The organism is Nisaea sp., assembly GCF_017640745.1.
Classification (GTDB): Bacteria; Pseudomonadota; Alphaproteobacteria; order Thalassobaculales; family Thalassobaculaceae; genus Nisaea.
The window spans coordinates 133930-246634 of the sequence record NZ_JAEPQA010000001.1; the positions used below are offsets into that span (position 1 = coordinate 133930).

Here is a 112705-nt window from a genome sequence, read left to right on the forward strand (position 1 = left end):
CGGGCTGCTTGGCGAGCTGCGCACCTCTTATGACGCGCAGGCCTTCCACAAGGCTCTGGAGCAGATCTGGCAGGTGATCGGCGACGCGAACCGCTATGTCGACGAAATGGCACCCTGGGCGCTCAAGAAAACCGATCCGGACCGTATGGCGACGGTGCTCTACGTGCTGGCCGACGTGATCCGCGTGCTGGCCGTGCTGATGCAGCCCGTGGTGCCGGAAAGCGCCGCGAAGATGCTCGACCAGCTCGCCGTTGGCGAGGAGGGACGGAGCTTTGCCGCGCTCGGCACAAGCCTGGTTCCTGGGACGCCGCTGCCGAAGCCGAGCGGTGTCTTCCCGCGCTATGTCGAACCGGAAGAAGCGGGGGCCTGAGTGAGCGTTCCGGCGATCGTCGATTCCCACTGCCATCTCGATTTCGAGACCTTCGAGGAGGAACGGGATGAGGTGATCGCGCGCGCGCGGCGCGCCGGCGTCTGCCGTATGGTGACGATCAGCACCCGGATCTCGACCTTCCCGCGCATCCGCGCCATCGCGGAACAGTATGACGATGTCTTCTGTTCCGTCGGCATCCATCCGCACCAGGCGGGCGAGGAGAATCCGGTCTCGGTCGAGGAACTGGTGGAACTCGCCGCTCATCCGAAGGTGGTCGGGATCGGCGAATCCGGTTTCGATTATTACTACGACAGCTCGCCGCGCGACGCACAGCGGCGCAGCTTCACCACCCATATCCGAGCAGCGCAGGAAACCGGCCTGCCGCTCATCGTCCATGCCCGCGACGCAGACGAGGACACGGCGGCTTTGCTGGAAGAGGAATATGCCCGCAAGCCCTATACCGGCGTGCTGCATTGCTTCAGCAGCGGCCGGGAGCTCGCCATGCGGGCGCTCGATATCGGCTTCTACGTCTCGCTGAGCGGCATCATCACGTTCAAGAATGCCGAGGATATCCGGGCCACGGTGCGGGATGTCCCGGAAGACCGGCTGCTGGTCGAAACCGATGCGCCCTATCTCGCTCCAGTGCCGAAGCGCGGCAAGCGCAACGAACCGGCCTATGTCGCCTATACCCATGCGGCGCTGGCGGAGCTCCGCGGCATTTCCGAAGCGGACATGGCCGCGTGCACGACCCGGAATTTCTTCCGGCTGTTTTCCAAGGTTCCACCGCCGGCCGATCTCGATCTCGGCAAAGCGGCCTGAAGCACGCACATGAAGATCACCATGCTCGGCTGCGGTCCGTCATCGGGTGTCCCCGTCGTCGGTGACGGCTGGGGCGCCTGCGACCCACGCAATCCGAAGAACCGCCGGCGCCGGCCGTCGGTACTGGTCGAGGAGGACGGGGTCTCCGTCCTCGTCGACACCACGCCGGACCTGCACGACCAGCTCGTCGACGCGGGCGTCACCGATCTCGATGCCATCATCTATACCCACAGCCATGCCGACCATGTGCACGGTATAGACGATGTCCGCCCGCTCTGCTGGGGCACCGGAAAGCAGATCCCGGCCTACATGGATGCCAGGACCTGGAAGGATATCAACCAGCGCTTCGGCTATATGTTCGAAAAGACACCGGAAAGCCCGCCGCATTTCCGTTCGCCGCTCTCGATGCACGAGATCGCGGCCGGCCAGACACTGGAGATCGGACCTCTCTCGATCGAGATTGCCGAACAGGATCACGGACCGAGCGGGACCAGCCTCGGTCTCGTCTTCAACGGCAAGTTCGCTTACTCGACCGACGTCGCGGTTCATACGGAGGCAGAGCTCGACCGGCTGAAGGGGATCGATGTCTGGATCGTCGATTGCCTGCGCGTCGATGCCGCGCGCAGCCATGCGAACCTCGAGACGGCGCTTTCCTGGACCAAGCACGTAAAAGCGGGGCGGACCTATTTCACCCATATGGCCGCGTCTCTCGACTACGAGGAGACGCTCGCGAAATGTCCGCCGGGCGTCGAACCGGGATACGATGGCCTGGTTATCGAGATCTGACGGAGGGAGGGGAGCGGAAATGCTGAAGGTCTGGGGCAGGCGCAGCGCGTTCAACGTCCAGAAAGTCATGTGGCTCATCGGCGAGCTCGGCCTTGCGCACGAGCACACGACTCTCGGCGGCGATGCCGGGGGCCTCGACGATCCTGATTTCCTGAAAATGAACCCGCACGGGCGCGTTCCGGTGATCGACGACAACGGGACGATCGTCTGGGAGTCCCACGCTATCCTCCGCTACCTGGCTGCAGTCTACGGCGACGCCGCACTCTGGCCGGACGATCCGGCAGTGCGGTCGGAGGCGGACCGCTGGATGGACTGGGCACAGAGCAGCCTGCAGCCGACCTTCCTCAACGGCATTTTCTGGGGCTATTTCCGCACCCCGGAAGCAGAGCGCGACTGGCCTACAATCCGGGAAAAACAGGAACTTACCAACCAGTACTTCAAGCGGCTCGACGAGGCTCTGAAGGGCAGGGACTATCTCGGCGGCGCGTGCCTCGGTCTCGGCGACATTCCGGCCGGAACGCACCTTTACCGGTATTTCGGGATGGATCTGGACAGACCTGCGCTCCCGCATGTCGAAGCCTGGTTCGAACGCCTGCAGGAACGCCCGGCCTACCGGGAGCATGTGATGATCCCGTTCCAGAACCTGAAGGGCAAGACGAGCTATTAGGAAGAATACCGACAGATCAATTGGTTAAAGGGTTCTTCTCATAGATCCTGCAGATCCAGAAGCGCCCAGTCCGGTGAGCGGCCTTCGGCTTCCGCCCGATGCCGAAGCATGCTCCGGAAGCCGTTCCGTGCCATTTCCAGATCCAGCCTGAGATCGAATCTTTTGGCCACGGTTTCCGCGACATCCAGCAGCGTCTCGAAGCCTTGCAGGCAACGCGGTTCGCTGCGTGCATTCTGATTGGCCAGGATCAGCCAGCGCGGCTGGCTTCGCTGCAAGGCGTCGACAAAACCGGCGGTGCCGCCGGGCACGGACGGATCCGGTAACGGGGGGATGACCTCCCGGACATAGAATTCCATCCAGCGCTCGAAATAACCCCGCAGTTCAAGGATCGGCGGAGCATCGTGGGTGACCGTATCGGGGTTTGCCCGTTCGGCCTCAAGGCGTTCGAAGAGCAATTCCTCGATAAACAGCTCGAGAAATTCGTAGAGCGTCGTGGTTGATCCGATCGCGTGCAACATGCCTGCGAGTTCCTTCGGAACCACGGTGATATAATCCTCGCGACTGGAGGTCTTGTGCGAGCGGTTGTGTTGCCCCGCATGCCAGGTGATAACCCGGCCCGGCTTCTTCAGGGCTTCTTCGAGTGCTATCCTGCGCACATCGCCATCCAGACCGCTGCAACCGAAGGACAGAAGCCATGATAGACCCGAACCTGATCGGCGAGTTGCAGAAAGATCATAAAAAACTGCTTCTGAACAAGGAGGAGGCCGCAGCCTTTCTGGGTGACCTGGCGGCGCTCTGCCGGAAACACAACGTGTTGCTGAGAACCTCGGATGGGATGATCCGTTTTTCCAAGGGTTTCGACAATTCGGAGACGCGCACGACCTTCAAGGCAGCGCTCGATCAGTCGGGAAGCGTCCCGGCGGCGAAGATCGCGATCAAAGGATAGCGTTCCCGGTCATAGGCATGATTTCCCATAATATACATTATGATATACGTCTTTGTGGACCAGAAACCTTAAACACATGGCCCAGCCCCCGCGCCCGGTGCCTAGCTTGACGCAACAAAGGGAAATTCTTAGAGCTAATTCAACCTGATTCAATCGGACCGCACCGCATCCCGACGGAGAGCATTCTATGATCGAGTTCATTGGACGCCGGTCCGACGTCATGATGCCGGAAATCACCACTCCGAGAGCGGACCTCGACAAGCTCTATCTCGATCTGACTCAGTCCAATATCCCCTACATCCCGACAAACGACGCGGCTTATGCGCAACACCAGCCAAAAATCTATCTGCAGAATGACATGCAGGTGCAGGCTTTCGTGGAGCAAGCCCTCACCCTATTGAGCGCCGAAGACGCAGAGAAATTCAGAACGCTACTTGCATCCGCGGGCGACCAGCTCGGCGCCCGTCTCCAGGAACTCTTCGAGTCGGTAAAACCGAGGGTCGATGTCGGGTTCATAGAGGCAACCTTCGACCGGTTCATAGACAAAGCCTATAAGGACGCTTTCCAGGCTATCGCGGCCTCTGTCGATAAATCCACGAACGGAGATCGGTTCAAGGGGTCCGTGGTCTTTGTCGCTCGTAACAGTTTCAATGTGATACAGCGCGAGGCATTGTACCTAAAGCGCAATGGCTACAAGGTCACACTGCTGAACCTCAACCCGATCAGAGAGAGCCTCAAGCCGTTCTTCAACGAAGCGTTCCACATCGTCTTCGACAGTATCGGGTCCTACCGTACGCTCGGAAAACTTCTTCCGCTCCTGAAGCCGGATATCTTTCACGTCCAATGCCTGATGCACGAGTACTTCATGGCGCGCTTCATCAATGAGAACAAGACGACCGGAAGACTTGTCTGCGAATTCTATGACATCACCTCAGTCTTCGCGCCGACCGAGATTCTGAAGGAGATTTACTGGCCCGCCAGCATCGATCTGGATGTCGAGATGGAGCGTTATATTTTCAACCACGCAGACGCGGTCGTTCATCGCTTCTATCCGCCCTTCATTGACCGGCTCGCCAAGAATTATGGGGCCACCGCACCGCGGCAGCTGGAGATTCAGCAATCCGCCTGCGCGGAATATATCCATTACAGATCCGAGCCGGCCGCCCCTGATGAGCCGATCAAGCTTGTGTTTTGCGGTGGCCTGATGCCTCGAACGGATACGCATCCGGGGCGTCTCTTCGCCGAGCAATACAATCCAGAAACCTGGGCTCTGCTTCTTGAGCAGGGTTTCGAAATCAACGTTTATCTAAGCGTATTACGCAGTTACGGAGAGCGCGGTCTCGAGCATTTCTTGGAACTCGCCGCGACCCATCCCGGTTTGAAGCTGCATGAAGGCGTTCCTCAAAACCAACTCTCGAAAACAATCTGCACGAATGATTTCGGCATGATTCTCTCCCTGATGCCGTCCGAAGGCACATGGAGCTACCAGGAACAACTCGAAACAAGCGTGTCGACCAAGCTCTACTCGTATCTGGAAGCCGGCCTCCCGGTCATCATCAACTCAGAATACAAATACATGGCCGAATTGCTGGAGCGTGAAGGCATGGGCCTCACGCTGAGCCACGACGAGATTCCCCATGCCAGCGAAAAGATCCGCAGCTTCGATCGCGCTGCGGCTTTCGAGAACATCAAACGGTTCAACAGAGAACGTGGCATGGACAGGGAAATCCATCGTCTCATAAACCTTTATGACGAGATCCTGGCATAGGCGAGCCGACCCACCTTCACTATGCCTCAGCCGTCATCGCGGATGGAAAACCACATCTCCGCGCATCCAGAAGCGACAGAGAAGATGCTACAAACAGGACGGTCGAGGTCATGCCGTGAAGCATTCCTCGACCGTCCCGCGCAAGATGGTTCCGGTACCCGGAAGCCCGTGTTAAGCCGCCAGCCTGATCCGAATACCCTCGCGATGGCAGCTCACCACGATACCCGAGGCATTCGAGCGGCCCTGAACGGCGACCTGGATACGCTCCCCTTCCTCGAACTTCGCGTCCTTCGTGTCGGTGAAGAACGCCGTCCCTCCGGATTCGTCGCGCAGGACACACTTCACGCGGTTGTTTCCGACGCTGAGCTCGGCCGGCAGGTTCACTTTCGGACGCTCGCTTTCGCGGCGGTTTGAATCCTCCGTTGCGGTGCGGACCGCGCGGACAATGGCGGAACTGAGTTCAACGATCGCCCCTTCGACGTCGCCCGCCGCTGCCCGAACGCTTCGCGTCGCTTCCCGCGTGCTGGCCGCCTCGTCCGAGACGGTCGTGATACGCAGCGAAACCTCGTTTGTCGCGTCCGTCGTTTCGGCCACATTGCGGCTGATCTCGGACGTCGCCGCAGCCTGTTCTTCCATTGCGGCGGAAACGGAGGCGGAAATCGCGTCGATGTCGGAGATCTTCTCACTCATCTCGCCAACCTCGGAGACCGCATTGCCGGTCACCGCCTGAACCGCAGAGATTTGCGTGGCGATTTCCTCGGTGGCCTTCGCGGTCTGGGTCGCAAGGCTTTTCACCTCGCTCGCCACGACGGCAAAGCCTTTGCCCGCCTCGCCCGCACGCGCGGCCTCGATGGTCGCGTTCAGTGCAAGGAGGTTGGTCTGCTCGGCAATACCGCGGATCAGTTCCGAGACCTCGCCGATCTTCTGCACGCTGTCGGCCAGAGACTGGATCGTTTGCCGGGTCCTGTTTCCGATTTCGACCGCACCGCTGGTCGCGGAGCGCGCGAGGCCGACCTGCTCGGTGATCTCGTGGATCGAGCTGGACAATTCTTCCGTTGCCGACGCGACCGACTGCGCGTTTTGCATGGATTGCGTGGCGGCAGAGGCGACGGAGCTCGAGTTCTCCGAAACCAGTTCGGCGGACTTCGCCATTATAGCGGCATCTTCGGCCATCTTCCGCGTCAGCCGGGCCACGCCGTCGACCGCGCTGCGGGCTTCCTGCTCGACCGTATCGGCCATCTCCCGGATCGCCTTGCGCCGGATTTCCTGCGCTTTGGCCTCGTTGGCCAGCCGTTCGAACTCTGAGTAGTTGATCTGCGCCTGCAGGGCGCGGACCCGCGCCGTGACAGGGCGAAATTCGGCGACCTTCGGCGTAAGGATACGAGCTGATTTCGGATCCTTGGCAATCGCCACAAAATCCTGCTCCAGCTTGCCGAATCCGGAGCGCAGAACCGCAAAGATGCGAGCCGCGAAGAGCACCGCCATCACAATCGCTATGATCGTCGCCACGATCATGACGATCAGCGCGCTGGTGAGCGTCTCTGCGGCGTCACTTGTAATCTGCTCCGCCGTTCCCTGCAGCTTGGCTGCCATAACGGAAATCTGGTCCGTCAGCGGGTCGACGGAGGGGTAGAGGTCTTTCTCGATGAAGACGACGAGATCATCCATGGATTTGGCCCGGACGATTTCGAGCAGGCGAGCAACGGCGACGTCTGTCACTTTCTTCTTGACCTTGGCGTCTGCCAGAAGCGCGGCCTCTTCTGCGGGATGGTCTTCGTTCGCGTAGATGTTCCAGTTCTCGTCAATGGTGGCGAGCGCATCCTTAACGGACGCCTCGGTCTCCTCCCAGGTGAAGCTGCCGCCCCTCATTTTGTGCGACGCGTCGACGATCTGAACAGCATAGGCGTCCGAAACCGCCTTGAGGATCGCCATTTCGGTGAGCACTTCCTCGCGCAGCTCGTCGAAAATCCCGGTCGAGGTCTTGTTGACGTAAAATCCGATTCCCGAAAGCATCATCATCAGGATCAGGACAATCGCGAAGCCGGTTCCGACCGCCCCCTTGATACTGCCGAAAAAGCGCGACAGCTTGGCCATCGGCGTCGTCGAGAAGATGTCGCCGCCCTCGACCGCGACATTCTTGGCCTTGCCTTCTCGGAGATCGCGATAAAGCGCCTCGTAATGCTTCTTCTCGCTTTCGGTCGGACGGGTTCTGATCGAGATGTAGCCTGTGACCTTGTCACCTTCCATTGTCGGGGTGACGTTCGCGCGGACCCAGTAATGGTCGCCGGACTTCGCGCGGTTCTTGACGAACCCTTCCCAGCATTTCCCGGCCTTGACCGTGGCCCAGAGATCGGCAAAAGCCTCCTTGGGCATGTCGCGGTGACGCACCAGGTTGTGCGGCTGGCGCAGCAGTTCCTCTTCGGTAAAGCCGCTGATCTTTACGAAGGCTTCGTTGGCAAACTCGATCCTGCTGTCCGGCGCAGTCCTTGATACAAGAACTTCGTCCGCACCAAACGTAACTTCCCGATTGGTTACCGGTCCATTGTCACGCATTCAAACTGATCTCCTGACGCAGACGGCGGGCCCAGCGCCCCCGCCCCGATGCCTGGCAGGCGTCCCATGCGCCGCCACTGGCGATTTCGGCGGACAATCTGCTCCCCGAAAATAAACATTCGGTTAAAATGCCTACTTGTTTTTACGACGCGTATCGAAGTTGGAATCCTGACCTGTATGTCGTATTTAAATATGCAAAATACGGATCGAAAATCCAAGTCTAACGTTCATGAAGAAGGGGCCTATCGATCCGCCCTTTCCCGCCGGCGGAACCGGAACAGACACCATTTATCCGGGACAATTTCGAACAGCTGATTTATGCGCCGGTCGCGTTTCGGTCTTTTGCGCCATTCCCCCAGACAGTAAGGTGCGGCCATCATGAGCACCCGCACGCCGACTTCCTCCCGCCGTCCCGCACCACCAGCCGATCTTTCCCCGATCGAGCGCCTTCGCCAGGTCATGGCCGCGTTGCGCGATCCGCAGCATGGCTGCCCCTGGGATATCGAGCAGACATTCGAGACCATTGCCCCCTATACCATCGAGGAAGCCTACGAAGTCGCCGATGCGATCGCGCAAGGCGACATGCCGCACCTCGAGGAGGAGCTCGGAGACCTGCTTCTGCAGGTGATCTACTACACGCAGATGGGCAGCGAAGCCGGGCATTTTGATTTCGACAGCGTGGCAGACGGCATCGCCGAGAAGATGATCCGGCGGCATCCCCATGTCTTCGGCGGCGAGAGTGTCGCGGACTCCGAGGCACAGACCCGGAACTGGGAAGCCCAGAAGGCCGAGGAACGCGCGCGCAAGGCCGCAGAGGCGGGGGTCAGGCCAAGCGCTCTCGACGGCGTCTCCGCCGCCTTCCCGGCTCTGATGCGGGCGGTCAAGCTACAGAAGCGTGCAAGCCGGGTCGGTTTCGACTGGCCCGATGCGGAGCGAGTGCTCGACAAGATCGACGAGGAAATCGGCGAGGTCCGGGCCGAGATGACCGCCGATCCGGCCAAGCGCGACATGGACCGGCTGGAAGACGAGGTCGGCGACCTCCTGTTCGTCTGCGTCAATCTCGCGCGTAAGCTCGGAGTCGATCCGGAAAGCGCGCTAAGGCGCTGCAACCGGAAATTCGAGAGCCGCTTCCGGATGGTCGAGACCCTGATGCAGGACGAGCATGGGCGTACTCTCGAAGAGTCCGAACTCGAGGACATGGAAGCGCTCTGGCAACGCGCCAAGCAGCTCGAAAAATCCTGAGTCCACTTTAAGAACCGGCAGCAACACCCTGCGCCGACTCATTTTCCAGATGGAGATTTCTCATGGCCAAGACCGTATTCATCACCGGGGCGACCTCCGGATTCGGTGAGGCGACCGCCCGCCGCTTTGCCGCCGAAGGCTGGCAGACCATCATCTCCGGCCGCCGGACCGATCGCCTCGAGAAACTGAAGAACGAACTGCCTACACCGTGTCATGCAATCACACTCGATGTGCAGGACAAGGCTGCGGTCGATGCGGCCGTCGCCGGAATTCCCGACGGCTTCAAGCCGGTCGACGTGCTGGTGAATAATGCGGGGCTCGCGCTCGGCCTCGAGGGCGCCGACGAGGTGTCGATCGAGGACTGGGAGACCATGATCGATACCAATATCAAGGGGCTGCTCTACTGCACCCGTGCCCTCCTCCCGCTCATGGTCGAGGCCGGTCACGGCCATGTGGTCAATCTCGGCTCCGTCGCCGGCAACTGGCCCTATCCCGGCGGCAATGTCTACGGCGCGACCAAGGCCTTCGTCCGCCAGTTCACGCTCAATCTTCGTGCCGACCTGGTCGCCAAGAACATCCGCGCGACGGACATCGAACCCGGCCTTGCCAATACCGAGTTCTCCTCTGTTCGCTTCAAAGGCGATACGGACAAGGCCGGCGAGGTTTACAGCGGCATCGACCCGCTGAGAGCCGAGGATATTGCGGACGCCATTTTCTGGGCCGCCTCGCGCCCGGCGAACGTGAATATCAACCGGATCGAGATGATGGCGGGTTGCCAAGCCTTCTCGCCTTTCAATATTGTGCGGAAATAGGCGCGGTACGGGATCGCGCATTTCAGGAGATCCGCTATGGCGGTACGCATTTTCATCGACGGAGAAGCCGGGACCACGGGCCTGCAGATCCGCGAGCGGCTGATGGGCCGGGACGACGTCTCGCTGATCAGCCTCGGCGCGGAGGAACGCAAGGACACCGAGGCCCGACGCCGTGCGCTGAACGAGGCGGATCTCTCCATCCTCTGCCTGCCCGACGCGGCGGCGGTGGAAGCGGTCTCCATGATCGAGAACCCCGATACCAAGGTGATCGACGCCTCGACGGCCCATCGTGTCGCAGACGGCTGGGTCTATGGTTTCCCCGAGATGACGGCAGGCCACGAGAATGCCGTGCGCAATGCGCGCTTCGTCGGCAATCCGGGCTGCTATCCGACCGGCGCGATCGGGCTGATCCGTCCACTGGTGGAGCATTCCCTGCTGCCGGCGACCTATCCGATCACGGTGAACGCGGTCTCCGGCTATTCCGGCGGCGGCAAGGCACTGATCAACCAGATGGAGGACAGCAAGGCCGAAGACCATATCGGCTCTGCCATCTTCTCCTACGGCCTGCAGCTGCAACACAAGCACCTGCCGGAGATGCAGCAATATTCGATGCTGGAGCACAAGCCGATCTTCCAGCCGAGCGTCGCGCGTTATTACAAGGGCATGGCGGTCTATGTGCCGCTGCATCTCTGGGCGCTTCCGGGCGGGGTCGGTGCCAAGCGGATCCACGAGTGCCTCAGCGACCATTACAGCGGCCATCTCTTCACGGACGTGGCGCCGCTGGAACAGTCCCTCGCCCTCGCCCGGCTCGATCCGGAAGAGCAGAACGACAGCAACCGGATCCGCTTCTATGTCTTCGCCAACGAGAAGAACGGCCAGTGCGTGCTGGCAGCGACGCTCGACAATCTCGGCAAGGGCGCATCCGGCGCCGCGGTCCAGAATATGAACCTCATGCTCGGCCTTGAGGAAGGTCTCGGGCTGACGCTCGAACGCGCAGCCTGATCGCAAAGAACAGGAAACAGGAAAGCCCCGGCCGATGCCGGGGCTTTTTTTGATTTTCTCCGGATCTCCCGAGCGTCAGGGCCAGAGCCTGTCACGCAGATCATCCCAGGCCGCTTCGTCCGGAGCGATCAGCAAACCGCCGTCCAGCTGGTCCGGAAGGTAGGGCATCTTGTTGAAGCGCGCATGGAAGCCGCCCGCTTCCTGATGCAGCAGCGTGCCCGCCACGTGATCCCACGGCATGTTCTTCGGATACATCGCGAAATGCGCCTTGCCGGTCAGCAGGGTCAGATATTCGTGGCCGGCACAGCCATAGCGGAAATGCTCCTCGACCGCGTCCTTGGCCCGCTCCTTCATCTCTTCCTTCAGGGGAGACGGCATGAAACGGAAATTCAGCGCGCCCCGCATTTCCGTGCTGGGACGCCCCGCGAGGACCGAAAGCCGCTCTTCCCGGCCAGTGTAATGGCACATCCAGGCCCCTTCGCCGCGGACAGCCACGGCACAGCGCTCACCCAGCGGGTCGAGAATGAGGCCGAGCACCGACTGGCGCCGGTGCACGAGAGAAACCATCACGCAGAACTTGCTGTCGCCCCGGGCAAAATTCCGGGTTCCGTCGACCGGGTCGACGATCCAGACCGGGGCGTCGCCGGTCAGGGCGTTCAGGATCAGCTTGTCGGCGGAAACGGCCTCCTCTCCGACCACCAAGGAGCCCGGCAGCAAATCCTGGAGAAGCGGCGTCATCCGCCGCTCGGATTCGATATCGGCAATGGTGACGAGATCGTCCGGGCCGGTCTTTTCCTGGATTTCTCCCCTCTGCAGCGACCTGTAACGCGGCAGGATCACGGAATTCGCGGTTTCCCGCATGATGCCCATGACGGCAGAGGGATCTGGATATCTGTTCATTCGCGCCAGCAGGTGATTTGCCGGCGGGTGCCGGGCTTCGGAAGATACAATTTAACCGGAGCAGCCGGTATTGGAAGTGAGCTTCCGCACCCGATTGAAATCACGCGTTAAATCTGGCGTCGAAACGTTCGGCATCGACTGGAGTCATGCGCACTTTCATGTGGATTTCGGAGTCCCTGTCCTCCCGGTCCACCACCTGTCCGTGCTGGTAGAGCCAGGCGACCGCCGCCCCGTTCGCCGCATCCAGTTCGAAAGTGCGGGTCACGTCCCCGACTCCAAGCATCTCATCCAGCAATCCAAGAAGGTCCTGGCAGCCTGTCCCGTCGAGCGCCGATACCGCGATCTTCCGGCTCATGCCCTTTGCGAGGGCTTCCCCGCGCTCCGGCAAACCCAGCAGATCGATCTTGTTGAGGACCTCGACGGTCTGCTCGGTCAGTTTCCGTTCGTCCAGGCCGAGATCGCGCAGAACGGCGATGACGTCGTTTCTCTGGGCCTCGGTATCCGGATGGGAGAAGTCCCGCACGTGAAGCAGGATGTCCGCCTCCTTCACCTCCTCTAGCGTCGCCCGGAAAGCGGCAACAAGGTGAGTCGGCAGATCGGAAATGAACCCGACCGTGTCGGAGAGGATGATGGTCCGGCCCGACGGCAGTTCCAGCCGGCGCATCGTCGGATCGAGCGTGGCGAAGAGCAGATCCTGCGCAAAGACCGCGGATTCTGTCAGCCGGTTGAACAGGGTCGATTTGCCGGCGTTCGTATAGCCGACAAGCGCGACGATCGGATAGGGAACCTTGCGCCGGGACTCGCGGTGCAGTTCGCGCGTCCGCTTGACGTCCTCGAGTTCCTTGCGGATCCGGGTGATCCGCTCGCCGATCAGCCGTCGGTCGATTTCGAGCTGGCTTTCGCCCGGGCCGCCCACGAAGCCGAGACCGCCGCGCTGGCGTTCAAGGTGCGTCCAGGAGCGGACGAGACGGCTACGCTGGAAAGTCAGCGCGGCCAGTTCGACCTGAAGCCGGCCTTCATGGGTGCGTGCGCGGGCGCCGAAGATCTCGAGGATAAGCGCCGTCCTGTCGATAACCTTGCAGTCTAGCGCTTTCTCGAGGTTGCGCTGCTGAACGGGAGAGAGCGACGCGTCGACGATGGCGACCTCGATCTCCATTGCCTGCACGATCCCGGCCAGACGCTCGACCGCGCCGCCGCCGATATAGGTCGCCGGGCGGACACGGCTGAGCGCCACGACTTCGCTGTGCACGACATCGAGCTCGATCGCCGCCGTCAGGCCGACGGCTTCCGCCAGACGTGCTTCAGGGTCCCGCGTTCCCGGGGACTCCTGAGACACCGATCTCTTTTCGAAGGGATGGACAACAAGTGCCCGACCGTTCTTTACGTCCGACGCGCTATCCATGCACGCCCTGCTTTCTCAGGCTCAACTGGCCTCTTCTTCCCGCGCCGGCTCAAACAGCTGAACGGGCTGGGACGGCATAATGGTAGAGATCGCGTGCTTGTAGACCAACTGCGAGTGTGCATCCCGGCGCAGCAGCAGCGAGAAATTGTCGAACCAGGTCACGATGCCCTGGAGCTTCACACCGTTGATGAGAAAGATCGTAACCGCAGTCTTGTTCTTCCGGATCGTGTTGAGAAACACTTCCTGAACGTTCTGATTCTTATCGGTGGCCATTGCACGGACCTTTTGTTCGTTGTGTATCAGGCGCATGCCGGAACAAGCTTGGCACCGCCCCCATCTCGCAAATGCGAGATGGGTACCTCCTTTATATAACTATTTCTCGGCCCGACTCAATCTGTCAGCGCACGCCGCATTGCATCGCAATCGATGAAATGATGTCTCGGTGTCCATTTTTCCAGATCGGCCGCCGCAATCGGCTCGTCTCCGATCAGCACCGGAACGCATCCGCTCGCCACTCCGCACTGCAAATCAACCAGTGAATCTCCGACGAACCAGACGGCATCCCCGGGGACATGCCCCGAATCCGCAAGCGCCAGATCGACGGGCTCGCGCGACGGCTTGTCCTTCACGGCGTCGGTCGCGCCGACAATCCGGTGGAAAAAGCCCGTCCAGCCAAGGGTTTCTGCCTCAGCGCGCAGGAAGTTTCCGTTCTTGTTGCTGACCACGCCCATGAGGACCGAGCGCTCCCGCAGCGCGGAAAGCAGATCCTCGGCCCCTCCCAGGGCGCGCAATGCCGAGAGATGACGTTCTTCGAATGCGGCATAGAAAATGTCGCGCGCGTCTTCCCAGCGCTCTCCGAAGATCGTCGGAAAATTGTCCCGCATGGAGCGCTTCGCCCGCAGACGCATTTCCTGCTCGGTCCAGTGCGGTAGATCGAACGCGCCAAGGGCGGCGTTCATGGCTGCGGTGACACCCGGCCAGTTGTCGACGAGGGTACTGTCCCAATCGAACAGGATCGCGCGCGGTTGCTCGACCATGATCAGAAAAAATCGAGCCGGACGGCAAAGAGTTTCTCGACCTTCTTCACCACCTCGTAGGTGGCGAAGAGAATGACGCGGTCCTGCGCCTGGATGACCGTATCGCCGCGCGGTACGAGAACCTCGCCGTCACGGTAGATCGCACCGACGATGACGCCGGCCGGCAGCTTGGCGTCGCGCAACGGGCTGCCGACCAGTTGCGAGGTCTCCAGCGCCTCGGCCTCGATCACCTCACCAAAGTCACCGCGCAGGGAATAGACGCCGCGAATGCGCCCGCGCCGCACATGCTGCAATATGGTGGAGACCGTGATCGCCCGCGGGTTGACCACGGCGTCGACTCCAAGGGTCGAAATCAGCGAGGCGTAGGTGCCCTTGTTGATCAGCGCGACCGTACGATCCGCGCCGGCGCGTTTGGCCAGCAGCGAGCCGATGATGTTCACTTCCTCGTCGTTCGACACCGCGACAAAGGTCTCGGTCTGGGCAACGTTTGCTTCCTCGAGGATCTCGACGTCGAGAGCGTCTCCGTTGAGCACCATCGTATGGTCGAGGGTCTGCGCCACGAGCTTGGCCCGTTCGCGGTCGTACTCGATCACCTTCACACTGACGCCGGAATGCTTCGACTCGATCTCTTCGGCAAGCATGAGACCGATATTGCCGCCGCCGGCGATGATGACGCTGCGCCCCTCTTCCTCTTCGTGTCCGAAAGCGGCCATGGCACGGGTGAGGTGTCCGGTATCGCACACGAAATAGACATCGTCGCCCGGCAGCATGTGATCGTCCGGTTTCGGCACGATGCCGCGGTCGTCGCGAATGATTCCGACGACGACGATATTGAGATCGGAAAACAGACTGGTGAGCTGGCGCAGCGGCGTGTTGACGATCGGACAGTCCTCGTCACAGCGCACGCCGACCACCCTCACCGCGCCGTCCGCCATCGGTACCACGTCGAACGCGCCCGGCACCTGCAGGCGGCGGCCGATCGCCTTCGCCACTTCGCGCTCCGGCGAGATGATGTGGTCGATCGGCATGTTCTCACGGCTGAACAGGTCAGCCCAGATCGGCTGCAGATAGTCCTGCTGGCGAATACGGGCGATCCGCGACGGCACGTTGAACAGGGAATGCGCGATCTGACAGGCCACCATGTTGACCTCGTCCGAATAGGTCACGGCGATCAGCATGTCCGCGTCACGCGTTCCCGCATCCTCGAGGATGGAAGGCAGAGACGCGAGGCCGTGAACCCCGCGGACGTCGAGCGTCTCGGCGATCTTGCGGACCAGCGCCGCATCCTGGTCGATGACGGTAACGTCGTTGTTCTCGCCCGCCAGATGCTGCGCAATGCTGGTGCCGACCTGACCGGCGCCGCAAATAACGACTTTCATTCTGCGATCCTGTTCCCAGAAGGGTTAAGCGGAGCGTTCGGCACTGACCCCGAGAGATTTCAGCTTGCGGTGCAGCGCCGAGCGCTCCATCCCCACAAAGCTGGCCGTCCGGGAGATATTGCCGCCAAAACGGTTCACCTGGGCAAGCAGATATTCCCGCTCGAACATTTCCCGGGCCTCGCGAAGCGGCATCCCCATGATCTCGACGCCCTTGTCGAAATTGAGGCTGACCGGCGCCGCGGAACCGATTTCCGGCGGCAGCATGTCGGCCTTGACCGGGTCGTTCGCAGTGCCCGGCGCCATGATCAGCAGCCAGTCGATGACATTCCGGAGCTGGCGGACATTGCCTGGCCAGTCATAGGACTGGAGTGCGGCGATGGCATCCTCGGCGAGGACACGATGCGGCATGCCGGATGTGCGTGCGGAACGCTCGATAAAATGGCGGCTCAGCAGAGGAATATCTTCCCGCCGCTGCGACAGAGCCGGGACCGAAATCGGCACGACATTCAGCCGGTAATAGAGATCCTCGCGGAAACGGCCGGTCGAGATTTCCTGCTGCAGATCACGGTTCGTCGAGGCGATCACCCTGACATCGACCGAGACCTCCTTCTCGCCGCCGACCCGGCGGAAGCGCTGCTCCTGCAGGACGCGGACGATCTTGCCCTGGGTTTCCCGCGGCATATCCGCGACCTCGTCGAGGAACAGGGTGCCTTTATGCGCCTGTTCGAGCATTCCGACGCTGCGCCCGACCTCGTCGCTCTCGCTGTCGCGCCGCTCGGCGCCGAACAGTTCGATCTCGAGACGTTCCGGGCTCAGGGTCGCACAGTTGAGCACGGTGAAAGGACCGCCCGCCCGGTTCGACTGCGCATGGATCATGCGGGCGACGACTTCCTTACCTGCTCCGGCGGGGCCGGTGATCAGCACGCGGCTGTTCGTCGGCGCAACCTTCTCGACCGCCTGCGACACCTGCGCGATGCCGGAGGAAATTCCGATCAGACGATCGTCCGTGTCGGTCCGGGCTTTGAGATCCGCAACCTCGCGACGCAGCCGCGCGGCTTCGAGGGCACGGCCGACCTGCAGCAGCAGGCGTTCGGTCTCGAAAGGTTTCTCGATGAAGTCGTAGGCGCCCATCTTGATCGCCGAGACCGCGGTTTCGATCGTGCCGTGTCCGCTGATCATGATGACCGGAACATCCGGATGCTCGACACTCAGCCGCTCCAGGATCCGGAGCCCGTCGAGCGCGCTGTTCTCGAGCCAGATATCCAGCACAACAAGCGCCGGCCGGCGGGTATTTGCCGCATCGAGCGCCTCGTCGCTGTTGCCTGCCTGACGGGTCTCGAATCCCTCGTCCTCGAGGATCCCGGCGAGCAGGTTACGGATATCGGCTTCGTCATCTACGATCAGAATGTCATGCGCCATGAGAACTCAGCCCGGATACGCTTTGATCTGACTCAGAAAATGCATCTTCACCGCGTGCATCGGCCGGATCGCGGAAGGTAAGACGTACCTTGGTGCCTCCGCCTTCCCGGTCCATAAGCGTAATAGATCCTGCATGATCTTCCATGATTCTTTTGACAATTGCCAGACCGAGGCCCGTGCCTTTCTCGCGCGTCGTCACGTAAGGTTCCGTCAGCCGGTCGCGGTCCTTATCCGGCAGTCCGCGCCCGGTATCCTCGACATCGACAATGATCCGCTGATCCTCGCGGCCGACCGTTACCGAGACCCGGTGCGCGGGCGTTCCGCCCTCTTCGTCGATCCCGGTCGGGCCCGATGCCTGGATTGCGTCGATCGCGTTCTGCAGCAAGTTCGTCAAAACCTGTCTAATCTGCCTTTGGTCACACTCAAACTCGACCGGCTCCTGCCCCTCGTCGAACTCGAAGACGATCCCCGATTGCGCGGACCGCTGGAGCACCACCTGCCCACGGATGAGCTCGATTAGATTCTCTTTCCGCATGACCGGCGCCGGCATGCGCGCAAAAGCGGAGAACTCATCGACCATCCGGCCAATATCTCCTACTTGTCTCACGATTGTGTCGGTGCATTCAACAAAAGTCTCAGGATCGGTCTCTATCTGCTTCAGATATTTACGCTTAAGCCGTTCAGCCGATAGCTGGATCGGGGTCAGAGGGTTCTTGATCTCATGGGCGATACGGCGCGCAACGTCGGCCCAGGCCGCCATCCGCTGCGCCGACAAGAGCTCAGAAATGTCGTCGAAGGTCAGGACGTATCCCGAGACCTCGCCTTCGGTGATTTCCGCCTTGATCCGGGCGAGCAGGGTAATCTTTCGGTCTCCGCGATTGAGCTCGATCTGCTTTTCCGACTGCCGGTAGGGATTCCGCCGTGCCACCTCCAGAAGTTCCGACATTTCCGGAATTTGTTCGGAGAGCGTGCGCCCGACGAGCGAATCGCCGTCAACTCCGAGCAGGCTGGCCGCCGACCTGTTCGGCAGATTTATCCGCGCCTCCGCATCCAGGCCGATCACGCCTGCAGACACGCCGCCCAGGACCGCTTCGGTGAAGCGCCGGCGCGCGTCGATCTGCCGGTTCGCGCTCATCAGCTCGCCGCGTTGCATTTCGAGTTGCCGCGTCATCCTGTTGAAGGCCCGGGCGAGCAGTCCCATTTCGTCCGCTTCGACCGGACCCGCGACCCGTGCGGAGAGGTCTCCCGCGCTGATCCGTTCGGCCGCACCGATCAGGTCGCTGATCGGATGCACCATTCGGGTGGCGAGATTGAGACCGATCCAGACCGCCGCCAGGAGAAGCAGCAACGCCACCATGGCGAAGATCATGATAAACGAGACCTGGATGTCGAAACGCCTGCCCTCAAGCTCGGTGAACTGGTTCACCGCCTCTTTCGTACGCTCGATGTAGCTGAGAATTTCCGCATCGACGAAGCGGCCGACGAAAAGATAGGCATCGACGAAGCGGTCGAGCCTGACGACCGCACGCAGCCTGTCTTCCGCATCCGTGGTGAGCACGACGACATCGCCGAGCTGGGCCTTCGCCATCGCCGCTTCCGGCAGTGGCTCATAATCGAACGACAGCGCCAGACTGGTGCGTGCCAGAACCCGGCCCGTATTGTCGAAAACGACCGCCTCCGTCAGGTTTCTGAGAGCAGCCTGGGCCCGCAGTACCTGGGAGAAGCGCGCCGGATTGTTCACCAGGAAAGGCGCCTCCCGGTTGATGTCGTTGGCCATCGCCAGCACGTCGCCGCGGATCACCTGACGGTGCTCTTCCAGATAGCGTTCGGCGACGGCCACAGACCCGGTGACCGCCGTCGAAACCCGTTCGCTGAACCAGGACCGTATCCCGAAATCGAACATCACCAGGGAAAAGACCGAGACCAGGATCGTCGGCGCGACGGTCAGCACCGAGAACATCACCACAAGGCGCACATGCAGCCGTGAACCGGCGAGCCCCTGCCTCCGTTCGACCCAGAGCCTGGCCATCCGCCAGGCCACAAGGACACCGAGCAGAAGCAGCAGGGAGAAATCAAGATAGAGGATGCCGAGCACCACATCCGGGTTAGGCCCGGCAGGTCCGGCGCGCGTGAAAACCGCGTAGGTGCCGAGACCGGCGAGAATCGCGGCCGCGGCAAGCACATAAGCCGCCCTGCGCTCGAAACCGACACGCTGGGCCCAAAGGCGGAACCGGCGGGTATAGTTCGCGAAACGGCGCGCTGACCCCGACGGGGTGGTTTCAGGAGTATGGGCGTCGGTACTTGCTTCCGCCGGCATGCCTCACCTGCTGGGACTCGATTGGAGGATCAATCTAGCGCAATCGCCTATGCGGTGCACGGGGCTCTGCCGCGGGCCGCCTAACGCGCGCCCCGCACCACGGGAATGCCGAGATCGCGGATTTTCTTCCGCAGCGTATTGCGGTTGAGACCGAGCATGGATGCCGCTTTCAGCTGATTGCCCTTGGTCGCATCGAGCGAGAGCAGGATGAGCGGGCGCTCCACTTCGCGCAGGATGCGGTCGTGCAGACCTGCGGGTGGCAGATTGTCGCCATGCGCGGCGAAATAGGCCCTCAGATGCCGTTCGACCGCGTCCGAGAGATTCTCGCTCCGCTCGCCGGCTTCCTCTCCCGCGCCCGCCGGCGCTTCCGCCAGTTCCTGTTCGATGGCCGCTGCGCCGATCACCTCTTCCGAATAGAGCGCGACCAGGCGCTTCACCAGATTCTCGAGCTCGCGGATATTGCCCGGCCAGTTATAGGCACTGAGTCGCTGCAGAGCGGCACCGTCAATGGTCTTCTCAGGCAGCCCTTCCTTCTGCGCGAGGGCGAGGAAATGCCGCGCCAGGTCCGGAATATCCTCCTTGCGCTCCCTCAGCGGCGGCAGACGCAGCGGCACGACATTGAGCCGGTAGAACAGATCCTCGCGGAACATGCCCTGGCGAATCAGCTGCCGAAGGTCACGGTGGGTCGCTGCCACGATACGGACGTCGGCCTGGATGGCGGAACGTCCGCCGACCGTGGTGTATTCGCCTTCCTGCAGAACCCGGAGCAGACGGGTCTGGGCTTCGATCGGCATGTCGCCGATCTCGTCGAGGAAGAGCGTCCCTCCCCGTGCTTGCTCGAAGCGCCCGCTCGACCGCGCCGTGGCGCCGGTGAAGGCGCCCTTCTCGTGCCCGAAGAGTTCGCTCTCGATCAGCTCGCGCGGAATCGCCGCCATGTTGACCGCTACGAACGGGCCGTCCCGGCGCTTGCCGTAATCGTGCAGGGCGCGCGCCACCAGCTCCTTGCCGGTGCCGGATTCGCCTGCGATCATGACGGTCAGGTCCGTTCCCATGAGACGGGCGAGAACGCGATAAATCTCCTGCATGGCCGGAGAGCGGCCGATGAGAGGCAGCTCTTCGTCCGAAACCTCCGGCTCTCTTGCCGCCGGCGCGGCGCCCTCGACGCGTGCGGTCAGCGCCTTGCGCACGACCTTCACCAGTTCGGAGAGATCGAAGGGTTTCGGGAGGTATTCGAAGGCACCGCGCTCGCTCGCCTTCACCGCCGTCAGCAGGGTGTTCTGCGCGCTCATCACGATGACCCGGAGATCGGGCCGGACCTTGCGGATCCGTGTCAGCAGGTCGAGTCCGTTCTCGTCCGGCATCACCACGTCGGTGATCACCAGATCGCCGTCGCCGCGCTCAACCCACTGCCAGAGATTGGCGGCATTGCCGGTCGAGCGGACATCCATGCCGATCCGGGTCAGGGCCTGCGTCAGAACGGTACGGATGGCCTGATCGTCATCCGCGATCAGGATCGAAGCGCTGTCCATATTCATGCCTGTGCAAAGGCCTCGGAAATATCGGCGATCGGCAACGAGAGCCGGAATTCGGTCCGCCGCGGCTGGGAATCGACCTCGATCACCCCGCCATGATCGGCCACGGCCTTCGCGACGAAGGCGAGACCGAGGCCCGATCCGTTCCTCTTCGAGGTCACGAACGGATCGAAGATCGTCGCCTTCATGTCGTCCGGAATTCCGGGGCCGTTATCGCGAATGGTGACCTGGAGCGGCAGGTTGACCCGGCGCGCAGAGCCCGGAACGGAAACCCGCATGCCGTGCCGGTAGGCGGTCGACATGTGGATCTCGCCGTCCTCGTCGCCGATGGCCTCGGCCGCGTTCTTGAGCAGGTTCAGAAAGATCTGCACCAGGATGTCCCGGTTGCCGAGCACCGGCGGCAGGGACGGGTCATAGCGCTCGAAATACTTGATCCGGCTGCCAAAACCGGATTCCGCGATCTTCTGGCAATGGTCGAGAACCTCATGGATATTGACCGGGCTGCGCTCGATCGGACGGTCATCCGAAAACACTTCCATGCGATCGACCAGGCTGCAGATCCGGTCGGTCTCGTCGCAGATCAGCTTGGTCAGCGGTCTGTCCGCCTCAATCGCGTTCTGCTCGAGGAGCTGTGCCGCTCCCTTGATGCCCGAGAGAGGGTTCTTCACCTCGTGCGCGAGCATCGCCGCCATCGCGGTGACGGACCGGGCGGCGCCCTTGAAGTTGAACTGCCGGTAGAGCTGGTTTGCGATGGAGCGCATCTGCAGAGTCAGCACGACTGCGCCCGGCCTTTCGGTCAGGGGCGACACCTGGACACTGACGATATGCGAGCCGATGCGTGGCCCCTCGAGAATGAGGTCGTAGTCGAAGAGAACAGAAGACTGACGCCGGCTCTGCTCGATCATGTTGAGGACGGGGCTGTCTGCCGGGATCAGATCGGCGAGCTCGCACCCTTCGAGGATCGCGGCACTTCCCTGAAGAAAATGTTCCGCTGCCATGTTCACGTAGACGATCCGGTTTTTCTCGTCGAGACCGATGACCGGGGTCGGTACGGCGTGAAGGACGCCTGTCGGATCGAGTGCGGCTGGCGCCGTGCCCGGCTCCGGATCCATGACCATGCTCATGCCGCCTGCCTCTCCAGTGCCATGCCGAAGAACCTCTCGATCGCTTCCTCGACGACCTGACGATCCATGGTGTTGTTGACGATTTGCCGGAACTCGGCCGAGCCATGAACGCCGGCCGCATACCAGCCGATATGCTTTCGGGCGAGTTTCAGACCAAGTTCGCTGCCGTAGTGGGACAGCATCTCGGCGACATGGCGCCGCATGATGTCGGCGCGCTCCTGGAACGTCGGGTCGGCCGGTATGGCACGCCCTGCCAGATGGGCCGCGACCTGAGCCGGGAACCACGGACGGCCGTAGACACCGCGCCCGATCATCACCCCGTCGGCGCCCGATTGTTCGAGGCAGGTATCGACATCTTCAAGGGCCGCGATGTCTCCGTTCGCGACGACCGGAAGCGCGACCGCTTCCTTCACCTTCCGGATGAAGCTCCAGTCGGCTTGCCCCTTGTACATCTGGCAACGCGTGCGCCCGTGCACCGTCAGGAGCCGGATCCCCGCTTGCTCGGCGATCTTCGCCAGGCGCGGAGCGTTGCGGTCGCTCTGGTCCCATCCGGTCCGCATCTTGAGGGTCACCGGAACCGGGACCGCCTCGACGACCGCCTCCATGATCCGCCCCGCCAGGACCTCGTCGCGCATCAGCGCCGAGCCGGCGAGCTTGTTGACCACCTTCTTCACCGGGCAGCCCATATTGATATCGATGATCTCGGCGCCGCGATCGACATTGAGTTTCGCAGCTTCCGCCATGATCTCCGGATCCCAGCCGGCGAGCTGGACCGCCATCGGACGTTCGAGATCCATGTCCTGCGGGATCTTGAACATCTCCTCGCGTTCCTCGCGGAGGACGGCGGCGCTCGCGATCATCTCGGACACGACGAGACCGCATCCGAACTCGCGCACGAGCCGACGGAACGGCCTGTCCGTCACCCCAGACATGGGGGCGAGGAACACCGGGCTCTCAAGCGCGATATCGCCGATTCTGATGGTCATTAACTGTGCACCTGTAAAGCGTTGCCCATGAATTAAGCAACTGCTCGCAAAATTGTCAAAATAGGATTTCAGAAGGCAGCCGGGGCACTATGCCGGTCAGGCAAGAATTTCGGCGACAAACTTCACGCCCGGATAGGCAAGCGTCAACAAAAGATATGCAAGAAGCACCAGACGCGAGACCGTCCGGCCGCGTATTCCGAATCGGCTATGCACCAGCCAGAGGCCCGCGAGCACGATGAAGGCGCCTATCGAAAGCACCGTTTTGTGATCGAATTCAAGGACATGTCCGGATCGGTAGATCTGCAGGGCAATCCCGGTCGCAAGCCCCCCGAGCAGAACGATCACCGCCCCGCCGAGCAGCTGGTCCTGCAGCTTCTCGCAATCGGCCACGGACGGGAGTACCGCCGCAATCCTGGAGGACATCTGCTTGCGCTTGAGGGCTCGCTCTTTCAGGAAAATCGCGAGTGCGGTGATTGCCGCCAGAGTGAGAAGCGCGTACGTCGCCAGCGCAATCGCGATATGGGCGGAGAACCAACCGCCCGGAAGGTGTTCTGCAAGCCGGATCGAGGGCTCGACCGAACCGGCGACGGTGGCGCCGAGCGCCATCAGAAAGAGGTAGGGCACCAGAAGCGCCGTCAATCCACGGGCCGCCGGCCGCAACCAGCAGAGCGGCAGGAACACAAGCAGGCTCGCGCAGACCGCCAGCCAGAGCGCCATCGCAAGATCCGACCGCCAGCTCGCTCCAAGCGTCACGACGACATAGAGCAGCGGCCCGGCGGTCGCGACCGCGAGCAGCGCCCAGAAGGCTCCGCCCGCGCGCGCCGGCGCGCGGAGCGAGAACAGACCGACCGGGATCAGCGCCAGAAGAGCCGAGAGGTTCAAGAGCAAAGACATTGGCATGGCGCCACTATATCATGCCGCCCGCTCCGAAGTGCCAGAGCAAATTGAGGTGATGTGTGCCCCGGTCAAAGACCGCTCTCCTGATCGTCGCCGCCGGCCGTGGAACCCGGCTCGGCAGCGAGATTCCGAAACAGTATCTGAAGCTTGCGGGCAAACCGGTGCTGCGGCATGCGCTGGACCGGTTCCTCGCACACCAGGCCGTCGGTCCCGTCCGTATCGTCATCGATCCGGATCATCGGACGCTCTATGAGGAGGCCGTCTCGGGCCTCGGTCTCCCGCCGCCGGTCTCGGGCGGCGCCGAACGGGGCCAATCGGTACTGAACGGTCTCCGTGCCCTTGCTGAAGAGGCTCCCGATCATGTGCTGGTGCACGATGCCGCCCGCCCCTTCGTCACGCCGCAGGTCATCGACCGGGTACTGGATGCCCTGGAATACGCGCCCGGGGCCATTCCGGCCCTGCCCGTCGCGGATACGCTGAAACGCGCGCGCGGGCTCGGGGGTGAAATCACCGGAACGGAGGATCGCAGTACTCTTTTCCGGGCCCAGACGCCCCAGGGATTTCACTTCAAGACCCTGCTGGAAGCCCATGAAAAGACTGAAAAGCTGGCGACCGACGACGCCGCGCTTCTGGAAGAACTCGGACTCACGGTGCAGCTTGTCGAAGGCGCGGACGCGCTCTTCAAGATCACGACGGAGGAAGACTTGATCCGCGCGAGACAGATGACCGAAGGCGCGCTGGAGCCGCGGGTCGGCACGGGTTTCGACGTGCACCGGCTGGGTCCCGGGGAAAAGATCACCCTCTGCGGCCTGGAGATCGCGCATGACCGCACCCTGATCGGTCATTCCGATGCCGATGTCGGGCTGCATGCGATCACCGACGCCCTCCTTGGCGCCATTGCCGACGGCGATATCGGAAGCCACTTCCCGCCGAGCGATCCGCAATGGAAGGGCGCCGCCTCAGATCAATTCCTCGTTCATGCGGCTGAACTGGTGCGGCAGCGCGGCGGACGCATAACCCATGTCGATCTGACGCTCATCTGCGAGCGCCCGAAGATCGGCCCGCACCGTCCGGCGATGCGCACGAGGATTGCTGAGATCCTCGATATCTCCGAGAGCCGTGTCAGCGTGAAGGCCACCACTTCGGAAAAACTCGGCTTCACCGGCCGCGGCGAAGGGATCGCCGCCCAAGCGGCGGCGACCGTCCTGCTGCCGGCGGACGACCTGTGAACGCGCCCCTGCCCCTGTTTCATCCGGCCCGCATCGCCGCGACTTTTTTCTGGGTCGGCCACGCCCCGAAGGCGCCCGGGACCTGGGGTTCGCTCGCCGCGATACCTTTCGCCTGGCTGATGCTGTCGTTCGGCGGCTGGCAGTTGCTGGCGATCGCCGCGGTGGTCGCGACGCTCATCGGCTTCTGGGCCTCGGGGCTCTATTCCAGAGCGCTCGGCTGGAAAGATCCAGGTGAGGTCGTCATCGACGAGGTCGCCGGGCAATGGATCGCCCTCCTGCCCGCCGCACTAGACCCGGTCAGCTTCGCTGTCGGCTTTGCCGCCTTCCGCGTGCTCGACATCACAAAGCCGTTTCCGGCGGGCTGGGCGGACTCGAATCTCGATGGCGCGGCAGGCATCATGATCGACGATCTGTTCGCCGGGATCTATGCGGCGCTCGTCGTTCTCGCCTATCAGCATTTCTTCTGAAAGGTCTGAAATCATGGACAATTTCGATGCCGAGATCCGGACCCTCGCGATCGAGGTACTAGAGGCCTGCCGGAAGCGCGGCTGGCTCGCGGCGACGGCAGAAAGCTGTACCGGCGGCCTCATCGCGGGCGCCCTGACGGAGATCGCCGGATCTTCCGACGTCGTCGACCGCGGTTTCGTGACCTATTCCAACGAGGCAAAGATGGAAATGCTCGGTGTCGCGGAGATGACGCTCGCCACGCATGGAGCGGTATCGGAACCGACGGCACGCGAGATGGCGGAAGGCGCGCGCGCGAGGTCAGGTGCGGCGGTCAGCGTCGCCGTTACCGGCGTCGCCGGTCCGACTGGTGGCTCGGCAGAGAAACCTGTCGGCCTGGTCCATTTCGCCGCTGCGACTGCGGAGAAGACAGTCGCGGAGCACAAGATCTTTGACGGAGATCGCGGCAGCGTCCGGCATCAGACGGTGCTGCACGCGCTCGGAATGCTGCGCGCGCTGGCGAAAGGCTGAGCGCTATTTCAGGCGGGCGAGGAAGGCGTCGATATCCGCTTCCAGTTCCTCGATCGCCTCGAGACCGACGCTGAAGCGGATGAAGAGGTCCTCGCCTTCCACGGCCGTGGCCGAGCGCGCCTTTCCGATCGACATGGGTGCGACGAGACTTCGGGTTCCGCCCCAGGACGCACCGATGGCAATGGTCTTCAATGCTCCCAACGCTGCGTCCAACCGGGCGGACGCGCCGTCCGAGAGGACCACGGTGAAAACCCCCGCCGCGCCGGTGAAATCACGCTTCCAGAACGTATGTCCGGGATTGTTCTCCAGCGGAGGCCAGTAGATCTCCCTGACCGCCGGATGGCCCTGCATGCCCTCGATCAGCCGGCGGGCGCCGGCCTCGGCATGGGAGAAACGCAGCGCCATGGTTTCCATACCGCGCAGCACCATAGCCGCATCGTCCGGCGAGACGCCGATGCCCGTCCTCCCCATGAAAGCACGAACCCTGAGCGCCGTCTCTTCATCCGCGAAGGACATGGCGCCCATCAGGATATCGGAATGGCCCGAAGCATATTTCGTCAGCGCTTCGGAGACGATATCGACCCCGAAGGCATGCGCCTTGAAAGCAAGCGCCGTCGCCCAGGTATTGTCGCAGCCAACCATCGCACCGGCATCATGGGCGATCGAGACGATGGCGGGGATATCCTGCACTTCCATAGTCGTCGAGCCCGGAGACTCGCACCAGACCAGCTTCGTCTCCGGCCGGATGCGGCGTTTCAGGTCTTCCAGCGACAGCGGGTCGTAATAATCGACCGAGATCCCGAACCGCTTGAGATCCTCGTCAGCATGCGTGCGCATGGGCGGATAGGAGGTATCGGCGATCAGAATATGATCTCCCGCCGAGAGCAACGCCATCGCGGCGACGGCGTTCGAGGCCTGCCCGGACGGCACCAGCAGCGTCCGTTTCGCACCGGACAGCGCCTGCAGCCTGGCTTCCAACTGACGCGTCGTCGGCGTGCCGTAGAGGCCGTAGGTATAGCCGTCCGGCCCGCGTTCGCCGCGCGTCGCATATTCCTCGGCATTGGCGAAGACGATGGTCGATGCGCGATGCACCGATGGCGCCAGGCTCCTGTAGCCGTCTTCCTTCACCTCGGGCGTCACCACGCATTTTGTCTCGTCTCTCATCACCAACTCCCCGTTCGATCGCGTGACGCTAGTCGGCGCGGTCCTTTGGTGCGACGAAATAATTCGTCTTTGAGCTCAACTTTTTTGTACGAGCCGTGAGATCGCGGAATCTGGCAATACGGATCCCGATTTCAGATTCGTTGCCGAGTCGGAACAAAATTCTTGAACAAAACTGAAAATACAGTTTATCGCCTGCAAACAGAGTTTATCTATACTGTATAGACGCTTAGCTCGGACTCGAACGTCCCGAATCATAGAGCTCGTAGGCACGGCTCTCGAATGCCGAGACCATCCGGCGAACGGCTTCGTTGAAGAAGACCTCGATGATTTTCTGCAGCACACGGGACTTGAACTCGAAATCGACATAGAAGTCGATCATGCAGCCGCCCTCGTGCTCCTCGAAGACCCAGTGATTGTTCAGATATTTGAACGGGCCGTCGGCATATTCGACGTCGATCCGGTTCTTCTCGGGGCTGAGCGTGACCCGCGAGGTGAAGCGCTCCCGGATCATCTTGTAGCCGATGATCAGGTCGGCAATGACGAGGTTGCCCTCGCGCTTGCGGATGCGCGCGCCAACGCACCACGGCAGGAATTCCGGGTATCGCTGGACGTCAGCAACTAGGTCGAAAAGCTGTTGCGGGCTGAAGGGCACAGCCCGCTTCTCGGCATGGGTCGGCATGGATTTGCCTTAGCACAGGTCAGTCGGAAGCCGATACCGCCATTTCCGCCAGATCGGTCAGCGAAAGCTCCTTGCGCACCAGACCGCGCTCGACGCCGAGCCGGCGATCCCTTTCGGCACGCATGCGGGCGAAATCCTCGTCCGCGTGATAGGAGGAGCGGGTCAGCGGCGAGGACGCCACCATCAGGAAGCCCTTGCCGTAGGCGATCTTCTTGTAGGCCTCGAACTCGTCCGGCGTGACAAACCGGTCGATCACCGCGTGTTTCGCGGTCGGCTGCAGATACTGCCCGATGGTGATGAAATCGACTTCCGCCGATCGCATGTCGTCCATCACCTGATAGATCTCTTCCTTGCTCTCCCCGAGCCCGACCATCAGGCCGGACTTGGTGAAGATCGTCGGATCGAGTTCCTTCGCCCGGTCGAGGATCTTCAGCGAATGGAAATAGCGCGCGCCCGGGCGGATCCCCGGATAGAGCCGCGGCACGGTTTCCAGATTGTGGTTGAAGACATCCGGACGGGCATCGATGACGATCTCAAGCGCGCCGTCCTTGCGCATGAAGTCCGGCGTCAGCACCTCGATCGTGGTCTCGGGCGACATCGCGCGGATTTTGGTAATCACCTGGGCGAAGTGCCCCGCCCCGCCATCGTCGAGATCGTCCCGGTCGACCGAGGTGATGACCACGTGGCGCAGGCCCATCTTGGCAACCGCTTCCGCGACCTCGTCCGGCTCATGCGGATCGAGCTTGTCCGGGCGGCCGGTTGCGACGTTGCAGAAGGCGCAGGCCCGGGTGCAGACGGAGCCGAGGATCATCATCGTGGCGTGCTTCTTCGACCAGCACTCGCCGATATTCGGACAGGCCGCCTCCTCGCAGACGGTGACCAGCTTGTGGTCGCGCATCAGCTGGCGGGTTTCGAGATAGGTCTTGGAGGTCGGCGCCTTGACGCGGATCCAGGCAGGCTTGCGCTTCACCTCGTTGTCGGGGCGATGCGCCTTCTCCGGATGCCGGGCGGCGCCGAGGCGCGGCGCCTTGGTCTGCTCAGTGCTCATTGCAGCTCTCTTTCGCGCGTCCAGAGTACCTGTTCGATGGTGACGCGGTCAAAATAGTCGCTCTCGGAGATGATATCCTCCGCCGTCTCGATCACGGCGTCGGCTCTCTTCCGGTGCTTGCCGCCCTCCGGTCCGTCGAGCGGAAAATCCACCTTGATGACGAGTTCCTGCGCAACGTCGCCTTCCGGCTCCGCGCTGCTCCGGACCAGAACAGCCGTTACGCCATCCAACGCCTTGATCCGTTTGAGATCCAGATCCATTCGCTCATACCCGCCATGCGCCGCCGGACACCGGCCGCCGTTCGTCAGAAGTGGATCGCGCGCCCGTAAGCGTCAAGCACGGACTCATGCATCATTTCGCTCAATGTCGGATGCGGGAAGACCGTGTGCATCAACTCGGCCTCCGTCGTCTCCAGCGTCTTGGCGATGCTGTAGCCCTGAATCAGCTCGGTCACTTCGGCGCCGATCATGTGCGCGCCGAGAAGTTCGCCGGTCTTGGCGTCGAAAACGGTCTTCACCAGACCTTCCGGCTCGCCGAGCGCGATCGCCTTGCCGTTGCCGATGAAGGGGAAGCGGCCGACCTTGACCTCGTAACCGGCTTCCTTCGCCTTCGCCTCGGTCAGACCGACGCTGGCGACCTGCGGCTGGCAGTAGGTGCAGCCGGGAATGCGCTTGGTATCGAGCGGATGCACGTCCTTGAGGCCGGCGATCTTCTCGATGCAGATGATGGCCTCGTGGCTCGCCTTGTGTGCCAGCCACGGCGCGCCCGCGATATCGCCGATGGCATAGACGCCCGGCTCGCCTGTGCGGCACCATTCGTCGATCTCGATATGGGTGCGGTCGACCTTCACCTTCGTGTTCTCGAGCCCGAGATCCTCGACATTGCCGACGATGCCGACGGCGGAGATCACGCGGTCGAAGATCATCTCGGAGGACTTGCCGTCCTTCTCGATGGTCGCGGTCACGTCCTTGGCGCCGCGCTTCAGGGCTTTCACCGTCGCCTTGGACATGATCTTCATGCCCTTCTTGGTGAAGGCCTTCTCGGCGAAGGCGGAGATCTCCGCATCTTCGACCGGAAGGACGCGGTCCATCACTTCGACCACTGTAACGTCGGACCCGAGGCTATTGAAAAAGCTCGCGAATTCGATCCCGATAGCGCCGGATCCGATGACCAGGAGACGCTTCGGCATGGTGTCCGCGACGAGGGCGTGCTTGTAGTTCCAGACCAGCTTGCCGTCGGCCTCGATGCCCGGCAGGTCGCGGGCGCGGGCGCCGGTCGCGAGAATGATGTGCTTGGCGGCGAGGGTCTGCTTCTTGCCCTTCTCGTCGATCTCCACCTTGCCCTTCCCGGCAAGCTTGGCATGCGCCATGAAGACCGTGACCTTGTTCTTCTTCAGCAGATGGCCGACGCCCTGGTTCAGCTGCTTGGCGACGCCGCGGGAGCGCTGCACCACCTTGTCGAGATCGAAGCCGAACTTTTCGGCGGTGAGGCCGAAGCTCGCGGCATGTTTCATATGGTCGTAGATCTCGGCCGAGCGGAGCAGCGCCTTGGTCGGGATGCAGCCCCAGTTGAGGCAGATACCGCCCAGATGCTCACGTTCGACGAGCGCGGTCTTCATGCCGAGCTGCGCCGCGCGGATCGCGGCGACATACCCGCCCGGGCCGCCGCCGATGACAAGGATGTCGAACTGGGTATCAGCCATCTTTTTCCTCCGGTGTCGGCGCCCTCACCCGCAGGATTTCGGGGCCGTGCCAGTCAATTCGCGCGAACGGGAAACGGGCGGCACCGCCGCCCGCCCCTTAGAGCAGCCCTAGAGCAGCATCGTCAGCGGATCTTCGATCAGCTTCTTGAAGGCGGCGAGGAACTCGGCCCCGACGGCGCCGTCAACCACGCGGTGGTCGACCGAGAGCGTGCAGCTCATCACCGTGGCGACCGCGAGCGCTCCATCCTTCACGACCGGGCGCTGTTCGCCCGCGCCGACGGCGAGGATCGCGCCCTGCGGCGGATTGATCACCGCAGCGAAATCCTTGATCCCGAACATGCCGAGATTGGAGATCGAGAAGGTGCCGCCCTGGAACTCCTCAGGCATGAGCTTGCCGGCGCGGGCCCGCGCGGCGAGATCCTTCATCTCCCGGGCAATATCGAGCACGCCCTTGGTCTGCGCGCCTTTGATCACCGGGGTGATGAGACCGCCCTCGATCGCGACGGCGACCGAAATGTCGACCGACTTGAAGACGCGGATCGCGGCCTCGGTCCAGCTCGCGTTCGCGGCCGGAACCTTCTTCAGCGCCTGCGCGGCCGCCTTGATGACGAGATCGTTGACCGAGACCTTCTCGCCGTCGAGCTTGCCGTTGAGCTGTTTGCGGACCTCGAGCAGCGCGTCGATCTCGCAATCCACGGTGAGGTAGAAGTGCGGCGCGAACTGCTTCGACTCCGTCAGGCGCTTGGCGATGACCTTGCGCATCGTGGAGTTCGGGATCTCCTCGTACTCGGGCAGCCCCGGGACATCGGCGCTCGGCGCGGTGCCGAGGGACGGTGCGGCGGCCGGAGCAGCGGCGGCGGGCGCCGGGGCCGCAGCGGGCGCCGCCTTGCCGGTTCCGCCCGCAATTGCTTGTTCCACATCGTGTTTCACGATCCGGCCGTTCGGACCCGAACCCTGGATCTGGCCGAGATCGAGGCCTGCCTGCTCCGCCATGCGGCGGGCGAGCGGGCTCGCGAAGACACGGTCACCGGAGGCAGCAGCCGGAGCCGGAGCCGCCTTCGGTGCGGGGGCCGGAGCGGGCTCCGCCTTGGCGGGTTCGGCGGCCTTGGCAGGAGCCGGAGCAGCTTCAGGCTTAGGTGCCGGTGCGGCCTTGGGTGCACCGCCGGCGAGAGCGTCCATATCGACACTGCCGGCATCCTCGCCCTCTTCCAGGATCACGGCGATAGGCCGGTTGACGGCGACGTTCTCGGTTCCCGCGGGGACGATGATCTTGCCGAGCACGCCCTCGTCGACGGCCTCGACCTCCATGGTCGCCTTGTCGGTTTCGATTTCGGCGATCACGTCGCCGGCGGAAATGGTATCGCCCTCGGCAACCAGCCAGGAGGCAAGCTTGCCTTCGGTCATGGTCGGCGACAGGGCCGGCATCAGAACGGGAATGGCCATGGCGTCTCTCTCCCTCAGGCGCGGTAGCAGACGGACTTCGCCGCCTCGACGATGTTAGAGGCTTGCGGCAGGGCCATTGCCTCGAGATTGGCCGCATAGGGCATCGGCACATCCGCACCGGCGACCCGCGCGACCGGCGCGTCGAGATAGTCGAAGGCCTGCTCCATCATCAGCGCCGCGATCTCGGAGCCGATGCCGCAGGTCGCCCAGCCTTCCTCGCAGGTGACCAGACGGTTGGTCTTCTTCAGCGAGGTCACGATGGTCTCCGTGTCGAGCGGGCGCAGCGTGCGCAGGTCGATGACCTCGGCGCTGATCCCCTCTTCCGCCAGCTTCTCGGCCGCCTGCAGCGCCTTTCCGACCATGATCGAGAAAGCGGTGATGGTGACGTCCGTGCCCTCGCGCACGATCTTCGCCTTGCCGATCGGCACGGTGAAATCCTCGCTCTCGGGCACTTCGAACGACTGGCCGTAGAGCACCTCGTTCTCGAGGAAGATCACTGGGTTCGGATCGCGGATAGCGGATTTCAGCAGGCCCTTGGCGTCGGAGGCCGAATAGGGCGCGATCACCTTCAGACCGGGGCAGTGCGCGTACCAGCTGGCGAAGCACTGCGAATGCTGCGCGGCCACGCGCGCGGCGGCACCGTTCGGTCCGCGGAAGACGATCGGGCAGCCCATCTGGCCGCCGGACATGTAGAGCGTCTTGGCGGCGGAGTTGATGATGTGGTCGATCGCCTGCATGGCGAAGTTGAAGGTCATGAACTCGACGACCGGCTTCAGACCGCCGAAGGCGGCGCCGACCGCGAGACCGGCGAAGCCGTGCTCGGTGATCGGCGTGTCGATCACGCGCTTGTCGCCGAATTCCTGCAGCAGGCCCTGGGTCACCTTGTAGGCGCCCTGGTATTCGGCGACTTCCTCGCCCATCACGAAGACGCGCTCGTCGTTGCGCATTTCCTCGGCCATCGCGTCGCGCAGGGCTTCGCGGATGGTCTGGGTCTGGACCTTGTCGAAATACTTGTCCTCGTCGCTCGCCGTCGCCTTGGCAGCCGGGGCCGCAGGCGCGGATGCAGGTGCCTCAGCGGCCGGAGCGGGCTCGGGCGCGGGTTCGGCTGCCGGGGCGGCGGCGGGTGCGGCATCGGCCGCGCTCGCATCCTCGCCCTCTTCCAGCAGCACCGCGATCGGCGTGTTCACCGCGACATTCTCGGTACCCGCCTCGACCAGGATCTTGCCGATCACGCCCTCGTCGACCGCCTCGACCTCCATGGTCGCCTTGTCGGTCTCGATCTCGGCGATCACGTCCCCGGCGGAAACCGTGTCGCCTTCCTTGACCATCCAGGTCGCCAGCTTGCCTTCCGTCATGGTCGGCGACAGCGCCGGCATCAGGATCTGTACGCTCATTCTCTTTCCCTCCCGCGGTCCGCGCCGGGAACGGCGCGGCGCCCACGCGCTGACTTATGCTTCGACCAGGATGTCTGTGTAGAGCTCGGACGGATCCGGCTCCGGGCTCGATTGCGCGAAATCGGCGGCGTCGGTCACGATCGCCTTGATCTCCTTGTCGATGCCCTTGAGCTCATCCTCGTCGAGCCCCATCTCCAGCAGCGTCGCGCGCAGATGGTCGATCGGGTCGTGCTCCTGCCGCATCTTGTTGACCTCTTCCTTGGTCCGGTATTTCGCCGGATCGGACATGGAATGGCCGCGATAGCGGTAGGTTTTCATCTCGAGAATGTAGGGGCCCTTGCCGGAGCGACAGTGTTTCACGGCTTTCTCGGCGGCGGCGTGCACGGCCACCACATCCATACCGTCGACCTCCTCGCCCGGAATGCCGTAGGCGGCCCCGCGCTGGAAGAGCGACGTGCCGGCAGCGGCGCGGGTCACGGACGTGCCCATGGCGTACTTGTTGTTCTCGATGATGTAGATCACCGGAAGCTTCCAGAGAGAGGCCATGTTGAAGCTCTCATAGACCTGACCCTGGTTCAGCGCGCCGTCGCCGAGATAGGTCAGGCTGACTTCCTGAGAGCCATTGTACTTATTCGCGAAGGCGAGACCTGTACCGATCGGAACCTGCGCCGCGACGATTCCGTGGCCGCCGTAGAAATCCTTCTCGCGGCTGAACATGTGCATCGAGCCGCCCTTGCCTTTGGAGAGGCCTCCGATGCGGCCGGTCAGTTCGGCCATCACGCCCTTCGGGTCCATGCCGCAGGCCAGCATGTGCCCGTGGTCACGATAGCTGGTGATCACCTTGTCGCCCTTGCCGATCGCCGCCTGCATGCCGACCACGACCGCTTCCTGGCCGATATAGAGATGGCAGAAACCGCCAATCAGCCCCATGCCGTACATCTGCCCCGCCTTCTCTTCGAAGCGGCGGATGAGCAGCATGTCGCGATAATACGGAAGAAGCTCCGCAACATTGTTCTTCGGCGGGCTGCTGGTCCGGGATTTACGAGTCCGTGTGGATGCGCCGCGGCTGCCGCCGGCGGCTGACTTCGCTTGAGCCATCTCTCTCCCTTTCGACCGGAACGAGGCGTCGCTTTTACGAAACGATCTACGCCTCACTTGGTGTCAAAAGAGAAATACTTCAAATTAACCTGATTTTCAACAGAGTTAACTTATTGATAAATAAAGGAATAACTATAATTAACCGTATATCGGTTAATTGATGCGCGAAGCCATTGAAATCGCCTGTGTTTCGACCGGTCCAGAGAGTCCATCGAGCGAAATGGCGTCCTGATAACCGGCGAGATCCTGTAGCACGAACTCGTCCCTGCCCTGATAGTTCAGGACGATGCGGGCCTGTTCCGTCAGCAGGTCGCGGTCGATGCTTTCCGGGTGCAGCATGGCCACTTTCTTCTCGAGTGCCTCGCGGCGCTCCTTCAGAACCGCGAGACGGGCCTCGGCGGCCTCGATCTTGCTGTCGAGCGCACGCCAGGCATGAACGCCGCGATCGCCCTCGACGGCATGGAAGACAAAATAACCGAGGAGCAGGCAGCCGATGACCGGCCCTACAACATGCTTTGCGCGACGTTTGATCTCGAATGCGAGAGTCATCAGCTCCTCCGTTACGCAGGAGTGAATCACCGGCGAATCGGGCGGTCAACGTGAACGAAATGAGAACCTTGAATTTAAGGTTCCCAATCGGAACAACATGTTGCGAAAAAGACTCACCCGGGGGCTTCAGCGAAGCCGCCGGATGGGTTTGTCACGTAAAAAGTGTCAGGCGCGGGCGCCGAGACCTGCGCGGCCCGCATAGCGCGCCGCCGGACCGAGATCTTCCTCGATCCGGATGAGCTGGTTGTATTTCGCCATGCGGTCGGAGCGGGAGAGCGAGCCGGTCTTGATCTGGCCCGCATTCACCGCGACCGCGAGGTCGGCGATGGTCGCGTCCTCGGTCTCGCCGGAGCGGTGCGACATGACGGTGGTGTAGCCGGCCTTGTGCGCGGTCTCGCAGGTCTCCAACGTCTCGGTCAGGGTGCCGATCTGGTTGACCTTCACCAGGATGGAATTGGCCGCGCCCTTGGCGATGCCTTCGCGCAGGCGCTTCGGATTGGTGACGAAGAGGTCGTCGCCGACGATCTGCACCTTCCGGCCGATCCGGTCGGTCAGCGCCTTGAAGCCGTCCCAGTCGTCCTCGGAGAGCGCATCCTCGATGGAGACGATCGGGTAGCGGTTGCAGAGATCCTCGTAGAGATCGATCATCCCGCCGCTGTCCAGCACCTTGCCCTGCCCCGAGAGCACGTACTTGCCGTCCTTGAAGAACTCGGTGGAGGCCGGATCGAGTGCGATGGCGACATCCTCGCCCGGGCGGTAACCGGCGGCCTCGATCGCGGACATGACGAAGCCGAGCGCCTCTTCCTCGCTCTTCAGGTTCGGCGCGAAGCCGCCTTCGTCGCCTACATTGGTGCTGTGACCGGCCTCGGAGAGCTTTTTCTTCAGCGCGTGGAACACCTCGGCTCCGACACGCACACCGTCCGCCAGGGTTTCGGCGGAGACCGGCATGATCATGAATTCCTGGAAGTCGATCGGGTTGTCGGCATGGGCGCCGCCATTGATGATGTTCATCATCGGCGTCGGCAGGATATGGGCGAAGGCCCCGCCGATATAGCGGTAGAGCGGCATGTCGAAATCGGCGGCGGCCGCATGGGCGACGGCAAGGCTGACACCGAGCATGGCATTGGCGCCGAGGCGCTCCTTCTTGTCGGTCCCGTCGAGATCGAGCAGGATCTGGTCGATCGCGATCTGCTCGGAGGCTTCCTGATCGAGCAGCGCGTCGAAGATCTCGCCGTTCACCGCCTCGACCGCCTTCAGGACGCCCTTGCCGCCGTAACGGTCCTTGTCGCCGTCGCGCAGCTCGAGTGCCTCATAGGCGCCGGTAGAGGCGCCGGACGGGACGGCAGCGCGGCCCTGCGCGCCGGTCTCCAGGGTCACATCGACTTCCACGGTCGGGTTGCCGCGGCTGTCGAGAATTTCACGCCCGGTGATATCGACGATGGCGCTCATGGGTTCGCTCTCCAGATAGACGATAAACGGTTCGGAAACGGCGGTTGGGCCGGCGCGCACAGGCATACTCGCGGCGGGGAAAGGTTGCAATGCTGTCGCGGCACTTTTGTGTCCCGGCGCGCAGTCTCATATGCTCCGGACACACGCGACGAGGGAGAGAGCGATGTCGAAACTCACCGGCCCGGCCTTTGATCCGATGGATGTCAAACCGAGGATCGGAAGCGGCTATCCGGAGGAATTCCAGAAAGGCTGCGAGACGCGCGAGAAACGCCGGCTCGGCGACCATGGCGGCCTCGTCAATTTCGGCGTCAATCTGACCACCCTGCCGCCGGGACAGGGCTCTGCGATCAGGCACTGGCACACCATGCAGGACGAGTTCGTCTTCGTCGTCTCCGGCGAACTGACGCTAGTCACCGATGCGGGCGAGCAAATTCTGACCTCCGGGATGTGCGCCGCCTTCCCGAAGAACATTCCCGACGGCCATTGCCTGGTGAACCGCTCCGATGCCCCGGCGAGCTATCTCGAGATCGGCGACCGGACGCCCGGCGATGTGGGGCATTACCCGGATGTGGATCTGGTCGCGGACGGCAAGACAGGTTCCTACGTCTTCACGCGCAAGGACGGCACGCCTTACTGAAGCCCATTGACGTCGTCATCCCGGCGCAGGCCGGGACCCAGGGGTAGACGGACACGGCTCTATGATCTCTGGGCCCCGGCCTTCGCTGGGGTGACGATCTGTGGAGGCACTCGTTCCCACCTCCTATGTGGTGGCTCCTCACCCCGGACGCTACGGTTCTCCCATGAAACAACAGGCACGCGGATAAGCTGCCGAAAACGGAGGAACGCGACTTGGCCGGGATCAGGAAGCGGGTGGTGGCGGGCGAGCCCGTCTACGGCGCCATGGTGTTCGAGTTTTTCAGCTCCGGCGTCCCGGAGATCTTCGCGCAGGCAGGCTGCGAGTACCTGATCTACGACATGGAGCATAACGGCGCCGGTTTCGAGACGCTCAAAGCCCAGGCCGCGATCTGCAGGGGCTTGCCGGTCGTGCCGATGGCCCGGGTTCCGGCGAGCGCCTATCACTTCCTCGCCCGCGCCCTCGATATCGGGATGCGGGGCGTCATGGTGCCGATGGTGGAAAGCGGAGAGCAGGCCCGCGCCATCGCCGAGGCGACGCGCTATCCGCCCGTCGGCCGCCGTGGCGCGGCCTTCGGCTTCGCCCATGACGGATACAGCGGCGGCGCGCCTGCGGACAAGATCGCGGCCGCGAACGCCGAGATCACTGTGATCGCCCAGATCGAGACAGAGCACGGTCTGGAGAATGTCGAAGAGATCGCGGCGATCGACGGCATCGACGTGCTCTGGGTCGGCCAGTTCGATCTCACCAACTTCCTCGGCATTGCGGGCGACTTCGAGCATCCTGCCTTTCACGACGCGGTCGCACGGACAGTCGCCGCGGCGCGGAAGAACGGCAAGGGGCTCGGCTTTCTCGCGACCGACGAAAGCTGGGCCGCACGGGCCCGCAAAATGGGCTTCAACATGGTCGCCGTCGGTACCGACCAGGGCCTGCTGATGCGCGGTGTTTCCTCCCTGATCGAGGCTGCGCACCAGGCAGAAAGCAAATAAGAACAACGAGATAGCCAGGGAGTAAAATGCGATGGCCTTCAAGGTCGCGACCACGCGGGATCTGATGAATGCGGCGGGTGAACCGATTTTCGATCCGGCGCTTTTCGATCTGCTGAAAGCAAACCCGGAGATCGAGTGGGAATGGCTCCCGGAGGATGTCACGGAGATCACGCCGGACATCGCCGCACGCTACGATGCGATCCACATCAACCTGCCGCGCGTTACTGCGGCCTCCGTCAGCCGCGACGATTGCCGGGTGAAGATCTTTGCGCGCAACGGCGTCGGTTTCGATACCGTCGATCTCGACGCCTGCGCTGCGAAGGGGATCGCCGTCACCAACACGCCGATCGCCATCCGCCGGCCGGTCGCGGTCGCCGCCCTGACCCTGATCTTCGCGCTTTCGGGAAAGCTCTTCAAAAAGGACGAGATCGTCCGGGCCGGCCGCTGGAACGCGCGTGTCGACCATATGGGGATCGGTCTCACCGGCCGCACCCTCGGGATGATTGGTGCCGGAGGCATCGGCCAGGAACTGATCCCGCTCGCGCGACCGTTCTTCAAGGAGATCCAGGTCTACGATCCCTATGTCGAAGCTGAGGTCTTCCAGCGCCTCGGCGCCCGAAAGGTCGGTTTCGGGGAAGTTCTGGCGTCGGCTGACTTCCTGCTGGTCGCGTGCCCGCTGAACGACGAGACCCGGCACATGATCGATGCCGACGCCTTCCGGCAGATGAAGCCGACCGCCTGTTTCGTCAATGTCGCCCGTGGGCCGATCCATGACGAGGCCGCGCTCGCGGAAGCGCTTGCCGCGGGAGAGATCGCGGCGGCGGGCCTCGACGTCACCGAGCAGGAGCCGATCTCGCCCGACAGCCCGCTGCTCAAGATGGAGAACACGATCATCACCCCGCACGCGCTCTGCTGGACCGACGAGTGCTTCGACGACATCGCCCGAACGGCGCTGCAGTCGATCCTCGATGTGTCGGAGGGCCGGGAGCCGGTGCACCGGGTAATCTGAGAGAGTGAGCCCAGCGCTTCACCAGTGGATCCCGACGCAGGTCGGGATTCACTAATGGCGATGAAAGTCAGTGCGCTGAACGCAATTCCGTCGCTCTCGCGCTCGCGGCAGACGCATCCAGCCCCGACGCCGTCAGCGCCTCGCCGTATCGCTCCCAGCTCCAGGCGCTGTTCGGCTTCTTCTCCGTCCGCTCCGAGAGCAGTGCGCGGGCCTTCGCGGTCTCGCCGCCTTTCAGGCTGGCATCCACCAGCATCTCCTCGAAGACATCGCGCTGGGCGTGGCTTCCGCCGATGGACTGAATATCGTAGCGCAGCGGCCAGATCAGGCTGACGGCCCGCGCCGGATTGCCGGAGCGGATCGCTGACATCGCCTCGGCGAGCGCCAGACCGACTTTCCGCGTGATGCGTGCCTGTGTCTGATCCCGCGTCGCCGCGTCTTCGGCATAGGCCCGCAGCTTCTCGATCATCTCGGCGGCATCCGTCATGCGGCCCGCGCCGAGCAGTGCCATCAGGTAATGCAGCGAGACAAAAATCAGTTCGTGATCGTCCAGGTGCTTCTTGGCGAGATCGGCAAGCTGGGCCCAGCGTTCCGGGCCCACCTGCATACCGTAGAGCTCAAGACGCCAGAGCAGCGCCGCCGCATTTACCACGTCGAGATACTGGTCCGCCTCGAGATCACTCGCGACCTGGGCATCGTAGAGCGCCATCACCTCGTCCAGCTCGTAGCGCTCGAGATGGAACAGCGCGCGATGCCACCAGACGTGGAAGCGGAAATTGTGCACCGTCGACCAGTGCGGCTCGAGTCCCTTGATCCAGTCGATCCCCTCGCGGTGGCGGCCTTCCATCTCCATCACATGGGCGACGGCATGGACCGACCAGGCGTCTTTCGGGTCGATCTCGACCGCCTCGCGAGCATAGCGCTCGCCCTTGCGGTAATCCCCCGCCTCCTCAAGGCCAAATCCGTACATCCCGATCAGATTGCCGTAGAGCGGATGCGAGCGGTCCCAGGCATGCATGACCCGGGCGACGCTATCCCGCATCCGGGCGCCGCTGCCGGCATAGAAATGGGCGAAATGGGCGAGCCGGAGCGCAAGCATGTCGCGCGGCGCATCGAGCAGGATGCGCTCCCAAGCCTCGGCGGCGCCTTCGATGTCGCCGGCACACCAGGCGCCGAGCGCGGCGAGATGTCCCTTCTCCCGGTCGGTCGTGTCGACGCGGGCAAAGAGATCCGTTGCCGTGCCGAGCGCCTTTTCCGCCCGCACGGACATTGCCCCGGTACCGAAGAGCTTCATGAAATAGCCCTTGGTCACGTGGGCCAGCGGCATGTCGGGGTCGGCGGTCAGCGTGTCTTTCAGACGGTCGCCGACATCGCGGGTGAAGCGGACATAGCCTTCGACGGTCGAGCCGAAAGCCGATGCCGCCTCCCCGGAGGCCGCCGTGACATCAAGTCCGAGACCGTCCGAGTAAACCGGCATGTTCCTGCTCCTGGGTGCTTTATCCGAGACTGATCGGGTTCGCCTTGGCAAGACGATCGAAGGCCATCAGAGTTTCGAGCAGCGCGCGCATTTCCGCAAGGGGGACCATGTTCGGCCCGTCGCTCGGCGCGGTATCCGGATCCTGATGGGTCTCGATGAAGAGCCCCGCCACCCCGACCGACGCGGCCGCGCGCGCCAGCACGGGAACGAACTCCCGCTGTCCGCCGGAACTGTTGCCCCGTCCGCCCGGCTGCTGGACGGAATGGGTCGCATCGAAGATCACCGGATAGCCGGTCTGCGCCATGGTCGGCAGGCCGCGCATGTCGGTGACCAGCGTGTTGTAGCCGAAGCTCGTTCCGCGCTCGGTCAGCAGGATGTTCTGGTTCCCCGCACCCGCAACCTTTCCGACGGCAGGCGCCATATCCCAGGGAGCAAGAAACTGCCCCTTCTTGATGTTCACCGTCTTGCCTGTTTCGGCCGCGGCAAGCAGCAGGTCGGTCTGGCGGCAAAGAAAAGCCGGGATCTGCAGGATGTCGACATATTCGGCGGCCGGCGCGCATTGCGAGGCATCATGCACGTCGGTCAGGACCGGACAGCCGAAGCGCTCGCGCACCTCGGCGAGTATCGGCAGCCCCTTCTCCATCCCGATCCCGCGGCCCGCGCTGGCGCTGGTCCGGTTCGCCTTGTCGTAGGAGCTCTTGTAGACGAAGCCGATGCCGAGATCCTTGGTGATACCGGCAAGCACTTCCGCCATCTCCAGCGTGTGTTCGCGGCTCTCCATGGCACAGGGGCCGGCGATCAGCACGAAGGGCTTCTCGTTGGAGAAGGAAACGGGTCCGACACTGACGGTCTTCGCGGTCATCTCACGCTGCTCCTGGCAATGTTAGACGAGGCGCGACTGGGTGACCGCGGCCTCGATGAAGCTGGTGAAGAGCGGATGCGGATCGAACGGCTTCGACTTCAGTTCCGGATGGAACTGCACGCCGATGAACCACGGATGGCTCGGCAGCTCGACGATTTCCGGTAGCTCACCGTCCGGCGAGAGACCGGAGAAATGGAGCCCAGCCGCTTCCAGCGCCGCCTTGTGGTTGATGTTGACCTCGTAGCGGTGCCGGTGGCGTTCGCTGATCCGGTCCTTGCCATAGATCTCGCGTACCTTGGAATTCGGAACCAGATCGCAATCATAGGCGCCGAGCCGCATGGTGCCGCCAAGATCGCCGTCCGCAGCGCGCTTTTCCGTCTCGTTACCGCGGACCCACTCGGTCAGCAGGCCGACAACCGGCAGGTCGCACGGACCGAACTCGGTCGAGCCCGCCCCTTCCATGCCGGCAAGCGAGCGTGCCGCCTCGATCACCGCCATCTGCATGCCGAAGCAGATTCCGAAATAGGGAATCTTGTGCTCGCGCGCGAAGGTGACGGCCTTGATCTTTCCTTCCGCCCCGCGCTCGCCGAAGCCGCCCGGTACCAGAATGCCGTGAACGTCCTCAAGCCGATGGATGGTGTCGTCGCGCTCAAAGATCTCGCTGTCGATCCAGTCGAGCTCGACCTTCACCTTGTTGGCGATACCGCCATGCGCGAGGGACTCCGCAAGCGACTTGTAGCTGTCGAGCAGGCTGGTGTACTTGCCGACCACGGCGATCTTCACCGTGCCTTCCGGGTTACGCACCGTGTGGGTGATATCGGTCCAGCGCGAAAGGTCGGGCTCCGGTGTCTTCTCGTCCAGCAGGCCGAAATGACGGCAGACTTCGACGTCGAAGCCTTCGTTATGATAGGCGACCGGCACGTGGTAGATCGAATCCACGTCCAGTGCCGGGATCACCGCTTCCGGCCGGATGTTGCAGAACAGGGCGATCTTGCGTTTCTGGTCGGCCGGAATTTCGTGCTCCGAACGGCAGAGCAGGATGTCGGGCTGGATACCGACGCTCTGCAGTTCCTTTACCGAATGCTGCGTCGGCTTGGTCTTGAGCTCGCCGGCCGAGGCAATCCACGGCACCAGCGTCAGATGCACGAAGAGCGAGCGCTCGCGGCCGAGCTCGTTGCCGAGCTGGCGGATCGCCTCGAGGAACGGCAGGCTTTCGATGTCGCCTACCGTGCCTCCGATCTCGCACAGCACGAAATCCTCGTCCCCGAGATTGGAGCGGCAGAATTCCTTGATCGCGTCGGTGACGTGCGGAATGACCTGGATCGTTGCGCCGAGATAGTCGCCACGGCGCTCCCTCGAAATCACGTCCATATAGATCTGACCGGTGGTCACACTGTCGTTCTTGGTCGCCGAAACGCCCGTGAACCGCTCGTAGTGGCCGAGGTCGAGATCGGTCTCCGCCCCGTCGTCGGTCACGAAGACCTCGCCGTGCTGATACGGGCTCATGGTGCCCGGATCGACGTTCAGATAGGGGTCGAGTTTACGAAGACGCACCTTGTAGCCACGCGCCTGAAGCAACGAGCCAAGGGCCGCAGAAGCGAGGCCTTTACCGAGAGATGAAACCACGCCGCCGGTGATGAAAATAAAGCGAGACATGGACCTGCGTTATATCCGAATTGATGAAGCTGACCTAATCAAAACGCACCCCTTCGCCCGCCCGATTTCGAGCGGGGCGCGAGGCACGCCGAAAACCTTAGAGTTACTGCGAGAGAGGCGCCTGCGGACCGGTCGGGGCGGCCGGCTCGGAACTCTCCTGAACCTGATCGGCAATCGAGCCGGTCTTGTTCGTCTCGGCGAGAATCGCGAGCAGGATGCTCGTGGCAAAGAAAGCCGCCGCCAGAATTGCCGTGCTGCGCGTGAGCAGGTTTGCGGTACCGCGAGCCGACATGAAGCCGCCCATTCCGCCGCCGCCTCCGCCGCCGATGCCAAGCCCGCCGCCCTCGCTCCGCTGCAGCAGAACGACAATGACAAGCGCGAGCGCGATCATCAGGTGAATGGCAAGCAGGACTTCGATCATCGGTCTTTCCCGGCTCTCGTCCGGCGCGAAAAAGAAATCGCGCCGAGGACGGTAGAATGAATCTCGCGGGGTTGTAGCTTCCCCGCCGCCACTTGGCTAGAGCGAATTGATGCCGCAGCCGTCAGCCGGCCGCGGCGGCAATGGCGAGGAAATCCTCCGCCTTCAGGCTCGCGCCGCCGACCAGAGCGCCGTCGACGTCGGCGAGTCCCAGGATCTCGACGGCGTTTCCGGGCTTCACGGAGCCGCCATACAGCAGCCTCAGCGCATCCGCTCCGCCGAGCATCGAGGCCGCGACCTTGCGCATGTGGGCATGCATGGCGGCGATGTCATCGATTGTCGGCGTGCGGCCGGTTCCGATGGCCCAGACCGGCTCGTATGCGATCACGATCCCGGTTTCGCTCGCACCGTCCGGAAGCGAGCAGCGAATCTGGGCTTCGACCACGGCTTCCGCCTTGCCCGCATCGCGTTCCGCTTCTGTCTCGCCGACACAGACGATCGGCGCCAGGCCGGCGGCGAGGGCCGCTTCCGCCTTCGCCTTTACGGTCGCATCGCTCTCGCCATGGTCCGCACGGCGCTCCGAATGCCCGACAATCACGTAGGATCCGCCGAGATCCCTGATCATCGCAGCCGCGACGTCGCCGGTATGCGCGCCGCTCTGCTTCATGTGGCAGTCCTGCCCGCCGACCGAGACTGCGCTTCCGGCCAGCACCGCCGCGACGGGAGCGATCAGCGTCGCTGGGGGACAGACCAGCATGTCCGCAACGCCATTTGCGGCAAATTTCTTCGCCAGTTCAGCCGCCAGAGCCTCGCCCTCGGCGCGCAGCAGGTTCATCTTCCAGTTTCCGGCGATCAGGACGCGGCGTGTCATCTCGGTTCTTCCCTCGGCGCAGATTGAAAAGGCGGCATCGCCTTAGCACATTGGATCATAAGGTGGGGAGGCTGGATTTCACTCGGAATTGCGAGTTGCAGCACGGAACTGCCCGCTTCTATTATGCGCCTCCCCGTGAGGGGGCCCCGTAACCCGAGAAAGCCGCGACGTACCCCATGCTTCAAATGATCCGCTCCCGCGTCACCTCGATCTTCGTCAAGGGACTGTTCGTTCTGCTGATTGCCTCGTTCGCGGTCTGGGGGATCGGCGATATCTTCCTCGGCTCCCCGACAGGCAAGGCCGCCATCGAGGTCGGCGATGTCGAGATCACGACCGCCGAGGTTCTCGACGAGTTCGAACGCGTCCGCCGCACCATGGGGGCGCAGTTGACTGCGGAGCAGGCCGCCCAATTCGGCGTTCTCGAGCAGGTCATGAACGATCTCGCCAACCGCGCGCTCTTCGTCGCAGAAGCAGGCGATCTCGGGCTTGCCGTCGGCGAGGATCAGATAAAGCAGCGTATCGCCGACATGCCGGCCTTCCGCGACCAGACCGGCAAATTCAATCCGGACATGTTCCGCCAGGTCCTGTTCCGCAACCAGTTGAGCGAGGCCGGCTTCGTCACGCTGTTGCGCGAGGAAATCCGGCGCGACCAGATCATCAATGCGGTGACCGCCGGGCTCTCGGTCCCGGAAGTTCAGGCGAATGCCTACTACCGCTACCGCAACGAGGAGCGCGAAGCGAAACTCGTCACGCTCGATGCCGCCACGCTGGCGGAGCCGGCCGCACCGACCGACGGCGAGATCGACGCCTTCTATAACGACAACAAGGAACGTTACAGGGCCCAGGAATACCGTTCCGCGACCGTGCTGTCCCTGACCCCGGACGCCCTTGCCGAAGATATCGAGGTTTCGGACTTCAAGCTCCGCGAAGCCTACGACTCCCGTCTCGGTGAGTTCCAGACCCCCGGGCGCCGCACCGTTGACCAGATCTTCCTCGCCGACAAGGAAACCGCCGACAAGGCAGCGGCCGCCCTCGGCGAAGGCCAGTCGTTCGAAAAGGTCGCGGGAGAGGTGGCGGAGATGGCGCCGGACGCGCTGTCGCTCGGCTCCGTGACCCGGGCCGATCTCGAAGGCACCGCCCTCGCCGACGCCGTCTTCAACGCGGAACTGAACGTGCCGACCGCCCCCGTCGAGAGCGACCTCGGCTGGCACATCTTCCGCGTGACCGAAATCATGCCCGAGAGCACCAAGTCCTTCGACGAGGTGAAGGACATGCTCAAGCGCGACGTTGCCCACAATGATGCGCTCGACCGGATCTTCGAGATTGCCAACCAGATCGAGGACTCGCTCGCTGCCGGCGACACGATCGAGGAAGCCGCCAAAGCGGTCGAATTGAAAACCGTCGCGCTTCAGGACCTCGACCGGCAGGGCAAGGGTATCGATGGCGCGGAAGCGGGCGGCATCGCCGCCGACGCGGGCTTCCGGACGACCCTCTTCTCGACCCCGCTCAAGGAACAGAGCCAACTCGAAGAGACCCGCGGCGGCGGTTACTACATTCTACGCGTCGACGGCATCACCGAGGCAACCGTTCGCCCGCTGGCCGACGTGAAGGATCAGGTGGTCGCCGACATGATCGCGGAGCGCCGTGCCGACGCGAACCTGAAGCGCGCGCAGCTTCTCGTGCAGGAGGCCGCCTCCGGGGGGCTTTCCGCCGCGGCGGAAAAGGCGGGCTATGAGGTCCGGGATCTCGCGCCTTTCACCCGAACCGGTGATGGCCTGCCCGATGGTCTGCCGGCCGACGTCGCCGAAATCGCCTTCGACCTGAAGATCGGCGACATCGGCATGTCTGAGGATCTGACGCAGATACACATCGCCGAGCTCACCGCAGTCAAGCAGGCCGATCCAGCAGCGGCGAAGGATGCCGTGGATAGCCTCGCGCGACAGGTTCAGGGCGGAATGGCGGCGGACGCCGTCGAGCTCCTCGTTGCGACCCTCCGCGACAGCCACAGTGTCACGATCAACTCGGGCCTGCCGCTCTCGGTCATTCAGGGCGGCAATACCGGCGGCGTTCCGCAGCAGAGCGGCGGTCTGTTCTGATGCAGGTCTCTCCCGAACGTGCCCCGTTTGCATCAACCTATGCCGACGGGAAGGCGCAGGTCGTCTGGACCACGCTGGTCGCCGATCTGGAGACGCCTGTCTCCGCGATGATGAAACTGGCCGAGCGCAAGGCGAACGCCTTCCTGCTCGAATCCGTCGAGGGCGGCAGCGTGCGCGGCCGCTTCTCGATCATCGGCCTTCGCCCCGACGTGATCTGGCGCTTCAAGAAGGAACAGGCGGAGATCAACCGGCAGGCGCGGATCGACCCGCATGCCTTCGAGCCGTGCCCGGAAGCCCCCCTCGCCTCGTTCCGCAGCCTGCTGGCGGAGTCCGAGATTGAGCTGCCGGAGGGTCTGCCGCCGATGGCTTCGGGCCTCTTCGGCTACATGGGTTACGATGCGGTCCGGCTGGCCGAGAAGATCCCCGACACCAATCCGGACGACCTGCAAATCCCGGACGGCCTTTTCCTGCGTCCGACGGTGATCTGTATCTTCGACCGGCTGGAAGACGTCGTCACCATTGTCACGCCCGTCCGGCCGGATCCCGGCATGTCCGCCGACGCCGCCTACGACGCCGCGCGGGCCCTGCTGTCGGACGTGCTGCAGGATTTCGACCGCAACCTGCCGCTGACCCGACAGGGCGTCGGCGAGCCGACCAAGCTGCCGGATCCAAGCTCCAACACCACGCGCGAAGAGTTCCACCGGATGGTGGAGAAGGCAAAGGACTATATCGCCGCCGGCGACGCCTTCCAGGTCGTCCCGTCGCAGCGCTTCTCAGTCCCTTTCAAGCTGCCGCCGCTCGCGCTCTACCGCTCGCTGCGCCGGCTCAACCCCTCGCCGTTCCTGTTCTATTTCGACTTCGGCGATTTCTCGATCGTCGGCTCCAGCCCGGAAATCCTGGTGCGCGTGCGCGACGGCGACGTTACGCTCCGCCCCCTTGCCGGCACCCGCAAGCGCGGCGCCAATGCCGAAGAGGACAAGGCCCTCGCCGAGGACCTGCTGTCCGATCCGAAGGAGCGCGCCGAGCACCTGATGCTGCTCGATCTTGGCCGGAACGATGTCGGGCGGGTGGCGAAGATCGGCACCGTGAAGGTGATCGAGCAGTTCGTGATCGAGTATTACTCTCACGTCATGCACATCGCCTCCCATGTCGAAGGCAAGCTGCGCGACGAACTGGACGCCCTCGACGCACTCTGGGGCGGTTTCCCGGCTGGAACCGTTTCCGGTGCGCCGAAGGTCCGGGCGATGGAGATCATCGACGAGCTGGAGAAGTCACGACGCGGCGTCTATGCCGGCGCGGTCGGCTATTTCAGCGCCAACGGCTCGATGGATACCTGTATCGCGCTACGCACCGCCGTGGTGAAGGACGGAACAATGTATGTCCAGGCCGGCGGCGGCGTCGTCGCGGACAGCGATCCTGAAGGCGAATACCAGGAGTCGGTCAACAAGGCCCGCGCCCTCTTCCGGGCGGCCGAGGAAGCGGTCAAATTCTCCGCGCGGAGCGGCTGACCGGCCCGACCTCCGGCCGTGAAACACAGAAAATAGATACGTGAAACAAGTCAGTGCGCGATCCTCACACGATCGCGCACTTTTTTATTCGGCAGGCTCCGGCGCGAGTTCCGGTACCGGTTCCCCCTCTCCCGCCGGCAACAGCAGAGCGGCGGCGAATGCCGTTGCGGCGAGCCCTCCGAGGATCAGGAACAGCCAGGTGAAGTCCCCCGTCGCGCTGTAGACCCAGGCGAGCAGAGGAACCGCGCCGGCAGAGACACCGAGCGTCAGAAGGAACTTCACCCCGAAGGCCGTCCCACGCCACGCCGGGGGCGTAAAGCGGGCAAACAGCGCGTTCTCGGTCGGCACCGCGATGGTGTTCGAGAGCACCATCACGACCGAGACAGGAAACAGCAGCCAGCTGTCGATCGAGGCGACGATGATCAGGAACGGGATCTGGATAATCCAGGCGGTCACGTAGACCCGCTTCTTGTTGAACCGGTCGGCCAGCCATCCGCCGGCGATCTGCGCGCCGCCGGAGCAGAAATAGATCGCCGAGACCAGGAGGCCGATGCCAAACAGCGCATCGCCGCTGCCGAGCCGGTTCTCGAAGAGCTTCGGCAAGGCGAAGGAAGTCGCCTGATAGATCAGCCCGGAACAGCATACTGTAATCGCAAGCGCCAGAGCACCGCGCTGCATATCCTTGCGCGTGGTCTCTGCCGGTGCCCGTGCCGCCTTCTTCGTATCATTCTCGATCCAGCCCCGCCAGACGCCGAAAGCAAGCAGGAGACCCGTCGCGACGCAGACGATACCGGGAAGGATGAAGGCCAGGCGCCAGGAGCCGAGATCGGCCAGCAGCGCCGCGACCAGCGGTGCCGAGCCGACACCGAGGCTGCCGAACACACCGTTGATGCCGAGCGCCTTGCCCCGGTTCGCCACATGCCGCACCACCCAGGCGATACCGACCGGATGATAGATCGCGGCGAAGAAGCCGATTGCAGTCAGGCCGGCCGCGATCTGGAACAGCGAATTCGCGAAGCCGGTGAGGATCGACATCGCACCGGTCCCGAGAAAGAACACCACCATCATGCCTGTGGCGCTCCAGCGGTCGCCGAGATAGCCCGCCGGAATGGCGCAAAGCCCGAACATCAGGTTGCCGAGGAACATCAGCCCGATCAGTTCGTGATAGGGCGCGGAGAAGACGGATTCGAGCGCAATCACCGCCGTCGGATAGAGCAGCATGAAGAAATGCGAATAGAAATGCCCGATGCTTGAAAAACCGAGCGAAAGGCGGTCGGACAAAGGATTCATTGCCGAATTTCCGTCAGAAGAGGTTCCAGCAATCGTCGCAGCACTTAGGTCAGCGCACAACTCTCCTATGTGCATTTGACTCATTCCGGCGCGCCATTACCATATCTTACGATCAATTCTTCGCCACGGGGCGCCGGGAAAGCCAGGATGTCCGAAACGCCTGCAAGCGACAGCAAAACCGCCAAGCGCCCGACAAAGACGCAAGTCGCGTGGCTACGGCGCGGCCTAGGTGAGCCAGGCGGCAAGCTTCCGCTGTTCAACGATCAGGGGCAGCGGGTAAACGACCGCATGGTCCAATCCTGCCTCGACCATGGCTGGGCAGAACCCTGGTTCGAAAACCCGCTGAAACCGAACTGGCTGGTCTGCAAGCTCACGGATCTCGGCCGCGCGGCCATAGACGGCTCGCGGTAATGCATGACCAGCCTCAATCACTTCATCGCAATGGAAACGTTGAATGACTCTTGAAGAGTATCTGAGCGTCATCGTCGACAGCAAAGCCGACGACTGGCGCACCTCCAACGTTCCCACCTTCATGCACAGGATCGTCCCGTCACGCACGCCCGGCTCGGATTTCGAGCTGCAGGAGCACAATGTCCTGATGAACTATATGCCGGACATCCGCTTCTCGATGGCCTGGGGCCTCGTCGCCGACCGGAACTATGCCGAACCCTGGCTGGAGAAGCTGCCGAACAAGCGCGGCGACGCCGTGATCCTCGATTTCCTGTTCAACGGCGCCCTCGTCTACCGGGACGTGCTCATCGCCGTGGACAACTGGCGCTGCATCCTGCCTCAGCCGATGAATACCGAAAGCGCCCCCTTCCGGGTGCAGGAACGGCGCATGCAGATCGCGCGCCTCGTGCACGGGCTGGTCGGCCCGGATTCCAGCTTCGGCGCCTATTTCAAGCGCCTGGGCATGGTCCCGGCGAAGGTGCCGTGGCCATAACAAACTTGAACATTTACGGGGAAATCAATGGTCGGAGCGGCGGGATTCGAACCCACGACCCCTTCACCCCCAGTGAAGTGCGCTACCAGGCTGCGCTACGCTCCGACCGATTGAGACGGTCTCTCTAGCCCGTCACCAAAGCGGAAGCAAGCGCCTTGAAGCGCCTGCATCGTTCATTGACCTGAATGTATTTGGAAATCGGCTCAGCGCCGGACCCGGTCCAGCGCCTTTTTCAGGGATTCCAGCTCGCCGAGCGCGGTCCGGACCTCTTCCATCGCATCCGTGGCGAGACCGTCCTGGCCATTGCCGTCGACCGATGCCTGTGTCCCGTCAGCCTCGAAAGGCAGACCCGGCTGCGCATCGTCAGCTTTCGCGGCGCTGTTCGGCCCCGGAATTTCCGGATCGTACTCGCCGCCGTCATTGCGCATGGCGGCGCGCGCGCCGCCGTCTTTCAACAGCTTCTGCACGCCCTTGATGGTGTAGCCATCCTGATAGAGCAACGTCCGGATACGGCGCAGAAGCGCGACGTCTTCGGGACGGTAATAACGCCGTCCGCCGCCGCGTTTCAGCGGCCGCACCTGAGAGAACTTGGTTTCCCAGAAACGGAGAACGTGCGGCGGAACCTCAAGATCGTCTGCAACTTCGCTGATCGTGCGGAAAGCCGACGCGGACTTGCCGTTCCTACGCGTCCCAGTGCTCTGATGGTCGGTTTGCATAGCCATTAGGCGTCATGCCTCCGTACTCACCCGGCGTCGCCGCCAAGCCCTTCGTTGATCCGGTTCTTGAGGACATGGGAAGGCCTGAAGACCAGCACTTTACGCGGCAAAATCGGAACTTCCTCGCCGGTCTTGGGATTGCGTCCGATGCGCTCCCCCTTCTGGCGTACCAGGAAACTTCCGAACGAAGAGATCTTGACCACCTCGTCGCGAGACAAGGATTGCGCAATTTCTTCGAGAACAGCTTCAACCAATTCGGCGGACTCGTTACGAGAAAGACCGACTTCTTGGTACACTGCCTCGCTCAATTGAGCCCGTGTAACCGTCTTACCAGTCATAGCCACCCCCATCCTTAGCAGCCTAAAGTATCGCGGAAAATCGGCACCGTCAATTAATCGACTTATTACAGGAATTTGGAGGCGTTTTCTGACCTAATTTCAGACCGCCCGGCGCCAATTGACGGGAGATTTCTGCGGCTTTCGAGCACAGTACCTAACCTACTGAAACAGAGAGAAATTAGCGCGATTGCGCTGGAAATTGCGCCGCAATATGGCGGAAAAAAGGCACGCGCCAGATCCTATTCAGGGAGCGCCGATTCGGACCAGACCCGCACCCCAGACGAGACCGCCGCCGATCGCTTCGAAGAGCACCAGATCGCCTTTCTTGACCCGGCCGTCCGCCATCGCCTCGGAGAGCGCGAGCGGCACCGAGGCGGCCGACGTGTTGGCGTGCCGGGCAATGGTCGAGACCACCTTCTCGTCCGGCAGTTTCATCTTCTGCGCCATGCTCTTGATGATCCGGGCGTTCGCCTGGTGCGGGATCAGCCAGTCGATGGCGGTGGATTCAAGCCCGTTGGCGGCAAGCGCCTCGTCGATCACGCCGGAAAGCTTGGAGACGGCGTGGCGGAACACCTCCTGCCCCGCCATGCGGACATGACCGACGGTCTTGGTCGAGGACGGGCCGCCGTCGACATAAAGGATATCCCTGTGCCGGCCGTCGGAATGCAGATGGGTCGAGAGCACACCGAAATCGTCCACGTCCTCATCGTCGCGGGCGGCACGCAGCACGACCGCACCGGCGCCGTCGCCGAAGAGAACGCAGGTCGAGCGGTCTTCCCAGTCGAGGATGCGGCTGAAGGTTTCGGCACCAATGACCAGCGCCGCGCGCGCCTGCCCGGCCTTGATGAAATTGTCGGCCGTCGCCAGCGCGTAGATAAACCCGGCGCAGACCGCCTGGATATCGAAGGCGGCGCCGTGATCCATGGCGAGCTTCGCCTGCACCTTGGTCGCAGTGGAGGGAAAGGTGTCGTCCGGCGTCGTGGTGGCAACGACGATGAGATCGATATCGGCGATCTCCATGCCTGCATTCTCGAGCGCGGCACGGGCCGCGGCGACGGCGAGGTCCGACGTCATCTCGCCGTTCGCGGCGACATGGCGCTGCCGGATACCGGTCCGCTTCGAGATCCATTCGTCCGACGTGTCGACCTTTTTTGCCAACTCGTCATTCGTGACGATCCGCTGCGGCAAGTAGGAGCCGCAGCCGACCAACAGAGACTTCTTCAGGGTCATGAAGCTACCGATGTCTGGCGTGTCAGGGCCGCACCCTCGTAATCACCGTAGAGTGCGATCTCTTCTTTGACTTTATTGAGGAAACCGTAACGGCACATATCGGCGGCGACGCAAACAGCATTGGCGAACCCGAGCGCGTCGGTTCCACCATGGCTCTTCACGCTGATACCGTTGAGGCCGAGGAAGACGGCGCCATTGTAACGCCGCGGATCGAGACGCTTGCGCATCTGTTCTAGCGCACCGCGGCACAGAAGATAACCGATGCGGGCGGCCCAGGACGACTTGAAGGCGTCGCGCAGGAACTGGGTGATCATCCGCGAGGTGCCTTCGGCGGTCTTGAGCGCGATATTGCCGGAGAATCCGTCGGTCACGATCACGTCGACTGTGCCGGCGGTGATGTCGTCACCCTCGACGAAGCCGATATATTCAAAACTCTCGGACTTGATCTCGCGCAGTATGGCTGCGGCGCCACGGACCGCGTCGCTTCCCTTCTGCTCCTCGCTGCCGACATTCAGCAGACCGACGGTCGGCCGGCTGAGGCCGAGTACCAGGCGAGAGAAAATTTCCCCCATCAGCGCGAACTGGACGAGGTTCTGGGAGTCGCAGTCGACATTGGCCCCGAGATCCAGCATGCATGTCTCGCCACGACGGGTCGGGAAGAAACTCGCGATCGCCGGTCGTTCGATGCCCGGGCACATCCGCAGGACGAATTTCGACATCGCCATCAGGGCACCGGTATTGCCGGCCGAAACGACGCCGTCCGCGGCGCCTTCCGCCACCTGATTGATCGCAAGACGCATGCTTGAATTGCGCCCGGAACGCAGCGCAACGGACGGCTTCTCCGCCGCCCCGACCGCCTTGTCGGTGTGGATCAGCGTGAAGTTGCTGTTCGCCAGCCTTTTCGTCTTTTCGATCAGCGGGCGCAGCTGCGCCTCGTCACCGACCAAAATCAGCTTGAGATCGGGCATCCGCGCAAGCGCGATATCCGCTCCGCGAATCACGATATCGGGCGCGTGATCGCCGCCCATAGCGTCCAGGGCCAGTGTTGGACCGTCTACCATGTGTTCGACATCATCCAGGTTGAAGACGCGGCCACAGCGGCGCGTTTCGAAACCCCTCGACAGTTAACCTTCCACAGATACGGAGTGCAGGAAGGAGGATGCACGAGGGTCATAGGCAAAGCTTCACAAAAGTTCAATAAATTTAGTCCCCATTTCGAAGCCGGTCCCGCATCTCTGCCAGCACCGAAAACGGGTTCTCGTCTTCGTCTTCTGCGTCACTGTCCGTCCAGACGATGCCGTCCGGAGCTTCCTCTTCTCCCGGCTTGCGCGGATGCTCGTCGAGCAACAGCGACAGATTCTGGGATATGACCTCGCCGAGGTCAAACCCGCCGTCCTCTATCCGCCCCATATTTTCATCATCCGGCGGCAGGTCCACCTCCGCCACAGGGCCGCTTTCCGTCTCGCTTGTCAGAACCTCGCTGAATTCCTCCGAGATATCCGCCTCGAACGGTTCGAGCGAAACCACGGAGAGATAGGTCAGGTGCGCCGAGACCGTCCCGGTAATCCGCACCGCCCTGTCTTTGGCAAGGCGCTCGATCGAAACAACCGCCCGAAGCGAGGTCAGAGCCGGAAGCCCGAAGCGCTCGGCAAGCGCACGGCACTCCCCGGGCGTGGCCTCAACGTCCAGATGGGTCACCCGTTTCTTCAGATCCTTGATCCGTACGGGGCGCGAAAGTTCTGTCTTGGCTGTCGTTTCCATGGGAAGCGCACAATATGCGCAGCGTGCCCCGCCCTCAAGCGGCAAGCGCCTGCAACGACCTCAAGGGGCGCGGAAACCGATATCGCCGGCAGTGATCCGTTCCTGCGGCTGCTCGCCAAGATGGGCGAATTGGGCGATGACATATTCTGCCATCTCTCCGGAAATTGCCTCAGCCTCGGCTTCTCCACGATAGAGATTGCGCATCAACGCCCCGCTTATCAGGTCGCCGCGCTGTTCATCCGAAGCCAGCAGAGCGCCTTCGTAGGCGTCGAGGCGACCGTAGAAGGCCCGCCCCATCTCCTTGACTTTCTTTCCGATGGAGATGTCGCTGACGCCGATTTCCCGGAGCGACTGGTCCATATCGGTGAAAAGCGTATCGAAAAGAGCCTGCGAGAACGCTTCCGATTCGCCTTTCTTTCCCTTCAACCGGATCAATACCAGAGCTGAGTGCAGCACCAGCAGATCGAAGCGGCCATCGAGCGTGTCCGGCACCCCGAAGCGCGTATAGAAAACAGGGAGGCGGGATTGCCGGACGATCTCCTGATAGGCTTTGGCCGCCGCATCGGCGGATGCGTTGCGCTTGAAGAATTTGCTGAACACCGCGCGATCCCGCTTCCGGTTTGAGTTGCGCGCAAAATGGCGTCGGGGCCGCCCCGCGTCAACGACCGGCAACAGGATTGTTGACCTCGGGCCGGTCGGTCCCCAAATTGGCGGCAACCCGCCTGCCCCAGGACCCTGGCGGATTTCAGTCACGGACAAGATGTCACGGAGAGAACGAGTGAGCCGCAAACGGTTCCAGCGCACCGGCTTCGCCATTGCGATCATCGCCCTCGGACTGGTTGCCTGCTCACCGCGGGTCGCGATCCATGGCAACATGGTCGATATCGAGACCCTCGCGGCGATCGAGCCGGGCGAGAGCGACAAGGGCCGGGTCCTCGCCCTGCTCGGTTCGCCGTCGACGGAAAGCCAGTTCGGCCAGGAAACCTGGATGTATATCGCGCGCCGGACCGAACAGACCGCCTTCTTCGCGGAGGATGTGCTCGATCAGCGCGTGATCTACATCGCCTTCGACCAGAACGGGATCGTCGACAGCATCGGCCGCCTGAACAAGGAAGACGGCAAGCGGATCGAGTATGTCGGCCGCGAGACGCAGACCGCGGGCCAGCGGATTTCGTTCCTGCAGCAGCTGTTCGGAAATATCGGCCGGTTCAATCAGGATGGCGCCTTCAGCAGCCAGTAAACCCTTTGGCTGAAAAGAAAAGGCCCCGCATGCGCGGGGCCTTTCCTGTTTGATTGATGTGCCCGATCAGGCGGCGAGCGCCGCCAGCAGCAGGAGCGCCACGATGTTGGCGATCTTGATCATCGGGTTCACCGCCGGACCGGCCGTATCCTTGTAGGGATCGCCGACCGTATCGCCGGTAACTGCGGCCTTGTGGGCTTCGGAGCCCTTGCCGCCGTGGTTGCCGTCCTCGATGTACTTCTTCGCGTTGTCCCATGCGCCGCCGCCGGCGGTCATGGAAATCGCGACGAAGATCCCGGTCACGATCGTGCCCAGCAGCATCGCACCGAGCGCGGTGAAGCCCGCACCCTGCCCGCCGATCAGACTGATCACGAAATAAACCACGATCGGCGCCAGCACCGGCAGCATCGACGGGACGATCATTTCCTTGATCGCCGCCTTGGTCAGCATGTCGACCGCACGGCCGTATTCCGGCTTCTCGGTCCCCTGCATGATGCCCGGATGCTCGCGGAACTGCCTCCGGACCTCCTCGACGACCGCGCCGCCGGCACGGCCCACGGCCTGCATGCCGAGAGCGCCGAAGAGATAGGGCAGAAGGCCGCCGATGAAGAGACCGACCACGACATACGGGTTCTGCAGCTCGAACTTGACGTTCAGCTCCGGGAAGTAGTGGTTGAGGTCCTCGGTGAAGGCCGCGAACAGCACCAGCGCCGCGAGGCCGGCGGAGCCGATGGCATAGCCCTTGGTCACCGCCTTTGTGGTGTTGCCGACCGCGTCCAGCGCATCGGTGGTCTCACGCACGGATTCCGGCAGTTCCGCCATCTCCGCGATGCCGCCAGCATTGTCCGTGACCGGTCCGTAGGCGTCGAGCGCCACGACCATGCCGGCAAGCGCCAGCATCGTGGTTGCCGCAATGCCGATGCCGAACACACCCGCGAGCAGGTAGGCGCCGATAATGCCGCCGGAGATGATCAGCGCCGGGAGCGCCGTCGCCTCCATGGAGACCGCGAGACCCTGGATCACGTTGGTGCCGTGGCCGGTCTCGGAGGACTTGGCGATGGAGCGCACCGGACGGTACTCCGTCGAGGTGTAATATTCCGTCACCCAGACGATGAGCCCGGTCACCACCAGACCGACAAGGGCGCAGCCAAAGAGCGTCATGCCGGTCACTTCACGGCCGCTGTTCATGGCCATGACCGTATCCCAGCCGAGCACAGTGCTGATCACGCCGCCGATCAGGACAGCCGAAAGCACCGCGCTGACGATGAAGCCCTTGTAGAGCGCTTTCATGATCTTCTTGTCCGGACCGAGCCGCACGAAGAAGGCACCGACGACGGAGGCGAGAATGCAGACCGCGCCGATCAGCAGCGGGAAGGTCAGCATAAGGGCCGCGGCCTCACCGCTGAAGAAGATCGCCGCCAGCAGCATGGTTGCGACCACGGTCACCGCGTAGGTCTCGAAGAGATCCGCTGCCATGCCCGCACAGTCGCCGACATTGTCGCCGACATTGTCCGCGATCACGGCCGGGTTGCGGGGATCGTCCTCGGGGATGCCGGCCTCGACCTTGCCGACCAGGTCGGCGCCGACGTCAGCGCCCTTGGTGAAAATGCCGCCACCAAGACGCGCGAAGATCGAGATCAGCGACGCGCCGAAGCTGAGGGCGACCAGCGCCTCGAGAATGTGGCGCAGGCCCGCGTCCGTGGAGGCGTCATACATGCCGAGCAGGATGCCGTAGTACCCGGCCACCCCAAGCAGGCCGAGACCGACAACCAGCATGCCGGTGATCGCACCGGACTTGAAGGCGATGTCCAGCGCCGGGACCATGCCGACCGTCGCCGCCTGGGTCGTGCGGACGTTGGCCCGCACGGACACGTGCATGCCGATATAGCCCGCAGCGCCCGAGAGCACGGCACCGATCACGAAGCCGATGGCAACCGTCAGGCCCAAAGAGACCGCGAGAATGATCGCGACCACGACTCCGACGATACCGATCGTTGTGTATTGGCGATTGAGATACGCCGCCGCGCCTTCCTGGACCGCGCCGGCGATTTCCTGCATCCGTGCGGACCCGGCGTCGGCGGCAAGCACCGACCGGATCGCCCATAGTCCGTAGAGCAAGGCCGCCACTCCGCACAGGAGGACGAAAGCCAAAGTTCCGCTCATATCCGAAACCCTTCTATCTTCTTGAACACGTTTCCTCGCCGCCGGGTCCGGTCTTGGCGCCGGACTCCGACTGGCATTTCAAATCGAAGGGTGAAATTAGCAGACAGCGAAAAGAATTTGCCGGTCTCCGCCCCACCACTCCAAGTGGGGAAAAACCTAGCAAAAATTTGGGTCCTGTAAAGCGTATCTAACTGAATCCGCAATTACATTTACGGTCTTTATACCGGTGAACGCTGGCGCCACAAAGCGACGGCGATGACTGAACCGGCAATGGCAAGGAGCGGTAAAACTCCATAATTGACCGCGTTCCAGCCGAAGGCGTTGAGCAGCGCGCCGGAGGCGAAGGAAGAGACCGTAACCGTTCCAAAGACTAGGAAATCGTTCAGGCCCTGCACCTTCGCGCGCTCTTCCGGAGAGTGGCATTCGGCGAGCAGAGAGGTTCCGCCCACGAACATGAAATTCCAGCCGACCCCGAGCATGACGAGACCGAGCCAGAAGCGTTCGATTTCGAGCCCACTGATATTAACCAATGCCGCGCCGACGAGGATCACCGCACCGGTCATCATGACCTGCCGGACCCCGAATCGCTGGATCAGAGAGCCGGTGAAGAAGGACGGCGCATACATCGCCAGCACGTGCCACTGGATCACGAAGGCGGCATCCCGGAACTCGTAGCCGCACCCGACGATTGCCAGAGGCGTCGCGGTCATCACGAAGCTCATGACCCCGTATCCGATCATCGCCCCGACCGCCGCGACGATGAAGGTCGGCTGCCGCACGATCACCGACAGCGGGCGGATGTTGGGGCTGTCCGGAGCGTGGCGCGCCGGCGGAATATGGACGAAGTAGAGGAACGCGAAGGAAAGCGCCTGGACACAGGCCACCACGATGAAGCAGCCGGCATAGAGCACAGGCGTGAAGAGATCGTAAGACCATTTCGAGAGTTCCGGTCCGACGATCGCGGCGAAGACACCGCCAGCGAGCACCAGGGAGATCGCCTTGCTGCGGAAGGCCGCACTGGCCGTATCCGCCGCCGCGTGGCGGTAGAAGACGGCGAAGCCCTGGAAACAGCCGATCATCATCGAGCCCGCGGCAAAGATCGCGAAGCTGCGTTCGAAGATACCGTGATAGGCCAGCAATGCGCCGAAGATACCGATCGTGATACCGACGGCGAACCCGCCGCGTCTTCCGATTTTCCGCATCAGGAAAGACGCCGGCAGGGTCGTCGCCATCGTCGCGGTGAACTGAAGCGCGAGCGGGACCGTCGACCAGGCCGGATCCGAGGCGAGCTGCTGGCCGACCAGCGCAGTCACGGTCATGTTGACCGACATGCCGGTCATAGCGAGCGCCTGACAGATCGCCAGAAGAACGACATTGCGAACCGTCGGATCGCGGCCTTCGATCGTGGAAGTGGTCATGGGTAATCGCGGATCAGTCGAAAAGAGGTCCGTCTGGTAGCACGGCTGCCGTGAACCTGCCAGTTCCACGAACCTCCGCGTGCGCAACTAGCCTTGCAGAGGGCGTTCGAAAACGTTCTGGAACAGAAGATCGACGACGACACCCTTGCCGACGATTTCCTCGGTTTTCGCCATCAGGCGCTCTTTCAGAAAGGCTCGGTCATTGATCCCCGGTTTGATATCGAGCGAGGAAAGCGCATGCACATACGCGAGATAGGCATCAATGATGCGGACCTTCTCCCGGTTGATGAGTTCGAAATTCGGGCCGGGCTCGACCTCGATGAAGATGTGAAGGACCAGAAAGCGGTCGACCTGGCCGTCGCGGAAAATCGGGATGCTGAGCGGCTCCAGATCGACGAGTTGGGTGACTTTAGGCCTTTCCGGGGCCTTGTTCTCGTCTTCCGGCGGCACCTCCTGACCGAGCATGGCAAGCACCTGCGGCGGGAGCAGCCCCGGCGCGAACATCGAGACGCCATAGACGCCTCCGCCGGCGAGCGCGAGCAGGACGACGAGGATGACAATAATCTTCATGCGCTTATTTAACTCACGCGCTAGGCGTGGGTATAGCCCCGGCGCTCAAGTATGAGCGGCTTTCCGTCGGCATCGAGCAGGTCTACGCCGGAACCGGCGCGGATCGTGCCGATCCGCGTCACCGGCACACTCGCCTCTTCGGCCCGCAACATGACCTCTTCCCGGGCCTCCTTCGGGGCGGTGAAGAGCAGTTCGTAATCGTCACCGGACGAAACCAGATCGCCGGGTTTGGCCTGGCCGTTCCGCATCGCGGCCGCGGCTGCCTGAGACACCGGAATGGCGAACAAGGAGACTTCTGCGGCGACGGAGGAACATTCGGTGATGTGTCCGAGATCCTGCGCCAGACCGTCCGAAATATCGAGTGCCGAGCTTGCCACCCGCAGCAGAGCCCGCCCCAGCATCGGACGCGGCTCCGGAACCTGATAGCGGTCGATCAGGAATTGCTCCGCATCCTCATCGAGACCAGAGATCCGGCCCATGAGCACGGCAAGCCCCAGTCCCGAATCCCCGATTGTTCCCGAGACGTAGATATCGTCCCCGGGACGGGCACCGCTGCGCAGCAGGGCCCTGTCTTCGGGCAGCCAGCCAAACGCCGTTACGGAGATGGTGAGCGGTCCGGGTGTGGATACGGTATCGCCGCCGAGCAGCTTCAGTCCGAAGGTAATGTGATCGCTGCGCTGTCCGGTCACGAACCGTTCCAGCCATCCTTCGGGATCCGACATTCCAGACGGCAGAGCGAGCGTGACCGTATAGCCGTAGGGTTCGGCGCCCATCGCCGCGAGATCGGAAATGTTGACGCGGAGCGCCTTGCGCGCGATCCGGTCCGGCGGATCGCTCTCGAGGAAATGCACGCCGGCGACCAGGGCATCAGCGGTCACCGCCATCCGCATTCCTGCCGGTGGCGAGACGATCGCCGCGTCGTCGGCAAGTCCGAGGGCCTCACTCTGCCCTTTCACAAGCGGCGCGAAATAGCGCGCAATCCGTTCGAACTCGCCGAGGCGTTTCACCACTCAGGCGCTTTCGGAACCGGGAGCAGCAGCGCCGGTCTCATCTTCACGTACGGTGCGTGCGATACGATCGAGGACGCCGTTGATGAACCCCGGCTCCTTCTCCGCGAAGAAGGCGTGGGCCACATCGACATATTCCGAAATCACGACCGGCGCCGGGATGTCGCCATGGGCAAGCAATTCGTGCGCGCCGCATTGCAGGATGTTGCGGACGATGGTCTCAAGGCGGTCGAGCGCCCAATCCTCGGCAAGTGCCCCGGCGATGAGCTGGTCGACCGCTTCGAGGTTGGCGGTCACGCCGGCCGCGAGCTTCTCGTAGAACGCCGGATCCGCCGGGCCGAAGCTCTCGTCATCGGCGCCGCCGTCAAGGCGCAGCTCCTTGAATTCCGCAATGACGCGCGGCGCCGGCGTTCCCGTGATCGCCATCTGGTAGAGCGTCTGCACCGCGGCAAGCCGCGCCGCGGTGCGGCGCTTTCGGTCCGTTGCCTTCTGGCTCGATTTACTCATCCTCGGCTCACTCAATTCCGAAACGGCGCTTGATGGCAGCCATCGCAAGAGCCGCCTCCGCGGCGTCCCGCCCCTTGTTCTTCTGCCCGACCGAGGCCCGCGCCCATGCCTGCTCGCGGTTCTCGACCGTCAGGATGCCGTTGCCGATCGCCAGCCCTTCCCAGAGGGCGAGATCCTGCAGGCCACGGGCGCTCTCGCCGCACACATAGTCATAATGCGTGGTCTCGCCCCGGATGACGCAACCGAGGGCGACATAACCGTCAAAGGCCGGCCCGTCTGTGCGCTGCGCGGCGAAGGAGATCGCCGCCGGGATTTCCAGCGCGCCCGGCACCTCGAGACGTTCGAATTCCGCGCCGGCGGCCTCAAGCGCCGCCGAGGCGCCCTTCACCAGCTCGTCCGCGATGTCCTCGTAGAAGCGTGCCTCGACGATCAGAATGCGGCTCATCGGCCCGCTCCTTCGGTTCCTGTCTTTACGCCGCGCCGCTCTACTACGGTCAGTCCGTAGCCTTCCAGCCCGACAATGTTCCTGTCGTGATTGCTCAGGAGAATCATGTCGCTGATCCCGAGATCGACCAAAATCTGGGCGCCGACACCGTAATCCCTGAGTTCATTCTCGCTGCCCTTGCCTTCGGCCTCGGCGCGCAACTTCCGGCGCACCCGGTCCGAGAGCGCGGTCGCGGAAGGCTCGCGGATCAGAACGACGACGCCGCGCCCCTCCTCACCGATCTGGCGCATGGCGTTCTGCAGCTCGCCGCCGGCGCGGGCGCCGGTCCGGTCACCGAGAACGTCTTCCATGATGCTGAGCGCATGCATGCGCACCAGAACCGGGTCCGCCGTCGTGATGTCGCCCTTCACCAGAGCGACATGCTCGGCATAGGTGACCTTGTTGACATATACGATCATCCGCCAGTCGCCGCCATGTGCGCTGTCGAGCGTCGTCTCGACAGAGCGCTGAACAACCGATTCCGTGCGCCGGCGGTATTCGATCAGGTCCGCGATGGTCGCGACCTTGAGGCCGTGAAACTGCGCGAACTGCACCAGATCAGGCAGGCGCGCCATGGTGCCGTCGTCGTTCATGATCTCGCAGATCACGCCCGACGGGTTGAGCCCCGCCATGCGGGCGATATCGACGACCGCTTCGGTATGTCCGGCACGGACCAATGTGCCGCCATCGCGCGCCATCAGCGGGAAGACGTGGCCCGGCGTCACGATGTCGTCGCGCGCCGCGCGCGGGTCTATGGCGACCTGGATCGTGCGCGCCCGGTCATGTGCCGAGATCCCGGTCGTGACCCCTTCCCGCGCTTCGATCGAGACCGTGAAGGCGGTTTCATGCCGGGTGCCGTTATTGGCCGACATCAGCGGCAGGCCGAGCTTCTCGATCCGCTCCCGCTCCATCGAGAGGCAGATCAGCCCGCGGCCGTGCTTGGCCATGAAGTTGATCACTTCGGGCGTCGCCATCTGCGCCGGGATGCAGAGGTCGCCCTCGTTCTCACGGTCCTCGTCGTCGACGAGGATGAACATGCGGCCCTGGCGCGCCTCCTCGACCACCTCCTCGATGGAGGAGAGAGCGGTGCGAAAGACTTCGCCGAGCGATTCAGCGGTTTCAGACATTCCGTAGATCCCGGACATCAATCAGGCGCGCAACATAGCGGGCAAGCATGTCGACTTCCATGTTCAATTGGTCGCCGGGCCCGCGGTCGCTGAGAGTGGTCTCTTTCCAGGTATGATCGATGATGTTGATGCCGAAGGTCTCGGCCGAAACCTCGTTTACCGTCAAAGAGATACCGTCGAGCGCAACGGATCCTTTCTGGGCGACGAAAGCGACGAGCTCCGGCGACGGACGAAGGGTCAGACGGTGGCTGTCGCCTTCTGGGGCGATCGAAACGAGCTCGGCGAGGCCATCGACATGCCCGCTGACGATGTGTCCGCCAAGCTCGTCCCCGACCTTCAGGGCCCTCTCGAGATTGATCCGCGTCCCCTCTTTCCAGGACGAAAGATTGGTCTTCGAGAGGGTCTCGGCCGAAACATCGGCGGCAAACCACCCAGGGCCCTTGTCGACCACGGTGAGGCAGCATCCGGAACAGGCGATCGAAGCGCCGATCGCGACGCTGTCCATATCGAAGCCGGCCGATACCGTCATGCGCGTATCGCCGGTCTTCTCGATACGGGTGACCGTACCGATATGCGTGATTATTCCTGTGAACATGGCCGTAACCTAGTTTCGTGGGCGGTAGGTTTCCACCAGATCTTCGCCCACGCTTCTGACATCACGCCGTTCGAAACGCGGCATGAATTCAAGCAGTTCAAGACCGAGGTCGCGCACTGCGCCGATCCCGTCCCCTCCGATGATCGCCGGTGCCCGGAACCAGACAAGTTCATCGACGAGATCCCGGCGCAGAAAAGCCGTCGCAAGTTCGCCTCCGGATTCGACCATCAGCCGGGTGATCCCGCGTTCAGCGAGCAGCGCGAGCACCGCCTCGAGGTCCAGCCGTCCGTCAACGAGCGGCATGTCTCCGGCGACCTCGACCCCGACGGCCTTCAGGGCTGCCGCTCGAGGATCGCTTTCCGAGATCGCCGTGATTGCCAGGGTAGGCACCTCATTCGCGGTTTCCGCGACCTCGCGGTCCGGTGTCAGCCTTAATCCGCCATCGAGCACCACCCGCAGCGGTGAGCGTACGGTCAGTCCCGGCAGCCGGCAGGTCAGCGCCGGATCGTCCGCGAGGACCGTGCCGATACCGGTGACGATCGCATCGTGCGTCGCCCGGATCTGGTGTGAAACGGCGCGCGCGCCGGTCCCTGTGATCCACTGGCTGCGTCCGTTCGCGAGCGCGACCTTGCCGTCGAGGGATGTCGCCAGTTTCAGGGTCACGGCGGGGCGGTTTTTCCGGATCCGGGTGAGGAAACCGATATTGAGTTCCTCCGCTTCCTTCTCCAGCACGCCGGCGACGATCTCAATGCCGGCTGCTGCGAGCTTTCCATGGCCCGCGCCGTCGACGCGCGGGTCGGGATCCCTCAGCGCATATACGACGCGCGCGACGCCGGCGGCGATGAGCGCATCACTGCAGGGGGGAGAGGCGCCATGATGCGCGCAGGGCTCAAGCGAAACATAGACCGTCGCGCCCGCCGCGGCGGCACCGGCGTCTTCAAGCGCGACCGCTTCGGCGTGGGGACGTCCGCCCGCCTGCGTCCAGCCGCGCCCGACAATCTCGCCGTTCTTGACGATGACGCAGCCGACCGACGGGTTCGGAGAGACCCTTCCGAGGCCCCTGCGCGCGAGCGCGAGAGCGTGCCGCATGAATGAAACATCAGACTGCATTGGCATCCGTACCCGCCCTGCAACGTCCCCGCGCGGGACACCGCCTCAGTTTGCCGCCGGCCGCGGACCTCTGACGCAAGGATCGCTCAATCGTCTCCGTCGTGGCTGATTTCCTCGACGAATTCCTCGAAATCCTTGGCTTCGCGGAAGTTCTTGTAGACCGAGGCAAAGCGGACATAGGCGACCTGATCGAGGTTAGCCAGCGATTCCATGACCATCTGCCCGATCACCTCCGACGGGATCTCCGCCTCGCCCATGCTTTCGAGGCGACGGACGATACTGGTCACCATCCGCTCCACGCGCTCCGGATCGACCGGGCGCTTGCGCATTGCAATCTGGATCGAACGCACCAGCTTGTCGCGATCGAAGGGGGCACGCTTGCCGGTCTTCTTCACCACGGTCAGTTCGCGGAGCTGAACCCGCTCGAACGTCGTGAACCGGGCACCGCATGCCGGGCAGAACCGGCGCCGCCGGATGGCGGCACTATCTTCGGTCGGACGGGAGTCCTTCACCTGGGTATCCGTGTGACCGCAGAACGGACAGCGCATCTCTTTCCCCCTTCAATCGATCCTGTAAGGCGGCCTCCCCGGACCGCCGTCCTGCTCAGTAGATCGGGAACCGTTCGCAAAGCGCGCCGACCTGCGCACGCACCTTGTCTTCCGTCAGTGAACTTGAGCCGGGATTCTGTGCGACGGCGTCGAGGACGTCACCGATCAGATTTCCGATCTGCTTGAATTCGGCGACCCCGAAACCGCGGGTCGTGCCGGCCGGCGTGCCGAGGCGGACCCCGGAGGTCACCATCGGCTTTTCCGGATCGAACGGCACACCGTTCTTGTTACAGGTAATGCCGGCGCGTTCGAGCGCCTGTTCCGCGACATTGCCCGTCAGCCCTTTCGGCCGGAGATCGACGAGCACGACATGCGTATCGGTTCCGCCGGAAACGATATCCAGACCACGCTCCTTCAGCACGTCGCAGAGCGCGCGCGCATTCTCCACCACACGTCGGGAATAGGTCTTGAAATCAGGTGTCAGCGCCTCGCCGAACGAGACTGCCTTGGCGGCGATCACATGCATCAGCGGACCGCCCTGCAAGCCCGGAAAGACGGCCGAATTGATCTTCTTGCCGAGTTCCGGATCGTTCGAGAGGATCATGCCGCCGCGCGGACCACGCAGCGTCTTGTGCGTCGTCGTGGTGACCACATGCGCATGCGGCAGCGGGCTCGGATGCGCGCCGCCGGCGACCAGACCGGCGAAATGCGCCATATCGACATGGAAATAGGCGCCGACGGAATCTGCGATCTCGCGGAATTTCGCAAAATCGATCTCACGCGGATAGGCGGAACCGCCCGCGATGATCAGCTTCGGCTTATGTTCTTCGGCCAGCGACCGGACCTGATCGAAATCGATCCGCGCATCGTCTTTGCGCACGCCGTACTGCACCGCCTTGAACCACTTGCCGGAAAGGTTCGGCGGCGCGCCGTGGGTCAGGTGACCGCCGGCCGCGAGCGACATTCCCATCACGGTGTCGCCCGGCTGCACCAGCGCCAGCATCACCGCCTGGTTGGCCTGAGCGCCCGAATGCGGCTGAACGTTGGCAAAGGCACAATCGAAGAGCTTGCAGGCCCGCTCGATCGCCAGGGCTTCCGCCTTGTCGACGAATTCGCAGCCGCCATAATAGCGGCGCCCCGGATACCCCTCGGCGTATTTGTTTGTCAGAACAGAGCCCTGCGCCTCGAGAACGGCGCGTGAGACGATGTTTTCCGAAGCGATCAGTTCGATCTGATCCTTCTGGCGATGCAGTTCCTCGGCGATCGCGCCGAACAGGTCCGGGTCGCTCTCGGCGAGCGGCGTGGCGAAGAACGGATTGTCGGTCGTGGTGGTCTCAAAAGCGGACATGTCAGCTCCAGTTCGGGTCCGGCGGTGCGATGGGCCTACTCGGTCCTCCGCCGCGGCGCAAGCTCAAGGGTTACGTGCTCTCGGTAAAACCGAGTTTGTCTACGCGACGCTGATGCCTGCCGCCTGCAAATTCTGTGTCGAGAAAGACGTCTACGCAGTCTTTTGCGACTTCTTCCCCGATCAGCCGGGCACCGAGCGCGAGAACATTCGCATCGTTATGCTCCCGGCAAAGTCGGGCTGAGGTGATGTCGTGACAAAGCGCCGCACGCACCCAGGCGTGACGGTTGGCGGCGATGCTGATGCCGATCCCGGTACCGCAAACCACGATGCCGCGTTCGCCCTTGCCGTCTTTCAAGGCCTTCGCCACGGCGCCGCCGAAATCGGGATAATCGACGGAGTCCAGACCGTGCGTGCCGACATCGACGACGTCCCACCCCTTATCTTTGAGATGAGCAATCAATACTTGCTTCAAAGAAAATCCGGCGTGATCCGATCCGATCACGATTGCGTTATCTGCCATTTTCCGTCCGACCAAACGCTCCTCGTTGCGGCGAGCCCACTATATACGCCACCCGGACTCCTGCGCACCACTATTTCCGCGCCTAAGTCCTCTGCATCGCACGCATAGACTGACATTCGCGCCATAATATATTCGCGGCCGTATTTTGACCGTAAATTCCAGATAATGATGCCTCCCAGAAATCAGCCGGAAATATGAGATTCAAGTTCAACATATGGAAAACGGAATGAAGTTTATTTCTTGACAACTACTTCGCTCGGGACAATGTTCCGCACTCGAGATCATCACTTTAAAGTTCATTATCGGATCGCAAAAATGACCGAAGAATCCCGCGAAGAAAATCTGGGCTCCTCTGAACTACTGCGCATGACGACGGACGTCGTGTCGGCCTATCTCGGAAATAACACCGTGGCCGCTTCGCAGATTTCAGAGATCATCAGCACCGTTCATGAGGCCTTGTCGCGTCTCAATACTGAAGTAAGCGAACCGGAAGCGGAGCCGGCGAAACCGGCTGTCCCGGTCCGGCGTTCGATTACGCCCGAATACATTATATGTCTCGAAGACGGTAAGCGCCTGAAAATGCTCAAGCGTCACCTTCGGACTACCTACAACATGACTCCGGAAGAGTACCGTGCGAAATGGGGCCTGCCGGCCGACTATCCGATGGTCGCCCCGAACTATGCCGCGCAGCGTTCGGAATTCGCGAAGAAGATCGGCCTGGGCCGCAATGCAGTGAAGCGCGGCGGGCGCAAGCGTAAAGCCGGTTAATCCGCCAGATAACAAGAAGAACGCCGGGATGGAACTCTGTCCCGGCGTTTTTTATTGCCGATCAAACCAGTTTTCCGCGCCCGGCCGCCGGTCTGGACGGACTGTTCTTTTCGAGCACGTACTTGAGCTTGCGCATTACATTATGCCGGAGCACGGCCTCACCGCTCGCCGGGTTGCCGACGATCGAGACCTCCGTCATCGTGACCGGATCGAAGGCGCTGACTTTCACGTAGCTGCCCGAGGGCAGAAACTCGATTATCACGCCGCGTTCGTCTAGTTTGCGCGCCATCGTCAGGATCCCGCCGTTCGCCTGTCCGGAGAGACAGGGCAGAACGGCATCAATGCTCCAACGGAAATTTGAAGCTATATTGCTTCGGCGTATATACCTCATCCATCGAATACAGCAACTTCGGGAGCCACCCAATGTCTGTCCAACCCGCCGTCAGTTCCGCCAAAGCGGCAAGCTCGTCGCGGCCTCAATTCGACTGGGAGGATCCCCTTCTGATCGAACAGGAACTGACAGAGGAAGAGCGCATGATCCGCGATGCGGCGCGCGCCTATTGTCAGGACAAACTGATGCCGCGGGTGCAGGAAGCCTTCCGTGACGAAGTCTTCCATCGCGAGATCATGAACGAGATGGGCGAGCTCGGCTTCCTCGGCTGCACCATCGATGGCTATGGATGCGCCGGCGTGAACCACGTCTGCTACGGCCTGATCGCCCGCGAGGTCGAGCGCGTGGACAGCGGCTACCGGTCCGCCATGAGCGTGCAGTCCAGCCTGGTGATGCATCCGATCTATGCCTATGGCAGCGAAGAGCAGAAGCAGAAGTATTTGCCCAAGCTCGCGACCGGCGAATGGGTCGGCTGCTTCGGCCTGACCGAACCGGACCACGGCTCCGATCCGGGAAGCATGGTCACCCGCGCGAAGAGCGTGCAGGGCGGCTACCTGCTCAAGGGCGCGAAGATGTGGATCACCAACTCGCCGATCGCCGATGTCTTTGTCGTCTGGGCGAAGACCGATGACGGCCAGATCCGCGGCTTCATCCTCGAGAAAGGCATGAAGGGTCTGAGCGCGCCGAAGATCGAGGGCAAGTTCTCGCTCCGGGCCTCGATCACAGGCGAAATCGTCATGGACGATGTCGAGATCCCGGAAGAGAACATGCTGCCGAACGTTGCCGGCCTGAAGGGTCCCTTCGGCTGCCTCAACAAGGCCCGCTACGGAATTTCCTGGGGCGCCATCGGCGCTGCCGAATTCTGCTGGCACCAGGCGCGCCAGTACACGCTCGACCGCAAGCAGTTCGGACGGCCCCTCGCCGCCAACCAGCTGATCCAGAAAAAGCTGGCGGACATGCAGACCGAGATCACCCTCGGCCTGCATGGCAGCCTGCGCCTCGGCCGGATGATGGATGAAGGCACCTGTGCGCCGGAATCCATTTCGCTGATGAAGCGGAACAATTGTGGCAAGTCGCTCGACATCGCTCGTGTCGCCCGCGACATGCATGGCGGCAACGGTGTCTCGGACGAGTACCACGTCATCCGTCACGTGGTGAATCTGGAGGCGGTGAACACCTATGAAGGCACGCACGATGTGCATGCCCTGATCCTCGGCCGCGCCCAGACCGGTCTGCAGGCCTTTACCGGCGCCTGATCGACGGCACCATACGACGAACACTGAAAACGGCGGCGCCTCCCGGTGCCGCCGTTTCTATTTCTTCATCTTGGCGCAGGCCGCAGCGATGGCCGCCATTTGCGGATCGGTCAGCGGCTGGCCGTTATACTCAAGCCGCCCAGAGCCGATATCGTATGTCACGGTGCCAATTCCGGCCTCCGCGGAGGTCCCGCCCGGCAGCGTGAACAATTCCGCCAGCTCGAGGGTCAGCGGAATGGTGATCGATTTCGGTGCCTCGATGATGACCGAACCCGGCAGGTCGGCGCCAGCAACCGCGTTACCGCGGGCATCGACACCCGGTTTATACTCGACGTCGGCAGAGGGCTGATAGGCGATGACGCGCTGACAGTCTCGTTTGGATACGGTGATCCCGGCCGGGCTGTCCTCCGCAGCGGTCGCGAGTCCGGGCCACGAGAGCAGGAGAACAGCGAGCGCTGAGCGGCCTGCCAACTTCATTTTGCTCGAAATATTCATTTTCATGTCTCCCGAAGCCCCGGAGCGGACTTTTGATAACAAAATCCGCATGAGAATCGTTATCATTTAACCTAACTGCAAAAAAATGGATGACGCCCCGGACAACATGTCATATGGTCGCATCCTAATAATTAAAAATAAGTCCGAGCCGCGAATTTGGCCCGAGTTTAGGGAGGAAGCGAACCCTGACGATCCGTCGCCAGGGTCGAACCATAAAAAAAATTCGCCGGCAAGATCCCTCTGGATCTTGCCGTTTTTCTTGGTTCAGTCGCTTCCGCTACCAGTTCTTGATCGCATCGCGAAACGAGAACAGATCAGCTCCGATGAGATAATCGACAAGAAACGTGCCGAGGATCGCCGCGACGGTGGCTCCGGCTGCTTTCTTCCAGAGATGCGGACGCCGGGGCGCACTCGCCGCATGCCCTTCTTCGGGAGTTTCAGCGACGCGCACACCGATCGGCAGGGCCATCAGGAAAAACCACCACCAGAGCAGCAGAAAGACGACAACGACGGAAACCGGGTCTTGCATGCGTCTGTACTCAGGCCTGCTCGAGTTCGACGAGTGTGCCGGCGAAATCCTTCGGATGCAGGAACAGCACCGGCTTTCCATGGGCGCCGATCTTCGGCTCCCCGTCTCCGAGCACCCGCGCGCCTTCCGACTTCAAGCGGTCTCGCGCCGCGAGGATGTCGTCGACCTCGTAGCAGACATGGTGCATGCCGCCGGACGGGTTCTTTTCCAGGAAAGCCGCGATCGGCGACGCGTCCCCGAACGGATGCAAAAGCTCTATCTTGGTGTTCGGAAGCTCCACGAAGACGACCGTGACACCATGCTCCGGCAGATCCTCCGGTGCGCTGACATTGGCACCAAGGGCGCCCCGATAGGTCGCGCAGGCAGCATCCAGATCCGGTACCGCAATAGCGACGTGATTCAAACGGCCGATCATCGCACCCTTCCCTTCAGTATCCTCAGACCCTCAGCACATGCACCGTAGTCACCGGGCGCTTGCCGTATTCCGCTTTCACGACCCGGCGGACGGCCCGGCGCACCGCCTCACCGACCTCGTCGTCATTGCCCCGCGCTTTTTTGCCGAGTGCCTCGACCGCTTCCCATATGAGGTCCTTCGCGGTCTCGCTCAATGCGGCAATTTCGCCCTCGTCCGCGATCCCGTTGAAACTCACGACCGGATCGCCGTGCAGATGTCCCTTGCCGCCGAGCAGCACGGTCACCGAAACGGCGCCGTTATAGAGCATTTTCTTGCGGTCACCGAGCACGCTCGACTCAAGCGGTCTCAACCGCCCGCCATCCATGGTGAAAGCGCCCGTCGGCACCCAGCCGACGATTTCCGCCGCACCTTCCTTCAGGCGGATCATGCTTCCGTTCCCGGGAACGACCGCCTCCGGAACCTGACAGTCCCGGGCAAGCCGCGCATGGGCCTCGAGGTGACGCGGGGTCCCGTGAACCGGAACGGCGATCTTGGGCCGGATGTACTGGTACATCTCGACCAGTTCCTCCCGCGCCGGATGGCCGGAAACATGGACGTGATGCTCGCGTTCCGTCACCACCTCGATGCCGCGGGAGACGAGCTTGCTCTGGATCCGGCCGATCGCAGTCTCGTTGCCCGGTATCTCGCGGGATGAAAAGATCACCACGTCGCCGCGCTCCAGAACGATCTCCTGATGCGCATTGTCCGCAATCCGTGCCAGCGCGGCGCGCGGCTCTCCCTGCGAGCCGGTGCAGATCAGCACCAGCTTGTCGCGCGGGATGAAGCCAGCGTCCTTTTCCGAGACGAACTCGGGGATGTCCCTCAGATATCCGTTCTGCAGCGCCGCCTCATACATCTTCCAGAGAGAACGCCCGACCAGCGCGACGTGACGGCCCGCGGCCTCAGCCGCCGCCGAGATCGTCGCGAGACGGCCGACATTGGAGGCGAAGCAGGTAATCGCGATCCGGTGCGTGTCGTATTTCCGGAACAACTCGGCGAGCGAGTCCGTCAGGCTCGCCTCGGAGCCGGAGCGCCCCGGATCGAGGACATTGGTCGAGTCCCCGATCATCGCCAGCACGCCCTCGTCGCCGATCGCACGCAGCGCGTCTATGTCGCTGACCTCACCGATGACCGGTTCCGGATCGAACTTCCAGTCGCCGGAATGCATCACAGTACCGCCGCCGCAGCGGATCACCAGAGCATTCGGCTCCGGGATCGAGTGGGTCAGGGTGATGAGCTCGATCTCGAACGGACCAATGACGAAATTCGCCGAGAGATCGATCTCGATCAGCTCGACCTGCTCGAGGATCCCCTCATCCGCCAGCTTCCGCCGCACCAGCGTGGCGGTGAAGGGGGTCGCATAGATCGGGCAACGCAGCTTCGGCCAGAGATAGGGAATGGCGCCGATATGATCCTCGTGCCCGTGCGTCACCACAAGCCCGACGAGATCGTGCCGCCGCTGCTCGATGAATTCCGGGTCCGGGAGGATGATGTCGATCCCCGGCATGGTGTCGTCGCCGAAGGAGATCCCGAGGTCGACCATCAGCCACTTGCCACCATAGTGGTAGAGGTTGAGGTTCATGCCGATCTCGTCGCTGCCGCCGAGCGGCAGGAAGATGAAATCGTCCTCGTCTATGTTCAGCTCGGCCTTCTTCCTGGCGCTCATCGCGCTTTGTTCCGTTCGTGTATCAGAAGCAGGCCGCGCAATGTAATCTCCTCGTCCACATGTTCAATGGCGGGCGTGCAATTGGCGAAGATCGCCGCCAGGCCGCCGGTGCCGATAACCGTCATGTCGGTTCCGTATTCCTGCTTGATGCGGGAAACGAGTCCCTCGATCAACCCGATATAGCCCCAGAAAATCCCGGAATGCATGGCGCTGACGGTTGACTTTCCAATGACCTTGACCGGGCTGTTTGTCCCCTCTTCCGGCAGCTCCGGCGGCCGGATTGCGATCCGCGGCAATTGTGCCGCCGCACGGTAGAGCGCATCGAGCGAGAGATTGATGCCCGGCGCGATGATGCCGCCGGCATAGCCGCCGTCCGGTTCCACCACGTCGAAGGTCGTCGCGGTACCAAAATCGATCACGATGAGCGCGCCATCATAGACCGCGTGCGCCGCGACGGCGTTCACCAGCCGGTCCGCCCCGACCTGTTCCGGACGGTCGATCCGGATGTCGAGGCCGAGGTCGACGCCCTTCTTGCCGACCACCATCGGCTCGATCTTGAAATATTTCCGGCAAAGCGTCTCGAGATTGAACATGACCTCCGGGACAACGGTCGCGATGATCACGTCCGTCACGTCGCTCAGGGTCATGCTCTCGAGCGCCATCAGCTGCGTCAGCCAGACAGCATACTCGTCCGCGGTCCGCGCCACGTTCGTCGAGGTCCGCCACGAACCACGCTTTCCCTTGCCGGCAAAGACGGCGAAGACCGTGTTGGTGTTGCCGCAATCGATCGTCAGAAGCATCAGCTGTCCTCCGCCAGACGCACATCGCCCGCCGCGATTTTCTCCTGCCGACCGTCGTCGAGACGCAGGATCATGGTTCCGTCGGCATCGATCCCTTCATAGCACCCGGATTTGCGTTCGGGGCCGTTTTCGACGATCACCCGCTGGCCGATCCATCGCGCCCGCGCGATCCAGGCCTCCCGAATGGCCTCGAAACCGTCCTGCCGCCATTGCCCGTAGCGAGCAGACAGGGCCGCCAGGTAGCATTCCAGAAAATTTTCGACTGTCGGAGGTTCGGCAAGATGCTCCCGGATCGACGTCGCCGGATAGCGCGTTTCAGCCGGAGCGTGTCCGAGATTGATCCCGACGCCGAGCAGCGCGACATACCGCCCGTCCCGCGGCAGTGTCTCCGTCAGGATGCCCGAAAGTTTCGCCCCTTCGAGAAGGACGTCGTTCGGCCATTTCAGTTTGAGATCGGCCCCGGGCAACAATCCGGCGACGGCATCATGCACGGCGAGCGACGCGACGAAGGAGAGTTCCTGAAGACGGCCGAGGGGCAGATCCGGATCAAGGATCGCCGTGGTGTAGAGATTGCCTTCCGGAGAGGACCAGGGCCGGCCGAGCCGGCCGCGCCCGGCCGTCTGGCTCCGCGCCCGGACCAGCGAGCGGTCCGGCGCGCCCTCCCGGGCGAGCCGTTCCGCTTCGTCGCTGGTGCTGGCGACGGCGTCGAAGCTGTGGATCGTGAAGCCGTGACTCTGGCGGTTCTGGTCCAATTGACCCGATCCTTCCGGGGTCAGAGCGTCCGGTCAGACGTCCGGATTATCCGGCGAACAGAGCAGAAGCGGCAGCCTTGGCGCTGCTGACGAGCGGTGCCGGGACGATGAAGAACAGCAGCGTCACAGCGGCCATGACCGTCATGACGATCTTCAGATCGCCCGGAACGGCACTGTCGAGCGGCTCCTCCGCCTCGTCGAAATACATGATCTTGACGATGCGCAGGTAATAGAAGGCGCCAATCACGCTGGCGAGCACGCCAAGCACGGCGAGGGTGATCAGGCCGGACTCGACCGCAGCCATGAAGACGAACCATTTGCCGAAGAAGCCCGCGAGCGGCGGAATGCCGGCCATCGAGAACATGAAGATCAGGATCATCGCCGCCATGCCCGGATGGGTCTTGGAGAGCCCGGCAAGGTCGTTGATGCCTTCGACCGCCCGGCCCTGCCGGCGCATCGCGAGGATGCAGGCGAAGGTCCCGACATTCATGAAGAGATAGATCGCGAGATAGACCAGGATTCCGGCAACCCCCGCCTCGTTCGCGGCGGCGAGACCGACCAGCGCGTAGCCCATATGGCCGATCGAGCTGTAGGCCATCAGACGCTTGATGTTGGTCTGGACCAGCGCACCGACCGCGCCAAGCGCCATGGAGAGCACCGCTATCAGCGAAATGATCTGCTGCCATTCGCCGACCAGCGCGCCGAACGGCTCGAGCAGGACGCGGAGGAACAGCGCCAGAGCCGCCACCTTCGGCGCCACTGCGAAGAGCGCGGTGACCGGGGTCGGCGCGCCTTCGTAGACGTCCGGCGTCCACATGTGGAACGGCACGGCCGAGACCTTGAAGGCGAGACCGCAGATCACGAAGACCAGACCGACGATCAAGCCAACGGAAGGCTCCGTCCCCGCAAGGCCGGTGAAGACCCGCGCCAGTGCGTCGAATTCGGTGGTGCCGGCGAAGCCGTACACCATCGAGGAACCGTAAAGCAGCATCCCCGAGGAGAGCGCGCCGAGCACGAAATACTTCAGACCGGCTTCGGTCGAACGGAGCGTGTCGCGCCGGATGGAGGCGATGACATAGAGCGCAAGGCTCTGGGTCTCCAGGCCGACATAGAGCGCGATCATGTCGTTGGCCGACACCATCATCAGCATGCCGACGGTGGAGAGCACGATCAGCACCGGGTATTCGAAGCGCTCGAAACTGTCTCGCCGGAAGGTGCTGCGCGACATGATAATCGCAAGGATCGAGCCCGCGAGAATCAGAAGCTTGGCGAACTGGGCGAAGGGACCGGAGGAGAACATGCCGAAGAAGGCCGGCGTGGTGTCTCCGCCGTAAGTCACGACCAGACCGCCGGCAATCACCATGACGGCGACGGCGAGCCAGGATGTCGCCTCCTGCGCCTTGCCGCCCTTGAAGACGCCGAACATGAGCAGCGCCATGGCCGCGGCCGCGAGGAAGATCTCGGCGGCCGCCGGGCTCATCACGGGAAGCGTTGTGATCGCATCCATGGGTCTAACTCCTGCCTTACCGGGCGGCCACGGCCACGCTCGCATTGCCGAGCGCAACCTTGTAATTGCTGATCAGGTGATCGACCGACACCGACATCATGTCGAGGAAGGTCGAGGGATAGATCCCCATCCAGAACACCAGAATGATGAGCGGGGCGAAGACGGCGATCTCGCGCGGCGAGAGGTCGAGCATCTTCTTCAGCGCTTCCTTGTCGAGCGTGCCGAAGATGATCCGCCGGTAGAGATAGAGCATGTAGGCCGCACCGAGGATCAGGCCGGTCGCCGCCAGGGCCGCGAGCCAGGTGCTCTTCTCGAAGGCGCCCATCAGGATCAGGAACTCGCCGACGAAACCGCTGGTGGCCGGCAAGCCGACCGAGCCCATGGTGAAGATCATGAAGACCAGCGCGTAGCGCGGCATCCGTTCCACAAGACCGCCATAGGCCGCGATCTCGCGGGTATGCATCCGGTCATAGACCACGCCGACGCAGAGGAAGAGCGCGCCGGAGACGATGCCGTGGCTCAGCATCTGGAAGATCGAGCCCTCGACGCCCTGGGTCGTCATGGTGAACATGCCGATGGTCACGAAGCCCATATGCGCGATCGAGGAATAGGCGATCAGCTTCTTCATGTCCTCCTGCACCAGCGCGACGAGCGAGGTGTAGATCACCGCGACGATGCTGAGCGCATAGACCAGCGGCGTGAAGAATTCGGTCGCCTCCGGGAACATCGGAATGGAGAAGCGGAGGAAACCGTAGCCGCCCATCTTCAGCAGCACGCCCGCCAGGATCACCGAGCCCGCTGTCGGCGCCTCGACGTGGGCGTCCGGGAGCCAGGTATGGACCGGCCACATCGGGACCTTCACCGCGAAGGAGGCGAAGAAGGCGAGCCAGAGCCAGGTCTGCAGCTCAGCCGGGAAACCGGCCTGCATCAGCGACGGGATGTCGGTCGTGCCGGCCTGCAGATACATCGCCAGGATGGCGATCAGCATCAGCACGGAGCCGAGCAGCGTGTAGAGGAAGAACTTGAAGGCCGCATAGACCCGGCGTGCACCACCCCAGACGCCGATGATCAGGAACATCGGGATCAGAACGCCTTCGAAGAAGATGTAGAAGACGAGGATATCGAGCGCGCAGAACATGCCGACCATAAGGGTCTCAAGCACGAGGAAGGCGATCATGTATTCCTTCACGCGCTTCTGCACAGCCTCCCAGCTCGCCAGAATGCAGATCGGCGTCAGCAGGGTCGAGAGCAGCACGAACCACATGGAAATGCCGTCGACACCCATGTGATAGCCGATGCCCCAGTCGGGCAGCCAGTCGCGCTTCTCGACGAACTGGAAATCCGCCGTGGTCGGGTCGAACCCGGCCCAGATCAGCAGCGAGATGACGAAGGTGATCAGCGAGGTCCAGAGCGCCACGTAGCGGGCATTCCGTGCGACCTGCGCCTCCTCGCCCCGGGTGAGCGCCACGAAGAGCGCGCCCGCGAGCGGCAGGAACGTAACCAGTGAGAGTAGCGGCCAATCGCTCATGGTCTTAGTTCCCGCTCGTCAGCATGTACCAGGAGATGATGGCGACGACGCCGATCATCATCACGAAGGCGTAGTGATAGACGTAGCCCGACTGCATCTTGCCGGCCCTGACCGCCGCAAGGCGGGTCACCAGGCTGACGCCGTCCGGACCGAAGCCGTCGATGATCGCGCCGTCGCCGTTCTTCCAGAAGATGCGGCCGATCTTCATCGACGGACGCACGAAGAGGAAGTCGTAGAGTTCGTCGAAGTACCACTTGTTCAGCAGGAACAGGTAGAACGGACGGAAGCTGCTCGCGACCTTGGCCGGCAGGCCGGGCATGAACATGTACATCAGGTAGGCGAGCCCGATGCCGGCGACCGTGACGACGATCGGGATGATCTTCACCCAGAGCGGGACATGGTGCGCCCCCTCGATCGTGTCGTTGCCCTCGGCGACGAAGATTGCCGCGCCCCAGAATTCCTGGCGCAGATCGCCGCCGAAATACTGGTAGCCGAGCCAGCCGGAGAGCACCGCGCCGACCGCGAGCACCATCAGCGGAATGGTCATCACGCTCGGGGATTCGTGGATGTGGCTCATCACCTCCTGGCTCGCGCGCGGCTTGCCGTGGAAGGTCATGATCAGCAGGCGCCAGCTGTAGAACGCGGTCATGAACGCGGCGCCGACACCGAGCCAGAAGGCGTAGTCGCCGACACCGGTGTGTTTCGCGTAGGCCACCTCGATGATCAGGTCCTTGGAGAAGAACCCGGCGAAGGGCGGCAGGCCAACCAGTGCCCAGCTGCCGATCCACATCATGATGTAGGTGAGTTTGATGTGCTTCCAGATGCCGCCCATGTTGCGCATGTCCTGCTCGTCCGACATGGCGTGGATCACGGAGCCCGCACCAAGGAACAGCAGCGCCTTGAAGAAGGCGTGAGTCATCAGGTGGAAAATAGCGGCGGAATAGGCCGAGACGCCGCAGGCGAAGAACATGTAGCCGAGCTGGCTACAGGTCGAATAGGCGATCACCCGCTTGATGTCGTTCTGGCAGAGTCCGACAGTCGCCGCGAAGAAGGCCGTGGTCGCCCCGACGATCGTGATCACCATCAGCGCGGTCTCGGAGAACTCCATCATCGGCGACAGGCGCGCGACCATGAAGACGCCGGCCGTCACCATGGTCGCGGCGTGGATGAGCGCGGAGACCGGGGTCGGACCTTCCATCGCGTCCGGCAGCCAAGTGTGCAGGCCGAGCTGCGCGGACTTGCCCATCGCGCCGATGAAGAGCAGCAGGCAGAGCACCGTCATGGCATGCCACTCGTAGCCGAGGAACTCCATGGTCACCGCGGCCTTTTCCGGCACCGCGGCAAAGATGTCGTCGAGCACGACCGTATCGAACAGCAGGTATGTACCGAAGATACCGAGCGCGAAGCCGAAATCGCCAACGCGGTTGACGATGAAGGCCTTCATCGCGGCGGCATTGGCCGACGGCTTATGGAACCAGAACCCAATCAGCAGGTAGGACGCGAGACCGACGCCTTCCCAGCCGAAGAACAGCTGCACCAGGTTGTCGGCCGTCACCAGCATCAGCATCGCGAAGGTGAACAGGCTGAGATACGACATGAAGCGCGGCTTCGAATGGTCGTGGCTCATGTAGCCGATGGAATAGACATGCACCATCGTCGAGACGCCGGTCACCACGATCAGCATGACCGCCGTCAGGGTGTCGAACTTGAGCGACCAGGCCGCTTCCATGGAGCCGGAGGCGATCCAGGTGAAGAGCTCGATCGTGACCGGGTTGCCGCCCAGAGCGACGTCGAAGAAGGCGATGATCGAAAGGGCGAGCGAGCCGAACATGGCTCCGCAGGTGACCAGCTGGGCCGGGCGGTCGCCGATGGCCCGGTTCCCGAGACCCGCGACGAGACTGCCGAGCAGCGGCAGGAAGACGATTGCGGCGTACATCCGGCCTTACCCTTTCATCAGGTTGATGTCTTCGACAGCGATGCTGCCGCGGTTGCGGAAGTACACAACCAGGATGGCGAGGCCGATGGCCGCCTCGGCGGCGGCGACGGTCAGCACGAAGAGCGCGAAGACCTGGCCGACGAGGTCGTTCAGGAAGACCGAGAACGAGACCAGGTTGATGTTCACCGAGAGCAGGATCAGCTCGATCGACATCAGGATGATGATCACGTTCTTCCGGTTCAGGAAGATCCCGAACATGCCGAGCGTGAAGAGCACGGCGGCGACGGTCAGGTAATGGGCGAGACCGATTTCCAGCATGATCAGGCTCCTCCCCCGCGCGGAACTTCGACGACTTCGACGGTTTCTTCCGTGGTCCGGGCGAGCTGCGCGGAAATCCGCTGACGCTTGACGCCCGGGCGGCTGCGCAGCGTGAGCACGATGGCGCCGATCATGGCGATCAGCAGGATCAGGCCCGCCGCCTGGAAGAGATAGACATAGCGCGTGTAAAGCAGAGCGCCGAGCGCGTGGGTATTGCTCACCTGCGACGCGTCGGGCGCGGGCGCCGTTGTGATCAGATCGGGCGCAATGACCCAGCTCGTCACCACGAAGAAGAGCTCGACGAAGATCACCAGCCCGATCAGCATACCGATCGGCAGGTACTTCATGAAGCCCTGCCGCAGCTCGACGAAGTTGATGTCGAGCATCATCACGACGAACAGGAAGAGCACCGCGACCGCACCGACATAGACGACGACGAGGATCATCGCGATGAACTCGGCGCCAAGCAGGACGAAGAGCCCGGCGGCATTGAAGAAGGCCAGGATCAGGAACAGGACCGAATGGACCGGGTTCCGGGAAGAGACCACCATGACGCCCGAGGCAATCGTGATCGCGGCAAAAACATAGAATATGAGTGCCTGGATCATCGGCGCCCTCCTCCCGCCGCCGTAACGGCGGGCGATTTCTGAGTCAACTCAGCCATTTCGCCGGCTTTCTTCATGTTCCCCTCGCCCCCCGAGCGCCATCAACGATACGGCGCTTCGACGGTCAGATTGTGCGCGATCTCGCGCTCCCAGCGGTCCCCGTTCGCGAGCAGCTTGTCCTTGTTGTAGAACAGCTCTTCGCGGGTTTCCGTGGCGAATTCGAAGTTCGGTCCCTCGACGATCGCATCGACCGGGCAGGCTTCCTGGCAGAAACCGCAATAGATGCATTTCGTCATGTCGATGTCGTAGCGCGTCGTCCGGCGGCTGCCGTCCTCGCGCGGTTCGGCCTCGATGGTGATGGCCTGCGCCGGGCAGATCGCCTCGCAGAGTTTGCAGGCGATGCAGCGTTCCTCGCCGTTCGGGTAGCGGCGCAGCGCGTGCTCGCCGCGGAAACGGCTGCTGATCGGGCCCTTTTCGTAGGGGTAGTTGATCGTGACCTTCGGCTTGAAGAAATACTTCAGCGTCAGATACATCCCGGACAGCAGCTCGGTCAGCAGAAGCCCGCGCGCACTTTGTTGCAGCATGCTCATGGCTCAGCCTCTCTCCGTCGTGCGTTTGTGGTTCGCGTTCGGCGTCATTTTCACGTCAATCCTCATCCCAACACCGGATCCGGCACCCAGCCGAAGGCGACGAGCACGCCGGCGGTGATGACGACCCAGAGCAGCGAGAACGGCAGGAAGACCTTCCATCCGAGGCGCATCAGCTGGTCGTAGCGGTAGCGCGGGAAGGTCGCCCGGACCCAGAGGAAGAAGAACAGAACGAAGCAGATCTTCAGCGCGAGCCAGATCGGACCCGGGATCCAGTTGAACGGCGCGATGTCGAAGATCGGCAGCCAGCCGCCGAGGAACAGGATCGCGGTGATCCCGCTCATCAGGATCATGTTCGCGTATTCGCCGAGGAAGAACAGGGCGAAGGTCATCGAGGAATACTCGACGAAATAGCCCGCCACCAGTTCCGACTCGCCTTCCGGAAGGTCGAACGGCGCGCGGTTGGTTTCCGCCAGCGCCGAGACGAAGAAGATCACGAACATCGGCAGCAGCGGAATGGCGAACCAGACCGTCTTCTGCGCCTCGACGATCGCCGAGAGGTTCAGCGAGCCGACGCAGAGCAGCACGGTGATCATCACGAAGCCGATGGAGACCTCGTAGGACACCATCTGTGCCGCGGAGCGCAGCGCGCCGAGGAAGGCGTATTTCGAGTTCGACGCCCAGCCGGCCATGATCACGCCATAGACGCCGAGCGAGGAGATCGCGAAGAGATAGAGCACGCCAACATTGATGTCGGCCAGCACCATGCCCTCGTCGAACGGGATCACCGCCCAGGCGATCATCGCCAGGATGAAGGTCAGCATCGGCGCCATCGCGAACATCAGCTTATTCGCGCCGGCCGGCAGGATGGTTTCCTTGGCAAAGAGCTTCACGCCGTCCGCGAGCGGCTGCAGCAGGCCGAACGGACCGACGACGTTCGGCCCCTTCCGCATCTGCATGGCGCCGATCACCTTGCGCTCGAAATAGGTCAGGTACGCGACGGCCACAAGCAGCGGCACCACGATGGCGAGGATCTGCGCCAGGATGATCGCGGTCGGGATCACGTAGGTGTCGAGGATCGCATTCATATCCATCGGACTCTTACCCCTCGGTCCCGGTCCGGCCCTGCTTCGGCAGGACGAACACCTCGGTACACTCGGCCATGGTCTTGGAGGCCCGGCTGATCGGATCGGTCATGTAGAAATTCTCGACCGTGGTGCCGAAACCGGTGTCGCTCATCGCGCCTTCGGTTCCGAACGGTCCCCATTCGGCGACCGGCGCGACGTCGATCTCGGTGAAGATCTCGTTCTCGCTGCGGAGCTTGGCGCGGAGCTGGTCGAGGCTGTCATAGGGCAAAGCCTGGCCGAGATGAGCCGAAAGCGCACGAAGGATCGCCCAGTCCTCGCGGGCCTCGCCCGGCGGGAAGCTGGCGCGCAGCCCCATCTGGACCCGCCCCTCGGTATTGACGTAGAGCGCGTCCTTCTCGGTATAGGCCGCACCCGGCAGGATCACGTCGGCGCGATGCGCGCCACGGTCGCCATGGTGGCCCTGATAGATCACGAAGGCATCGCCGAGCCGCTGGGTATCGATCTCGTCGGCCCCGAGCAGGTAGACCGCCTTGATCTTGCCCTTGGAGGCACCTTCGAGAATGCCGGAGACGTCCGCGCCGCCCTTGCCCGGCAGGAAGCCGAGATCGAGGCCGCCGACGCGGGCGGCCGCGGTGTGCAGCACATTGAAACCGTTCCAGGCCGGGATCTCGTTGCCGTCAGCATCCGTCGAGGCAGCGACCAGCATGCCGGTGCTCTCGGCGATCTTGCGCGCTGTCGCCAGAACGGCGGCACCGTCCTCGCGGGTGAGCGCGCCCATGCCGAGAATGATCATCGGCCGCTTGGCGTCCTTCAGCACGGTGGCGAAGGCGTTCTTGCCGTCGGCGACTTCGGTCAGGGTCTGCGGACCCGCGCCGAGATGCTCGTATTCATAGGTCAGTTCGACCGGCGCGCCGATCAGGCCGACCTTGAGGCCGCCGGCGAGCCAGCGCTTGCGGATCCGCGCGTTCAGTACGGCGGCGTCCCATCGCGGGTTCGCGCCGACGATCAGGATCGCGTCCGCGTCCTCGATTCCGGCAATGGTCGAATTGAAGAGATAGCCGGCGCGTGTCGTCGCATCGAGCTTGGCGCCGTCCTGGCGGCAGTCGAGGTTCGGCGAGCCGAGCGCGGTCATCAGCCCCTTCAGGGCATACATGGACTCGACATCCACGGTATCGCCCGCCACAGCGGCGATCTCGGCGCCCTTGAGGCCCTTCAGTTTCGCCGCGATGGCAGCGAATGCCTCATCCCAGGAAACCGGCGAGAGCTTGCCGTTCTTGCGCAGATACGGACGGTCGAGACGCTGGCGCTTAAGTCCGTCGCAGGCATAACGCGTCTTGTCGGAGATCCACTCCTCGTTCACGTCCTCATGCAGGCGCGGCAGGACCCGCATGACCTCGGAGCCGCGCGCATCGACACGGATGTTGGAGCCGACCGCGTCCATCACGTCGATGCTCTCGGTCTTGCGCAGTTCCCAGGGGCGCGCGACGAAGGCATAGGGCTTGGAGGTCAGCGCACCGACTGGGCAGAGGTCGATGACATTGGCCGACATCTCGCTGTCGATGGCCTTCTCGAGATAGGTCGTGATCTCGGCGTTCTCGCCCCGGCCGAGCAGGCCCATGTCGGTCACGCCGGCGACCTCGGTCGAGAAGCGGACGCAGCGCGTGCAATGGATGCAGCGGGTCATGATGGTCTTGACCAGCGGGCCCATATACTTGTCTTCGACCGCGCGCTTGTTCTCGTCGTATCGGCTGTCGTTCTGGCCGAACGCCATCGCCTGGTCCTGCAGGTCGCATTCGCCGCCCTGGTCGCAGATCGGGCAGTCGAGCGGGTGGTTGATGAGGAGGAACTCCATCACCCCTTCCCGCGCTTTCTTCACCATCTCTGTGTCGGTGCGGATCACCATGCCGTCACCGGCAGGCATCGCACAGGACGCAACCGGCTTCGGCGAGCGCTCCATCTCGACCAGACACATGCGGCAGTTACCGGCGATCGAGAGCCGTTCGTGATAGCAGAAACGCGGCACTTCGACGCCGGCTTCCTCGCAGGCCTGGAGCACGGACGCGCCGGCGGGTACTTCGACCTCGACCCCGTTGACCGTCAATTTAGGCATTGCGCTCTCCCCCGAGGCACTTCGTCGTCACGCGCATCATTCCGCGGCCTCCATGATCGGCTGTCCCGCCTTGCGGGCGGCGATCCGGCGCTCGACCTCCGGCCGGAAATGCCGAAGCAGGCCCTGGATCGGCCAGGCCGCCGCATCGCCGAGAGCGCAGATGGTGTGGCCTTCGACCTGTTTGGTGACTTCGTAAAGGGCGTCGATCTCCTCGACCTCGGCCTCACCGCGCACCAGACGATCCATGACCCGGTACATCCAGCCGGTGCCCTCGCGGCACGGGGTGCACTGGCCGCAGCTCTCATGCTTGTAGAAGTAGGAGAGACGCGCGATCGCCCGGACGATATCCGTCTGCTTGTTCATGACGATGACCGCGGCGGTGCCGAGACCGGAGCCGACACCGCGCAGGGTGTCGAAATCCATGATCACGTCGTCGCAGACCGATTTCGGCATCATCGGAACGGAAGATCCGCCCGGAATGACCGCCAGCAGGTTGTCCCAGCCGCCGATCACGCCGCCGCAATGCTTCTCGAGGAGTTCCTTGAGCGGAATGCCCATCTCTTCCTCGACATTGCACGGATTCTCGACATGGCCGGAGATGCAGAACAGCTTGGTGCCGGAATTCTTCGGCGTGCCGAGATCGGCGAACCAGCTCGCGCCGCGGCGCAGGATCTCGGGAACGACGGCGACGCTCTCGACATTGTTCACCGTGGTCGGGCAGCCGTAGAGGCCGACACCGGCCGGGAACGGCGGCTTCAGGCGCGGCTGGCCCTTCTTGCCCTCGAGGCTCTCCAGAAGCGCGGTTTCCTCGCCGCAGATATAGGCGCCGGCGCCGCGATGCAGGATGACGTCGAAATCGTAGCCCGTACCGCAGGCATTCTTGCCGATCAGACCAGCCTCGTAGGCCTGGTCGATCGCCGCCTGCAGGCGCATGGCCTCGTTGTAGAACTCGCCGCGGATATAGATGAAGGCGGCCTTCGCCCGCATCGCATAGCCGCCGATCAGGCAGCCCTCGATAAGCTTGTGCGGATCGTTACGGATGATCTCGCGGTCCTTACAAGTGCCCGGTTCGGACTCGTCCGCGTTCACCACCAGGTAATGCGGCTTGTCCTTCACTTCCTTCGGCATGAAGGACCATTTCACGCCGGTCGGGAAGCCCGCGCCGCCGCGGCCGCGCAGGCCGGACGCCTTGACGTCCTCGACGATGTCTTCCGGGCTGCGGCTCAGAATCTGCTTCGTGGTGCTCCAGTCGCCGCGCTTGCGCGCGCCTTCCAGGCCCCAGTCATGCCAACCGTAGAGGTTCGTGAAGATGCGGTCCTCGTCCCTCAACATCACTTCTCTCCCGTTTCGCCGGCACTGATTTTCGGATCGTAGGTCCGGGCGGCACCGTTGTCCTTGTAGGACAGCAGCGTCTGCGCACCCGCCTCCGGCTCGGAAACGTTGCGTCCGGAAAGCGATCCCGGCGCCGGGACCTCGCCCTTCTTCAGGGCGTCCAGCAGCTTCGCCGTGCTCTCGTAATCGGCGTCTTCGTAGAAATCGTCATTCACCTGAAGGATCGGCGCGTTGGCGCAGGCGCCGAGGCACTCGACCTCGAGCAGCGTGAACATGCCGTCCTCGCTGGTCTGGTGGTTCTCCAGACCCAGCTTGTCCTTGATGCACTTCATCACCTGGTCGGAGCCACGCAGCCAGCAGGGCGTCGTGGTGCAGGCCTGCAGGAAGTATTTCCCGACCGGCTTAAGGTTGAACATCGTGTAGAAGGTCGCGACCTCGAGGACGCGCATCTTCGGCATCTTCAGCTTTTCGGAGATGACGTCGATCGCGGCGAGCGGGATCCAGTTGTCGTGCTGACGCTGAGCCAGGTCGAGCAGCGGCATCACCGCGCTGGCCTGCCGGCCTTCCGGATACTTGGAGATGATCGCCTCCGCCTTCGCCTCGTTCTCGGGCGTGAAGGCAAAGCTCTCCGGCTGGTTTTCGGCGATGTCGATACCGCTCACCGGTCAATCTCCCCGAACACGATGTCAAGCGAGCCGATGATGGCGACCGTGTCGGCCAGCATGTGCCCCTTGGACAGGAAATCCATGGCCGCGAGGAAGGAGAATCCAGGCGCCCTGATCTTGCAGCGATAAGGTTTGTTGGTGCCGTCGGATACTAGGAACACGGCAAACTCGCCCTTCGGCGCCTCGACCGCCGTGTAGGTCTCTCCCGCCGGGACGTGATAGCCCTCGGTATAGAGCTTGAAGTGATGGATCAGCGCTTCCATCGAGTGCTTCATCTCGCCGCGGCTTGGCGGAGCGACCTTGCGGTCCTCGGTCTTGACCGGACCTTCCGGCATGTTTTCAGCAGCTTGCCGGATGATCTTCAAGCTTTCCCTGATCTCCTTGATGCGTACCAGATAGCGCGCATAGCAGTCGCCGGTCTTGCCGATCGGGATGTTGAAATCCATCTCGTTATAGGCGTCGTAGGGCTGCGACTTGCGCAGATCCCAGGCGAGGCCAGAGGCGCGGATGCAGGGGCCGCTGAAACCGATCGCCTGCGCCTCTTCGGCCGAAACGACGCCGATATCGACGGTGCGCTGCTTGAAGATCCGGTTTTCGGTCAGCAGGCTCTCGATGTCGTCCATCAGGGCCGGGAACGTCTCGGTCCAGGCCAGGATGTCGTCCAGAATGCCGGCGGGCAGATCCATCGCGACCCCGCCCGGCCGGAAATAGGCCGCGTGGAGACGCGCGCCGCAGGCCCGCTCGTAGAACTCCATGAGCTTCTCGCGCTCTTCGAAGCCCCAGAGCAGCGGCGTCATGGCGCCGACGTCGATGGCGAAGGTCGTGATGTTCAGAAGATGGTTCAGGATCCGCGAGATCTCGGCGTACATCACCCGGATATACTGGGCGCGCTTCGGCACCTCGATGCCGAGCAGCTTCTCGACCGCGAGCGCGTAGGCATGTTCCTGCGACATCGGCGCGACATAGTCGAGCCGGTCGAAATACGGCACCGCCTGCAGGTAGGTCTTGTACTCGATCAGCTTCTCGGTGCCGCGATGCAGCAGACCGATATGCGGATCGGCACGCTCGACAATCTCGCCGTCCATCTCAAGGACGAGGCGCAACACGCCGTGCGCGGCCGGGTGCTGCGGGCCGAAATTCAGCGTAAGCGGCTTGATCTGCGCTTCAGCCATCAGGAGGCTCCCTCTTCGGCCTGGTCTTCGGCCTTTTCGTCACCCGGAAGCAGCGAACGGGCGCCTTCCCACGGGCTCAGGAAGTCGAAGCTGCGGAAGTCCTGCACGAGCTTCACCGGCTCGTAGACCACGCGCTTCTGTTCGTCGTCGTAACGGACCTCGACATGTCCCGTCAGAGGGAAATCCTTGCGCAGCGGATGCCCCTCGAAACCGTAATCGGTCAGAAGACGGCGCAGGTCGGGGTGATCGGAGAAGAACACGCCGAACATGTCCCAGGTTTCCCGCTCGAACCAGTTGGCCGAAGGGAACACGCCGGTCGCGGACGGGACCGGCGTCTCTTCGTCGGTCGCGACCTTGACCCGGATCCGGTTGTTCTGCTGCACGCTGAGCAGGTTGTAGACCACATCGAACCGCAGCTCGCGCTCGGGGTAGTCGGTGCCGCAGATATCGACCAGACAACGGAACTGGCACTGCGAATCGTCGCGGAGGAAAGTCAGGACCTTGCAGATATGCTGCGGACGGGTCCGGAGAACCAGTTCGTCCAGCACGAAGCCGACCTCGACCAGCTCGGTCGAGAGCTGGTTCTTGAGATATTCCGCCAGCTCTTTCTGCGTTTCAGTTGGTGATGCCATGCTGTCGTCTGCCTCTGCCTGGCGTTAACTCGCGCCCGAATTACCGGGCGATGGTCGAAGTGCGCTTGATCTTCTTCTGCAGCTGGAGGAGCCCGTAGAGAAGCGCCTCGGCCGTCGGCGGGCACCCGGGGACGTAGACATCGACCGGAACGATCCGGTCGCAGCCGCGGACCACGGAATAGGAATAGTGATAGTAGCCGCCGCCATTGGCGCAGGAGCCCATGGAAAGCACCCAGCGCGGCTCCGCCATCTGGTCGTAAACCTTGCGCAGTGCCGGCGCCATCTTGTTGGTCAGCGTGCCGGCCACGATCATCACGTCGGACTGGCGCGGGCTCGGACGGAACACCATGCCGAAGCGGTCCATGTCATAGCGGCTGGCCGCGGTGTGCATCATCTCGACGGCGCAGCAGGCGAGACCGAAAGTCATCGGCCAGAGCGAGCCGCTACGGGCCCAGTTGAACAGCTTGTCGGCCTGCGCGACCACGAAGCCCTTCTCGTTCAGCTCGTCCCCGACCGCCTTCAGGATGGCATCCTGATCGGCGCCGGGAGGAATCGGGCGAAGATCCTGCGAAGTCTGCATGATGGCTCTTACTCCCACTCCAGGGCGCCTTTGCGCCACTCATAGACGAAGCCGATGGTCAGCACGCCAAGGAAGACGATCATCGACCAGAAGCCGAACAATCCGATTCCGCCGAGCGAGATCGCCCAGGGGAAGAGGAAGGCCACTTCGAGATCGAAAATGATGAAGAGGATGGCAACGAGATAGAAGCGGACATCGAACTGGCCGCGAGAATCGTTGAAGGCCTCGAAGCCGCATTCGTAGGCAGATACCTTCTCGGAGTCCGGACGCTGCTTCACTACCAGCAGCGAGCCGATCACCATCGCGAGGCACAGGCCGATCGCGACCACGAGAAATATCAGGATAGGCAAATATTCCCGGAGAATATCGCTCATATCGTCAGCTCTCTCTCATTCCCGGCGTTTTCTGGGGACTCCGGCGGAGCGCCCGACACCTTGTCAACGGGCGCACTATAGTTCCATCGGACGGCCAAGAAAAGCCCGTGTCGTGACTAGATTCTCGAAAGAAGCCTTTAAATTCCGGCGCTTGCAACGCGTTTTTCGGCGCCGGTCAAAGACCGCGCCGTGATGTTGCACGAACGAAGATTAAAAAGAGGTAAGTGGCGGGAGTGACGGGACTCGAACCCGCGGCCTCCGGCGTGACAGGCCGGCGCTCTAACCAACTGAGCTACACCCCCGTATCCGGGCCGCGGTGCCGTGTGTTTGGCGGCGCCCCCGACGAGGAGGCGCTTATGTACTTTGGGCCCTATGGAGTGTCAAGCGCGATAGGCCGGAAAAATGACTCTTTTTTTGACCGCTCTCTCCCAACCCACGGAAACAGCGGAAAGTCAGGCGAAAATTCTTTGTTCAACCGGGCTTGGGGCCACGCGTATGCTATCGGGCATGGGGAAATCAAACCAAATGGAACCGTCCGCCCATGATGACCGAACGCGATTATCAGCGCCTCAGCAAACTGGTCGCGATGCTTGCCAGCGACAATGACGGCGAAGTCCTGAACGCCGTCGATGCCATCAGCAACATCCTGAACGAATACGGCCTCGTCTGGACCGATCTGCTGCTGCCGCGCAAGTTCCTAAAGGTCCGCAATGCCCAGGCGGACGATCTCAAGGCGGAGCCGGCGGAAAGCGGACCGCTGGACCCGACGCAGGCGACTCCGAAGCAGATGTATGACGCGCTGATGCAGAGCCCGCGGGTCTCGATCGACACCAAGCGCGACATTCGCGACTACACGAAGGAGATTTCGGAGAATCGGGTCAGCCCGAAGACCCGCGCGGACCTGCAGGCCATGTATCGCTACGCGATCATGCAGGGGCGGCATATCTGAGGAAGTTTGCGGGTCGGGATGGTGGGCGCTGACGGGATCGAACCGCCGACCCTCTCGGTGTAAACGAGATGCTCTCCCAGCTGAGCTAAGCGCCCGACCGACGCCAGGAACAGGCCCTGACGAAAACGCCGCCCCTTCTAACAGGGACGGCGTGTCGCGAAAAGAAAAGAAATCTATTCGATCAATTCAGTGCGTCTTTGAGGCCTTTGCCAGCCTTGAATTTCGGCTGCTTGGACGCGGCGATCTTGATCTTTTCGCCGGTCCGCGGATTGCGGCCTTCGCTCGCGGCACGGGATGCCACGCTGAAAGTGCCGAAACCGACAAGCCGAACCTCTCCGCCGGACTTCAGCGCAGATGTAATGGAGTCGAGGACAGCGTCGACGGCCGAAGCCGCATCGGCCTTGGTCAGATCCGCAGACTCGGCAACAGCCGCGACGAGCTCATTCTTATTCACGTTATAGCCCCCCTATAAGAAGAAGAATCACCCAGAAATTGGCCGAATCTTCGGCCCAATCAGTGCGTCACTGTAAATCGCGGGAAATGCGGGCGTCAATCACGCAACCGGCGGATTTCCGCAGATCTGCGGGGATTCTCACTATTAACCAATCGTTTACGAATAAATTCAAGATAAATCAGGTTGATATAACAAGAGAAACCCCGGCGCTAAGGCCGGGGTTTCCACAGTCAGATCGGGCGCCGCTGCGCCAAATCCATAAAAATATCAGTGAGTCGTGAGCGACTTCTCACCTTTATCATCAGCCTTGGCAACCGGCTCGATGACAATATCTTCGGGATCGATCGGAACGAGCGGTTTTGTCAGCGCCGTCGCCAGCACCTCGTCAACCGAAGACACCGGAATGATCTCGAGGCCTTCCTTCACGTTGTCGGGGATCTCCGTCAGGTCCTTTTCGTTGTCCTTCGGGATCAACACGACCTTGAGGCCGCCCCGGAGCGCCGCGAGAAGCTTTTCCTTGAGGCCCCCGATCGGCAGGACACGGCCGCGCAAAGTCACTTCACCTGTCATCGCGACATCGCGCCGGACCGGAATCCCGGTCAGCACCGAGACGATCGAGGTCACCATGCCGACGCCGGCGGACGGACCGTCTTTCGGCGTCGCACCTTCCGGAACGTGGACGTGGATATCCTTGTTCTCGATGCTCTTCGGCGAGATGCCGAACATCAGGGAGCGGGATTTCACGAAGCTTTCCGCTGCCTGGATCGATTCGCGCATCACATCGCCAAGCTTGCCGGTGGAGATCACCTTGCCCTTGCCCGGGACGGTCACGGATTCGATCGACAGCAGCTCTCCGCCGACCTCGGTCCAGGCAAGCCCCGTGGTCACGCCGACCAGATCGGATTCCTCGACCTCGCCGTAGCGATATTTTCGGACGCCCGCGAACTTCTCGAGATTCGCCGGTGTGACCTCGACCTTCTTGAGACCCTCCATGAGGATCTCCTTGACCGCCTTGCGCGCCAGATTGGCCAGCTCGCGCTCCAGATTCCGGACGCCTGCCTCGCGGGTGTAATAGCGGATCAGGTCACGCAGCCCCTCGTCCGTGATCGACCATTCGCCCTTCTTCAGGCCGTGCTGCTCGATCTGCTTGCCGATCAGGTGGCGCTTGCAGATCTCGATCTTCTCATCCTCGGTGTAACCGGAGATCCTGAGAACCTCCATACGGTCGAGGAGCGGCTGCGGCATCCGCAGAGTGTTGGCCGTGGTGACGAACATGACGTCGGAAAGATCGTAGTCGACCTCGAGATAGTGATCCTGGAAGGTCGAGTTCTGCTCAGGGTCGAGCACTTCGAGGAGCGCCGAGGACGGATCGCCCCGATAGTCGTTCCCGAGCTTGTCGATCTCGTCGAGCAGAAACAGCGGGTTGGAGGACTTCGCCTTCTTCATCCCCTGGATCACCTTGCCCGGCAGGGAGCCGATATAGGTCCGCCGGTGGCCCCGGATCTCCGCCTCGTCACGCACGCCGCCGAGCGAGATGCGAACGAAGTTGCGTCCGGTCGCCTCCGCGATCGACTTGCCGAGCGAGGTCTTGCCGACGCCCGGAGGGCCGACCAGACACAGAATCGGGCCCTTCACCTTGCCCGTGCGCTGCTGCACGGCGAGATATTCGAGGATCCGTTCCTTGACCTTCTCAAGCCCGTAGTGATCCCGATCGAGAATCGATTCCGCGAGCTTGATGTCTTTCTTGATACGGGACCGCTTCTTCCACGGAATCGTCAGCAGCCAGTCGAGATAGTTGCGCACGACCGTCGCTTCCGCCGACATCTGGCTCATGTTGCGGAGCTTCTTGAGTTCCGCGTCGGCCTTCTCACGCGCTTCCTTGCTGAGCTTCGTCTTGCGGATCCGCTCCTCGAGCTCGACCAGTTCGTCGCGGCTGTCGTCGGTCTCGCCGAGTTCCTTCTGAATGGCCTTCATCTGCTCGTTCAGATAGTACTCGCGCTGGGTCTTCTCCATCTGCCGCTTGACGCGGTTGCGAATGCGCTTCTCGACCTGCAGAACGCCGATCTCGCCTTCCATGAAGCCGTAGACCCGTTCCAGCCGGTCGATCACGGTCTCGCTCTCGAGCAGTTCCTGCTTCTCGGCGATCTTGAGCGCCAGATGGGACGCTATCGTGTCGGTCAGTTTCGCCGGGTCCTCGATCTGGTTCACCGAGACCAGAACCTCCGGCGGGATCTTCTTGTTGAGCTTGATGTACTGCTCGAACTGCGAGACCACGGCGCGGGCAAGCGCCTCCTTCTCCGGTTCGTCGCTGTCCGCGTCGGTCATGACCTCGGCGTAGGCCTCGAAGAAGTCCTCGTTGTCCTTGAAATCGGTGATGCGCGCACGCTGCACGCCCTCGACCAGAACCTTGACGGTCCCGTCGGGGAGCTTGAGCAGCTGCAGCACGGTTCCGATGGTGCCGACAGTGTAGATCTCGTCCGGCGAGGGATCGTCGTCGGCCGCGTTCTTCTGCGTCACCAGGAGGATCTGCTTGTCATCTTTCATGACGTCTTCGAGGGCGCGTACGGATTTATCGCGGCCGACGAAGAGCGGCACGATCATATGCGGAAAGACAACGATGTCGCGCAGCGGAAGGACGGGATAGCTCGCGGTGCCTGTCTCTTTCATCAGTCTTTCAACTCGCTCCCCTCTTCAGAGCGGCTGACCGGATGGGGAAAGAGTCCGGGCCAGCCCTTGCAGTTAAGTGGCGCTAGCTTCGGCCCGGTTCAAGGCTGGTCGTGTCAAGCACTCGATCCGACATCTCCGCGCCGGTCCGCATGGACCATGATCGGCAGCGCGCCGTTCTCGACGACCTCGCCGTTGATGATGATCTCCTCGACATCTTCCATGCCGGGCAGATCGAACATCGGGTCGAGCAGGATACCTTCCATGATCGACCGCAGGCCGCGGGCGCCGGTCTTGCGCTCGATCGCCTTCTGGGCGATCGCCTGCAGCGCCTCCTCGCGGAACTCGAGGTTGACGTTCTCCATCTCGAACAGGCGCTGATACTGCTTCACCAGCGCGTTTTTCGGCTTGGTCAGGATATCGACCAGGGCGTCGTTATCGAGATCCTCGAGCGTCGCGACGACCGGCAGACGGCCGACGAATTCCGGAATGAGACCGAACTTCAGCAGATCTTCCGGCTCGACTTCGCGCAGGATCTCACCGGTCCGGCGGTCGTCCGGCGATTTCACGTCGGCACCGAAACCGATGGAGGAGCCCTTCGAGCGATTCGAGATAATCTTCTCGAGCCCGGCGAAAGCGCCGCCGCAGATGAACAGGATGTTGGTCGTGTCCACCTGCAGGAATTCCTGCTGCGGGTGCTTGCGGCCGCCCTGCGGCGGAACCGAGGCGACCGTGCCTTCCATGATCTTCAGCAGCGCCTGCTGCACCCCTTCGCCCGAAACGTCTCGGGTGATCGAGGGGTTGTCGGACTTGCGGCTGATCTTGTCGACCTCGTCGATATAGACGATGCCGCGCTGCGCGCGCTCGACATTATAGTCGGCGGCCTGCAGCAACTTCAGGATGATGTTCTCGACATCCTCGCCGACATAGCCGGCCTCGGTCAGGGTCGTCGCGTCCGCCATGGTGAAGGGGACGTCGATGATCCGCGCCAGGGTCTGCGCCAGCAGGGTCTTGCCGCAGCCGGTCGGTCCGACGAGCAGAATGTTGGATTTCGCCAGCTCGACATCGTTGTTCTTGCTGGAGTGCGAGAGCCGTTTGTAGTGGTTGTGCACCGCAACGGAGAGAATCCGCTTCGCGTACGGCTGACCGATCACATAATCGTTCAACACTTCCATGATATCGCGCGGTGTCGGAACCCCGTCGCGCGATTTGACCAGCGTGGTCTTGTGCTCTTCACGGATGATGTCCATACAGAGTTCGACGCACTCGTCGCAGATGAAGACCGTGGGGCCCGCAATCAGTTTGCGGACCTCGTGCTGGCTCTTGCCGCAGAACGAGCAGTACAAGGTGTTCTTCGAATCACCACCGTTCGTGCTTCCGCCGGATTTGCTCATCTTACCCACATTCGTTACGGGACGGCTGATTGGTCATGTTAGCCAAAGGCGGCGAAGCCGCACAATGCGAAAAAATCACATAGCAATTGGCGACGCGGCACTCCTCTGGCGGATGCGGACCGCAAGACGTCCCCGTAAGCCATCATCGACGGGGACCGGTCCGCATTCCAGAATGCTTAGCTCTTGCCGGACTCGTCTTTGCCGTCGACCGGCCGCTTGTGCACGACTTCGTCGATCAGGCCGAACTTTTTGGCGTCTTCCGGCACCATGAAATTGTCGCGTTCCATCGCGGTTTCAATCTCATCGAGCTTACGGCCGGTATGCTTCACGTAAATCTCGTTCAGACGCGCACGGGTCGCCAGGATCTCGCGGGCGTGGATCTCGATATCCGTCGCCTGTCCCTGGAAGCCGCCGGACGGCTGGTGAATCATCACTTTCGCGTGCGGCAGGCAATAGCGCTTGCCCTTGGCGCCGGCGGTCAGCAGCAGCGAGCCCATGGAGGCGGCCTGACCGATGCAGACGGTGGAGACGTCCGGGCGGATATATTCCATCGTGTCGTACATCGCGAGACCGGACGAAACCACGCCGCCCGGCGAGTTGATGTACATCGAGATGTCCTTGGTCGGATTCTCGGCTTCGAGGAACAGCAGCTGCGCGCAGACGACGCTGGAAATGGCGTCGTTGATCGGGCCGACCACAAAGATGATCCGCTCCTTCAGCAGGCGGGAGTAGATATCGTAGGCCCGCTCCCCGCGGTTGGTCTGCTCGACCACCATGGGGACCAAGGAGTTCATATAGATCTCTGCGGGATCATGCATTTCAGTCGGCCTTCTTGGGTTACGTCGCGTTCAGGTCTGTGCAGATCATATGGGGCTTTTCGCCCCATACAACACCCCCTTATGCGTCGTCGGAGTCCTTCTTCGCGGCGGTCTTCTTCGCGGGAGCTTTTTTCGCCTGCGCCTTCTTCTTCTCGGCAGGCTTCTTGGCTGCCGCCTTCTTGGCCGGCTTCTTCTCCGCGCTCTCGCCCTCTTCCTCTTCCTTGAAGAGGTCTTCCGCGCTCACCGTCTTGTCGGTGACCTTGGCCATCTCGACGATGAAATCGACGATCTTGTCCTCGAGCAGCGGCGCACGGATGTTGGCCTGGGCCTGCGCGTTCTGCTGATAGAACTGCACGACCTGCTGTTCCTGGCCCGGATACTTCGTCGCTTCCTGATAGATCGCCCGCGCCACCTCCTCATCGGTGATGGAAATGTTGTTCAGGCGGCCGACTTCCTGCAGCAGCAGTCCGAGACGAACCCGGCGCTCGGCGATGCCGCGATACTCGGCCTTCTCCTCGTCGCTCAGACCTTCGTCGGCCGCATGCTCGTGGTGATGATGATCGTGATCGTGATCGTGATCGTGATCATGGTCGTGATCATGATCATGGTCGTGGTCATGATCATGCGCCCGCGGCTTCACCGCATTGCAGATCGCCTGGTACTCGGCATCGACCATGCCTTCCGGCACGCCGAAATCGTGCTTGCTTTCGAGCGCATCGAGCAGCGTGCGCTTCAGCTTGGCGCGTGCAGCACCCGCATATTCTTGCGACAGCTGGCCCTTGATCGCTTCCTTGAGGGTGTCGAGATCGTCCATGCCGAACAGCTTGGCGAACTCGTCGTCGATCACCGGATCGGTGGTCTCGCGGATCTCGGTGACCTCGGTCTCGAACACCGCGTCCTTGCCGGCGAGCGTTTCCTGGCCGTAGTTCTCCGGGAAGGTCACCTTCACGTCGACCTTGTCGCCCGCATTCACGCCGACGAGCTGATCCTCGAAGCCCGGAATGAAGGTGCCCGAACCAAGCTCAAGATGATGTCCCTCGGCCGCACCGCCGTCGAACGCGACACCGTCGACAGTACCCTTGAAGTTGATGACGACGATGTCGCCTTCCTTGGACTTCCGCTTGCGCTTGATCGGCTCGGAGGTCTTGTGCTGCGAGGCCAGCTTGCCGATCGCCTCATCAAGCTCCTTGTCGCTCGGCTCGGCGGTCAGGCGCTCAATCTCGAGAGTAGAGAAATCCACCGGTGTGATTTCCGGCATGATGTCGACGCTGAGGTTGAACTCGAGATCGCCACCTTCCTCGAACGAGGTGATTTCGATCTGCGGCTGCGTGGCGGCACGCAGCTCACGCTCTTCCAGCGTCTTCTGGGAGGTCTCGTTGACCGTCTTTTCCAGGACTTCGCCCATGACGGACGGGCCGTAACGCTTTTTCAGAAGCGCCACCGGCACCTTGCCCGGACGGAAGCCCGGCATGCGGATGGTCGGGGCGAGCTGCGTCAGGCGCGCATCGACCTCGCCATTAATCGTCTCGGCGGGAATCACGACCTTGAATTCGCGCTTCAGGCCTTCGGAGGAAGTTTCGGTAACCTGCATTGGTTTTGCTCAATCTGCTTCGTCTGCGTACGCCCACGATCTCGCGCCATGGCCTAGCCCGGTGGTGCGGGTGAAGGGACTTGAACCCCCACGGCTTTCGCCACCAGAACCTAAATCTGGCGTGTTTACCAATTCCACCACACCCGCGGACCGCTGGCGTCCATGGAGGCGCCATGTCGTATTGGACCGGCATGGCTATCCGAACCGGGGGAGCGCGTCAACACTTATGGGTTTCAGTCGCGAACGAGCGGTTTCACCGAGGAGGAAACGGCGATTTTTCCGGAAGCGGAATAGGCCCCGCTGTTGGTCTCGATATCGGATAGACGGTAGAGATAGTTGATCATCATCCCGTGGGCCTGCGCGATCCCCTTCTTCGAGGTGTCGCCGAGCCAGTTCAGCCGCTCCATACGGGCCCCGTTCGAAAGGTGGAAATGGGCCACCGGATCCTTCGCCTTGCCGTCCGGCCGGCGATCTCCATAGAGGTACCGCGCCGCCAGCCTGGTAACCGGGCCTTTCAGCGCCGCCGCCAGATGCTCGTCTTCGAACCATTTCGTCCGGCCGAGCGCTTCGCTCAGCATCGCTCCGTCGGTCTCGCCCTCGACGATCTGGGCAAGCGCCTTGCGTTCCGCGTTGGTCAGCTCGAAACCATCTTCGTCCAGGGTCTTCGCGCTCCATTTCGAGAGCCCCGGAATCGGCGAGAGCGTGGCGAACTTCTTCAGGTTCGGGAAATCGTGCTGCAGCACCTCGACGACCCGCTTGATGAGGAAATTGCCGAAACTGATCCCGACAAGGCCCTTCTGCGCGTTGGAAATCGAGTAGAAAATCGCCGTTGTGGCCGCCGAGACGTCCCCCTTCGGCGCATCCGCGTCGAGAATGTCATGCACGTTGGCCGCCATTTCCGGCAGAAGCGCAACCTCGACGAAGATCAGCGGCTCGTCCGGCATCGCCGGGTGGAAATAGGCGAAACAGCGCCGATCGGAATCGAGACGGTTCTTCAGATCGTCCCAGGAGCGGATCTCGTGCACGGCCTCGTAAGCGATCAGTTTTTCAAGGATCGCCGCCGGGCTTTCCCAGGTGATCTGCTTCAGCTCGAGCAGCCCGACATCGAACCAGGCGGAGAGCATGTCCTGGAGATCGTCCGAAAGCGCCCTGATCGCGGGCTCGCTACGGGCATGCTCCAGCATGACGACGCGCATATCGACGAGGAACTTCACGCCCTCCGGAAGCGTGGTGAAGCGCTTCAGCAGACGCCGCCAGCGCGGTTCCAGCGTCCGGCGGAGTTTCGCCTCGGCCTTCGCACGTGCTCCGTCGTCCTTCGCCGAACGGACCGCGTCCATCGCCTGATCGACTGCCTCCCGATCGACGCCGTAATTCTCCGCCAGAAGCTTCAGGAAGCGGAGCTGTCCGGTCGGATCCAGGGCGAGATATGTCCGTCCGAGCCCCGCGGCACGTGCCCGTGCGGAAACCTCGTCGGAGCGGACCGTGAGGCAATCCTCCATCTGCTGGTGGACGCGCTCGAGATCCTCTTCGGGGAGTTCCGGGCGGGGCAGCCCGGTGATCATGTAGCGGGTGGAATCGGACAGCCCGGACCATGCCTGGCGCAGGTTCGAGAGGGTCCGGTCGATGAAGCTGGTCGGTTGATCGTTTGGCATGGCTTTAAGATGGCTCAGCTCCGCAATGCCTTCAATGATCTCTTGATGACTCCTTGGTGTCATCTCGTCGCAGAAAGGAGTGACGCCAGGATCGCCGGGAACTGTTCCGGCAGATCCTCAGCGATCAGGCCGGGCCCGAACCGGTCGGCCGCCGCACCATTGATCCAGACCGCCGCCGCCGCGGCTTCGAAGGCGGGCATGCCCTGCGCGAGCAATCCGAGAATCGTACCGGCCAGAACGTCTCCCGTGCCGCCGGTCGCAAGCCAGGGCGGCGCATTGCCGTTGATGGCCGCCCGCCCGTCCGGAGCGGCTATGACCGTATCCGGTCCCTTGAGTACAAGCACCGCCCCCATTTGCAGCGCCGCTGCCCGCGCTCTTTCGAGCTTGCTGCCCGCAAGCGCCGGAAACAGGCGCCGGAACTCGCCTTCATGGGGCGTCAGCACGACCGGCCCCTTGATCAGGTGGGCGAGGCCGGCCGCATTCCCCGACCAGACCGTCAGGGCATCGGCATCGAGGACGACCACCTTGCCCGTCCGGAGCGCGGCGGCGGAAAACGTGCGGGTGCGCCCGATGACGCCGTGTCCAGGGCCGACCAGGACTGCGTTCTTGCGCGCGTCCGCGAGGATCTGTTCGAAGTCCTGCAGCCCATCGACCGGCAGCACGATGGCGCCGGGCGCATCGGCGGCGAACAGACTGCAAACTTCCGGCGCGGCGGCTATGCTCAGCAGCCCTGCTCCAGCCCTGCGGGCGGCCCGCGCCGCGAGGCGCCCGGCCCCGGTCATCGGTCCGCCGCTGACGACGGCGTGGCCGCGCGTGTATTTGTGACTGTCGGAGCCCGGCGCCGGGAACAGGTCCCGCCAGAGAGCCGGCCCGTTCTCGAAGCATTTCGGGTCGATCGCCCGCAAGACATCCGGAGCGATCCCGATATCGGTCACCGCGAGCTCCCCCGAGAGCGACCGGCCGGGTTGGAGGAGATGCCCCGGTTTCTTGCGGAAAAACGTCACTGTCAGAGCGGCCGGTACCGCAATGCCCCTCACCGCACCGCTATCTCCGTCGACGCCACTCGGCATGTCGACAGCAACCGACATGAGCGTTCCGGCCGCGACGCGGTCTTTAGCTGCCGTCAAGAAACGCAAGGCAGCGCCCTCGATGTCGCGCGCAAGCCCGGCGCCGAAGAGAGCGTCCACGAACAGTTCGGCGCGTTCGAGCTGAGCCGGATCGAGCTCCGGAGCCGCACCGTCCCAAGCCGTCGCCGCCAGTGCGGCATCGCCCTTGAGTGCGGCCAGCCCACCAAACAGCGCAAGCTCCACTTCCCAGCCCGCCGCGCGCAACAGCCGCGCGACGACGAAACCGTCGCCGCCGTTATTGCCGGGACCGCAGGCGACGAGAGTCCGCCGGGGCGAAAACCGGGCCATGGTTGCATCCGCGACGGACTGGCCGGCCGCCTCCATCAGCTCGATGCCCGGCACACCGCCTTCGATCGTTCTCCGGTCCGCCTCTCCCATTTCCGAGACGGAGAGCAGCGCCAGCTCGTCCACGACATTCCCCCGATCCTGATCCGGCCCGGCAATTCGCCGCAGCCGCCAGCACTTGTCATTGGCCAAGGATATGTCGAGAGTTCGCCCCGTGGAATGCGCTTATCCGCCTCAACCGCGACCGGCATCGGACCTGTAGATGATTATTCTGACGCGATTTCTATGGCTCGCCCTCGGACTGCTCGGTCTTTCGGCAGTGGCGCTCGGAGCCTACGGGGCACACGCGGCCGGGTTCGATCAGGTCGCACGGGACCGCTTTTCGACCGCCCTGCTCTACCACCTCGTCCATCTCGCAGGTCTCGCGGCAGCCCTGCTGCTCGCCGGGCATTCCGGACCGAGACTGCCGCTTGGCAGCGCCCTGCTCTTCGTCGCCGGAACCGCGTTCTTTTCCGGATCGCTCTATGCGAGCGCCTTCAGCGGCGGCGCAACGACGACCGAGCTCGCGCCGCTCGGAGGCACCTGCTTCATGGCCGGCTGGCTCGCCCTCGGCGTGGCCGGGGCACGTTCTGTCAGAAAACAGTTGTAATAGGGAGAATGGGGCGAGTGATGGGTCTTGAACCCACGACCTCCAGATCCACAATCTGGCGCTCTAACCAGCTGAGCTACACCCGCCACATGTTCGCTCGCGTCACCGCGAGGGCCGATTACCTACTGTAACAAGGTTGGTCCGTCAACCGATTTACCGTGCGAATTGACGGGTAATTTCTAACCGCCGAAATGGGCCGAGAGCCTGGCGACGGCATCATCGAGAATGGTGTCCTTCTTGGCGAAACAGAAGCGAATGAAATTCTTCGGCGCCTCGCCATGAAAGAAGGCGCTGACGGGCACGGCCGTCACCCCGGCCTCTGTGGTGATGTGGCGGCAGAAGGCGACATCGTCGCCGTCAAACCCGAGACCGGAAATGTCGACGAACTGGAAATAGGTGCCTTCGCACTCGACGCAGTCGATGCCGTTGATCCTGCTCAGGCCATCCGCGAGCCGATCCCGCTTCGCCTGCATGGAGTCGCGCAGCCCGTTGAAATAGCTGTCGTCCTGCTCAAGCCCGAACGCGACGGCGCGCTGCAGGTTCGGTGCGGTGGTGAAGACGAGAAACTGGTGCGCCTTGGCAATCGGCTGCAGCAACTCCGCCGGCGCCGTCAGGTAGCCGACCTTCCAGCCGGTCAGCGAGAAGGTCTTGCCGGCCGAGCCGATCCGCACCGAGCGCTCGCGCATGCCCGGAAGCGTCATCAGCGGATGATGGCGGCGCCCGTCGAACGCCATGTGCTCGTAGACCTCGTCACAGACCGCGTAGCAATCATGCGCGATCACCGTCTCGGCAATCGTCTTGAGTTCTTCCTCGGTGAAGACCTTCGACGCCGGGTTCATCGGCGAATTGATCACCAGCAGCTTCGTCTTGTCGTTGAACGCAGCCTTGAACGCCGCCACATCGAGCTTCCATTCCGGCGGACGCAGAGTGACGACACGCGGGATGCCGCCTGCACGGCGAATGATCGGCAGATAGCAGTCATAGGTCGGTTCGATCAGCACGACCTCGTCGCCGGGCTCGATCAGGCCGAAGAAGCAGGCCGCGAGACCTTCTGTCGCACCGGTGCTGACCATGACCTCGGACTGCCAGTCCACATCGAGCCCGTAGAACCGCTTGTTATGTTTGGCGACAGCCTCGCGAAGCTCCGGAACGCCGAGCATCGGCGGATACTGGTTCGGCCGGTCAAAGAGGAATTCCGAGGCCTTTTTCAGCACCGGATCGGGGCCGAGATCGTCCGGAAAGCCTTGTCCCAGATTGATCGACCCGTGCTCGATCGCCAGCCGCGACATGACCTCGAATACGGTCGTCCCGTAAGAGGATAGCAGACTGTTGGCAGGCTTCATCGGGGTCACTCCGGCAAGGGCCCAGGCAAAAGAGAGCGATGGCGATTAGCCCAAGGCCACGTCCTTGGCAAGGTTTCCCGCTTCCACGCGGCGAAACGGCAGATTGTGAGTGTCCCGACTCGCCGTTATAAGGTCGCCGGAGAAAACAATAATTCGCCGATAAATTCGGAAGGAACAGGGATATGACGAAGCTGGCAGAACGGCTCAACCATCTCGGAACGGAAACGGCCTTCTCAGTGCTGGCGCGCGCCAATCAACTCGCGGCGCAGGGGAAGAGCATCATCAATCTCGGCATCGGCCAGCCCGATTTCCGGACTCCCGACAATATTGTCGAGGCCGCGGTCAAGGCACTGCACGACGGCCATCACGGCTACACCCCGGCCAACGGTATCCCGGCCCTGCGGGAAGCGGTCGCCGCCAATCTCGAGCGGCGCCACGGCGTCGCGATCGATCCGGGCCGCGTGCTGGTGGTTCCCGGCGGCAAGGTCACCATGTTCCTCGCGATGATGATCTTCGGCGAGGAAGGTGCCGAGATCATGTTCCCCGATCCGGGCTTCCCGATCTACAAATCGGCGATCGAGTTCTCCGGCGCCAAGGCGGTCTCGATCCCGTTGCGCGAAGAGAACGGCTTCGCCTTCTCCGCGGAGGAAGTGCTTGCCGGCATCACCGAACGCACCCGGCTGATCATCGTCAACAGCCCGGCCAACCCGACCGGCGGCGTCGTCCCGCGGGAGGAATTCGACAAGCTGGTCGCCGGCCTGCAGGCCTGGCCCGACGTCGCCGTCATGAGCGACGAGATCTATAGCGAGATGCTCTACGACAACCGCGAGCATGTCAGCCTGCTGCAGTATCCCGAAATCGCCGACCGCCTGATCCTGCTCGACGGCTGGTCGAAGACCTATGCGATGACCGGATGGCGGCTCGGCTATAGCGTCTGGCCGAAGGACCTCTTCCCGCACGCAGAGAAGCTCTGCGTGAACATCCATTCCTGCGTCAACGCGGCGGCCCAGTATGCCGGCCTCGAGGCTCTGACGGGCCCGCAGGATGCCGTCGGCGAGATGCTCAAGGCGTTCGACGAGCGGCGCAAGGTGATCGTCCGCGAGCTGAACCAGGTCCCCGGATTCCGTTGCATCGAGCCGGGAGGCGCTTTCTATGCCTTCCCGAACATCGAAGGCACCGGCATGAAGGCTCAGGCCCTGCAGGAAAAGCTGCTCGAGCAGGCCGGTGTCGCCGTCATCGCGGGCACCAGTTTCGGTGGCCATGGCGAAGGCTATCTGCGCTTCTCTTACGCAAACTCGACGGAAAACATCGTCGAGGCGATCAAGCGCATCAAAGCCTGTCTCGCCTGATCTGCCCGGAAGTTCCCCGGAATGGACGCAGCCGGCGACATCACACTGACCTTCGTCGGCTGCGGCGACGCGTTCGGCAGCGGAGGGCGTTTCAACACCTGCTTTCACGTCGAGACGCCGGAGACACGCTTCCTGATCGATTGCGGTGCGAGTTCCCTGATTGCCATGAAGGCGCTCGGGCTCGACCGCAACCGGATCGAGACGATCCTGATCACCCACTTCCACGGCGATCATTTCGGCGGAATCCCCTATTTCATGCTCGATGCCCAGTTCTTCTCTAAGCGAACCGGGCCACTGACCGTCGTCGGCCCGCAAGGGCTGAAGGAATGGATCGAACGGGCAATGGAGACCGCCTTCCCGGGCTCATCCCGGACGCGTCAGAAATTTCCGCTGGAGCTGATCGAGATCTCACCGGGTGAAACCAAATCGGTCGCGGGCCTAGACATTCTGGCGGAACAGGTCGTCCACGGCCCGCCGGACGGACCGTTCCTCGCCTATCGCGTAACCGCGTCTGGAAAGGTGATCGCCTATACGGGCGACACCGAGTGGACGGATACGCTGATCCGGATCGGGCGCAAGGCGGACCTGCTGATCGCAGAGGCCTATTTCCGTGACAAGCAGGTTCCCTTCCATCTCGACCTTGCCGCCCTGGAAAAACATCTGCCGGCCATCGAGCCGAAGCGCCTGATCCTGACTCATATGAACGACGACATGCTGTCCAGAAGATCAGCTCTGGACTACGAAACCGCCGAGGACGGGATGGTGCTGAAGATCTGATCCGAGCGCTGCGAAGATGCCCGATTTCCAATGCGCCCAATTGTTGGCGCCTAAAAAATAGGCAGGCGCTTATAATTTGCGCAGAAGATGCGTTCGAAACTTGAACCCTGGTTTAATTAACAATTGCTTTTCAATGCGTTACGAAACATCCACGGCTTGGCACGGAGTGTGCTATTACCGGCAGCGTGACCCGCGCGGCGGGACATCAACAGAAGAGCACTGAAGCAATGAAAAAAGTCGAAGCCATCATCAAGCCCTTCAAGCTCGACGAAGTGAAGGAAGCGCTGCATGAGGTTGGCATCCAGGGAATCACGGTAACCGAAGCCAAGGGGTTCGGGCGCCAAAAGGGGCATACCGAACTTTACCGAGGAGCCGAGTACGTCGTCGATTTTCTCCCGAAGGTGAAAATCGAGGTCGTGATGGAGGACTCCCTGGTCGAGCGTGCGGTGGACGCTATTCAGTCCGCAGCCCGCACCGGCCGCATCGGCGACGGAAAGATCTTCGTTTCCGGGGTCGATGATGTCATCCGTATCCGAACCGGAGAATCCGGGGGCGATGCCCTTTAATTAGGGCTATGAACCCGTTCCGCCTTTACCGGAGGAACGAAACGCCCGCTCTGATGTCAGGCGGGTAAACAAATGGCTGGACCGCCCGGGGAGAGGGCACCGCCGAAACAGGGACGCGATGCCGGCGGCATTCGGTCAACCAGGCACAGGTTGTCCAAGCGCCGACAAGGCAGCGGCCCGTTTAAGTAGTCAGGAAGGAAGACTATGTCTGATGTGAATGCCGTAATGAGCATGATCAAGGAACATGATTGCAAGTTCGTTGACCTGCGCTTCACAGATCCGCGCGGCAAGATGCAGCACGTGACCCAGGCCATCGAGACGATCGACGAGGAAAGCCTCACCGAAGGCTTCATGTTCGACGGCTCCTCCATCGCCGGCTGGAAGGCGATCAACGAGTCCGACATGGGCCTGAAGCCGGACCTCTCGACCGCTCGCGTCGATCCGTTCTTCGCGCAGCCGACCCTGATGCTGTTCTGCGACATCCTGGATCCGATCACCGGTCAGCCCTACGAGCGCGACCCGCGTTCGACCGCGAAAGCCGCGATCAACTATCTGAACAGCCTCGGCATCGGCGACACCGCCTTCTTCGGCCCGGAAGCCGAGTTCTTCGTGTTCGAGGACGTGAAGATCAAGACCGGCAGCAACGTCGGGTACTACGAACTCGATCACCCGGAACTCCCGGCCAACTCCGCCCGCGCCTATGAAGAAGGCAACATGGGTCACCGTCCGGGCGTCAAGGGCGGCTACTTCCCGGTCCCGCCGGTCGACAGCGAACAGGATCTGCGCAGCGAAATGCTGGCGGTCATGGGCGAAATGGGCGTGCCGATCGAAAAGCACCACCACGAAGTCGCCCCGGGCCAGCACGAGCTCGGCATGAAGTTCGGCACCCTGCTGGAAACCGCCGACGCCCTGCAGCTCTACAAGTACGTCGTGCACAACGTCGCGCACGCCTACGGCAAGACCGCGACCTTCATGCCGAAGCCGATCGCCGGCGACAACGGCTCGGGGATGCACGTGCACCAGTCGATCTGGAAGGACGGCAAGCCGCTCTTCGCGGGCAACGGCTACGCCGATCTCTCCGAGATGTGCCTCTACTACATCGGCGGCATCATCAAGCACGCCAAGGCCATCAACGCCTTCGCGAACTCCACGACCAACAGCTACAAGCGTCTGGTCCCGGGCTTCGAGGCGCCGGTTCTGCTGGCCTACTCCTCGCGTAACCGCTCGGCCTCCTGCCGTATCCCGTTCGTGAACAGCCCGAAGGGCAAGCGCGTCGAGGTCCGGTTCCCGGATGCCGCCGGCAATCCGTACCTGATCTTCTCCGCCATGCTCATGGCCGGTCTCGACGGTATCCAGAACAAGATCCATCCGGGCGACCCGATGGACAAGGACCTCTATGACCTGCCGCCGGAAGAGCTGGCCGAAGTTCCGACCGTCGCCGGCAGCCTCCGCGAGGCTCTGGAATGCCTCGATGCGGACCGTTCGTTCCTGACCCAGGGCGATGTCTTCACCAACGACCAGATCGATGCCTATATCGAGCTTAAGATGGAAGAGGTCATCAAGTTCGAACAGACCCCGCATCCGATCGAATTCCAGATGTACTATTCCTCCTAAGACGGCCGGGGGCCGGTTCGCCGGCCCCCTCGTCTCAGGAGACCGCAAGTCCTCCCGCCGGTGCGCTTATGGCCGGCGGGCGGCTTCCTCCCAAAACTCGGGCCGCCTCGCGCGGCCCGTTCTTTTTTTCTGGATCAGGCTGTCCGGGGACGAATGAACGCGATCGCGAGACCGCTCGTCACGATCATTCCGCCGCCGATCAGGAGATGCAGCCCGGGGACCTCATCGAAAAACAGCAGACCGAACAGCGCGGCATAGAGCAGCGTGCTGTAATAGAATGGTGCAATGAAATTCGCCTCCCCGATGGCCGCCGCCTTCAGAAAAAGCAACTGGCCACAGACCATGATGGAGCCGACCCCGACGAGGTATGGAATCTGGTCAGCCGTCGGCATCTGGAGAAACGGGAGGGCCGCCAGCCCCGAAATGATCAGGCCAGCCAGATTATTGATCGCGAGAATGGTCAGCGGCCGATCCGTCTGCGCCAGCATGCGGATCGTCACCACTTCGGCGCCGACGAGAATGGCGGACAGCAGTGCGATCAGGGCGCCCGGCTGAAGCACGCCTGCCCCCGGCCGGGTCATCACGACAACGCCCGCGAGCCCGACGGCCGCGGCCAGCCAGCGGAGCGGGACGAGTTTCTCCTTCAGCACCAGGATCGCGAAGCCCATCGCAAAGATCGGGCTTGTCCAGGCAATGGCGAGGGCATCGGCAAGCGGCATCATGCCGACCGCGGCAAACGACGCAGCGACGCCGGCGGCACCGAAGGCCACCCGTATGCCGTGCTTTACCGGAATACCGGTGCGGAACACGCCCCTGCCGCGATGGACAACGAAAGGCAGCAGGGTGAGAAACCCGAACAGAAAGCGTGAGAAAGCAATCTGGACCGGATGCAGAGCGGGTCCGGCCTCAAGTAACTGTACGCCCTTCGCGCAGGCATTGGCCCCGGCAAAGAAGGCGCAGGAGACGACAACAAGAAGCGCCGTCTTCAGTGCAGATCCGATGTTCATGTTCCTGTCCCGGTCACTCCTGAAGGCCCGCGGATAGTCCGCATCTCCAAGAGACCCGGCAACGAACAATGCGGGTGCCGACGCGTGCAAAAATGTTCAACGCGCGGTTCAGCCGCCGAGACGTGTTTCCTCAATGAAGTCGATCAATGGCTGCAGGTCCATGACATGCTCGTAGGCCCGGCGGCTGGGCAGTTCCATGATCGATTTTCCTTCCGCCGCCGCCTGCGCGAAAAGCTGCGTGTCGCGCAGGGTCGCGACTTTCGGAAAACCCAGGTCCTCGAGGAACGCCTCGAGGCGATCCGCTGCCTTCGTCCGCAGCCGGACGCGGTTCCCGACAAAGGCGACGGCGCGCTTGTTCTTCCGGATCGGTTTAAGACCTGCGAGCTGATCCATGAAATGCCGGGTGCCGTCCTCGTCGAATGCGGAGGGAAGAACAGGGATCACGATCACGTCAGCCTGCTTTACGACATCCTTCACCACGTCCCGACTCATGGCCGCGACACAGTCCACCACAAGAATCTCGGTTTTCTTGCGCGGCTTGGCACCCTCTGCCTCAAGATCGACTCCGCGGATCTTCGGCAGATCCGCCGGCCGCCGCCGCAGCCAGGAGAGCGAACTCTGCTGTGTATCGAGATCTCCAAGCGCTGTGTCCAGGCCCCTTGCGGCGTAGTGCGCGGCCAAAGTCGTCGCAAGTGTCGTCTTTCCGGCTCCGCCCTTGGTATTGGCGACGGCTATGGTGAACATCGTTCCTCCGTACTTTCGTCCCGGCGCAGAACCGGGAACCTGCTTCGGCAGAGATTACGGAAGTTCGACTTCGAAATCCCGGCCGCCCTTCCCGTGCTGACTGTCGCGCGCCCTGACGATCACGCGAGTCACTCCAGCCGGAATAGAAACGCCGGAGAGCGACCTCGTGAAAGGTTGTTCGTCGACATGCGGGTGATAGAGCACCCGCTCGCCGAGCAATGTCCCGTCAGGGGCATGCACTGTCCAGGCATTGGCGTAATGGTCCCACCCCGTATCCGCGTGACAGACGGTCACGTGGAACGTGTATGTCCCGCCCGGGGCACGCTCGACACGAACATTTTCGACATCCGCCTCACCGGCCCGAACGGCATCTGCTCCAAAGACCGGGAACAGCAACAGGATCGCGGCGGCAATCCGGAATGGACCGCACCGACGCAACGTGAATTCAGCGATCATCTCGCCCTCATATGCGCACAAAGTACGCCTTTGAAAAGCCGGATGCAACCGGACTCAGACGCTTTCCAGCTTCCGCTTCCGGCCGCTCGCGTCAAGGGCGACGAAGGTAAACTGCCCTTCGGTCACAAGAACTTCATCGAGATGGTATTCCCCGGAGCGGATCGCCCAGGCCTCGATCTTGTAGGTTAGCGACGTCGTGCCCTGCTTCTGAAAGCTGGCATAGCAGCAGAGGATGTCGCCGACCTTCACCGGCTTATGGAAGGTCATCGCTTCGACGCCGACCGTGGCGACGCGGCCCTTTGCACGTTGCGCCGCAGCCGTGCCCCCGGCTATATCCATCTGGCTGAGCACCCAGCCGCCGAAAATATCGCCGCTCGGGTTCGTGTCCGCGGGCATGGCTATGGTGCGGACCTGCAGGGTCCCGACCGGCTGTCTCTCGTCTTGCGCCATGACCACTCCTGATTGCTTGGCGAGCATGGACCATATCTTGTAGTATTTGCCCGAGCGACTACAGGATAAATGCATTTTCTGACCTTCGAGGACCTATTCGCCACATGTCGGACCTGTTCCAGAGCAACGCTGCCCGTAGCGACGACGACTATTCCGCCAAGGATATCGAGGTTCTCGAAGGCCTTGAGCCGGTGCGGCGGCGGCCGGGCATGTATATCGGTGGCACGGACGAACGGGCGATGCACCATCTGGTCGCGGAAGTGCTCGACAATTCCATGGACGAAGCCGTCGCCGGATTCGCCAGCCGGATCGAGATCGACCTGTCGTCCGACATGACCGTGACGATCCGCGACAACGGTCGTGGCATCCCGGTGGACCCGCACCCGAAATTCAAGGACAAGTCGGCGCTGGAAGTCATCCTGACCACACTGCATGCCGGCGGAAAATTCTCCGACAAGGTCTATAGCACCTCGGGCGGCCTGCACGGCGTCGGCATCTCCGTCGTCAACGCGCTTTCCGACGACATGGAAGTCGAGGTCGCGCGCGACAAACAGCTCTTTGCCCAGCGCTTCAGCCGCGGCTTTCCGCAAGGCGGTCTGGAGAGCCGTGGTGCGGTGCAGAACCGGCGCGGTACCACGGTCCGCTTCCATCCCGACGCGGAGATCTTCGGGCGCGCCCGTTTCCGTCCGGCGCAGCTCTACCGCATGGCCCGTTCCAAGGCCTACCTGTTCAAGGGCGTGGAAATCCGCTGGTCCTGCGACACGGCACTGATCGGCGAAGGCGACGACACACCGGCAGCGGCCACCCTGCACTATCCGGGCGGTCTTTCCGACTTCCTCACAAGCACGCTCGGCGACCGCGCGCTGATCGGCGAGGCCTTCGCGGGCGACAAGGACGACAGCGAGACGCGCGAGCGGGTCGAATGGGCGGTCACCTGGCCGGACGACAATGATGACGGCTTCATGCACGCCTATTGCAACACCATCCCGACGCCGAGCGGCGGCACCCACGAAGCCGGTCTCCGGACCGCCCTGCTTCGTGGCATCCGCGCCTATGCGGAGATGGTCGGGGGACAGAAAAAAGCGGCCCAGATCACCTCGGACGATGTCATGGGCGGCGCCTGCATCATGCTCTCGGTCTTCGTGAAGGATCCGCAGTTCCAGGGTCAGACGAAGGAGAAACTCGTCAGCGCCCATGCGACCAAACTGGTCGAGCAGGCCGTGAAGGACCATTTTGACCATTGGCTTTCCGCCACGCCCGAGACCTCGAACAAGCTTCTCGAGCGGATCCTCGAGCGCGCCGAGGACCGCCAGCGGCGACGGCAGCAGAAAGAAGTCTCGCGCAAGACGGCAACCCGCAAGCTCCGCTTGCCGGGCAAGCTCGCGGACTGCTCCAGCTCCGATACCGAGACGACGGAAATCTTTCTGGTCGAGGGCGACAGCGCCGGCGGCTCCGCCAAGCAGGCGCGCGACCGCAAGACCCAGGCGATCCTGCCGCTGCGCGGCAAGATCCTGAACGTGGCGAGCGCCTCGTCAGAAAAGCTGCGTGCGAACCAGGAGCTTTCCGACATCTCGCTCGCGCTCGGCTGCGGTTCGGGCAGCAGCTACAGCTCGGAGAACCTGCGCTACGGCAAGGTCATCATCATGACCGACGCCGACGTCGACGGCGCTCACATCGCCTCTCTGCTGATGACCTACTTCTTCCGCGAGATGCCGAAATTGGTGGAGGAAGGTCATCTCTACCTTGCCCTTCCTCCGCTCTACCGACTGACCCAGGGCACGAAGTCGGTCTATGCCCGCGACGACGCGCACCGCGAGGAACTGATCCGGACCGAACTGACCGGCCGGGCGAAGATCGAGGTCTCCCGCTTCAAGGGCCTCGGCGAAATGCCGCCGGCGCAGCTCAAGGAAACGACGATGGATCCGGAAAAGCGCATCCTGCTTAGGGTTTCGGTCCCGCCGTCACTGAAAAACGCCGATCCCGCCAGCGACGACGCAGAGGCGCGCCGCGTGCTTGAGGATACCGTCGAGACGCTGATGGGCCGTAAGCCGGAGCTACGGTTCCAATTCATTCAGGAGAATGCGAAGTTCGTCACCGACCTCGACGTCTGAGGCCGCGGCGCTGTACTTTTGCGGAAAACGAAGTCCCGAAATAGTTTCACAAATATTACCGGGACATTGTTTTGATACTACAGTGGCCGCGAAAACATGGCTGCAATGCGCGGTTTCGGCCATCTCTTTGTTGACAGCGCGCGCCCTGCACCTAATATCCGCGTCATCTTCGCGCCAGGCACCGATGCAAAGAACAGTGCCTCTTCAGACAACGCGATAAAATAGGCGGTACCTTGACGTTTTCAGACCTTGGACTTAGCGACGCGGTCGTTTCCGCGGTAACCGATGCCGGTTACACCACCCCTACTCCTATCCAGGAACAGGCAATTCCGCACGTCCTCATGGGACGGGACATTCTCGGCTGCGCGCAGACCGGCACCGGCAAGACCGCATCCTTCACCCTGCCGATGATCGATATCCTCGCTGCCGGCCGGGCCAAGGCGCGGATGCCGCGCTCGCTGATCCTGTGCCCGACGCGGGAACTCGCGGCGCAGGTTGCGGACAATTTCGTCAAGTACGGCAAGCACAATCAGCTCAACATGGCGCTGCTGATCGGCGGCGTCGCCTTCTCCGAGCAGGAACAGAAACTCGACCGCGGCGTGGACGTGCTGATCGCCACGCCGGGCCGCCTGCTCGACCATTTCGAACGTGGCCGCATCCTGCTGACCGACGTCAAGGTGCTGGTGATCGACGAAGCCGACCGGATGCTCGACATGGGCTTTATCCCGGATGTCGAGCGCATCGTCAGCCTGCTGCCGCGGATCCGCCAGACCCTGTTTTTCTCGGCGACGATCTCCAAGGAGATCCGCAAGCTCGCCGACGCCTTCCTGATCAACCCGAAGGAAATCACCGTCGCGGCCGCCTCCTCCGCCGCCGAAACCGTGAAGCAGGCGAGGGTCAAGGTCGCGGTCAAGGACAAGCGCGCGGCCCTCAGAAGCCTGATCGACAGCGAGAAGCCGACCAACGCGATCATCTTCTGCAACCGCAAGCGCGATGTCGGCGTCGTGCACCGCTCTCTGAAGCGGCACGGCTATAATGCCGTCGAGCTGCATGGCGACATGTCGCAGCCGGACCGGATGAAGACCCTTCAGCGCTTCAAGGACGGCGATGCCGACCTGCTCTGCGCCAGCGACGTCGCCGCCCGCGGCCTGGACATCGCCGGCCTCAGCCATGTCTTCAATTTCGACGTCCCGACCCATGCCGAGGATTACGTGCACCGCATCGGCCGCACCGGCCGGGCCGGACGCGAAGGACGCGCCTTTACGCTGACCACCTCCGAGGAGGAGAAATACCTCCAGGCGATCATCAAGCTGATCGGCAAGGACATCCCGGTCTATGAGATCGCCAATCTGTCGGTCGGCGGAAACGATGGTGATGCAGACGAAGAACAGCGGGACGAGAAGCGGGACCGGAACGGGCGCCGGAGTTCCCGTTCCCGCGGTGGCCGGGATCGCAGCGGCCGGGATCGTGGCCCGCGCTCCGAAGACAAATCACCGGCGGAGACGTCGAAGGCAAACGACAACGTGACCGAGTTCCCGGCGAAAGAAGCGCGCCCGGCGAAACGCCGCCGCACGCGCGACGAGGACGCCGACATGGAACCTGTCGTCGGACTGGGCGATCACGTCCCGGCGTTTCTCCTCCGAAAGTAGCCCGGCGGCGCTCGAAATTGTGCGCCGCTTGATTTCCCCGCTCTTTTCGGAAACGATCAGAAGTCTTCCGTTCTTAGCCCCGGGCCTCCGATGCAGACGATCTTCGTTCAGGTTAAGTGTGAACTAGGCGAAGCCTACAACGTGGCCGATTCCGCGATCATGGATATCGAGGAAGTCTCCGAAGTGCATTCGACGTCGGGCCAATACGACCTGATGATGAAATGCTATCTGAAGGACGATACGGATATCGGCCGGTTCGTGACCGAGAATATCCAGAAGATCAGGGGCGTGAAGGACACCTTCACGATCATCACCTTCAAAGCGTTCAGCTAGAAGCGGCTTCAGCTCCGCTGAGGCACTGCTTCCGGAGTCAATGCTTCCTCATCGGATA

General features: G+C 62.6%; 112 protein-coding genes and 5 tRNA genes (2 of these 117 running past the window's edge). 31 read left to right on the forward strand and 86 right to left on the reverse strand.

Annotated features, from left to right (window positions below; all coding sequences use genetic code 11):
• The 4 genes in view from metG to JJ959_RS00670 are tightly spaced (at most 19 nt apart) and all read left to right on the forward strand, a layout consistent with a single transcriptional unit that may run on beyond the window.
• Positions 1-370, forward strand: partial view of a methionine--tRNA ligase gene (gene metG, locus JJ959_RS00655; protein ID WP_292879343.1) — the 3' portion only. The gene continues 1163 nt to the left of window position 1, outside the view; 370 of the gene's 1533 nt are visible here — the last part of the coding sequence; its start codon lies off the left edge, out of view; its stop codon occupies positions 368-370.
• Complete coding sequence (locus JJ959_RS00660) at positions 371-1189, forward strand: TatD family hydrolase (protein ID WP_292879344.1); 819 nt, start codon at positions 371-373, stop codon at positions 1187-1189.
• Between the two features lie 9 nt (positions 1190-1198).
• Positions 1199-1975: an MBL fold metallo-hydrolase gene (locus JJ959_RS00665; RefSeq protein ID WP_292879345.1), complete on the forward strand. Its 777-nt coding sequence runs from the start codon at positions 1199-1201 to the stop codon at positions 1973-1975.
• A 19-nt stretch (positions 1976-1994) separates the two neighbouring features.
• Positions 1995-2642: a glutathione S-transferase gene (locus JJ959_RS00670; protein ID WP_292879346.1), complete on the forward strand. Its 648-nt coding sequence runs from the start codon at positions 1995-1997 to the stop codon at positions 2640-2642.
• A gap of 38 nt (positions 2643-2680) precedes the next feature.
• Here JJ959_RS00670 and JJ959_RS00675 read toward each other — a convergent pair whose 3' ends face one another.
• On the reverse strand, positions 2681-3298 hold the full coding sequence (locus JJ959_RS00675) for a hypothetical protein (RefSeq protein ID WP_292879347.1): 618 nt from the start codon (positions 3296-3298) through the stop codon (positions 2681-2683).
• Between the two features lie 38 nt (positions 3299-3336).
• Between JJ959_RS00675 and JJ959_RS00680 the strand changes: the two genes are divergently transcribed.
• Both JJ959_RS00680 and JJ959_RS00685 read left to right on the forward strand, forming a co-directional pair.
• Complete coding sequence (locus JJ959_RS00680) at positions 3337-3588, forward strand: hypothetical protein (RefSeq protein WP_292879348.1); 252 nt, start codon at positions 3337-3339, stop codon at positions 3586-3588.
• A gap of 187 nt (positions 3589-3775) precedes the next feature.
• A complete protein-coding gene (locus JJ959_RS00685; protein WP_292879349.1) occupies positions 3776-5356 on the forward strand; it encodes a hypothetical protein in 1581 nt (526 codons plus the stop codon).
• A gap of 171 nt (positions 5357-5527) precedes the next feature.
• On the opposite strand, the gene JJ959_RS00690 is transcribed toward JJ959_RS00685, so the two are convergent.
• Positions 5528-7909, reverse strand: coding sequence for a methyl-accepting chemotaxis protein (locus JJ959_RS00690; protein WP_292879350.1), 2382 nt, complete (start codon positions 7907-7909; stop codon positions 5528-5530).
• A gap of 378 nt (positions 7910-8287) precedes the next feature.
• On the opposite strand from JJ959_RS00690, the gene mazG reads away from it, so the two are divergent.
• The 3 genes from mazG (at position 8288) to argC (ending at position 10965) form a co-directional block, all read left to right on the forward strand.
• The gene (mazG, locus tag JJ959_RS00695; protein WP_292879351.1) at positions 8288-9151 is read left to right on the forward strand and encodes a nucleoside triphosphate pyrophosphohydrolase; all 864 of its coding nucleotides are present in this window, start codon (positions 8288-8290) and stop codon (positions 9149-9151) included.
• Positions 9152-9213: 62 nt separating this feature from the next.
• The gene (locus JJ959_RS00700) at positions 9214-9963 is read left to right on the forward strand and encodes an SDR family NAD(P)-dependent oxidoreductase (protein WP_292879352.1); all 750 of its coding nucleotides are present in this window, start codon (positions 9214-9216) and stop codon (positions 9961-9963) included.
• Between the two features lie 36 nt (positions 9964-9999).
• Complete coding sequence (gene argC / locus JJ959_RS00705) at positions 10000-10965, forward strand: N-acetyl-gamma-glutamyl-phosphate reductase (RefSeq protein ID WP_292879353.1); 966 nt, start codon at positions 10000-10002, stop codon at positions 10963-10965.
• Positions 10966-11040: 75 nt separating this feature from the next.
• On the opposite strand, the gene JJ959_RS00710 is transcribed toward argC, so the two are convergent.
• The 11 genes from JJ959_RS00710 to ccsA form a co-directional block, all read right to left on the reverse strand.
• Positions 11041-11865, reverse strand: a complete 825-nt coding sequence (locus tag JJ959_RS00710; RefSeq protein WP_292879354.1) for an inositol monophosphatase family protein — start codon at positions 11863-11865, stop codon at positions 11041-11043.
• 100 nt (positions 11866-11965) lie between these two features.
• Complete coding sequence (gene hflX, locus JJ959_RS00715) at positions 11966-13201, reverse strand: GTPase HflX (protein ID WP_366816888.1); 1236 nt, start codon at positions 13199-13201, stop codon at positions 11966-11968.
• Positions 13202-13288: 87 nt separating this feature from the next.
• Complete coding sequence (gene hfq / locus JJ959_RS00720; protein ID WP_193180604.1) at positions 13289-13540, reverse strand: RNA chaperone Hfq; 252 nt, start codon at positions 13538-13540, stop codon at positions 13289-13291.
• Positions 13541-13656: 116 nt separating this feature from the next.
• Positions 13657-14304 (reverse strand): HAD family hydrolase, encoded by a 648-nt coding sequence (locus JJ959_RS00725; RefSeq protein WP_292879356.1) that lies wholly within the window; start codon positions 14302-14304, stop codon positions 13657-13659.
• 2 nt (positions 14305-14306) lie between these two features.
• Complete coding sequence (gene trkA / locus JJ959_RS00730; RefSeq protein WP_292879357.1) at positions 14307-15683, reverse strand: Trk system potassium transporter TrkA; 1377 nt, start codon at positions 15681-15683, stop codon at positions 14307-14309.
• 24 nt (positions 15684-15707) lie between these two features.
• On the reverse strand, positions 15708-17102 hold the full coding sequence (locus JJ959_RS00735) for a sigma-54 dependent transcriptional regulator (RefSeq protein ID WP_292879358.1): 1395 nt from the start codon (positions 17100-17102) through the stop codon (positions 15708-15710).
• The gene (locus tag JJ959_RS00740; RefSeq protein ID WP_292879359.1) at positions 17092-19419 is read right to left on the reverse strand and encodes a PAS domain-containing sensor histidine kinase; all 2328 of its coding nucleotides are present in this window, start codon (positions 19417-19419) and stop codon (positions 17092-17094) included. Before JJ959_RS00740 ends, JJ959_RS00735 begins: the two co-directional genes overlap by 11 nt.
• Before the next feature lie 80 nt (positions 19420-19499).
• A complete protein-coding gene (ntrC, locus tag JJ959_RS00745) occupies positions 19500-20948 on the reverse strand; it encodes a nitrogen regulation protein NR(I) (protein WP_292879570.1) in 1449 nt (482 codons plus the stop codon).
• A 2-nt stretch (positions 20949-20950) separates the two neighbouring features.
• Positions 20951-22075 carry an ATP-binding protein gene (locus tag JJ959_RS00750; RefSeq protein WP_292879360.1) on the reverse strand — a complete coding sequence of 375 codons (1125 nt, stop codon included), beginning with the start codon at positions 22073-22075 and terminating at the stop codon, positions 20951-20953.
• Positions 22072-23061, reverse strand: a complete 990-nt coding sequence (gene dusB, locus JJ959_RS00755) for a tRNA dihydrouridine synthase DusB (RefSeq protein ID WP_292879361.1) — start codon at positions 23059-23061, stop codon at positions 22072-22074. Before dusB ends, JJ959_RS00750 begins: the two co-directional genes overlap by 4 nt.
• A 96-nt stretch (positions 23062-23157) precedes the next feature.
• Positions 23158-23955: a cytochrome c biogenesis protein CcsA gene (gene ccsA, locus JJ959_RS00760; RefSeq protein ID WP_292879362.1), complete on the reverse strand. Its 798-nt coding sequence runs from the start codon at positions 23953-23955 to the stop codon at positions 23158-23160.
• Positions 23956-24017: 62 nt separating this feature from the next.
• Between ccsA and JJ959_RS00765 the strand changes: the two genes are divergently transcribed.
• The 3 genes from JJ959_RS00765 to JJ959_RS00775 are packed head-to-tail and all read left to right on the forward strand — an operon-like array spanning position 24018 to position 26162.
• On the forward strand, positions 24018-25187 hold the full coding sequence (locus tag JJ959_RS00765; RefSeq protein WP_292879363.1) for a bifunctional 2-C-methyl-D-erythritol 4-phosphate cytidylyltransferase/2-C-methyl-D-erythritol 2,4-cyclodiphosphate synthase: 1170 nt from the start codon (positions 24018-24020) through the stop codon (positions 25185-25187).
• The gene (locus JJ959_RS00770) at positions 25184-25654 is read left to right on the forward strand and encodes a phosphatidylglycerophosphatase A (RefSeq protein WP_292879364.1); all 471 of its coding nucleotides are present in this window, start codon (positions 25184-25186) and stop codon (positions 25652-25654) included. Before JJ959_RS00765 ends, JJ959_RS00770 begins: the two co-directional genes overlap by 4 nt.
• Positions 25655-25667: 13 nt before the next feature.
• Positions 25668-26162, forward strand: coding sequence for a CinA family protein (locus tag JJ959_RS00775; protein WP_292879365.1), 495 nt, complete (start codon positions 25668-25670; stop codon positions 26160-26162).
• Between the two features lie 3 nt (positions 26163-26165).
• Here the strand turns inward: JJ959_RS00775 and JJ959_RS00780 are convergent, their stop codons facing one another.
• The 10 genes from JJ959_RS00780 to eno all read right to left on the reverse strand — a co-directional run bounded on the left by JJ959_RS00780 (position 26166) and on the right by eno (position 36688).
• On the reverse strand, positions 26166-27326 hold the full coding sequence (locus JJ959_RS00780) for an aminotransferase class I/II-fold pyridoxal phosphate-dependent enzyme (protein WP_292879366.1): 1161 nt from the start codon (positions 27324-27326) through the stop codon (positions 26166-26168).
• 226 nt (positions 27327-27552) lie between these two features.
• Complete coding sequence (locus JJ959_RS00785; RefSeq protein WP_292879367.1) at positions 27553-28005, reverse strand: type II toxin-antitoxin system RatA family toxin; 453 nt, start codon at positions 28003-28005, stop codon at positions 27553-27555.
• A gap of 19 nt (positions 28006-28024) precedes the next feature.
• Positions 28025-29053: a lipoyl synthase gene (gene lipA, locus JJ959_RS00790; protein WP_292879368.1), complete on the reverse strand. Its 1029-nt coding sequence runs from the start codon at positions 29051-29053 to the stop codon at positions 28025-28027.
• Positions 29050-29313 (reverse strand): hypothetical protein, encoded by a 264-nt coding sequence (locus JJ959_RS00795; protein WP_292879369.1) that lies wholly within the window; start codon positions 29311-29313, stop codon positions 29050-29052. The genes lipA and JJ959_RS00795 overlap by 4 nt, the downstream gene beginning before the upstream one ends.
• A 44-nt stretch (positions 29314-29357) precedes the next feature.
• Positions 29358-30755: a dihydrolipoyl dehydrogenase gene (gene lpdA / locus JJ959_RS00800; protein WP_292879370.1), complete on the reverse strand. Its 1398-nt coding sequence runs from the start codon at positions 30753-30755 to the stop codon at positions 29358-29360.
• 108 nt (positions 30756-30863) lie between these two features.
• On the reverse strand, positions 30864-32198 hold the full coding sequence (locus JJ959_RS00805; RefSeq protein ID WP_292879371.1) for a pyruvate dehydrogenase complex dihydrolipoamide acetyltransferase: 1335 nt from the start codon (positions 32196-32198) through the stop codon (positions 30864-30866).
• Between the two features lie 14 nt (positions 32199-32212).
• Entirely contained in the window at positions 32213-33592 is a 1380-nt protein-coding gene (locus JJ959_RS00810; RefSeq protein ID WP_292879372.1) for a pyruvate dehydrogenase complex E1 component subunit beta, read from the reverse strand.
• A gap of 54 nt (positions 33593-33646) precedes the next feature.
• Complete coding sequence (gene pdhA / locus JJ959_RS00815) at positions 33647-34690, reverse strand: pyruvate dehydrogenase (acetyl-transferring) E1 component subunit alpha (protein ID WP_292879373.1); 1044 nt, start codon at positions 34688-34690, stop codon at positions 33647-33649.
• Between the two features lie 153 nt (positions 34691-34843).
• Positions 34844-35239 (reverse strand): septum formation initiator family protein, encoded by a 396-nt coding sequence (locus JJ959_RS00820; RefSeq protein WP_292879374.1) that lies wholly within the window; start codon positions 35237-35239, stop codon positions 34844-34846.
• Positions 35240-35404: 165 nt separating this feature from the next.
• Entirely contained in the window at positions 35405-36688 is a 1284-nt protein-coding gene (gene eno, locus JJ959_RS00825) for a phosphopyruvate hydratase (protein ID WP_292879375.1), read from the reverse strand.
• Between the two features lie 163 nt (positions 36689-36851).
• Here eno and JJ959_RS00830 point away from each other — a divergent pair, with 163 nt between their 5' ends.
• The 3 genes from JJ959_RS00830 to JJ959_RS00840 all read left to right on the forward strand — a co-directional run bounded on the left by JJ959_RS00830 (position 36852) and on the right by JJ959_RS00840 (position 39320).
• Positions 36852-37325 (forward strand): cupin domain-containing protein, encoded by a 474-nt coding sequence (locus JJ959_RS00830; protein WP_292879376.1) that lies wholly within the window; start codon positions 36852-36854, stop codon positions 37323-37325.
• 212 nt (positions 37326-37537) lie between these two features.
• Entirely contained in the window at positions 37538-38311 is a 774-nt protein-coding gene (locus tag JJ959_RS00835; protein ID WP_292879377.1) for an aldolase/citrate lyase family protein, read from the forward strand.
• Positions 38312-38342: 31 nt separating this feature from the next.
• Positions 38343-39320, forward strand: coding sequence for an NAD(P)-dependent oxidoreductase (locus JJ959_RS00840; protein ID WP_292879378.1), 978 nt, complete (start codon positions 38343-38345; stop codon positions 39318-39320).
• A 67-nt stretch (positions 39321-39387) separates the two neighbouring features.
• Here the strand turns inward: JJ959_RS00840 and JJ959_RS00845 are convergent, their stop codons facing one another.
• The 5 genes from JJ959_RS00845 to tpiA all read right to left on the reverse strand — a co-directional run bounded on the left by JJ959_RS00845 (position 39388) and on the right by tpiA (position 44601).
• Positions 39388-40794 (reverse strand): tetratricopeptide repeat protein, encoded by a 1407-nt coding sequence (locus tag JJ959_RS00845; protein ID WP_292879379.1) that lies wholly within the window; start codon positions 40792-40794, stop codon positions 39388-39390.
• 19 nt (positions 40795-40813) lie between these two features.
• Positions 40814-41656: a 3-deoxy-8-phosphooctulonate synthase gene (kdsA, locus tag JJ959_RS00850; protein ID WP_292879380.1), complete on the reverse strand. Its 843-nt coding sequence runs from the start codon at positions 41654-41656 to the stop codon at positions 40814-40816.
• A 21-nt stretch (positions 41657-41677) separates the two neighbouring features.
• Entirely contained in the window at positions 41678-43312 is a 1635-nt protein-coding gene (locus tag JJ959_RS00855) for a CTP synthase (protein ID WP_292879381.1), read from the reverse strand.
• 103 nt (positions 43313-43415) lie between these two features.
• A complete protein-coding gene (secG, locus tag JJ959_RS00860) occupies positions 43416-43733 on the reverse strand; it encodes a preprotein translocase subunit SecG (protein ID WP_193180546.1) in 318 nt (105 codons plus the stop codon).
• 121 nt (positions 43734-43854) lie between these two features.
• Positions 43855-44601, reverse strand: a complete 747-nt coding sequence (gene tpiA, locus JJ959_RS00865; protein ID WP_292879382.1) for a triose-phosphate isomerase — start codon at positions 44599-44601, stop codon at positions 43855-43857.
• 176 nt (positions 44602-44777) lie between these two features.
• Here tpiA and JJ959_RS00870 point away from each other — a divergent pair, with 176 nt between their 5' ends.
• Complete coding sequence (locus JJ959_RS00870) at positions 44778-46697, forward strand: SurA N-terminal domain-containing protein (RefSeq protein WP_292879383.1); 1920 nt, start codon at positions 44778-44780, stop codon at positions 46695-46697.
• Positions 46697-48205 (forward strand): anthranilate synthase component I, encoded by a 1509-nt coding sequence (trpE, locus tag JJ959_RS00875; RefSeq protein WP_292879384.1) that lies wholly within the window; start codon positions 46697-46699, stop codon positions 48203-48205. Before JJ959_RS00870 ends, trpE begins: the two co-directional genes overlap by 1 nt.
• An 84-nt stretch (positions 48206-48289) precedes the next feature.
• On the opposite strand, the gene JJ959_RS00880 is transcribed toward trpE, so the two are convergent.
• Complete coding sequence (locus tag JJ959_RS00880) at positions 48290-49495, reverse strand: MFS transporter (protein ID WP_292879385.1); 1206 nt, start codon at positions 49493-49495, stop codon at positions 48290-48292.
• A gap of 147 nt (positions 49496-49642) precedes the next feature.
• Here JJ959_RS00880 and JJ959_RS00885 point away from each other — a divergent pair, with 147 nt between their 5' ends.
• The gene (locus tag JJ959_RS00885) at positions 49643-49906 is read left to right on the forward strand and encodes a hypothetical protein (RefSeq protein WP_292879386.1); all 264 of its coding nucleotides are present in this window, start codon (positions 49643-49645) and stop codon (positions 49904-49906) included.
• Between the two features lie 43 nt (positions 49907-49949).
• On the forward strand, positions 49950-50438 hold the full coding sequence (locus JJ959_RS00890) for a hypothetical protein (protein ID WP_292879387.1): 489 nt from the start codon (positions 49950-49952) through the stop codon (positions 50436-50438).
• A 28-nt stretch (positions 50439-50466) separates the two neighbouring features.
• Here the strand turns inward: JJ959_RS00890 and JJ959_RS00895 are convergent.
• The 7 genes from JJ959_RS00895 to JJ959_RS00925 form a co-directional block, all read right to left on the reverse strand.
• Positions 50467-50543 (reverse strand) — tRNA-Pro (locus JJ959_RS00895).
• Positions 50544-50641: 98 nt separating this feature from the next.
• The gene (locus JJ959_RS00900; protein ID WP_292879388.1) at positions 50642-51160 is read right to left on the reverse strand and encodes a MerR family transcriptional regulator; all 519 of its coding nucleotides are present in this window, start codon (positions 51158-51160) and stop codon (positions 50642-50644) included.
• A gap of 20 nt (positions 51161-51180) precedes the next feature.
• Positions 51181-51492: an integration host factor subunit alpha gene (locus JJ959_RS00905; RefSeq protein ID WP_193180539.1), complete on the reverse strand. Its 312-nt coding sequence runs from the start codon at positions 51490-51492 to the stop codon at positions 51181-51183.
• A 243-nt stretch (positions 51493-51735) separates the two neighbouring features.
• Complete coding sequence (locus JJ959_RS00910) at positions 51736-52722, reverse strand: beta-ketoacyl-ACP synthase III (protein WP_292879389.1); 987 nt, start codon at positions 52720-52722, stop codon at positions 51736-51738.
• Positions 52719-53783: a phosphate acyltransferase PlsX gene (plsX, locus tag JJ959_RS00915; RefSeq protein ID WP_292879390.1), complete on the reverse strand. Its 1065-nt coding sequence runs from the start codon at positions 53781-53783 to the stop codon at positions 52719-52721. The genes JJ959_RS00910 and plsX overlap by 4 nt, the downstream gene beginning before the upstream one ends.
• Before the next feature lie 142 nt (positions 53784-53925).
• On the reverse strand, positions 53926-54483 hold the full coding sequence (locus JJ959_RS00920) for a YceD family protein (RefSeq protein WP_292879391.1): 558 nt from the start codon (positions 54481-54483) through the stop codon (positions 53926-53928).
• Between the two features lie 60 nt (positions 54484-54543).
• Positions 54544-55155 carry a ubiquinol-cytochrome C chaperone family protein gene (locus tag JJ959_RS00925; protein WP_292879392.1) on the reverse strand — a complete coding sequence of 204 codons (612 nt, stop codon included), beginning with the start codon at positions 55153-55155 and terminating at the stop codon, positions 54544-54546.
• 106 nt (positions 55156-55261) lie between these two features.
• Here JJ959_RS00925 and bamE point away from each other — a divergent pair, with 106 nt between their 5' ends.
• A complete protein-coding gene (gene bamE / locus JJ959_RS00930) occupies positions 55262-55723 on the forward strand; it encodes an outer membrane protein assembly factor BamE (RefSeq protein ID WP_292879393.1) in 462 nt (153 codons plus the stop codon).
• Positions 55724-55789: 66 nt separating this feature from the next.
• On the opposite strand, the gene JJ959_RS00935 is transcribed toward bamE, so the two are convergent.
• The 12 genes from JJ959_RS00935 to rpiB all read right to left on the reverse strand — a co-directional run bounded on the left by JJ959_RS00935 (position 55790) and on the right by rpiB (position 67120).
• Positions 55790-57886: a sodium-translocating pyrophosphatase gene (locus JJ959_RS00935; RefSeq protein WP_292879394.1), complete on the reverse strand. Its 2097-nt coding sequence runs from the start codon at positions 57884-57886 to the stop codon at positions 55790-55792.
• 218 nt (positions 57887-58104) lie between these two features.
• Positions 58105-59304 (reverse strand): MFS transporter, encoded by a 1200-nt coding sequence (locus JJ959_RS00940; RefSeq protein WP_292879395.1) that lies wholly within the window; start codon positions 59302-59304, stop codon positions 58105-58107.
• 87 nt (positions 59305-59391) lie between these two features.
• Complete coding sequence (locus JJ959_RS00945; protein WP_292879396.1) at positions 59392-59874, reverse strand: flagellar basal body-associated FliL family protein; 483 nt, start codon at positions 59872-59874, stop codon at positions 59392-59394.
• A gap of 20 nt (positions 59875-59894) precedes the next feature.
• Entirely contained in the window at positions 59895-60884 is a 990-nt protein-coding gene (gene thiL / locus JJ959_RS00950; RefSeq protein WP_292879397.1) for a thiamine-phosphate kinase, read from the reverse strand.
• Positions 60885-61388, reverse strand: coding sequence for a transcription antitermination factor NusB (nusB, locus tag JJ959_RS00955; RefSeq protein ID WP_292879398.1), 504 nt, complete (start codon positions 61386-61388; stop codon positions 60885-60887).
• A gap of 7 nt (positions 61389-61395) precedes the next feature.
• Positions 61396-61833, reverse strand: coding sequence for a 6,7-dimethyl-8-ribityllumazine synthase (locus JJ959_RS00960; RefSeq protein WP_292879399.1), 438 nt, complete (start codon positions 61831-61833; stop codon positions 61396-61398).
• The gene (gene ribB, locus JJ959_RS00965; protein WP_292879400.1) at positions 61830-62999 is read right to left on the reverse strand and encodes a 3,4-dihydroxy-2-butanone-4-phosphate synthase; all 1170 of its coding nucleotides are present in this window, start codon (positions 62997-62999) and stop codon (positions 61830-61832) included. The genes JJ959_RS00960 and ribB overlap by 4 nt, the downstream gene beginning before the upstream one ends.
• Positions 62992-63594, reverse strand: a complete 603-nt coding sequence (locus JJ959_RS00970) for a riboflavin synthase (protein ID WP_292879401.1) — start codon at positions 63592-63594, stop codon at positions 62992-62994. Before JJ959_RS00970 ends, ribB begins: the two co-directional genes overlap by 8 nt.
• 9 nt (positions 63595-63603) lie before the next feature.
• Positions 63604-64710, reverse strand: a complete 1107-nt coding sequence (gene ribD, locus JJ959_RS00975) for a bifunctional diaminohydroxyphosphoribosylaminopyrimidine deaminase/5-amino-6-(5-phosphoribosylamino)uracil reductase RibD (protein ID WP_292879402.1) — start codon at positions 64708-64710, stop codon at positions 63604-63606.
• Positions 64711-64790: 80 nt separating this feature from the next.
• Positions 64791-65252: a transcriptional regulator NrdR gene (gene nrdR / locus JJ959_RS00980; protein WP_193180518.1), complete on the reverse strand. Its 462-nt coding sequence runs from the start codon at positions 65250-65252 to the stop codon at positions 64791-64793.
• Positions 65253-65307: 55 nt separating this feature from the next.
• Positions 65308-66600, reverse strand: coding sequence for a serine hydroxymethyltransferase (gene glyA, locus JJ959_RS00985; protein ID WP_292879403.1), 1293 nt, complete (start codon positions 66598-66600; stop codon positions 65308-65310).
• A gap of 70 nt (positions 66601-66670) precedes the next feature.
• Entirely contained in the window at positions 66671-67120 is a 450-nt protein-coding gene (gene rpiB, locus JJ959_RS00990) for a ribose 5-phosphate isomerase B (RefSeq protein ID WP_292879404.1), read from the reverse strand.
• 315 nt (positions 67121-67435) lie between these two features.
• Here rpiB and JJ959_RS00995 point away from each other — a divergent pair, with 315 nt between their 5' ends.
• The gene (locus JJ959_RS00995; protein WP_292879405.1) at positions 67436-67888 is read left to right on the forward strand and encodes a MucR family transcriptional regulator; all 453 of its coding nucleotides are present in this window, start codon (positions 67436-67438) and stop codon (positions 67886-67888) included.
• 61 nt (positions 67889-67949) lie between these two features.
• Here JJ959_RS00995 and JJ959_RS01000 read toward each other — a convergent pair whose 3' ends face one another.
• Entirely contained in the window at positions 67950-68177 is a 228-nt protein-coding gene (locus JJ959_RS01000; RefSeq protein ID WP_292879406.1) for a hypothetical protein, read from the reverse strand.
• Between the two features lie 134 nt (positions 68178-68311).
• On the opposite strand from JJ959_RS01000, the gene JJ959_RS01005 reads away from it, so the two are divergent.
• Complete coding sequence (locus JJ959_RS01005) at positions 68312-69535, forward strand: acyl-CoA dehydrogenase (RefSeq protein WP_292879407.1); 1224 nt, start codon at positions 68312-68314, stop codon at positions 69533-69535.
• Between the two features lie 57 nt (positions 69536-69592).
• Here the strand turns inward: JJ959_RS01005 and JJ959_RS01010 are convergent, their stop codons facing one another.
• From JJ959_RS01010 to JJ959_RS01110, 21 genes are all read right to left on the reverse strand, one after another.
• Positions 69593-70096 (reverse strand): hypothetical protein, encoded by a 504-nt coding sequence (locus JJ959_RS01010; RefSeq protein WP_292879408.1) that lies wholly within the window; start codon positions 70094-70096, stop codon positions 69593-69595.
• 211 nt (positions 70097-70307) lie between these two features.
• Positions 70308-70559, reverse strand: coding sequence for a DUF1467 family protein (locus JJ959_RS01015; RefSeq protein ID WP_292879409.1), 252 nt, complete (start codon positions 70557-70559; stop codon positions 70308-70310).
• Positions 70560-70569: 10 nt separating this feature from the next.
• Positions 70570-70974, reverse strand: coding sequence for a methylmalonyl-CoA epimerase (gene mce / locus JJ959_RS01020; RefSeq protein WP_292879410.1), 405 nt, complete (start codon positions 70972-70974; stop codon positions 70570-70572).
• Positions 70975-70996: 22 nt separating this feature from the next.
• Positions 70997-72679: a ribonuclease J gene (locus JJ959_RS01025; protein ID WP_292879411.1), complete on the reverse strand. Its 1683-nt coding sequence runs from the start codon at positions 72677-72679 to the stop codon at positions 70997-70999.
• Positions 72676-73479, reverse strand: coding sequence for a type III pantothenate kinase (locus tag JJ959_RS01030; RefSeq protein WP_292879412.1), 804 nt, complete (start codon positions 73477-73479; stop codon positions 72676-72678). Before JJ959_RS01030 ends, JJ959_RS01025 begins: the two co-directional genes overlap by 4 nt.
• Positions 73479-74231, reverse strand: coding sequence for a biotin--[acetyl-CoA-carboxylase] ligase (locus JJ959_RS01035; RefSeq protein ID WP_292879413.1), 753 nt, complete (start codon positions 74229-74231; stop codon positions 73479-73481). The genes JJ959_RS01030 and JJ959_RS01035 overlap by 1 nt, the downstream gene beginning before the upstream one ends.
• Positions 74232-74277: 46 nt before the next feature.
• Positions 74278-75738, reverse strand: a complete 1461-nt coding sequence (gene nuoN / locus JJ959_RS01040) for an NADH-quinone oxidoreductase subunit NuoN (protein WP_292879414.1) — start codon at positions 75736-75738, stop codon at positions 74278-74280.
• Positions 75739-75754: 16 nt separating this feature from the next.
• Complete coding sequence (locus tag JJ959_RS01045; protein WP_292879415.1) at positions 75755-77266, reverse strand: NADH-quinone oxidoreductase subunit M; 1512 nt, start codon at positions 77264-77266, stop codon at positions 75755-75757.
• Positions 77267-77270: 4 nt separating this feature from the next.
• Positions 77271-79202 (reverse strand): NADH-quinone oxidoreductase subunit L, encoded by a 1932-nt coding sequence (nuoL, locus tag JJ959_RS01050; RefSeq protein WP_292879416.1) that lies wholly within the window; start codon positions 79200-79202, stop codon positions 77271-77273.
• 6 nt (positions 79203-79208) lie between these two features.
• On the reverse strand, positions 79209-79517 hold the full coding sequence (gene nuoK, locus JJ959_RS01055) for an NADH-quinone oxidoreductase subunit NuoK (protein WP_193180509.1): 309 nt from the start codon (positions 79515-79517) through the stop codon (positions 79209-79211).
• A 5-nt stretch (positions 79518-79522) separates the two neighbouring features.
• Entirely contained in the window at positions 79523-80128 is a 606-nt protein-coding gene (locus JJ959_RS01060) for an NADH-quinone oxidoreductase subunit J (RefSeq protein ID WP_292879417.1), read from the reverse strand.
• A 98-nt stretch (positions 80129-80226) separates the two neighbouring features.
• Positions 80227-80715, reverse strand: coding sequence for an NADH-quinone oxidoreductase subunit NuoI (gene nuoI, locus JJ959_RS01065; protein WP_257769368.1), 489 nt, complete (start codon positions 80713-80715; stop codon positions 80227-80229).
• Between the two features lie 62 nt (positions 80716-80777).
• Positions 80778-81800: an NADH-quinone oxidoreductase subunit NuoH gene (gene nuoH, locus JJ959_RS01070; protein WP_292879571.1), complete on the reverse strand. Its 1023-nt coding sequence runs from the start codon at positions 81798-81800 to the stop codon at positions 80778-80780.
• 13 nt (positions 81801-81813) lie between these two features.
• Positions 81814-83910 (reverse strand): NADH-quinone oxidoreductase subunit NuoG, encoded by a 2097-nt coding sequence (gene nuoG / locus JJ959_RS01075; RefSeq protein WP_292879418.1) that lies wholly within the window; start codon positions 83908-83910, stop codon positions 81814-81816.
• Positions 83911-83946: 36 nt separating this feature from the next.
• On the reverse strand, positions 83947-85242 hold the full coding sequence (nuoF, locus tag JJ959_RS01080) for an NADH-quinone oxidoreductase subunit NuoF (protein WP_292879419.1): 1296 nt from the start codon (positions 85240-85242) through the stop codon (positions 83947-83949).
• Complete coding sequence (gene nuoE, locus JJ959_RS01085) at positions 85242-85904, reverse strand: NADH-quinone oxidoreductase subunit NuoE (protein WP_292879420.1); 663 nt, start codon at positions 85902-85904, stop codon at positions 85242-85244. Before nuoE ends, nuoF begins: the two co-directional genes overlap by 1 nt.
• Positions 85901-87079, reverse strand: coding sequence for an NADH-quinone oxidoreductase subunit D (locus tag JJ959_RS01090; RefSeq protein WP_193180367.1), 1179 nt, complete (start codon positions 87077-87079; stop codon positions 85901-85903). The genes nuoE and JJ959_RS01090 overlap by 4 nt, the downstream gene beginning before the upstream one ends.
• Positions 87079-87711 (reverse strand): NADH-quinone oxidoreductase subunit C, encoded by a 633-nt coding sequence (locus JJ959_RS01095; protein WP_292879421.1) that lies wholly within the window; start codon positions 87709-87711, stop codon positions 87079-87081. The genes JJ959_RS01090 and JJ959_RS01095 overlap by 1 nt, the downstream gene beginning before the upstream one ends.
• Before the next feature lie 40 nt (positions 87712-87751).
• Positions 87752-88291 carry an NADH-quinone oxidoreductase subunit B family protein gene (locus tag JJ959_RS01100; RefSeq protein WP_292879422.1) on the reverse strand — a complete coding sequence of 180 codons (540 nt, stop codon included), beginning with the start codon at positions 88289-88291 and terminating at the stop codon, positions 87752-87754.
• Between the two features lie 8 nt (positions 88292-88299).
• A complete protein-coding gene (locus tag JJ959_RS01105) occupies positions 88300-88665 on the reverse strand; it encodes an NADH-quinone oxidoreductase subunit A (protein WP_193180364.1) in 366 nt (121 codons plus the stop codon).
• A 225-nt stretch (positions 88666-88890) separates the two neighbouring features.
• Positions 88891-88967 (reverse strand) — tRNA-Asp (locus JJ959_RS01110).
• A gap of 239 nt (positions 88968-89206) precedes the next feature.
• Here JJ959_RS01110 and JJ959_RS01115 point away from each other — a divergent pair.
• Entirely contained in the window at positions 89207-89614 is a 408-nt protein-coding gene (locus JJ959_RS01115) for a hypothetical protein (protein WP_292879423.1), read from the forward strand.
• 19 nt (positions 89615-89633) lie between these two features.
• Here JJ959_RS01115 and JJ959_RS01120 read toward each other — a convergent pair.
• The 9 genes from JJ959_RS01120 to JJ959_RS01160 all read right to left on the reverse strand — a co-directional run bounded on the left by JJ959_RS01120 (position 89634) and on the right by JJ959_RS01160 (position 99725).
• Positions 89634-89709 (reverse strand) — tRNA-Val (locus tag JJ959_RS01120).
• Positions 89710-89795: 86 nt separating this feature from the next.
• Positions 89796-90068: an HU family DNA-binding protein gene (locus tag JJ959_RS01125; protein ID WP_193180362.1), complete on the reverse strand. Its 273-nt coding sequence runs from the start codon at positions 90066-90068 to the stop codon at positions 89796-89798.
• 267 nt (positions 90069-90335) lie between these two features.
• Complete coding sequence (gene lon, locus JJ959_RS01130) at positions 90336-92735, reverse strand: endopeptidase La (protein ID WP_292879424.1); 2400 nt, start codon at positions 92733-92735, stop codon at positions 90336-90338.
• A gap of 113 nt (positions 92736-92848) precedes the next feature.
• On the reverse strand, positions 92849-94126 hold the full coding sequence (clpX, locus tag JJ959_RS01135) for an ATP-dependent Clp protease ATP-binding subunit ClpX (protein WP_193180359.1): 1278 nt from the start codon (positions 94124-94126) through the stop codon (positions 92849-92851).
• A 176-nt stretch (positions 94127-94302) separates the two neighbouring features.
• Positions 94303-94944: an ATP-dependent Clp endopeptidase proteolytic subunit ClpP gene (gene clpP, locus JJ959_RS01140; protein WP_292879425.1), complete on the reverse strand. Its 642-nt coding sequence runs from the start codon at positions 94942-94944 to the stop codon at positions 94303-94305.
• 79 nt (positions 94945-95023) lie between these two features.
• On the reverse strand, positions 95024-96535 hold the full coding sequence (tig, locus tag JJ959_RS01145; RefSeq protein WP_292879426.1) for a trigger factor: 1512 nt from the start codon (positions 96533-96535) through the stop codon (positions 95024-95026).
• A gap of 62 nt (positions 96536-96597) precedes the next feature.
• A tRNA-Leu gene (locus tag JJ959_RS01150) sits at positions 96598-96682 on the reverse strand.
• Between the two features lie 86 nt (positions 96683-96768).
• On the reverse strand, positions 96769-98187 hold the full coding sequence (locus JJ959_RS01155) for a malonyl-CoA decarboxylase (RefSeq protein WP_292879427.1): 1419 nt from the start codon (positions 98185-98187) through the stop codon (positions 96769-96771).
• 59 nt (positions 98188-98246) lie between these two features.
• Positions 98247-99725, reverse strand: coding sequence for an NAD(P)H-hydrate dehydratase (locus tag JJ959_RS01160; protein WP_292879428.1), 1479 nt, complete (start codon positions 99723-99725; stop codon positions 98247-98249).
• Positions 99726-99861: 136 nt separating this feature from the next.
• Between JJ959_RS01160 and JJ959_RS01165 the strand changes: the two genes are divergently transcribed.
• Complete coding sequence (locus JJ959_RS01165) at positions 99862-100248, forward strand: DUF423 domain-containing protein (RefSeq protein ID WP_292879429.1); 387 nt, start codon at positions 99862-99864, stop codon at positions 100246-100248.
• 9 nt (positions 100249-100257) lie between these two features.
• Here the strand turns inward: JJ959_RS01165 and JJ959_RS01170 are convergent.
• Together JJ959_RS01170 and JJ959_RS01175 are read right to left on the reverse strand one after the other, a co-directional pair.
• Positions 100258-100334, reverse strand: a tRNA-His gene (locus tag JJ959_RS01170).
• Positions 100335-100427: 93 nt separating this feature from the next.
• On the reverse strand, positions 100428-101591 hold the full coding sequence (locus JJ959_RS01175; protein WP_292879430.1) for an aminotransferase: 1164 nt from the start codon (positions 101589-101591) through the stop codon (positions 100428-100430).
• A gap of 182 nt (positions 101592-101773) precedes the next feature.
• Between JJ959_RS01175 and JJ959_RS01180 the strand changes: the two genes are divergently transcribed.
• The 4 genes from JJ959_RS01180 (at position 101774) to glnA (ending at position 105897) form a co-directional block, all read left to right on the forward strand.
• Positions 101774-102940 (forward strand): pyridoxal phosphate-dependent aminotransferase, encoded by a 1167-nt coding sequence (locus JJ959_RS01180; protein WP_292879431.1) that lies wholly within the window; start codon positions 101774-101776, stop codon positions 102938-102940.
• A gap of 21 nt (positions 102941-102961) precedes the next feature.
• Positions 102962-103717, forward strand: coding sequence for an MBL fold metallo-hydrolase (locus JJ959_RS01185; protein ID WP_292879432.1), 756 nt, complete (start codon positions 102962-102964; stop codon positions 103715-103717).
• Between the two features lie 227 nt (positions 103718-103944).
• Positions 103945-104283, forward strand: a complete 339-nt coding sequence (locus JJ959_RS01190) for a P-II family nitrogen regulator (RefSeq protein WP_193180346.1) — start codon at positions 103945-103947, stop codon at positions 104281-104283.
• A 204-nt stretch (positions 104284-104487) separates the two neighbouring features.
• Entirely contained in the window at positions 104488-105897 is a 1410-nt protein-coding gene (gene glnA / locus JJ959_RS01195; RefSeq protein ID WP_292879433.1) for a type I glutamate--ammonia ligase, read from the forward strand.
• A gap of 134 nt (positions 105898-106031) precedes the next feature.
• On the opposite strand, the gene JJ959_RS01200 is transcribed toward glnA, so the two are convergent.
• From JJ959_RS01200 to JJ959_RS01215, 4 genes are all read right to left on the reverse strand, one after another.
• Positions 106032-106904 (reverse strand): DMT family transporter, encoded by an 873-nt coding sequence (locus tag JJ959_RS01200; RefSeq protein WP_292879434.1) that lies wholly within the window; start codon positions 106902-106904, stop codon positions 106032-106034.
• 108 nt (positions 106905-107012) lie between these two features.
• Entirely contained in the window at positions 107013-107648 is a 636-nt protein-coding gene (locus tag JJ959_RS01205; RefSeq protein WP_193180340.1) for a ParA family protein, read from the reverse strand.
• A 54-nt stretch (positions 107649-107702) separates the two neighbouring features.
• Positions 107703-108104, reverse strand: coding sequence for a hypothetical protein (locus JJ959_RS01210; protein ID WP_292879435.1), 402 nt, complete (start codon positions 108102-108104; stop codon positions 107703-107705).
• A 54-nt stretch (positions 108105-108158) separates the two neighbouring features.
• Entirely contained in the window at positions 108159-108554 is a 396-nt protein-coding gene (locus JJ959_RS01215) for an acyl-CoA thioesterase (RefSeq protein ID WP_292879436.1), read from the reverse strand.
• 104 nt (positions 108555-108658) lie between these two features.
• Here JJ959_RS01215 and parE point away from each other — a divergent pair, with 104 nt between their 5' ends.
• The 3 genes from parE (at position 108659) to JJ959_RS01230 (ending at position 112647) form a co-directional block, all read left to right on the forward strand.
• On the forward strand, positions 108659-110665 hold the full coding sequence (gene parE, locus JJ959_RS01220; RefSeq protein ID WP_292879437.1) for a DNA topoisomerase IV subunit B: 2007 nt from the start codon (positions 108659-108661) through the stop codon (positions 110663-110665).
• A gap of 233 nt (positions 110666-110898) precedes the next feature.
• On the forward strand, positions 110899-112314 hold the full coding sequence (locus JJ959_RS01225) for a DEAD/DEAH box helicase (protein ID WP_292879438.1): 1416 nt from the start codon (positions 110899-110901) through the stop codon (positions 112312-112314).
• A gap of 90 nt (positions 112315-112404) precedes the next feature.
• A complete protein-coding gene (locus tag JJ959_RS01230; protein ID WP_292879439.1) occupies positions 112405-112647 on the forward strand; it encodes an Lrp/AsnC ligand binding domain-containing protein in 243 nt (80 codons plus the stop codon).
• 8 nt (positions 112648-112655) lie between these two features.
• Here JJ959_RS01230 and JJ959_RS01235 read toward each other — a convergent pair whose 3' ends face one another.
• On the reverse strand, positions 112656-112705 hold the 3' end of the coding sequence (locus JJ959_RS01235) for a pentapeptide repeat-containing protein (protein WP_366816892.1). Its footprint extends 1189 nt past the window's final position; the window shows 50 of its 1239 coding nt (coding positions 1190-1239); its start codon lies off the right edge, out of view; it ends in the stop codon at positions 112656-112658.

Excerpts from the sequence above, each read along its gene's own strand:
- JJ959_RS00665 (WP_292879345.1), top strand. The coding sequence starts at position 1,199 with ATGAAGATCACCATGCTCGGCTGCGGTCCGTCATCGGGTGTCCCCGTC.
- JJ959_RS00670 (WP_292879346.1), top strand. The coding sequence starts at position 1,995 with ATGCTGAAGGTCTGGGGCAGGCGCAGCGCGTTCAACGTCCAGAAAGTC.
- JJ959_RS00680 (WP_292879348.1), top strand. The coding sequence starts at position 3,337 with ATGATAGACCCGAACCTGATCGGCGAGTTGCAGAAAGATCATAAAAAA.
- JJ959_RS00685 (WP_292879349.1), top strand. The coding sequence starts at position 3,776 with ATGATCGAGTTCATTGGACGCCGGTCCGACGTCATGATGCCGGAAATC.
- JJ959_RS00690 (WP_292879350.1), bottom strand. The coding sequence starts at position 7,909 with ATGCGTGACAATGGACCGGTAACCAATCGGGAAGTTACGTTTGGTGCG.
- mazG (WP_292879351.1), top strand. The coding sequence starts at position 8,288 with ATGAGCACCCGCACGCCGACTTCCTCCCGCCGTCCCGCACCACCAGCC.
- JJ959_RS00700 (WP_292879352.1), top strand. The coding sequence starts at position 9,214 with ATGGCCAAGACCGTATTCATCACCGGGGCGACCTCCGGATTCGGTGAG.
- argC (WP_292879353.1), top strand. The coding sequence starts at position 10,000 with ATGGCGGTACGCATTTTCATCGACGGAGAAGCCGGGACCACGGGCCTG.
- JJ959_RS00710 (WP_292879354.1), bottom strand. The coding sequence starts at position 11,865 with ATGAACAGATATCCAGATCCCTCTGCCGTCATGGGCATCATGCGGGAA.
- hfq (WP_193180604.1), bottom strand. The coding sequence starts at position 13,540 with ATGGCCACCGATAAGAATCAGAACGTTCAGGAAGTGTTTCTCAACACG.
- JJ959_RS00725 (WP_292879356.1), bottom strand. The coding sequence starts at position 14,304 with ATGGTCGAGCAACCGCGCGCGATCCTGTTCGATTGGGACAGTACCCTC.
- trkA (WP_292879357.1), bottom strand. The coding sequence starts at position 15,683 with ATGAAAGTCGTTATTTGCGGCGCCGGTCAGGTCGGCACCAGCATTGCG.
- JJ959_RS00735 (WP_292879358.1), bottom strand. The coding sequence starts at position 17,102 with ATGGCGCATGACATTCTGATCGTAGATGACGAAGCCGATATCCGTAAC.
- JJ959_RS00740 (WP_292879359.1), bottom strand. The coding sequence starts at position 19,419 with ATGCCGGCGGAAGCAAGTACCGACGCCCATACTCCTGAAACCACCCCG.
- ntrC (WP_292879570.1), bottom strand. The coding sequence starts at position 20,948 with ATGGACAGCGCTTCGATCCTGATCGCGGATGACGATCAGGCCATCCGT.
- JJ959_RS00750 (WP_292879360.1), bottom strand. The coding sequence starts at position 22,075 with ATGAGCATGGTCATGGATCCGGAGCCGGGCACGGCGCCAGCCGCACTC.
- dusB (WP_292879361.1), bottom strand. The coding sequence starts at position 23,061 with ATGACCATCAGAATCGGCGATATCGCGCTTGAGAGCCCGGTGTTCCTC.
- ccsA (WP_292879362.1), bottom strand. The coding sequence starts at position 23,955 with ATGTCTTTGCTCTTGAACCTCTCGGCTCTTCTGGCGCTGATCCCGGTC.
- JJ959_RS00775 (WP_292879365.1), top strand. The coding sequence starts at position 25,668 with ATGGACAATTTCGATGCCGAGATCCGGACCCTCGCGATCGAGGTACTA.
- JJ959_RS00780 (WP_292879366.1), bottom strand. The coding sequence starts at position 27,326 with ATGAGAGACGAGACAAAATGCGTGGTGACGCCCGAGGTGAAGGAAGAC.
- JJ959_RS00785 (WP_292879367.1), bottom strand. The coding sequence starts at position 28,005 with ATGCCGACCCATGCCGAGAAGCGGGCTGTGCCCTTCAGCCCGCAACAG.
- lipA (WP_292879368.1), bottom strand. The coding sequence starts at position 29,053 with ATGAGCACTGAGCAGACCAAGGCGCCGCGCCTCGGCGCCGCCCGGCAT.
- JJ959_RS00795 (WP_292879369.1), bottom strand. The coding sequence starts at position 29,313 with ATGGATCTGGATCTCAAACGGATCAAGGCGTTGGATGGCGTAACGGCT.
- lpdA (WP_292879370.1), bottom strand. The coding sequence starts at position 30,755 with ATGGCTGATACCCAGTTCGACATCCTTGTCATCGGCGGCGGCCCGGGC.
- JJ959_RS00805 (WP_292879371.1), bottom strand. The coding sequence starts at position 32,198 with ATGGCCATTCCCGTTCTGATGCCGGCCCTGTCGCCGACCATGACCGAA.
- JJ959_RS00810 (WP_292879372.1), bottom strand. The coding sequence starts at position 33,592 with ATGAGCGTACAGATCCTGATGCCGGCGCTGTCGCCGACCATGACGGAA.
- pdhA (WP_292879373.1), bottom strand. The coding sequence starts at position 34,690 with ATGGCTCAAGCGAAGTCAGCCGCCGGCGGCAGCCGCGGCGCATCCACA.
- JJ959_RS00820 (WP_292879374.1), bottom strand. The coding sequence starts at position 35,239 with ATGACTCTCGCATTCGAGATCAAACGTCGCGCAAAGCATGTTGTAGGG.
- eno (WP_292879375.1), bottom strand. The coding sequence starts at position 36,688 with ATGAGCGCCATCGTCGATATCACCGGGCGTGAAATTCTCGACAGCCGC.
- JJ959_RS00830 (WP_292879376.1), top strand. The coding sequence starts at position 36,852 with ATGTCGAAACTCACCGGCCCGGCCTTTGATCCGATGGATGTCAAACCG.
- JJ959_RS00840 (WP_292879378.1), top strand. The coding sequence starts at position 38,343 with ATGGCCTTCAAGGTCGCGACCACGCGGGATCTGATGAATGCGGCGGGT.
- JJ959_RS00845 (WP_292879379.1), bottom strand. The coding sequence starts at position 40,794 with ATGCCGGTTTACTCGGACGGTCTCGGACTTGATGTCACGGCGGCCTCC.
- kdsA (WP_292879380.1), bottom strand. The coding sequence starts at position 41,656 with ATGACCGCGAAGACCGTCAGTGTCGGACCCGTTTCCTTCTCCAACGAG.
- JJ959_RS00855 (WP_292879381.1), bottom strand. The coding sequence starts at position 43,312 with ATGTCTCGCTTTATTTTCATCACCGGCGGCGTGGTTTCATCTCTCGGT.
- secG (WP_193180546.1), bottom strand. The coding sequence starts at position 43,733 with ATGATCGAAGTCCTGCTTGCCATTCACCTGATGATCGCGCTCGCGCTT.
- tpiA (WP_292879382.1), bottom strand. The coding sequence starts at position 44,601 with ATGACACGCCGCGTCCTGATCGCCGGAAACTGGAAGATGAACCTGCTG.
- JJ959_RS00870 (WP_292879383.1), top strand. The coding sequence starts at position 44,778 with ATGCTTCAAATGATCCGCTCCCGCGTCACCTCGATCTTCGTCAAGGGA.
- trpE (WP_292879384.1), top strand. The coding sequence starts at position 46,697 with ATGCAGGTCTCTCCCGAACGTGCCCCGTTTGCATCAACCTATGCCGAC.
- JJ959_RS00880 (WP_292879385.1), bottom strand. The coding sequence starts at position 49,495 with ATGAATCCTTTGTCCGACCGCCTTTCGCTCGGTTTTTCAAGCATCGGG.
- JJ959_RS00885 (WP_292879386.1), top strand. The coding sequence starts at position 49,643 with ATGTCCGAAACGCCTGCAAGCGACAGCAAAACCGCCAAGCGCCCGACA.
- JJ959_RS00890 (WP_292879387.1), top strand. The coding sequence starts at position 49,950 with ATGACTCTTGAAGAGTATCTGAGCGTCATCGTCGACAGCAAAGCCGAC.
- JJ959_RS00900 (WP_292879388.1), bottom strand. The coding sequence starts at position 51,160 with ATGGCTATGCAAACCGACCATCAGAGCACTGGGACGCGTAGGAACGGC.
- JJ959_RS00905 (WP_193180539.1), bottom strand. The coding sequence starts at position 51,492 with ATGACTGGTAAGACGGTTACACGGGCTCAATTGAGCGAGGCAGTGTAC.
- JJ959_RS00910 (WP_292879389.1), bottom strand. The coding sequence starts at position 52,722 with ATGACCCTGAAGAAGTCTCTGTTGGTCGGCTGCGGCTCCTACTTGCCG.
- plsX (WP_292879390.1), bottom strand. The coding sequence starts at position 53,783 with ATGGTAGACGGTCCAACACTGGCCCTGGACGCTATGGGCGGCGATCAC.
- JJ959_RS00920 (WP_292879391.1), bottom strand. The coding sequence starts at position 54,483 with ATGGAAACGACAGCCAAGACAGAACTTTCGCGCCCCGTACGGATCAAG.
- JJ959_RS00935 (WP_292879394.1), bottom strand. The coding sequence starts at position 57,886 with ATGAGCGGAACTTTGGCTTTCGTCCTCCTGTGCGGAGTGGCGGCCTTG.
- JJ959_RS00940 (WP_292879395.1), bottom strand. The coding sequence starts at position 59,304 with ATGACCACTTCCACGATCGAAGGCCGCGATCCGACGGTTCGCAATGTC.
- JJ959_RS00945 (WP_292879396.1), bottom strand. The coding sequence starts at position 59,874 with ATGAAGATTATTGTCATCCTCGTCGTCCTGCTCGCGCTCGCCGGCGGA.
- nusB (WP_292879398.1), bottom strand. The coding sequence starts at position 61,388 with ATGAGTAAATCGAGCCAGAAGGCAACGGACCGAAAGCGCCGCACCGCG.
- JJ959_RS00960 (WP_292879399.1), bottom strand. The coding sequence starts at position 61,833 with ATGAGCCGCATTCTGATCGTCGAGGCACGCTTCTACGAGGACATCGCG.
- ribB (WP_292879400.1), bottom strand. The coding sequence starts at position 62,999 with ATGTCTGAAACCGCTGAATCGCTCGGCGAAGTCTTTCGCACCGCTCTC.
- JJ959_RS00970 (WP_292879401.1), bottom strand. The coding sequence starts at position 63,594 with ATGTTCACAGGAATAATCACGCATATCGGTACGGTCACCCGTATCGAG.
- ribD (WP_292879402.1), bottom strand. The coding sequence starts at position 64,710 with ATGCCAATGCAGTCTGATGTTTCATTCATGCGGCACGCTCTCGCGCTC.
- nrdR (WP_193180518.1), bottom strand. The coding sequence starts at position 65,252 with ATGCGCTGTCCGTTCTGCGGTCACACGGATACCCAGGTGAAGGACTCC.
- glyA (WP_292879403.1), bottom strand. The coding sequence starts at position 66,600 with ATGTCCGCTTTTGAGACCACCACGACCGACAATCCGTTCTTCGCCACG.
- rpiB (WP_292879404.1), bottom strand. The coding sequence starts at position 67,120 with ATGGCAGATAACGCAATCGTGATCGGATCGGATCACGCCGGATTTTCT.
- JJ959_RS00995 (WP_292879405.1), top strand. The coding sequence starts at position 67,436 with ATGACCGAAGAATCCCGCGAAGAAAATCTGGGCTCCTCTGAACTACTG.
- JJ959_RS01000 (WP_292879406.1), bottom strand. The coding sequence starts at position 68,177 with ATGGCGCGCAAACTAGACGAACGCGGCGTGATAATCGAGTTTCTGCCC.
- JJ959_RS01005 (WP_292879407.1), top strand. The coding sequence starts at position 68,312 with ATGTCTGTCCAACCCGCCGTCAGTTCCGCCAAAGCGGCAAGCTCGTCG.
- JJ959_RS01010 (WP_292879408.1), bottom strand. The coding sequence starts at position 70,096 with ATGATAACGATTCTCATGCGGATTTTGTTATCAAAAGTCCGCTCCGGG.
- JJ959_RS01015 (WP_292879409.1), bottom strand. The coding sequence starts at position 70,559 with ATGCAAGACCCGGTTTCCGTCGTTGTCGTCTTTCTGCTGCTCTGGTGG.
- mce (WP_292879410.1), bottom strand. The coding sequence starts at position 70,974 with ATGATCGGCCGTTTGAATCACGTCGCTATTGCGGTACCGGATCTGGAT.
- JJ959_RS01025 (WP_292879411.1), bottom strand. The coding sequence starts at position 72,679 with ATGAGCGCCAGGAAGAAGGCCGAGCTGAACATAGACGAGGACGATTTC.
- JJ959_RS01030 (WP_292879412.1), bottom strand. The coding sequence starts at position 73,479 with ATGCTTCTGACGATCGATTGCGGCAACACCAACACGGTCTTCGCCGTC.
- nuoN (WP_292879414.1), bottom strand. The coding sequence starts at position 75,738 with ATGGATGCGATCACAACGCTTCCCGTGATGAGCCCGGCGGCCGCCGAG.
- JJ959_RS01045 (WP_292879415.1), bottom strand. The coding sequence starts at position 77,266 with ATGAGCGATTGGCCGCTACTCTCACTGGTTACGTTCCTGCCGCTCGCG.
- nuoL (WP_292879416.1), bottom strand. The coding sequence starts at position 79,202 with ATGTACGCCGCAATCGTCTTCCTGCCGCTGCTCGGCAGTCTCGTCGCG.
- JJ959_RS01060 (WP_292879417.1), bottom strand. The coding sequence starts at position 80,128 with ATGATCCAGGCACTCATATTCTATGTTTTTGCCGCGATCACGATTGCC.
- nuoI (WP_257769368.1), bottom strand. The coding sequence starts at position 80,715 with ATGAGCATGCTGCAACAAAGTGCGCGCGGGCTTCTGCTGACCGAGCTG.
- nuoH (WP_292879571.1), bottom strand. The coding sequence starts at position 81,800 with ATGAATGCGATCCTCGACACCTACGTGATCCCGACCGCGATCATCCTG.
- nuoG (WP_292879418.1), bottom strand. The coding sequence starts at position 83,910 with ATGCCTAAATTGACGGTCAACGGGGTCGAGGTCGAAGTACCCGCCGGC.
- nuoF (WP_292879419.1), bottom strand. The coding sequence starts at position 85,242 with ATGTTGAGGGACGAGGACCGCATCTTCACGAACCTCTACGGTTGGCAT.
- JJ959_RS01090 (WP_193180367.1), bottom strand. The coding sequence starts at position 87,079 with ATGGCTGAAGCGCAGATCAAGCCGCTTACGCTGAATTTCGGCCCGCAG.
- JJ959_RS01095 (WP_292879421.1), bottom strand. The coding sequence starts at position 87,711 with ATGGCATCACCAACTGAAACGCAGAAAGAGCTGGCGGAATATCTCAAG.
- JJ959_RS01100 (WP_292879422.1), bottom strand. The coding sequence starts at position 88,291 with ATGCAGACTTCGCAGGATCTTCGCCCGATTCCTCCCGGCGCCGATCAG.
- JJ959_RS01105 (WP_193180364.1), bottom strand. The coding sequence starts at position 88,665 with ATGAGCGATATTCTCCGGGAATATTTGCCTATCCTGATATTTCTCGTG.
- JJ959_RS01115 (WP_292879423.1), top strand. The coding sequence starts at position 89,207 with ATGATGACCGAACGCGATTATCAGCGCCTCAGCAAACTGGTCGCGATG.
- lon (WP_292879424.1), bottom strand. The coding sequence starts at position 92,735 with ATGAAAGAGACAGGCACCGCGAGCTATCCCGTCCTTCCGCTGCGCGAC.
- clpX (WP_193180359.1), bottom strand. The coding sequence starts at position 94,126 with ATGAGCAAATCCGGCGGAAGCACGAACGGTGGTGATTCGAAGAACACC.
- clpP (WP_292879425.1), bottom strand. The coding sequence starts at position 94,944 with ATGCATGATCCCGCAGAGATCTATATGAACTCCTTGGTCCCCATGGTG.
- tig (WP_292879426.1), bottom strand. The coding sequence starts at position 96,535 with ATGCAGGTTACCGAAACTTCCTCCGAAGGCCTGAAGCGCGAATTCAAG.
- JJ959_RS01155 (WP_292879427.1), bottom strand. The coding sequence starts at position 98,187 with ATGCCAAACGATCAACCGACCAGCTTCATCGACCGGACCCTCTCGAAC.
- JJ959_RS01165 (WP_292879429.1), top strand. The coding sequence starts at position 99,862 with ATGATTATTCTGACGCGATTTCTATGGCTCGCCCTCGGACTGCTCGGT.
- JJ959_RS01175 (WP_292879430.1), bottom strand. The coding sequence starts at position 101,591 with ATGAAGCCTGCCAACAGTCTGCTATCCTCTTACGGGACGACCGTATTC.
- JJ959_RS01180 (WP_292879431.1), top strand. The coding sequence starts at position 101,774 with ATGACGAAGCTGGCAGAACGGCTCAACCATCTCGGAACGGAAACGGCC.
- JJ959_RS01185 (WP_292879432.1), top strand. The coding sequence starts at position 102,962 with ATGGACGCAGCCGGCGACATCACACTGACCTTCGTCGGCTGCGGCGAC.
- JJ959_RS01190 (WP_193180346.1), top strand. The coding sequence starts at position 103,945 with ATGAAAAAAGTCGAAGCCATCATCAAGCCCTTCAAGCTCGACGAAGTG.
- glnA (WP_292879433.1), top strand. The coding sequence starts at position 104,488 with ATGTCTGATGTGAATGCCGTAATGAGCATGATCAAGGAACATGATTGC.
- JJ959_RS01200 (WP_292879434.1), bottom strand. The coding sequence starts at position 106,904 with ATGAACATCGGATCTGCACTGAAGACGGCGCTTCTTGTTGTCGTCTCC.
- JJ959_RS01205 (WP_193180340.1), bottom strand. The coding sequence starts at position 107,648 with ATGTTCACCATAGCCGTCGCCAATACCAAGGGCGGAGCCGGAAAGACG.
- JJ959_RS01210 (WP_292879435.1), bottom strand. The coding sequence starts at position 108,104 with ATGATCGCTGAATTCACGTTGCGTCGGTGCGGTCCATTCCGGATTGCC.
- JJ959_RS01215 (WP_292879436.1), bottom strand. The coding sequence starts at position 108,554 with ATGGCGCAAGACGAGAGACAGCCGGTCGGGACCCTGCAGGTCCGCACC.
- parE (WP_292879437.1), top strand. The coding sequence starts at position 108,659 with ATGTCGGACCTGTTCCAGAGCAACGCTGCCCGTAGCGACGACGACTAT.
- JJ959_RS01230 (WP_292879439.1), top strand. The coding sequence starts at position 112,405 with ATGCAGACGATCTTCGTTCAGGTTAAGTGTGAACTAGGCGAAGCCTAC.